This is a genomic window from Variovorax jilinensis (genome assembly GCF_030316885.1).
Classification (GTDB): Bacteria; Pseudomonadota; Gammaproteobacteria; order Burkholderiales; family Burkholderiaceae_C; genus Variovorax; species Variovorax jilinensis.
Window position 1 is genome coordinate 1 of record NZ_JASZYQ010000012.1, and the last position, 83807, is coordinate 83807.

General features: G+C 65.0%; 69 protein-coding genes and 1 pseudogene. 36 read left to right on the forward strand and 34 right to left on the reverse strand.

All coding sequences use genetic code 11. The features are described 5' to 3' along the window. A partial coding sequence (locus tag QTH87_RS25170; RefSeq protein ID WP_286613057.1) for a helix-turn-helix transcriptional regulator occupies positions 1-382 on the forward strand: 382 nt, incomplete at its 5' end. A gap of 493 nt (positions 383-875) precedes the next feature. On the opposite strand, the gene QTH87_RS25175 is transcribed toward QTH87_RS25170, so the two are convergent. Next, on the reverse strand, positions 876-1355 hold the full coding sequence (locus tag QTH87_RS25175; protein WP_286613058.1) for a hypothetical protein: 480 nt from the start codon (positions 1353-1355) through the stop codon (positions 876-878). A gap of 427 nt (positions 1356-1782) precedes the next feature. Here QTH87_RS25175 and QTH87_RS25180 point away from each other — a divergent pair, with 427 nt between their 5' ends. From QTH87_RS25180 to QTH87_RS25190, 3 genes are all read left to right on the forward strand, one after another. Further along, on the forward strand, positions 1783-2940 hold the full coding sequence (locus QTH87_RS25180; RefSeq protein ID WP_286613060.1) for a response regulator: 1158 nt from the start codon (positions 1783-1785) through the stop codon (positions 2938-2940). Positions 2941-2950: 10 nt separating this feature from the next. Beyond that, complete coding sequence (locus QTH87_RS25185; RefSeq protein WP_286613061.1) at positions 2951-5653, forward strand: PAS domain-containing hybrid sensor histidine kinase/response regulator; 2703 nt, start codon at positions 2951-2953, stop codon at positions 5651-5653. A 1035-nt stretch (positions 5654-6688) separates the two neighbouring features. Further along, a complete protein-coding gene (locus QTH87_RS25190) occupies positions 6689-12097 on the forward strand; it encodes an autotransporter-associated beta strand repeat-containing protein (protein WP_286613062.1) in 5409 nt (1802 codons plus the stop codon). A gap of 649 nt (positions 12098-12746) precedes the next feature. Here QTH87_RS25190 and QTH87_RS25195 read toward each other — a convergent pair. Next, positions 12747-13856: a DNA-binding protein gene (locus QTH87_RS25195; RefSeq protein WP_286613063.1), complete on the reverse strand. Its 1110-nt coding sequence runs from the start codon at positions 13854-13856 to the stop codon at positions 12747-12749. A gap of 167 nt (positions 13857-14023) precedes the next feature. Between QTH87_RS25195 and QTH87_RS25200 the strand changes: the two genes are divergently transcribed. Further along, positions 14024-15166: a site-specific integrase gene (locus QTH87_RS25200; protein ID WP_444812845.1), complete on the forward strand. Its 1143-nt coding sequence runs from the start codon at positions 14024-14026 to the stop codon at positions 15164-15166. Between the two features lie 703 nt (positions 15167-15869). Next, a complete protein-coding gene (locus QTH87_RS25205) occupies positions 15870-16715 on the forward strand; it encodes a nucleoside triphosphate pyrophosphohydrolase family protein (protein WP_506555333.1) in 846 nt (281 codons plus the stop codon). A 56-nt stretch (positions 16716-16771) separates the two neighbouring features. On the opposite strand, the gene QTH87_RS25210 is transcribed toward QTH87_RS25205, so the two are convergent. After that, entirely contained in the window at positions 16772-17020 is a 249-nt protein-coding gene (locus QTH87_RS25210; RefSeq protein ID WP_286613066.1) for a hypothetical protein, read from the reverse strand. Positions 17021-17068: 48 nt separating this feature from the next. Between QTH87_RS25210 and QTH87_RS25215 the strand changes: the two genes are divergently transcribed. Both QTH87_RS25215 and QTH87_RS25220 read left to right on the forward strand, forming a co-directional pair. Beyond that, entirely contained in the window at positions 17069-17419 is a 351-nt protein-coding gene (locus QTH87_RS25215; RefSeq protein ID WP_286613068.1) for a thymidylate synthase family protein, read from the forward strand. Positions 17420-17490: 71 nt separating this feature from the next. Next, the gene (locus QTH87_RS25220; RefSeq protein ID WP_286613070.1) at positions 17491-18543 is read left to right on the forward strand and encodes a uracil-DNA glycosylase; all 1053 of its coding nucleotides are present in this window, start codon (positions 17491-17493) and stop codon (positions 18541-18543) included. Here the strand turns inward: QTH87_RS25220 and QTH87_RS25225 are convergent. The 6 genes and pseudogenes from QTH87_RS25225 to QTH87_RS25250 form a co-directional block, all read right to left on the reverse strand. Then, complete coding sequence (locus tag QTH87_RS25225) at positions 18534-18767, reverse strand: hypothetical protein (RefSeq protein ID WP_286613073.1); 234 nt, start codon at positions 18765-18767, stop codon at positions 18534-18536. The two genes, QTH87_RS25220 and QTH87_RS25225, sit on opposite strands and share 10 nt — an antisense overlap. A gap of 209 nt (positions 18768-18976) precedes the next feature. Further along, the gene (locus QTH87_RS25230) at positions 18977-20305 is read right to left on the reverse strand and encodes a hypothetical protein (protein ID WP_286613074.1); all 1329 of its coding nucleotides are present in this window, start codon (positions 20303-20305) and stop codon (positions 18977-18979) included. A gap of 556 nt (positions 20306-20861) precedes the next feature. Next, positions 20862-21374 (reverse strand): hypothetical protein, encoded by a 513-nt coding sequence (locus QTH87_RS25235; protein WP_286613076.1) that lies wholly within the window; start codon positions 21372-21374, stop codon positions 20862-20864. A 36-nt stretch (positions 21375-21410) separates the two neighbouring features. Beyond that, positions 21411-22121: a S1C family serine protease gene (locus QTH87_RS25240; RefSeq protein WP_286613165.1), complete on the reverse strand. Its 711-nt coding sequence runs from the start codon at positions 22119-22121 to the stop codon at positions 21411-21413. Beyond that, positions 22095-22571, reverse strand: a pseudogene (locus QTH87_RS25245) (murein hydrolase activator EnvC family protein); the annotation flags it as partial. The gene QTH87_RS25240 and the pseudogene QTH87_RS25245, both read right to left, overlap by 27 nt. Before the next feature lie 35 nt (positions 22572-22606). Then, positions 22607-22876, reverse strand: coding sequence for a hypothetical protein (locus tag QTH87_RS25250; RefSeq protein ID WP_286613078.1), 270 nt, complete (start codon positions 22874-22876; stop codon positions 22607-22609). A gap of 272 nt (positions 22877-23148) precedes the next feature. Here QTH87_RS25250 and QTH87_RS25255 point away from each other — a divergent pair, with 272 nt between their 5' ends. Together QTH87_RS25255 and QTH87_RS25260 are read left to right on the forward strand one after the other, a co-directional pair. Beyond that, on the forward strand, positions 23149-24012 hold the full coding sequence (locus tag QTH87_RS25255; RefSeq protein ID WP_286613079.1) for a restriction endonuclease: 864 nt from the start codon (positions 23149-23151) through the stop codon (positions 24010-24012). Positions 24013-24014: 2 nt separating this feature from the next. Further along, positions 24015-24764: a PIN domain-containing protein gene (locus QTH87_RS25260; RefSeq protein WP_286613081.1), complete on the forward strand. Its 750-nt coding sequence runs from the start codon at positions 24015-24017 to the stop codon at positions 24762-24764. Between the two features lie 83 nt (positions 24765-24847). Here the strand turns inward: QTH87_RS25260 and QTH87_RS25265 are convergent, their stop codons facing one another. Next, a complete protein-coding gene (locus QTH87_RS25265; protein WP_286613082.1) occupies positions 24848-27220 on the reverse strand; it encodes a DNA polymerase II in 2373 nt (790 codons plus the stop codon). A 213-nt stretch (positions 27221-27433) separates the two neighbouring features. On the opposite strand from QTH87_RS25265, the gene QTH87_RS25270 reads away from it, so the two are divergent. After that, the gene (locus QTH87_RS25270) at positions 27434-27691 is read left to right on the forward strand and encodes a hypothetical protein (protein ID WP_286613083.1); all 258 of its coding nucleotides are present in this window, start codon (positions 27434-27436) and stop codon (positions 27689-27691) included. On the opposite strand, the gene QTH87_RS25275 is transcribed toward QTH87_RS25270, so the two are convergent. Beyond that, complete coding sequence (locus QTH87_RS25275; RefSeq protein WP_286613085.1) at positions 27686-27904, reverse strand: hypothetical protein; 219 nt, start codon at positions 27902-27904, stop codon at positions 27686-27688. The genes QTH87_RS25270 and QTH87_RS25275 overlap by 6 nt on opposite strands. On the opposite strand from QTH87_RS25275, the gene QTH87_RS25280 reads away from it, so the two are divergent. Further along, positions 27903-28517 carry a hypothetical protein gene (locus QTH87_RS25280; RefSeq protein WP_286613087.1) on the forward strand — a complete coding sequence of 205 codons (615 nt, stop codon included), beginning with the start codon at positions 27903-27905 and terminating at the stop codon, positions 28515-28517. The two genes, QTH87_RS25275 and QTH87_RS25280, sit on opposite strands and share 2 nt — an antisense overlap. A 279-nt stretch (positions 28518-28796) precedes the next feature. Here the strand turns inward: QTH87_RS25280 and QTH87_RS25285 are convergent, their stop codons facing one another. Together QTH87_RS25285 and QTH87_RS25290 are read right to left on the reverse strand one after the other, a co-directional pair. Beyond that, the gene (locus tag QTH87_RS25285; protein ID WP_286613089.1) at positions 28797-30173 is read right to left on the reverse strand and encodes a hypothetical protein; all 1377 of its coding nucleotides are present in this window, start codon (positions 30171-30173) and stop codon (positions 28797-28799) included. A 653-nt stretch (positions 30174-30826) separates the two neighbouring features. Next, complete coding sequence (locus QTH87_RS25290) at positions 30827-30988, reverse strand: hypothetical protein (RefSeq protein WP_286613090.1); 162 nt, start codon at positions 30986-30988, stop codon at positions 30827-30829. Between the two features lie 621 nt (positions 30989-31609). Here QTH87_RS25290 and QTH87_RS25295 point away from each other — a divergent pair. Then, complete coding sequence (locus QTH87_RS25295) at positions 31610-32587, forward strand: ABC transporter substrate-binding protein (protein WP_286613092.1); 978 nt, start codon at positions 31610-31612, stop codon at positions 32585-32587. 339 nt (positions 32588-32926) lie between these two features. Here the strand turns inward: QTH87_RS25295 and QTH87_RS25300 are convergent, their stop codons facing one another. From QTH87_RS25300 to QTH87_RS25350, 11 genes are all read right to left on the reverse strand, one after another. Continuing rightward, positions 32927-34384 (reverse strand): patatin-like phospholipase family protein, encoded by a 1458-nt coding sequence (locus tag QTH87_RS25300; RefSeq protein ID WP_286613094.1) that lies wholly within the window; start codon positions 34382-34384, stop codon positions 32927-32929. A gap of 35 nt (positions 34385-34419) precedes the next feature. Continuing rightward, a complete protein-coding gene (locus QTH87_RS25305; RefSeq protein WP_286613095.1) occupies positions 34420-35127 on the reverse strand; it encodes a GntR family transcriptional regulator in 708 nt (235 codons plus the stop codon). Between the two features lie 90 nt (positions 35128-35217). After that, positions 35218-36282: a DUF2955 domain-containing protein gene (locus tag QTH87_RS25310; protein WP_286613096.1), complete on the reverse strand. Its 1065-nt coding sequence runs from the start codon at positions 36280-36282 to the stop codon at positions 35218-35220. An 8-nt stretch (positions 36283-36290) separates the two neighbouring features. Beyond that, positions 36291-37460 carry an HlyD family secretion protein gene (locus tag QTH87_RS25315; protein WP_286613097.1) on the reverse strand — a complete coding sequence of 390 codons (1170 nt, stop codon included), beginning with the start codon at positions 37458-37460 and terminating at the stop codon, positions 36291-36293. Then, positions 37457-39022, reverse strand: a complete 1566-nt coding sequence (locus tag QTH87_RS25320; protein ID WP_286613099.1) for an efflux transporter outer membrane subunit — start codon at positions 39020-39022, stop codon at positions 37457-37459. Before QTH87_RS25320 ends, QTH87_RS25315 begins: the two co-directional genes overlap by 4 nt. Before the next feature lie 4 nt (positions 39023-39026). Further along, on the reverse strand, positions 39027-40151 hold the full coding sequence (locus QTH87_RS25325) for an AI-2E family transporter (protein ID WP_286613101.1): 1125 nt from the start codon (positions 40149-40151) through the stop codon (positions 39027-39029). Positions 40152-40282: 131 nt separating this feature from the next. Further along, positions 40283-41269 carry a Bug family tripartite tricarboxylate transporter substrate binding protein gene (locus tag QTH87_RS25330; protein WP_286613103.1) on the reverse strand — a complete coding sequence of 329 codons (987 nt, stop codon included), beginning with the start codon at positions 41267-41269 and terminating at the stop codon, positions 40283-40285. Positions 41270-41477: 208 nt separating this feature from the next. Further along, positions 41478-43076: an acyl-CoA carboxylase subunit beta gene (locus QTH87_RS25335; RefSeq protein WP_286613104.1), complete on the reverse strand. Its 1599-nt coding sequence runs from the start codon at positions 43074-43076 to the stop codon at positions 41478-41480. Then, complete coding sequence (locus QTH87_RS25340) at positions 43073-44650, reverse strand: class I adenylate-forming enzyme family protein (protein WP_286613106.1); 1578 nt, start codon at positions 44648-44650, stop codon at positions 43073-43075. The genes QTH87_RS25335 and QTH87_RS25340 overlap by 4 nt, the downstream gene beginning before the upstream one ends. Then, on the reverse strand, positions 44647-45396 hold the full coding sequence (locus QTH87_RS25345) for a GntR family transcriptional regulator (RefSeq protein ID WP_286613108.1): 750 nt from the start codon (positions 45394-45396) through the stop codon (positions 44647-44649). The genes QTH87_RS25340 and QTH87_RS25345 overlap by 4 nt, the downstream gene beginning before the upstream one ends. After that, positions 45393-45617 carry a biotin/lipoyl-binding carrier protein gene (locus QTH87_RS25350; protein ID WP_286613110.1) on the reverse strand — a complete coding sequence of 75 codons (225 nt, stop codon included), beginning with the start codon at positions 45615-45617 and terminating at the stop codon, positions 45393-45395. The genes QTH87_RS25345 and QTH87_RS25350 overlap by 4 nt, the downstream gene beginning before the upstream one ends. A gap of 159 nt (positions 45618-45776) precedes the next feature. On the opposite strand from QTH87_RS25350, the gene accB reads away from it, so the two are divergent. From accB to QTH87_RS25370, 4 genes are read left to right on the forward strand one after another with little or no spacing between them, the layout of a single operon-like run. After that, on the forward strand, positions 45777-46277 hold the full coding sequence (gene accB / locus QTH87_RS25355) for an acetyl-CoA carboxylase biotin carboxyl carrier protein (RefSeq protein ID WP_286613111.1): 501 nt from the start codon (positions 45777-45779) through the stop codon (positions 46275-46277). Positions 46278-46280: 3 nt separating this feature from the next. Beyond that, positions 46281-47723 carry an acetyl-CoA carboxylase biotin carboxylase subunit gene (gene accC, locus QTH87_RS25360; RefSeq protein WP_286613112.1) on the forward strand — a complete coding sequence of 481 codons (1443 nt, stop codon included), beginning with the start codon at positions 46281-46283 and terminating at the stop codon, positions 47721-47723. Continuing rightward, entirely contained in the window at positions 47720-49171 is a 1452-nt protein-coding gene (locus QTH87_RS25365) for a beta/alpha barrel domain-containing protein (protein WP_286613113.1), read from the forward strand. The genes accC and QTH87_RS25365 overlap by 4 nt, the downstream gene beginning before the upstream one ends. Positions 49172-49175: 4 nt before the next feature. Next, positions 49176-50678 carry a carboxylase gene (locus QTH87_RS25370; protein ID WP_286613115.1) on the forward strand — a complete coding sequence of 501 codons (1503 nt, stop codon included), beginning with the start codon at positions 49176-49178 and terminating at the stop codon, positions 50676-50678. Between the two features lie 51 nt (positions 50679-50729). On the opposite strand, the gene QTH87_RS25375 is transcribed toward QTH87_RS25370, so the two are convergent. Further along, positions 50730-51728 carry a Bug family tripartite tricarboxylate transporter substrate binding protein gene (locus tag QTH87_RS25375; RefSeq protein ID WP_286613117.1) on the reverse strand — a complete coding sequence of 333 codons (999 nt, stop codon included), beginning with the start codon at positions 51726-51728 and terminating at the stop codon, positions 50730-50732. Positions 51729-51738: 10 nt separating this feature from the next. Beyond that, positions 51739-52746: a TauD/TfdA dioxygenase family protein gene (locus QTH87_RS25380; RefSeq protein WP_286613119.1), complete on the reverse strand. Its 1008-nt coding sequence runs from the start codon at positions 52744-52746 to the stop codon at positions 51739-51741. Between QTH87_RS25380 and QTH87_RS25385 the strand changes: the two genes are divergently transcribed. After that, positions 52736-53674 (forward strand): LysR substrate-binding domain-containing protein, encoded by a 939-nt coding sequence (locus tag QTH87_RS25385; RefSeq protein ID WP_286613121.1) that lies wholly within the window; start codon positions 52736-52738, stop codon positions 53672-53674. The two genes, QTH87_RS25380 and QTH87_RS25385, sit on opposite strands and share 11 nt — an antisense overlap. 21 nt (positions 53675-53695) lie before the next feature. Here the strand turns inward: QTH87_RS25385 and QTH87_RS25390 are convergent, their stop codons facing one another. Then, the gene (locus QTH87_RS25390; RefSeq protein WP_286613123.1) at positions 53696-54727 is read right to left on the reverse strand and encodes a YeiH family protein; all 1032 of its coding nucleotides are present in this window, start codon (positions 54725-54727) and stop codon (positions 53696-53698) included. Between the two features lie 8 nt (positions 54728-54735). Next, a complete protein-coding gene (locus tag QTH87_RS25395; protein ID WP_286613124.1) occupies positions 54736-56313 on the reverse strand; it encodes an acyl-CoA carboxylase subunit beta in 1578 nt (525 codons plus the stop codon). 123 nt (positions 56314-56436) lie between these two features. Between QTH87_RS25395 and QTH87_RS25400 the strand changes: the two genes are divergently transcribed. From QTH87_RS25400 to QTH87_RS25415, 4 genes are all read left to right on the forward strand, one after another. Further along, entirely contained in the window at positions 56437-56880 is a 444-nt protein-coding gene (locus tag QTH87_RS25400) for a Zn-ribbon domain-containing OB-fold protein (RefSeq protein WP_286613126.1), read from the forward strand. A 35-nt stretch (positions 56881-56915) separates the two neighbouring features. Then, positions 56916-58460 carry an AMP-binding protein gene (locus tag QTH87_RS25405; RefSeq protein WP_286613127.1) on the forward strand — a complete coding sequence of 515 codons (1545 nt, stop codon included), beginning with the start codon at positions 56916-56918 and terminating at the stop codon, positions 58458-58460. A 10-nt stretch (positions 58461-58470) separates the two neighbouring features. After that, complete coding sequence (locus tag QTH87_RS25410; RefSeq protein WP_286613128.1) at positions 58471-59643, forward strand: thiolase C-terminal domain-containing protein; 1173 nt, start codon at positions 58471-58473, stop codon at positions 59641-59643. Positions 59644-59737: 94 nt separating this feature from the next. Next, complete coding sequence (locus tag QTH87_RS25415; protein WP_286613131.1) at positions 59738-60208, forward strand: hypothetical protein; 471 nt, start codon at positions 59738-59740, stop codon at positions 60206-60208. A 332-nt stretch (positions 60209-60540) separates the two neighbouring features. Here the strand turns inward: QTH87_RS25415 and QTH87_RS25420 are convergent, their stop codons facing one another. Together QTH87_RS25420 and QTH87_RS25430 are read right to left on the reverse strand one after the other, a co-directional pair. Further along, on the reverse strand, positions 60541-62793 hold the full coding sequence (locus tag QTH87_RS25420) for an arylsulfatase (protein WP_286613133.1): 2253 nt from the start codon (positions 62791-62793) through the stop codon (positions 60541-60543). Positions 62794-63865: 1072 nt separating this feature from the next. Next, on the reverse strand, positions 63866-64027 hold the full coding sequence (locus QTH87_RS25430; RefSeq protein ID WP_286613137.1) for a hypothetical protein: 162 nt from the start codon (positions 64025-64027) through the stop codon (positions 63866-63868). A gap of 648 nt (positions 64028-64675) precedes the next feature. Between QTH87_RS25430 and QTH87_RS25435 the strand changes: the two genes are divergently transcribed. The 9 genes from QTH87_RS25435 to QTH87_RS25475 all read left to right on the forward strand — a co-directional run bounded on the left by QTH87_RS25435 (position 64676) and on the right by QTH87_RS25475 (position 73913). Beyond that, complete coding sequence (locus QTH87_RS25435) at positions 64676-65242, forward strand: TetR/AcrR family transcriptional regulator (protein WP_286613139.1); 567 nt, start codon at positions 64676-64678, stop codon at positions 65240-65242. Positions 65243-65298: 56 nt separating this feature from the next. After that, positions 65299-66267 carry a quinone oxidoreductase family protein gene (locus QTH87_RS25440; RefSeq protein ID WP_286613141.1) on the forward strand — a complete coding sequence of 323 codons (969 nt, stop codon included), beginning with the start codon at positions 65299-65301 and terminating at the stop codon, positions 66265-66267. Beyond that, the gene (locus tag QTH87_RS25445; protein WP_286613142.1) at positions 66264-66989 is read left to right on the forward strand and encodes an SDR family oxidoreductase; all 726 of its coding nucleotides are present in this window, start codon (positions 66264-66266) and stop codon (positions 66987-66989) included. Before QTH87_RS25440 ends, QTH87_RS25445 begins: the two co-directional genes overlap by 4 nt. A 328-nt stretch (positions 66990-67317) precedes the next feature. Continuing rightward, positions 67318-67737, forward strand: coding sequence for an Ohr family peroxiredoxin (locus QTH87_RS25450; protein ID WP_444812846.1), 420 nt, complete (start codon positions 67318-67320; stop codon positions 67735-67737). Positions 67738-67777: 40 nt separating this feature from the next. Beyond that, complete coding sequence (locus QTH87_RS25455; RefSeq protein ID WP_286613145.1) at positions 67778-69121, forward strand: sensor histidine kinase; 1344 nt, start codon at positions 67778-67780, stop codon at positions 69119-69121. Next, positions 69118-69867, forward strand: a complete 750-nt coding sequence (locus QTH87_RS25460; protein WP_286613147.1) for a response regulator — start codon at positions 69118-69120, stop codon at positions 69865-69867. Before QTH87_RS25455 ends, QTH87_RS25460 begins: the two co-directional genes overlap by 4 nt. A 394-nt stretch (positions 69868-70261) precedes the next feature. Further along, positions 70262-71305, forward strand: coding sequence for an alpha/beta fold hydrolase (locus QTH87_RS25465; RefSeq protein WP_286613149.1), 1044 nt, complete (start codon positions 70262-70264; stop codon positions 71303-71305). A 34-nt stretch (positions 71306-71339) separates the two neighbouring features. Then, on the forward strand, positions 71340-73076 hold the full coding sequence (locus QTH87_RS25470; protein WP_286613151.1) for a cytochrome c biogenesis protein DipZ: 1737 nt from the start codon (positions 71340-71342) through the stop codon (positions 73074-73076). Between the two features lie 48 nt (positions 73077-73124). Continuing rightward, positions 73125-73913 (forward strand): SDR family oxidoreductase, encoded by a 789-nt coding sequence (locus QTH87_RS25475; protein WP_444812847.1) that lies wholly within the window; start codon positions 73125-73127, stop codon positions 73911-73913. Positions 73914-74130: 217 nt separating this feature from the next. On the opposite strand, the gene QTH87_RS25480 is transcribed toward QTH87_RS25475, so the two are convergent. Beyond that, the gene (locus tag QTH87_RS25480; RefSeq protein ID WP_286613152.1) at positions 74131-75594 is read right to left on the reverse strand and encodes an amidase; all 1464 of its coding nucleotides are present in this window, start codon (positions 75592-75594) and stop codon (positions 74131-74133) included. Positions 75595-75675: 81 nt separating this feature from the next. Here QTH87_RS25480 and QTH87_RS25485 point away from each other — a divergent pair, with 81 nt between their 5' ends. Then, positions 75676-76671 (forward strand): oxidoreductase, encoded by a 996-nt coding sequence (locus QTH87_RS25485; RefSeq protein WP_286613154.1) that lies wholly within the window; start codon positions 75676-75678, stop codon positions 76669-76671. Here QTH87_RS25485 and QTH87_RS25490 read toward each other — a convergent pair. Together QTH87_RS25490 and QTH87_RS25495 are read right to left on the reverse strand one after the other, a co-directional pair. Next, positions 76581-77345 (reverse strand): TetR/AcrR family transcriptional regulator, encoded by a 765-nt coding sequence (locus QTH87_RS25490; protein ID WP_286613155.1) that lies wholly within the window; start codon positions 77343-77345, stop codon positions 76581-76583. The genes QTH87_RS25485 and QTH87_RS25490 overlap by 91 nt on opposite strands. A 29-nt stretch (positions 77346-77374) precedes the next feature. Continuing rightward, the gene (locus QTH87_RS25495; RefSeq protein WP_286613156.1) at positions 77375-78169 is read right to left on the reverse strand and encodes a cysteine hydrolase family protein; all 795 of its coding nucleotides are present in this window, start codon (positions 78167-78169) and stop codon (positions 77375-77377) included. Between the two features lie 240 nt (positions 78170-78409). Between QTH87_RS25495 and QTH87_RS25500 the strand changes: the two genes are divergently transcribed. Genes QTH87_RS25500 through QTH87_RS25515 form a run of 4 tightly spaced genes read left to right on the forward strand, consistent with a single transcriptional unit; the run spans position 78410 to position 83001 of the window. Beyond that, the gene (locus QTH87_RS25500) at positions 78410-79390 is read left to right on the forward strand and encodes a BMP family protein (protein ID WP_444812848.1); all 981 of its coding nucleotides are present in this window, start codon (positions 78410-78412) and stop codon (positions 79388-79390) included. Positions 79391-79424: 34 nt separating this feature from the next. Next, positions 79425-81002: an ABC transporter ATP-binding protein gene (locus tag QTH87_RS25505; RefSeq protein WP_286613158.1), complete on the forward strand. Its 1578-nt coding sequence runs from the start codon at positions 79425-79427 to the stop codon at positions 81000-81002. Beyond that, positions 80999-82075, forward strand: coding sequence for an ABC transporter permease (locus QTH87_RS25510; protein ID WP_286613160.1), 1077 nt, complete (start codon positions 80999-81001; stop codon positions 82073-82075). The genes QTH87_RS25505 and QTH87_RS25510 overlap by 4 nt, the downstream gene beginning before the upstream one ends. Next, complete coding sequence (locus QTH87_RS25515) at positions 82072-83001, forward strand: ABC transporter permease (protein ID WP_286613161.1); 930 nt, start codon at positions 82072-82074, stop codon at positions 82999-83001. The genes QTH87_RS25510 and QTH87_RS25515 overlap by 4 nt, the downstream gene beginning before the upstream one ends. A 607-nt stretch (positions 83002-83608) precedes the next feature. On the opposite strand, the gene QTH87_RS25520 is transcribed toward QTH87_RS25515, so the two are convergent. Further along, the coding region (locus QTH87_RS25520; protein WP_286613163.1) for an electron transfer flavoprotein subunit alpha/FixB family protein at positions 83609-83807 on the reverse strand (199 nt) is incomplete at its 5' end.

The window sequence follows — 83807 nt, forward strand, 5'->3', positions numbered from 1 at the left end:
TCTGGAGACTTCCGCCGGATCGACACGCATGAGTGCAACCGACAGCGTGCGCAACATCTTGCTGATGCTCTTGCCCTCGGGCCAAGGCTCGATCGAGCAGGTCGCACAGCAACTCGGCGTCGACCGGCAGACCGTGCATCGGCGTCTCGTTCGTGAGGGCATGACGTTTCGGGAGGTCGTGAACACAATTCGTCGCGAACTCGCCGTTCACTACATCGAAGACGGCAACCGGCCACTGTCGCAGGTTGCCGAGCTGCTGGGGTTCTCGGCGTTGAGTGCCTTTTCTCGGTGGTACAGGCAACAGTTCGGCCAAGTTGCGAGGCCGCGACAACGCATCAACATAGGCGCGAAACGATCCGCCGCACGAACGTCGACTTTGTGATGCGTCAATGCGCGTTGCAAATGGCTCCTATGGGCCCTGACTACCACTCCGGCTGCATGAAAAGCGGCCGCTTGATCTGGGTTCGAAACCGGGTTGGCGATGCAGGTGAGGCGTGTCCGCAATGCCTTGGGACCGGCCGTAGATTCTGAGATGTTCGCGGCACCTGAACGACCGCACTCTGGATCACAGCGGGAGTTGGTCTGGCGTCGGAGAGGACGGCAATCGCTGCGGAGCTGCTGTAGGCCAGTCGCTGACGACCGGCAGGGCAGGGCCCGAAGCCGACTTGCGGCCTGAGCGGAACCGAACGTTGGTACTCGGTCACCAACTTGGCGCTGTGCCGCCTAATGCCGGCGCCCTTAGTGCAGAAGTCCGACTCACAAGGCAGGCGTTGATTGAACTCGGGAGGAATAGTCACAGCCGTGACCGCAGGGCTTAAACCCAATGACGACTTGCTCAGGTGGGCCCAGCTGTCGCTGAAACGTCGAGAACACGCCTACCGGCCAAGTTCGGCTCGGATGTGCTCAGCCGCGTTGCTGCCTGCCTCGCCGTCCCAAAACGGCTCCACAATGCTCGCGCAGCGGTCGACGACATTGTTCGCAAAATCGACTGCGTTCTGGTCGAGTTCGTCGCCTATGTGGATGACGCCGGCAGCGACGGCGAGCCCTGTAAGGCGCTTCACCGAGTTCTGGGCCTCCACCTGTCGTAGCGGGGTGGGCACGGGGGCACCCTTGCGGACCAGCCCAAGCCGTCGGCGAATCTGGTCCCCAGCGGTCCCTGATGTCAGTAGACCGGCATAAGGGTCGGCAATCGCGGCGCATTCCAACGCGACTTCGCTTGCGAGATCAACCAGCTTCTGGTCCAGGTGGTCACCAAGCCGAATCAATGAAGCTGCGACGGCAAGCGCAGTAAATTCCTTGCGGGCCCTTTGCGGGTCGGAGAGGCCTGCTGGGTCACCATATGCGTCATCGACCATCAGGAGAAATCCTTTGCTCAACGCTACGTGGGGAGGCTGCGAGGGCCAAGCTGAGTGGAAACGTCTCATTCTGCCTGTGCTGGTATGAATCTGACTGCGTACCGACGAATGGTCCGGTGAGCGTCATAGTTGGACGCGGCTGCTCCTCAAAATTGTGGAGGCAGTCGATTCCCGAGGCGTCGTCAAAGGTAGGTTGATGGCCCCGCATCCTGCCCTATGCTGAGTGGCTGGTGCGCGCGCTTCCCGCAGTGGCCCGGACTGGGGCCCGAAGCGGAAGTGGCTCCGTAGCAGAGCGAAGATCGGACGTTCGAACAGTCGTCGGTTTCGGAGGCGCGGCATGCGTCGTAGAGCGCTGACAACGTTACCGACCGTCACCAAGTGGGCCACGAGGCGTATAAACGGGGGTCTGCAACGTGAGGGGTCAGCCATGAACCTTGATCTCGACGTCGCCCGTCGTCCGTCCATTCTGATCGTGGACGACACGCCCGACAACCTGGTGCTCATGAGCAACTTGCTCAAGGACGAGTACCTGATCAAGGTCGCCAACAGCGGCGAGAAGGCCTTGAAGATCGCCCGCCACGGCGACCCACCGGATCTCATCCTGCTCGACATCATGATGCCCGGCCTCTCGGGCCATGAAGTCGCGCGTGAACTCAAGGCCGATTCGCAGACGCGCGACATCCCGATCATCTTTCTCACCTCCTTGTCATCTGAGCAGGACGAGATGCTCGGGCTCGAGCTCGGGGCGGCTGACTACATCACCAAGCCGATTCGGCCGCCGGTGCTTCTGGCACGGGTGGAGACGCAGATCAAGATCAACGCCGCGGCCGACTTCCTGCGCGACCAGAACGCGTACCTCGAGCAGGAAGTTGCCCGCCGTACTCGGGAAGTGACCGCGATCCAGGACGTCACGATCGATGCAATGGCCTGGCTGGCGGAGGCGCGCGACAACGAGACAGGCAACCACATCCGCCGTACGCAGCACTACGTCAAGGTGCTCGCCGAGCATCTGCGCAATCACCCACGGTTTGCTCATTTTCTTGACGATGCGACCATCACGCTGCTGTTCAAGTCAGCGCCGCTGCACGACATCGGCAAGATCGGTATTCCTGATCGCATCCTCCTCAAGCCGGGCCGGTTGACCCCCGAGGAGTTCGAGATCATGAAAACCCACACCACGCTGGGCCGCGACGCGATCGCACAGGCCGAGAAGCATCTCGACATCGACGTGGCATTCCTCCGCCTGGCCAAGGAGATCGCATACAGCCACCAGGAGAAGTGGGACGGCAGCGGCTACCCCGAAGGCCGCTCCGGCGACGACATCCCGATCTCGGCGCGCCTGATGGCCGTGGCCGACGTGTACGACGCGCTGGTCAGCCGCCGCGTCTACAAGCCAGCCATGCCGCACGAGCAGGCGGTGAAGATCATCCTGGAGGGTCGTGGGTCTCACTTCGATCCTGACATCGTCGATGCCTTCCTGGAGTGCCTGGACACCTTCCGCGAAATCACCCAGCGGTTTGCCGACACCGACGCGGACATGGCCAGGCAGATCGATGCGATCGCCTTCATTGCCGAGCCGCCCTGAGGGCCGGCCGATGGGAAAACCGCTGGAGGTACAGCGAGCCTCGCTCGAGGCGACGAGGGCCTGGTACCAGGGCATCATCGAGGCGGCGCCCGATGGCATGCTGGTCGTCGATGCGGGGGGTCGAATTCTGCTCACCAACCATCAGCTCAACCAGTTCTTTGGCTACGCGGAGGGTGAACTGATCGGCCAATCGCTGGAGACACTGGTGCCCTTCGACAGCCGATCGCGTCACCCGGGACTGCGGGCGCGATTCATGGCTCCGGGCCTGACGCGCCAGATGGGCGGCACACAGGCCGACCTGCAAGGCCTGCGCAAGGACGGCAGCCGATTCTCGGTGGAGATCGGCCTGTCGCAGCTGCCGGCCATCGAAGGCCGCGGCGTGTGCGTCTGCGCGTCGGTGCGCGACATCACGCAGCGTCGCGCCGCCGAGGCCGAAGTGCGGCGTGCCCGCGAGATCGCCGAGGAGGCCACGCGCGCGAAGAGCGACTTCCTCGCGAACATGAGCCACGAAATCCGCACGCCGATGAACGCGATCATTGGGATGAGTCATCTGGCGTTGAAGACGGCACTCGACAATCGGCAGCGCAGCTACGTCGAGAAGGTGCACCGCGCGGCCGAGAATCTGCTGGGCATCATCAACGACATCCTCGACTTCTCGAAGATCGAAGCCGGCAAGATGGAGCTTGAGCGGGTGCCATTCCGGCTCGAGGACGTCCTGGACGATTTCGCGAGCATGGTGGGCCTGAAGGTCGAAGACAAAGGCCTCGAGTTGCTGTTCAGCACGCCGCCCGAGCTGCCGACGGCCCTGGTCGGTGACCCACTGCGCCTGAGCCAGGTGCTGACCAACCTCGGCAACAACGCCGTCAAGTTCACCGACGCTGGGGAGATCGTCGTCGGTGTCGAGGTGCAGGAGCGACTCGACCCCGAAGTGGAACTGCATTTCCGGGTCAGCGATAGCGGCATCGGCATGACGCCTGAGCAGATCGGACGCATGTTCCAGGCCTTTAGCCAGGCCGACAGCTCGGTCACGCGCCGCTACGGCGGCACGGGCCTGGGCCTGACGATCTCGAAGAACCTGGTCGACATGATGGGGGGCCGCATATGGGTCGACAGCGAGGCCGGCAAGGGATCGACATTTCACTTCACTGCGCGCCTGGGCCTGCAGACGCAGCCGCAGCCGCAATCGCGCCGCATGTTCAAGACCGACGAACTGCTGGGCCTGCGCGCCCTGGTCGTCGACGACAACGCCAGCGCGCGCGAAATCCTTGCGCAGATGGCCAAGGGCTTCGGCCTGGAGGTGAATGTGGCCCGCAGCGGACCCGAGGCCCTGGCGCTCGTGACCGGGTCGCAGCGAAGAGGCCTGCCCCATGACCTTGTGCTGCTGGATTGGAGGATGCCGGGCATGGACGGCGTGGAGGTGGCGCGGCAGATCCACGTTCAGGCACCAGCGCAGCCCCCGGCGGTCATCATGGTCACCGCCTTCGGCCGCGAGGAGGCGCTCGAGGCCGCAGATCGGCACGGTATCCGCCTGCCCGTGGTGCTGACCAAGCCCGTGACGCCCTCCACCCTGCTCGAAGCGATCGGCCGGCTACTCGGCAAGGGGCATCTGGCCGAGACGCGCGCGGCGGAGCGGGGCGACCGAGGCGAGGCTGCCGCCAGGCAACTGGCCGGCACACGGGTGCTGCTCGTCGAAGACAACGACATGAACCAGGAGCTTGCGCGCGAACTGCTGGAGAGCGCGGGGATCGCGGTGGTCATTGCGACCGACGGTGCGCAGGCGATCGAAGTTCTGGAGCGGGACGCCGCATTCGACGGCGTGCTGATGGATTGCCAGATGCCGGTGCTGGACGGCTACTCGGCCACCCGCGGTCTGCGCGCGCAGGAGCGTTTTCATGCGCTGCCGATCATCGCGATGACGGCCAATGCGATGGCCGGCGATCGCGAGAGAGCGCTGGCCAGCGGGATGAATGACCACATCGCCAAGCCGCTGTCCGAGTTCACGATGTTCACGACGATGGCGAAGTGGATCCGTGCGCCGCAGGCGGACCGGCGGCCGGATGTGCCCGGCCAGCACGTTGCTGCACAGGAGCCCGACATCTGCCTTCCTCTAGTGCCAGGAATCGATCAGCAGGCCGGCCTGGCCACGTGCCAGGGCCGCACCGAGCTGTATCGGCGCATGCTGTCGATGTTCCGGGATTCGCAGGCGGAATTTGAAACCGAGTTTGCGAAGGCACTGCAAGATGCCGATGCCTCGGCACCGGCGCGTGCGGCCCACACGCTGCGCGGCACGGCGGGCAACATTGGCGCGGCATCGCTCGCGAGTGCCGCCGCTGTGTTGGAAGGCGCATGCCAGGCGGGGTTGCGCGGTGATGCTCTGAGCGAGCCTTTAGCCGACGTGCGCGGCGAACTGGGCGTCGTGATGAACGGCCTGCGGGGGCTCGAATCGGCGCAAGGGCAAGCGGCGACGGCGCTATCGGGTGCGCCCACGCTCGAGCCTTTCGAATCTGTGGTCAGGCGTCTAAAGCAACGACTCCTCGACAGCGACCCTGGTGCGCTGGATCTGACGGCCGAGCTTGAGCAACTCCTCGTCGGCCACCCGGCGCGCAAGGAGGCGGTGCGGCGGATCTCCCGCAAGGTCAACGACTTCGAGTTCGAGGACGCGCTGGTATTGCTGCATGCAATGGAAGCTCAGCAGCACCCGCGGCAAGGCTAGGCGTGTTGCTACCCATCCCCGGTCCACGCAGTCCGCAACGGTCAGGAACAGTCGACGCTGCCCATCCTTTCCAAAGTCTTGGAGCGTTGCGACGGGCGGCAGGGGAGGTCTGCTTTAGACAGCGCACGCGTATCACAGGTGGTGACGCGTCGGGAGACCGTCTCAGTCGGGGCATCCGGTGCACGCGAATGGGAAGGCGATGGTCCGGTTGGCGCGGACGGGCTGTGGAGCGTCGTGCGCGAGCGAGTGGTGGCCAGCACGCTGCCACCCCGCCCGACCGGGCACATTGCATGGCGCGCCCTTGTTCCGTGTGACAGCCTGCCGGCGAAACTGCGAAGGGTCGACGTGCAGGCTTGGCTCGCTGAGCAACTCCATGTTGTGGCCTATCCGGTGCGCGGAGGCGACTGGCTCAGTCTGGTGGTCATCGCCGAATCGGAGTTGACCGTGACCGACCCTAGCGACTGGGATCAGAAGGCCAGCGCCGACGTTTTGCTAAATGTCATTGGGGACCGCTGCGACGGGGTCAGGCTCAGATCGATGCGATGCATTCCGGGCGCGCCTGGACCGTGAACAGCCGGCCTCCGGTTGGGGGCCCCAACGAAATGGCGAACGAGCGAATCGCGCCTCTGGGCGACGCTTCCCATCCGATGGCGCCGCATCTCGCGCAAGGCGCCGCCATGGCGATCGAGACGCCGGGGCGCTGGCCGAGTGCGCGGGAGAGGGTGGCCCGGACAGCTTGCCGGATGCTTTCGCACGCTACGCGGCCGCACGCTGGCGCCGCAATGCCCGCGTGCAGGCGCAAGCCAAGCGTGATGGGGATATTTTTCATTCCAGCGGGACGCAGCGCTGCGTGTGGTGGGCGGGCTCTGGCTCGACGCGCCCTGGCTGTACGAAGGCGAGACCTCGAATGTGCGTCAGGAAGAACTGGTCCAAGTGCCGCAGATCGGATAGCCTTCTCGACGCCGTTTGAGACGCCCTGCCGTCGGATTGCGGCCTCCGCAATGCCTTGACAGCAATGCTTTGAAGGAGCGCACGATGAACGCAACATACCGGGTGGTCTGGAGCGCAGTCCGCCAAGCGTTCCGGGTCACCTCCGAACTGACACGCGGCTTTTGCAAATCAACCTCCGCGGTGGTGTTTGGCGGGGGCACTCAACACGCCGCCATGTGGCCGATGAGCCTTGCCTCCGCGCTGTTGACGATGGCCGTTCCCGGAAACGCATATGCCCAGCAAGCACAAGACGTGTACATCGTCCATGGCACGTCGACGAGCACCACCAACACCATCACCGACGGGCAGATCAATGCTCAACTGGGCATCGACGGCGTCACCCTTCGCGCCGGCAGCAGCATTGGCGACGCCGCGGATGTCTCGGTGAGCAGTGGCAGCACGTCGGCGCTGACGTTCGAGAGCAAGGGCGTGAATCTGGTGGGAACCTACAACGTCGGCGGTGGGATCGTGTTCGCCAGCACTGGGGCTTCTTCGGTGACTGGCACCCTCTCCGGAGCCGGCAGCCTCACCGTCTTGAAAGGCTCCGTCACCCTTGGTTCGGACGGCGCCTTTTCATACATCGGCTCGACGACGGTGGCCGGTGGAGCGACCCTTCGCCTTTCCTCACCGTCGGACGCATCGCCCATACGATCCAGGGAGTTCAACGTGAACGGGCCGTCGACCTTCATCATCGACGCCGTCAGCCGCGAGGACATCAGCGGGAGGATCACGTTCGATTCAACGGGCGGTGGGGTCGTGGATTTCACAGGAGAGGACTTCCGCGGCGGAACGGTCTTGGTGGACCCTTTGACCATCACGACGACCGGCGGCCCTGAAAACAAGGTTGTCAGCACTTCGGGCGTCGGGTTGAACCTGAACTTCAGACCCCTCACGCTGGAAACCCTGGATCCCGGGGACAGCCTGCTGGTGAGCTCCAAACTATGGAATTCTTCAGGGCCCCTGACCAAGACCGGTCCGGGAACCGCCGTGCTGACCTTCGACAACACCTATGAGGGCCCCACCATCATCAAGGAAGGGAGCCTGAGCGTCTCGAAGATCGCCAATGGCCGCGTCGCCAGCAATATCGGCAAATCCTCCAATGAGGCGGCCAACCTGGTACTCGACGGCGGCACGCTGCGCTACATGGGCGCCGCCGGCAGCACCGATCGCCTGTTCAGCGTAGGTACGGGCGGGGGCACCATCGACGTGTCCGGCGACGGCGCGCTTAACTTCACCAACCCCGGCGCCATGGCGTTCAACGGCCAGACGGGGGCTCGTATCCTGACGCTGGGCGGGAGCAACACGGGTGCGAACATGCTGGCCGCCGTCATCGGCGAAATCGGCGGGGGGACCTCGTTGGTGAAATCTGGAACGGGGACCTGGGTGCTGACCGGTAACGAGGGATACACAGGCGGCACGACCATTGACACGGGCACGCTGCAGATCGGCAATGGCGGCACCTCGGGCAGCATCATCGGCAACGTCACCAACAATGGGGCCCTGGCCTTCAACCGGTCCGACGCGCTCATATTCAGTGGCGTGGTCAGTGGGACGGGCACCCTGACCCAGGCGGGTCCAGGCGTACTGACGCTGACGGGCGCGAACAGCTACACCGGCACCACGCACATCGACAACGGCGTCCTGAGTGTGGCTACTGATGCCAATCTTGGAGAGCCCGCCGCCCCAGTGACTTTTGGCGGCAGCACTGCGAATGGCGGCGTTCTGCAACTCACCCAGTCTTTCAATTCCGACCGGGCCTTGACGCTCAACACCACCGGAACCATCGACATCGGGACCAACAACGCCACCTTCACGGCCGGAATCAGGGGTCCCGGCCGGCTCATCAAGCTGGGTACCGGCACGCTGATCCTCACGGGTGGAAACACCTTCAATGGCACCACGACCATCAGCGGTGGCACCGTCGAGGTTGGTGGCGGCGGCAGCAGCGGCACCGTTGCTGGAGACATCCACAACGACGGGGCGATGGTGTACAGCCGCAGCGACTCGCGCACCTATGGGGGTGTCATCAGCGGCACGGGCCCGCTCACCCAGGCCGGGGGCGGCGTCCTGACCCTCTCCGGCGCCAGCATCTACACGGGGCTCACGAGCGTTAATTCCGGCGTGCTCGCCCTGAATGGCACGGTCGGCGGCAACGCGCAGGTCAACAATGGCGCCACGCTGCGGGGCACCGGCACCGTGGCTGGACAGTCCAATGTGGCGGATGGGGGGCATCTCGCGCCGGGCAACAGCGCTGGTACATTCAGCCTCGGCTCACTGGTGCTCCACCCGAGCTCCCAGCTCGACTACGAACTGGGCCTTCCAGGTCTGGTCGGTGGCAGCGTCAACGACCTCACCCAAGTGGCCGGCAACCTCACGCTGGACGGGACGCTCAACCTGGCCAACCTCGGCGGCATGGCGCCCGGCGTGTACCGCCTCATCAACTATGGCGGGGTCCTGACCAACAACGGACTTGCGGTGGGATCGGTACCGGCGCGCTTCGTGAGCAGCGACTTCCTGGTCGACACTGCGACTCCGGGCCAGGTGAACCTGATTGTCCAGTCGGGTGGCTATGCGCTCCAGTTCTGGGACGGCGCGAACACCACCTCCAACAATGCGGTCGATGGTGGCACGGGAACCTGGCACACAACACCCGCCAACTGGACCGGCTCGACAGGGAACGTGAATGCGCCATGGCAAAGCGGCTTCGCCGTTTTCCAGGGCGCCGCCGGCACCGTCACGCTGGGCGAGAGCATCGCCTTCGAGGGCATGGAATTTCGCACCGGCGGCTACACGATCGACGGTGGCGGCTTCGCCCTAGCGGGCGAGCCGGCGACGATCATCCGCGTTGATCCGCTCGTCACCGCCACCATCAACGCGCCGATCGTTGACGGCGCGAGTGGGCCCGCCCGGCTGATTCGCTCCGATGCGGGCCTCTTGGTGCTGGGCGGAGCAAACACCTACTCGGGCGGTACCGCGATCAACGGGGGCGCAGTGCAGGTGAGGGGCGACAACAACCTCGGACTGTCCAGCGGCGGCCTCAGCCTGAACAGCGGCACGCTGATCACCAGTGCAACCTTCGGCAGCGCTCGCAACGTCGATCTCGGCGTCGATGGCGGAACGTTCACACCCGAGGTCAACACGACCTTGAGCCTCACAGGCCCGATCTCCGGTCCCGGCTTGCTGACCAAGCTGGGCGCCGGCACCCTGGTCCTCACGGGTGCCAACAGCTACACCGGCGGCAACCTCGTCGGCAACGGGGTGCTTGCAGTGGCGAGTGATGCCAATCTCGGCGCACCTGGCGGTGCACTGGATTTTGCTGGGGGGACGTTGCGCTTCGACGCCGACCTGAGCCTCGCGACCACGCGCGCCGTCGCGCTCAACGCCGGGGGTGGTCGCATCGACACGAACGGTCACAACGCGACCATTGCGCAGAGCATCGGCGGCAGGGGCGGGCTCGCGAAACTCGGAAATGGCACGCTGGTCCTCGCGGGCAACAACTACTACGAAGGCGGCACCGTCATCAGCGCGGGCACCCTTCAACTCGGAAATGGCGGCACCATGGGCAGCATCCTCGGAGACGTCTTCAACAACGGGGCCCTAGTATTCAGCCACAGCGATGCCCTGACCTACGAAGGCGTCATCAGCGGAAGCGGCACCGTGACCCAGAGCGGTACCAACACGCTCAAGCTGACCGGCGACAGCACCTTTACCGGCACCACCACGATCAGCAGCGGCACGCTGCAGCTTGGTGACGGCGGCAGCAGCGGCTCCGTCGGGGGCAACATCACCAACAACGGCACACTCTCCTTCAACCGCAGCAACGTCTATTTCTTTGGAGGCGCCATCTCCGGCGGCGGTGGGGTGAGCCAGGTCGGTACGGGCACCACCGTGCTATCGGGCGCGAACACCTATGCAGGTGCCACCACAGTGACCGCTGGCACGTTGAGGGCGGGTGCGGCCAACACCTTCAGCGCCGCCTCGGCCCACACCGTCGCAAATGGCGCGACGCTCGACACCGGTGGCTTCAACCAGCGCGTGGCGGCCCTGGTCAACAGCGGCACGGTGAGCCTCCTCGGCGCCACCGCGGGCAGCACGTTGACGGTCAGCGGGCCCTATGCTGCACACAGCGTGTTGAGGCTGGGCACGCAACTGGGGGGAGTCGGCAGCGTGAGCGACCGGCTGGTGCTCGACGGTCCCGGTGCGACTGCCAGCGGTAAAACTTCCATCCAGGTCACGAACCTGGGAGGGCTGGGCGCGCTCACGACCGGCAACGGCATCGAGGTGGTGAGCGGCATCAATGGCGCCACCACGACCGCGCAGACGACCAAGAGCGCGTTTACCTTGGCCAATGGCCACGTGGACGCGGGCGCCTACGAGTACAGGCTCTATGCAGCCGATGCGCAGGGCGCGGGGGAGAATTGGTATCTGCGCTCCACCGCACCGGAGCTGCCGACAGTCGGCCAGCCCGTGCAGGTACCGGCCTTCCGGGCGGAAGTTCCGCTCCTGGCGGCCTTGCCCGCGCAACTCCGACAGGCCGACCTGGCCATGCTGGGCAACCTGCATAGGCGCATTGGCGACGAGGCCCCGGCTTTCCACGCGCTGGATCCGCAGACAGGCACGCAATCCGGTGCACGTCGCGCCTGGGGGCGCTTGGTCTACTCGGACCTGGACATCCAGCAACCCGGGGTGGCCCAAGCGCACACGGAGGGGCGCGTAAGCGGCCTGCAGGGGGGCACCGACCTGTGGGCAGGCGGCGAATGGCGCGCGGGCGTCTACGTGGGCTATGTCGATGGCGGCGTCGATGTCTCCGGCCACGCCCGCGGCATCACCGCGACTGTGGGCAGAAACGAACTGCAATCGCGCTACCTGGGCGCATATGCGACCTGGATGCAGGCGAGCGGTCTGTACGTCGACAGCGTCCTGCAGGGTGGCAACCAGCGCTTCACGGTGCGCCCCGACATCAATCCGAGCGTCTCCGGCAAGGCCAGCAGCTTCACGGCGTCCGTGGAGGCGGGCATGCCCTTCGCGCTCAGCGAGCGCTGGAGCTTGGAGCCCCAGGCTCAGGTTGCATGGCAGCACAGCAGTGTGGACGACATGGTGCTCAGTGGCGCACAGGTGAGCCACGACAACGCCGACGGCTGGATCGGGCGCCTGGGCGTTCGCATCAAGGGCGACCTTGCCACCGGTGCCGGTCGGCTGCAGCCTTACGCGCGCGCGAACCTGTACTGGGCGCACTTCGGCGACGATGTGGTCCGTTTCATCGGCCCGGCGGGGTCCCTAGCGATTGCGAGCGGCGGCGGATACAGCGCGGCCGAGGTGGCCGCCGGCGCCACGCTGGCACTGAGCCCCGCAACCAGCCTGTACGGCGAGCTCGGGCACCTGTGGAGCATCGGCGGCGATGCGACTGTCAAGTTCTCGGTGCAGGCGTCGCTCGGCATCAAGGTGCGCTGGTAGCAGTTTCAACTCCCGAGCATATTCGCCTGAGTACGCCCCTCCGCAGCGACGACTACTGGTCAGTCGGGAGGGCCTCTCAGCATGAACGTCCAACGACGGCTTACGTGCGAAGCGGAAACTCAAGCAGCGAAGTTGAAGGTCGCGCGGGGGCCCGGATTACCACTCCGACGGTCAACATAGCGGCCGTTCGGTCGGGCTTCAATGCATGGATCAAGATGCCCCTCGAGGGTTCTGCGCGGCTATGTCTGCACAACTCTTATACCGGTCGTCGATGCTGCGACGCTAGCCGCACCCGAATGACTGCCTGGTTCACCGCGTGGGTTCGCCGGTCGGTTGCGGCAGACTGCAATCGCTGCGCTGCTGCACTTGGCGGCGCGACACCGACAGACCGCCATGGGCCCGAAGTCCTATTTGGATGGCGGATAGAGCAGACGTTCAACTCTTTGAAGGGAGGTTCGCTGGGGGCGGGCAGGGGGCTATGGCTGCAATGCCTTGGGACCGGCCGTCCACACCGAGGTGTCCTTGGCACTTGGATGACTGGAAACGGGCCGACTGCGTAAGTTCGCCTCCCAACTGGGAGGGACCGCAATCGCTGCAAAGCGGTAGTGCCTGGCTCCGCAACCGAGGGGCTCCGCGCGAAGGGCGTTTCCTACCTCTCAACCTTTTTGCGGCCGCGCGGTGCCTTCTCGATTCCCCCGAGCTGTGCTCCCAGTCTCTGCAAGGAGGTATTGGCCAATGCGTGGCTTGCTTGCAGCGAGGCGATCTCGCGCTCCGACTGCGTCTCGAGGCGCTCAATCTGCGAGGCGAGGTCGGTTGCTCGTTGTTCAGCGCCGGCGGCTCGCTCTCGCAGCGCTGCCAGTTCGACCTGCATCGCCTGCTCGCGGAGCGAGGAGGCCGCTGCCGCGTCCCGGTGGGCGGTCTTCGCATCCTGTAGTGCCATCTGAACAGAGCTCAGAGCGTTGCGCGCGTCCTCGGCATGAGTGGCATGCTTCTTCTGCGCCTTGTCGAGTTCCGCAGTGACCTGTCGCGCGGCCATGCGTTCGCGATCGATGTCGGAGAGAAGGCGGCGCTCGTGCGACAGATGGCGATCCTCGGCTTCGCTGGCAGCGCGTTGCTGGGCCTGCAGTTCCATGGCCGACTTCTCGCGCAGTGCCTCCTTGCTGGCGAGGGCTTCGTCGAGGGCCTTGCGCAGGCGCCGCACCTCGGCTTCCGATGCGCTGAGCAGCCGAGCCGATTCCAGCTGCTGCGCCTGCATCTGCGCCTCCATGGCCGTGACAGCCTGGCGCGAAGAGGTGAGGGCTTCATCGAGCGCGACGCGCGCCTGCTCGAAGGATGCGTGTCGTTGCTGGAGCTCCGTCTCCCTATGCGCCAGGTCAGTGCGCTCCAACTCGAGGGCTCGTCGCGTGGCTTCGGTCTGCTGGATCTGCACTTGGTCGGCCTCGCGCTGGGCGACGGTCCAGAACTGCTGTGCAGCTTGGACGATGGCCAATGGAAGCTGGTGCGCCTCGCCGCTGCTGCTTGACTGCGCCGAGTGCCGGCCGTCGCCACCCAGCCGCCGGCCGAGCGTGGCGAACCAACGCTCGAGCATCGGGCTCACGGTATTGGGCGAGCCGCTGCCGATCTTCTGGCGCACGCGCTCGATGGTCGGGCGCAGGCCCTCCTGTAGAAGCGCGTCGGCGGCTTCCCTGACTTGGGCCTCCTGGATGCCACGGCCGCTGCGGATCGGGACGATGTTGGCGCTCGAACTTCTGGGGTCCATGGTTGATCCTTGCCTGGTTTCTTGCTTTCGATAATAATAGATTATCGGAAACTATATAGAATATACGTTAGACATCATACATGGCATGTGTGATAAATAACGATAAGGCGGTTTGAAGCGAACTTCGTTGTCGCTGTCCGCCAAGGCAATGCCGCTGGAGCTCGCCCATGAAATCTGCTGAGAAAACGTCGCCGTCCCAGGTGCCCAAGGTGTCCAAGGCCCTAGTGCCTTTGAAAAGCGACCACGCGCTGCTAGATCCCAGCCAGCTGTCGGACATGGCCGAAGAAGCCGCGCACGACTTGATGGCCGAGGGCGAGTCGGACAACACGCGCCTGGCGTACCGCGCGGCCATGCGCTACTGGGCCGCCTGGTTCGGCGCGCGGTACGGACGGCAGATGGCGCTGCCGGTTGCCGTTCCTGTCGTCGTCCAGTTCATCGTCGACCACGCCCAGCGCTCGACAAAGGCGGGCCTCGAGCACCAACTGCCGCCCGAGATCGACCAGGCGCTGGTGGAAGCCGGCTTCAAGGGCAAGCTCGGGGCGCCGGCATTGAACACCCTAGTGCACCGGGTCTCGGTGCTCTCGATGGCGCACCACGTGTCCAAGCAGCCCAATCCGTGCGTCGACCCTGCGGTGAAGGCGCTCTTGAGCAAGACAAGAAAGGCCTATGCGAAGCGCAACGCCCTGCCCCACAAGCAGCGTGCGCTGACGAAAGAGCCGCTGGAGGCGGTGCTGGAGACCTGCGACGACTCGCTGAAAGGAAAACGCGACCGCGCCCTTCTCCTCTTTGCCTGGGCCTCGGGCGGGCGCCGGCGCTCGGAGGTGTCAGAAGCTGTCTTCGAGAACCTCCACCGCGGGGATGAAGGCGCCTACCTGTACACGCTGGCGAGTTCGAAGACGAACCACAACGGGAAAATCCGGGCGGAGGACGTGAAGCCAGTGGTGGGGTCGGCTGCCATGGCGCTCGAAGCTTGGCTCAAGGCGAGCGGGATCTCATCGGGGCCCCTCTTCCGGCGGATCCTCAAGAACGGCAAGTTGGGCACCGATGGGCTCTCGGGGACGGCGGTGCGGGACATCGTGAAGGCGCGGTGTGCCCTGGCGGGTGTGGGAGAGGATTTCTCTGCGCATTCGCTGCGGTCGGGGTTCGTGACCGAAGCGGGAAGGCAGAACATGCCGCTTCAGGAAACGATGGCGATGACGGGGCATCGGAGCACGGACACCGTCGCGGGGTATTTCAGAGCGGGGGCGGCGCAGGTTAGTGCGGTGGCTCGGATGATGGACTTGGGGAAACAGGACTCCGACAAGGCCTAAATGGGTCGTTCGGCCATTGAGTGCCGTACGGTCAACGTTGGAAAGCTCGTCAACCAAGCGAGCAGATCAGAGATTGAACGCGAAACGTATTTTGCTCAATCGCTGGCGCGTTTGCCATCTCAATGCTCGCGCCCAACAACCGGCGCCAGGTCCTTCGATCGGCGTCGGCAATGTTATTACGTCCGGCCTTAGCTCGCGATGCAGATGCTCGGTGCCGTAGGTCAGTCCGAGCGCGCGCTGACCCGCGGGCGCCAGAGAGAAGGCATCGCGATCGCCAAAGCTAAGGGCGTCTACAAGGGTCGGAAGCCCGTCTTGGACGAGCAGGCACGCGTGGCGCTCCGCCAGGAGGCGGTACAGGGCATTTCAAAGGTGGATATCGCACAGACGCGTGGCGCTCCCGCGCGAGCGTGTACGAATACCTGAAATCCTAAAGTTTCGGCACGCTAAGAATGCCACGTGGCCCAAACCTAGTGCATCGCAATCGGGAGCCACGATCAAATGAGGTTACGATTTGTATTGATCCTGACGGGAAGCCAGCGGGGTTCGCGTCACGCGATCGGGTCACAAGTCAAACCTGCGGGTTGCAATCAGCCTGCGCAGAAGGAGGAGCGCAGTGCGAGCGAAATCTTCAGACAGGAACAGTGCAAACCGTCAAGACGAGTTTCCTGTTTCTGCGCCCTCCACTTTTGGCGACTACCAAGCGATGGTTGAACGCACGAACGAGCGCCCTTCCAGAGCGGTCGCGTTGATGGGCCTCGTCGGAGAAGTTGGCGATCTTCACAGCATGATGAAGAAACTCCTGCTTCAGAAGGACAATCCAGCTTTTCGCGGCGAACTGCGTGAGGAGTTTGGCGATCTTCTGTGGTACCTGACGAGCCTTGCTTCGCTCTACGGTATTTCACTTGAGGAAATTGCCAAGGCGAACTCGGAGAAAGCTGAATCGCTTTACTCCAAGGGAGGCGTCAACACTTTCGATGCAGAGTTCCCCGCCGACGAACGCCTGCCAAGGCGGTTCACGGTGAACTTTTACGAGAAGCCGCTGGAACACGGGTTGTACGTGAAGGTCTCAGTGAACGATGTGGTCATCGGAGATGCACTGACCGACAACTCACATAACGATGATGGCTACCGGTTCCATGACGTTTTCCACCTCGCATATGCCGCGGTTCTTGGGTGGTCACCAGTTTGCAGATCACTGTTGAAGCGGAAACGAAAGTCGAACATAAAAGTTGACGAGGTCGAAGACGGCGCCCGAGCAAGCATCATTGAAGAAGCAATCTCTATTCTGGTTTTCAATCAAGCGGAGGAACGGGGTTGGTATGCAGACAAGGGCTCAATCGACATTGGCCTACTAAAGGCTATCCGCCGCATCTGCTCGGGGCTAGAGGTCCGGGCTTGTACCGCAAAACAGTGGCAAGACGCGATCTGTCAAGGTTATGCAGCATTCATGGAACTTAAGAAGAACGGCGGTGGTGATGTGACTGTCGATCTTGCAAGGCAACGAATCACCTATCGCTCGCCAACCGCGCCGAAAGCTCAAACGCTATGACGGTAAGTACAGTCCATGGCACAAATGCTCTGGAGGCGTGGCAAGCAGGGTGTGAGCTATTGCTTAAGTGCAACGGTGAGATAAGCAATCTCCTCACGACTATAGACCAGCCCTGCATCGCAGGCGATGAATGGCTTCAGCATCACTCGCCTGCACTTCACAAGGGCGGTGCCGACGTGGCCCGTGACGTTGCAAACACCTTGTTCCCGCAGCGGACGTACGAACGATCGGCCAACCGCACAGAGTTCTATGCACGCTATCTCAACGCCCATGATCGTGCCCACAAATGGCAGAGGGGTCGACATGCATGGGGCACCTACTTCGAGCGGCTCGTTCGATTTCCGGCGTCAGGCGTGAACCAACTCGATCGCGTTGTGGAGAAGCTGAATACCTGGCCTCAGCGGAGCACCACTGGCCTGGTGTTTCATTTGTCGTCGCCGGCGTTCGACGCGCCAAGAACGCGTGGAGGGCCCTGCCTTCAGTTCGTGGAGATTCTGTGGAACGCGAACGACACACTTGATTTCGTGGTCGTCTACCGAAATCACGACTTCTTCAACAAGGTTCTCGGAAACTACGTCGGCCTTGGTAGATTGCTCAAATTCATTTGCACGGAATCTGGCAAGCAGCCGGGCAAGCTGGTCTGCCATTCGGTCCACGCCTACCGTGACTCCACACAGCAGCAGTTGCGTGCCTTAATTCAATGACAGCTGACGCGAAAGCTCTGAAGTTCGTCGATCTCGTCAATCGCGTTGTCGCTTGCACCCGATGCCCTCGCATGGCCGACAGTGCCAGGGTTCTAGGCCCAGGCTGCGGCCCGCTAAAAGCGCCGCTTGTATTCGTTGGTGAGGCACCCGGACGCCTTGGGGCGGACGGGTCGCATCTTCCTTTTCACGGAGACAAATCAGGACATAACTTCGAGAGGCTGATCGAACAAGTCGGTATCAGCCGCTATGAGGTTTTCGTCACCAACGCAGTCCTCTGCAATCCAAAAGACGAGCGAGGGAACAATGCCACTCCTTCGCCCGCAGAGATCGCAAACTGTGCGCCGTTTCTTCGAGAGACGCTCGAACTTGTCGATCCTGCTGTCGTGGTGACACTTGGCGCTGTGGCCCTGAAAGCATGCAGCCTGCTCGAGCCGCACTCCCTGTCGCTTCGGGAGCACGTCCGGACTGCGAATGTTTGGATGAAACGAACATTGATCCCAGCCTACCACCCCGGCCAACGAGCAATGATTCACCGTAGCTTTGCGAACCAGCTTAGCGACTACCAGTACGTGGCTGAGACCCTGAGGCGGCAGAGGCAGCCAAAGCGGAAAGTATCAAGTTCCAAGCCGCGGCCCGACGCCGCCAAACTAGGAATAGTCGCTAGGCGCATCCTGGAGGGCAAAGCAGAAGGTCTGAGTTATTTTGCGCTACACAAGCTTTGCTTCCTCGCAGAACTGGCTTCGCTTGAAGCGAATGGCGAACGCATGACCAATGCCTACGTCGTTCGGCAAAAGGACGGCCCATACTTCGTTGACCTGCACGCTGCCAAGCTCCCACAACTCATAGAGGGTGTTCAGCTTCGATCGGAGGGAGGGAAATTGATGCTCGCATTGCCCAGTCAGCTCGCGCTTGAAGATGAGGCTGCCCTGACCGCGCCAGCGTTGAGCCTCAGCGACCGCGCCACAGTGGACTCGGTTCTTGAAAAGTATGGCCACTTGTCCGACGCAGAACTGAAACGAACCGTCTATCTCAGCCATGTCATGCGTGACCTACTTCGTCAGGAAAGAGCCACGGGGGCGAACCTCTACAACGCTGCCGTGCTTCCATTCAAATCTCAGACATAGATGGTCTGACGCGACGACTTCTCCGCAGCGTTCTCTAGCCATGCCGCGTCCGCAGCATCGGCCTTGGCCGTTGCGAGCATCCGGTTGACCCTGGGCACCAGCGAGTCGGGCACGCGCATCACAAGGGTTGGCTCCCGATACGGTGGGCCCGATAAGATCTCGCGGTTGTTCGACTGGCTTGAGCCGTTACGGCAGCCAAGTTGAAGCGATTCAGCGGCAGCCATGGCAATACTCCAGTCGTGTGGCTCCAAAATTAGTTGACTATCGTCGGCGGCCGTCGATCTCTGAGCTGGCGAGCCTCGCAGCAAGTTGCAAAGTCGCCGGCCGCCGCATCCGACATCGACTTGCGCGCCCTGCTGGTCCGAGATTCCCGCGCAGAAGGACTACTGCGCTAAACACAATCTAAGCCAAGTTTTGTGAGACATCGGTACGCCTAAAAGTAAACCTCTCCGGGACCCTCGTTCCAGACCACCGCATCAATCCCTGGAAAGCGGGCCTTATATTCATCGACTACCCTCTGAGATGTTTCGGGAAAGCAGACGATCACCTTCTTGCCGGTAGCCAATGCGTCTTGTATTCGTGGTCCGAGATCACCGAGGTGACTGATCATTGTTGCCGTGTCGGCGACCAGGAACAGCGTCTCACACTCGGACTTGGAAGCTAGCGCCCTCTGAAATTCTTGCGACTCGATATCGCGCGAGGCAGCCCCTACGTTCCAGTCGGGAACGGGAATGTCAAACGAACAAGGGTTTTGATCCAGGGCCACCTCTCTATTCAGTTTGAGCATCAATCGGCACTCTCGTTGCCCATTCGCTACTTGAAGCAGAACGGGAGGGCAGCCGATCAGCTCCGCGACACCACGATACGTAAAAAGCCCACCGCCCAAGAGTGTCTCCTTTGGCTTCAAGCTCTCAAGATCAAATGCGATGCCGTTGTCCCGGATTGCAACACTGTGCGAAGAAAACTCCAGTTCAGTCGTCGTGGCTCGTCCATGCTCAAAGGCGTTCAGCATGTGCTCATAGGCAAAGTCTCTTGCAGCCTGCCAAGCCTCCAGCGGCATGAACGCTGCGATCCAAGAATGCAAAAACACAGCATGCACTTTCTTAGACGTAGGCATCTTATTGAAGCCTACCTTGTCTGGCGCCAGACCAAGCTCGCCGACGGCCAGCTTTAGAGAGGTCTCAATGCCCCTCGACTGCGCAAGCTCCGCTCTGCGGATAGCAACCGTGCGCCAGTGCTTGAGCAACGGCACACTGAAGGTCTCCTCATCGGTATCAATGAGCTTGGCGTGCGCCGCGCAGCACCAGATACCGTTCTCAAATGCGCCTCTGGCCCCCTTGGACAGCGTTGAGTCGTATCGACGAGCTCCAGGCCCTGCTGCGGCAGCAGTAATATGAGCCGCTGCACCTGTTCTAGCCGAAGCCGCTCCGGACTTTTCTTTGCTGGGGCCAATCGTGCTTTTGTCGCACCCGGGGAAGGAGCATCGGTCCCCGGCCTGCTCACGCAGCTGTTTCTTCACCGCGGCGCTGAAATCGTCTCGCGCAGAGTGCGTCTTGGTCGATTTCTTTGCTGGCGGCTTGACCTGTGCTTTTGGTTGGTTTGGCATGCGGAATCGTACTTGGTTCGGCGATTCGTAGATCGTATGTGCAGCTCGACGTTGCTCAGAGGAGAAAAAAGGATGAGCCAAATTGATGTCGGCGCCAACGCGCGCGTCGCGGTGCTTGTTGATTGCGACAAGACCACGCCGGAGGTTCTTGAACATGCGCTGCGTGCAGTCATCACGGTTGCCGAGGACCTAGGCTGCGAGCGCTCGGTCGTCAAAAGGCCATGCCGCCGGACTCAGAGAGCCTACTCGCGCGGTACGCAGCGGCGGGCATCACATTGATCCCCAACCATTGCCCTGAATTGTGGAAAGCGAAGGATGGCGCGAGACCGGCCGCCTGTACCTGATTCGGCCCAAAGCCAAACTGCCAAGCGCCGATAGCTGGAGGGTCTTTCCTGCGGCCTGAAGCCGCTGCGATGAACAAGGAGTCCGATCGTCCATGCAAGCCCATCCACCCTTCCCGCTTGTCCCCGTGTTTGGGCATCGCTGCGCACTAACAAACTAAGTCCTCGTCTGATGCTCGTCGATGTCTGCAGGCTGCGGTAGACCGCTCTGCAACAGCCCCTGCGGCCAAACGTTCTCGCCAGTGACCGGCAGGAACGGGCCATCAACGCAGCTCTCAGGCACGCCGGACTTCCGTTCTAGGCTGGTTACAGCCACCCAACAACTTTAGTCTTTTAGGAGTGACCATTGTATGACCCGATAGACCCCGGATTCACGTTTGATCGAGGAACCTAAGCATCTCGGCCTTCATGTCCTCCAGCGTGATTCGCATGCGTTTCATCGACTCCTTCGAGATGGGGTCGATCCGCTGGCTAAAGTCGCTCCAATAGTCCGCCTTGAGGTACATGCGGTAGGCAAGGTCCTGGTCAAACTTGTATACCGCTGCCGATGCATTGCTCCAAAGCTTGTCAAGTGACTTGCTTCCTACCCCCGCCTTGTTCCCTGCTAGGTAGTCCTCGGTTGCTGCAATTGCGATGTAGATCGTCCTTGCCACTGCCCGTTTTGGATGATCCCCTCCCCCATCGGGCGCTTGGACTTCGCTAGTGAAGATCTTACGAACTTCCACCGCAACCTGCACGAACGTTAGTGCCAACTGAGCGACGACCAATGGGTCCGGGTTCATCATTGCCTCTTTCGCTTGTGAAGTCCGGTGTCCAATGGTGGCAGCCGAGACCTGATGCGCTTTTGCCGAATAGTGAAGGCCGAGGTGGTCGATTTCTGTCAATCGCACCGCGAACTCAGGTCTGCCTAGTGGTGCAGCTCAATTGGAGCATCTCACCAGGTTCGTGAAAGGCTTCGCAACGTCCGCCACATCCGCCGTCGAAAGCGCCCGCCCCATTGGGGCCGAGCCGTACTTGACACCATTTGCATTCAGAAAACCACGAAGCGCGTCCAGTGAAATCGCGAAATTGAGGTTCTGGGGAAGATCCCCCGTAACTGCCGCAAACTTCAGGCCAAGCTTGCTCACAACGACGCCGATCACGTTTCCGCTCTGATCGAGCACCGGTCCTCCGCTGTTGCCCGGTTGAACGGCCGCCGAGATCTGGATAAACCGAGTATCACTTCCCATTCCAGAAAGCGCCGTGACGTTCCCCGCGGTCACTTGCGGTCCGTCACCAAGGATGCCCGCGAATGGGAATCCCAAAACGGTGACTGGTTCCCCCTGCCGCAAACGGCCGTCTCGCAGGCGAGCAACGCCTGGCTGCGAAACCGTCTCGAGTAGTGCAAGGTCATTCGTCTTGTCGATGGCCCGCACCTTGGCAACTCCCCGGTCGTCCACGTTGATTGACTTGCAGCCATTCACCACGTGCGCGTTGGTGACCAAATACTTGTCGGTGACGGCGAAACCCGAGCCGGTTGTAGGCCCTTCTGAAGTCGCCGGTGGCTTAGCTGCCGGCGCCTTCGCAGCGGGTGCCGCCGGCTGGAACGCTGTGGGCGCCTGGTAAAGGTAGGGATTCGGGTCTACGCTCACGCCTTTGCGACGCACTTCAAAGTGAAGTTTCACCCGATCCGCGTCGGTGCTGCCCATCCGCCCGATGGTCTGCCCCTGCGCAACCGCCTCCCCTTCCCGGACCAAGAGCGCGTCGTTATGCGCGTAAGCTGTGAGGTACACATCGTCGTGCTTCACGATGACCAGATTGCCGTAGCCGCGCAGCCCAGCCCCCGCGTATACGACTCGCCCATCGCCTGCAGCTACAACGGGGTCCCCCCGTTTGCCAGCGAAATCAACACCCTTGTTCCTCTGTCCGTCGAACCCAGCAATGATTGGTCCGGTCGAGGGCAGACCAAACGCTCGATCGACCGGAGCGCCAGCGGCGCTGGGCTGAGGTTGCACCGGGCGCGGTGCCTCTGATACCCGAGGTGGCGCAACACAGGCCGTGAGAGCGAGAGCCGACGCCAATGCGAGTGAAGCTGGCCCTGCGCCAAAGCGCCCCCGCCCGGGTGTTTGGTGTTGACTCATGACATGGCCCTGGTGTAGCGAATCCGGCGATCGTACCGCCTTGGGGACCTTGTTGCTAAGCGGCAAAGCGACTGCTTGCCGTCTTCGCCGTACGAGTGTTGAATGACAGCCAAGTCGCCGAGCTTTGACGCGACGATGCGGCATAGACCATCAGCTTCGTTTTCAACGCAACGGGACTTGATGTTCAATTTTGGCAACGACTTGGTTTTATGCGCATGCTGATCGCCAACATCACCGTACTGGCGCGGCGCCATGGAGCGTTTCATCGCGCCAATACATCGAATCTTTGCGCCGCCCGATATCAACTCTGCGAACAGGTCAAAGAGCACCGTTACCCATCGCGAACCGCAGATTGTCTAGATGGAGGCGCAAGGCGTACCCAAGACCAGCATCGCTGAGACTCTCGGCATCTCGCGCGCGGGGGTCTAGGCGTGGCCGGCAACTTGCGCCTTCCGTGCGGTATTGCTCGATTGCTCTGTCGTTGGGCGGCATCGCAACAAGCTCTGCGGGCAGAATCGCGCGAACTAACGGATCGCAAATGGCCCGCCGCAAGAAATGCAGTCCTGTTGAAGACCTGATCGACTTGGTCGCTTTGCTTCCCTGGTACATGGGCGTCGTGCTCGCCGTCCTTGGCTACCTTGTCCTTCATCGAATAGCAGAAGCGCCTTTGTTGGCGCTCAAGCCTGGTGAAGTCAGCGGTGCGATGGTGGGAGCGGTCTGGCGCGGTCTGGCGTCGGCTGGCCAATTCGTTGTTCCGCTCGTATGCGTGGCCGGCGCAGCAATTTCGGCCTGGCGGCGCCACATGCGTAGGTCGTTGATCGACAGCGCGACGCGTTCCACAGCCCCCGACGTCCTGGACGGGATGAGCTGGCGCGAATTTGAGATCCTCGTGGGAGAGGGATTCCGCTCGCAGGGCTACAGCGTCGCAGAAAACTTCAAGGGTGGCCCGGACGACGGCGTCGATCTGGTCCTGCGCAGGAGCGGCGAGCTGTACCTGGTGCAGTGCAAGCAATGGCGCGCGTTCAAGGTCGGCGTGCCCGTGGTGCGGGAGCTGTACGGCGTCATGGCCGCGAGGGGCGTGGCGGGTGGGTTTGTCGTTACCTCCGGTCGATTCACCTCGGAGGCCGAAGAATTCGCCAGCGGGCGCAACGTCCAGTTGATCGATGGTCCGCAGCTTCATAGGCTGCTCAAACAGGCCAGGGGCGCTTCCAGCGCAAAACACGCCGAGCCTGCTGGCGCTGCGACGGGGGCCACAGATCAGGCGTCCAGCACGACGAAGGCAGCGCCAAGCTGTCCGAGGTGCACGCAGACAATGGTCCGACGTACCGCAAAAAAAGGTGCGAACGCGGGCCATGACTTCTGGGGCTGCGCGGACTACCCCCGTTGCCGCGGCACCGCCTGAGCATGACGGCCGGCGTCCATTTGCTGGTGGATCTGGAGAACGTGCAGCCATCTCCGAAAGAGGCGGAAGGATGGCTTGGCGACGCGGGACAGGCGTGGATTTTCTACGGCCCGCACCAGCTCAAGCGCAAGGCCGGCTTCGAGCGCGAAAGCCCCCGATCGACGCTCATTCCGATTTCACGCACCGGTGCGAACTCGCTGGACTTTCACCTGGTGTTCTATCTCGGGTATTTGGCGGCGAAGCATCCCAACTGCAAGTTCGTCGTTCTCGCGAAGGACACCGGCTACGGTCCACCGCTCGTGCATGCACGGACGCTTGCCTTTTCGGTCCGGCGCATGAGCGCCCTGCCCGCCCTAGCGTCTTCATCCAGCGCCCCATCGAAGACGCCGAAAGTCGTGGCGGCCAAGGCAAGCAAGCCTGCCGATGCGCCCAGGAAGGCATCGGTGCCGAGTGCGAAGCCCGCGAAGGCTGGTGAGACCGCAGTCGCCAAGAAGAGTGCGCCGCTCTCGGAACAGCTCCCCGCAAGGAAGAAGACGAAGGAGAAGCTCCCGATCGCGATGTACCGGGATCTCCTGAAGGAGCTCGAGACGCACCGGCCGAAGAGCATGTCGGCGCTCGAGCGGCATATCCAGACGAAATTTGGGCCCTCACCGGTGCCCCATAAGGTGCAGCTGCTCATCGATCACCTCCTGACCAGCGACGTGATTCACGTGGCGAACAGCAAACTCGGCTACGGTCCTGCGAAGACCTGAGCTCGATCCAGGCGAGCGAAGACCTGAGCTCGATCCAGGCGGGGTTTGAGGATCAGGCATGGGATCGACCCTCTCCAGGACAACTAGAAGAGCGCTTGCTGCGAAGTCGTCAGCGCGCTGAAACTCTCCCCCAGGGGCTGGAGGATCGCATCGGCGATCGGCTGGAGTTGCTTGCTCAGATAGTGTTCGTAGTCGATCGGGGACTGGCGCGCTTCCATGGGCTCCGGCCCGTTCACGGTCATGACGTACCGGATCCAGCCCCCGTTCTGGTACTGCCTGGGCCTCTGAACGCGATCGTTGTGTTCGTCCGCAATGCGGGCGGCGCGAACTTGCGGCGGCACGTTGACTTGATAGGCATCGAGCCGATGGCGAAGGCGTTTGCGGTAGATGAGCAGGTCGTCCATCGTGCCCGCGAGCGTCGCCTGCGCGAAGTCGGTTACGAACGCCTGGTACGGCTCGTCGTGGAAGACGCGTGAAAGCAGCCCCTCCTGGAACTGTCGCGCCAAAGGGGTCCAATCGCTGCGGGCCATCTCGAGCCCGCGGTAGATCATCTCCTCGTTCCCCTTGGCATCCATGCTCAGGCCGGCGTAGCGTTTCTTGCTGCCCACCTCCGAACCTCGAATGGTGGGCATGAAGAACTTCTTGTAGTGCGTGTCGAACTCGATCTCGAGGTGGTTGTCCAGGCCCTGTTCCTCGCGAAGGGTTCGCGTCCACCAGGCATTGATGTCTTTCACCAGATTGGCGGCGATGGCATGCGCTTCCTCGTTGCCGTGGGCGCGCTTGAGCCAGATGAAAATGGAGTCGGTGTCCCCGTAGATGGCCTCGAACCCCCGCTTCTCTACGAATGCCCGTGTGAGCTTCATCATCTCGTGGCCGCGCAAGGTCACGGCGGACACGACCTCGGGATTGAAGAAACGGCAGTCGGCCGCGCCGAGCACCCCGGCGAACGAGTTCATGAGCAACTTCAGGGCTTGCGACAAGGGCTCATTCCTGACTCGCTTGGCTTCGTCCCGGGCGCGCCAGAGGGTGGTGACGATTTCGGGCAGGCAATGCGTTTCGCGCGAGAAGACGGTGCCTCCAGGGCCCTGGACGACCTGGGTGGGGTCCTGGGCCTTGGCACCCTCGACGAAGCCCACCGGGTCCACGAGGAAGGTTCGAATGATCGAAGGGTAAAGGCTCTTGTAGTCGAGCACCACGACGGAGTCGTAGAACCCCGGCTTCGAGTCCATCACGTAACCGCCGGGAAAGGCCTTGCTGGCAATCTCGCCGACGTTCGGCGCGACGTATCCGAGCCGATGCATCCGCGGCAGGTAGTGATGGCTGAACGCAGCGATGGAGCCGCCGAAGTGGTCCGCCTGCAGGCCTGTGGTCTGGGCCCGCTCCAGCACGAATGGCAGCAGCTGCGCCTTCTCGAAGATGCGCAGCACCAGCTCACAGTCGCGGATGTTGTAGGTGGCCAGGGCGGGCCTGTCCTCCTGGTAGCGGCGCTCGATCTCCGCCATCTTGTCGTAGTCGTCGCCGATCGCCTTGCCTTCGCCGAGCAGCGTCTGGGAAACGGTCTCGAGGCTGAAGGACGCAAAACTCCAGACCGCGGCCTTGAGCGCATCGATGCCGTCGATGATCACGCGGCCGGGCGTCGGTGCAAACAGGTAGCCCTGCTTGCCCGGGTGCGTGCGCCACTCGATCGGTCGGCGCTCCCGCCCCAGAAGGAGTTGCAGCCCGCAGTCGTCGGCCGTCTTCTGAAGCACCCGGAGATCGAACTGGATGACGTTCCAGCCGATGAGGAGGTCGGGGTCGTTCCCCTCGAACCAGTCGTTCAGCCGCTCGATCATGTGTCTGCGGGTCGGGCAGTAGATGAGCTCGAAGCCCAGGGACTCCCCCGGCTCACGCGGTGGTTCGCCCAGCATGAAGACAACACGCTCACCTGTGCCGTCCAGCGCGATGGAGTAGAGCTCCTCGTGCTGGCTGGTTTCGATGTCCAGGGACACCACCGTCAGCGTCGGGCGGTAGTCGGGCGCAGGCTTCAGCTTGCAATCGACGATGTGGGAGCCGTCCCTCTTCCCCCCTTCCACCAGGACGCCAGCGGTGAGGAACCGCTCCATGAGGTAGCGGTCGTGGGGGCGCACGTCGGCTTCGAGCACGCGAATCCCTTGGGGCTGGAGCGCGCGCGCCAACTGGCCCAGTTGGCGGAAATGCTTCGCATAGACACCGAAGACCGCTGACTGCTGGAACGTCTTGAGTTCGAGCGCGTCAACCCGCAGACCGGGCATGCTTGCTATCTGCGCGTCAACGGCGGGCCTGTGGACGGTTTCGACGAAGGCCACCGAGATCTGGGACGTCAAAAGCACCTTCATGGGACCGGCGTCCGTTGCCAGCCAGTACTCGATTTCGGTACCGGTCGGGGCGTCGCGCCAGCGGCGTGTGAGGATGAATCCCTTGAGTTCGGGGGATGGCATAGGAGCCTGGAGGATCGGGAGGGCTGGGCGAGAGGCTGGGGGAGTGGAGATTTTCGCCGGGTATTGTTCGCTGTCCGACTCCAGGATCCACCGGGGCAGCCCCACGCCGCCTTCGCGCTGGGCACGGAGGGAACCTCGAGGTACTCGCACAACCGCGCCGGCTAGATCAAGTGGACCTCTAGGGACGGCCCGGCGTTCTAAATCGACGGCATCGTGGAACCCTACCTTCGCGATGAAGACGCCATGCGGGAGGCGCAGGCCTCCAAGATTGGGCGCCGCCAAATTCCTGCCGACAAGCACATCGCCAAGGCGTCATTGACCCTGCAGAGGATGCCGCCGGCCCAAGCGAAGACACCCGCTGCCATACCGCCAGAGCTGCTCGCGGACCTGAACGCAAAGTCAGTTTTCAAGGGCCATGCGACTTTGTTCCTCGCGCTCAACGGGAGCTCCGTCAACAATTCAAGTTCATGAAAAGCAATGGAGACGTTGGATCGTGCCTGGGAATACAAAGAGTCTGGAATTGAGGCGCGGTAGCGTCGCCGTCATCGCAGCTGCATTGGCGATGAGCGGCTGCAGCACCATGGTCACATACTCGGGGAAGGCGAACACTCCTGTCCAGACCATCAAGTACACGCAGGGCGTGGGGAGCCTGATCGAGAAGAACGAGGTGCAGGAGATCTTCATGTACCCGACATTCAAGATGCAGGGCCCAGCGATGCCGACCTTTACCATCGGCTATGCGAACAACGCTCGCGAGCCCGTCAACTTTACGACCGACAATGTCAAAGCGTACTTCCGCGGCCAGCCTGTGCCGATCTATACCTACACGGAACGCGTCGCAGAAATCAAAAGCGAAAAGCAGAGCAAGCAGATCGCACTCGCCATTGCTGGTGGACTAGCTGCCGGAGCGGCTGCCTATGGCGCATCCCATCGAACGTACCAATCGAACTACAACGGCTATGTGGCGGGCCGTGGCGGGGTGACGACGTTCTACGGAGCGAACACCGTTCGGGTCTATGACCCTCTGGCGGGTATTGTCGCCGGCGCTGCCGTGGGTGGCGCGACCGGCTTGGGGATCCAGCAACTCGAGTTCAATGCGCAGAATCAGGAGCAGGCGGCCAATTCGATACTGCAGGCAAATACTGTGGATCCTCTCCACATGGTATCGGGCGAACTGATCCTGAAGGGGTGCTGCGATCCGTATGCGCAGTCCAACGACACGATCCGATTCGAGGTCACGGCGAACGGAAAGACATCGGTGTTTGAGTTCGATCGAACGAAAGTCACATCTCGGTAGGTGGGGTGCGACTCCGGCCTGAACCGAGGCCAAGCCTGTTGGCCGGAAGGTCCAGTTCGACGGCTAGGACCGAGCGCGTGCTTCAGACTGGCTGCTGTCCTACGGCGCCCTCAGTCCTAAGGACCGCTTCATGGTGGGTTGCGGAAGCAAGCGTGGGATTTCGACCACGTAGTCCGCTGGAGCCTGACTGCCGTTTTCCAGGCATGGCAGTCCGAATCAAAGCTGCTGATACATGCGGCCGATCAGCAGTTCGATGAGGCAGCTCTAGCCTTGGTGCGCTCAGACGCTCTTGGCTCCCGCCGCTCTAGATGCAGCGGGCTTACGGATCTTGTCGGTTGCGTTCTGCCTCTCGAGGGTCGCCGAGAAGGTCATGAGTACGGCCGACAGCAATTGCACGCTGAAGCCAGCCAAGATTGCGAGTGTGAAGGGCGTTCCGGAGACGTGCTGAACAAAGTCAGAAGAACTTCCGGGTCCCGTGGCTGAGAACCAGCCGATGATGACGCCGAAAGCGCCTCCCACGGCAATGCGGACCGCCATGTAGCCTGGAGAGAGCTGTGCGGAACGCGTATTGTTGATGATTGCATAGATGATAGAGATAGTCGCGCCCAGCAATCCACCAATCATCGGCAGAAACAGTACTCCGATGATAAACAGTTGGTCCTGAAGCACATGCACTGCGTGAATCGCCGAGGCAGGGCGGTACGAGCCAACTCTAATATCTAGGGTCTGTGCTAGACAGAAGTCGTCGAATTTGTCGAGTGCCGCCAGCAGGAACTGCTGATTTCCTTTGCCGTACAGCGCTCGAACGGGTGCGTCGTTGTACGGTTTGCAGTTCTTTTCGTTGATTAGGGCGACATTCTCGTAGACTCCCTCGAGCGTGCCGCCAACGGAGGGCGCCGATACAGGCATTGAAGCGTGCTTGCTCCCAATTTGGAGGGGCGTCTGAGATATGACGGCGTTTTGGGGGGGCTGTGCCGGCCCGAACAGTTCAAACCACACAACATTAATAATCTGATTGACAATGCCGACTTCATCGACGCTAGCAGTCACGCCGTACTCCCCGAGTGGAGGCTGAGATCGACGCTGGCTTGATGCCGCTGTGCGAGCCAAGATTCGGTTTGCACTGTCGAACATGAGCGCAACTTCGTGATGCGCTTTCAAGTACTGGCCGTAGTACGCTGACTTTGGATCGCGGAGCGCTCCTTCGCTGATTATTCGTCGAAGTTCTGTCAGTTTCTGCAGTGGATTTTGCGTATTGATCCGGGTCAGTTGCGCAATGTTGTCGTTAAGGTTTTGAACAACAACGAAGCCAATCACGGCGAAGCCTATGAGGATAATCGCAAAGAGGGCTGTCGTGATCTGGCGGACGCCTCCCCAGCGACTGGAGTAGAGCTTGGAGTGAACGTTTCTAAGCTCGTCTATAGAAACTTTCTCCGATAAGTTCAACGCTTTGCTGTACTGAACACTCAAGATTGAGTAGGCCTTTAAAGCCTCGCTGGTTCCACGATTCCTGACTGCGAGTTCGATCGCGTCCCCAAGCGCAGTGTCAAGTAGCCTTCCGCTGTCTGCCAGATGCCTTTGCACAAGCTGTGCATCTGCGATGAGGCGGCCGAGTTCGGCGTCCAACTCGTCAATGCTGCTGAAATCAGCGCTCATACACCGCTATCCAGCTGAGCCAAACATCGGGCCCTGAGGGGTATTGCAGAAGCAGCGAGTTCCCACGGGAACCGCTCCCGGCAGGTAGCACCAGACGTACGAAGTGAAGCAGATTGTTCCGGGATAGTGGGGCGGAACTTGTGGCGCCGCTGGCATAGCAGCCAAGGTTGGCGCCAAAGCGACGATTCGCGCTAGCCGGATGAGAGTATTTGTCATCATCCCTCGCCAAAGTAAGGTGAACATCTGCCGATCACGGTGTTCTGCCGTGGAGAGGAAATCTATAGCTGTAATGAACCCGCTACATCATCAATACTGATGATGCTGCCAACAGACGCTGCTGGGAGAGACCGACAGCTTGTCTAACCTCATGGAGGTCAATGATTCCCAAATCGATGGTCGAGTAAGTTCGCGAGAGGGACCACTATGCCTGAGCAATTGGCGGATTCGATCTCCGAGGCGCGGAGCAACACTGACGCGCTTTGAAAGGCAGCGCAGCGCCCACTTGCAGTCCTTCGCGCCCATCATTTGCAGGACCGTTAGCGCTGCGGAGCCGAATTCGGCAGACGGTGTTGCCTTGCCCGACGACGGTGAGAGCCTCGCCGAGACCGCTCCCCCATCCAGGACCGCACGTCGTCTTCGTCCACGTTTGTAATTCAGACCAAGTGGAAAACCGCTCCGTTCGCCGCCGGCTGCCCCTGCGCCTTCTCGTAGACGCGGATGACGCCACGCAGCCGCTCGCACTCGCGCTCCAGGGCCGCGACCCAGGCGCGGGCGTGCTGGGCTTCGTTGTAGGCATGCGTATGGAGGGCGGCCATGCCCCAGCGGCTCTCGAACCAAAGGGCAAGGTAGACCGCCCGGGGTGCGTTACCGCTGGCCTAGTAGCGCTGCAGCGTCCTAAAGCTCACCCCCAGGTGCCGAGCAATTTTTCTTCGGGGTTCGACCTGGTCGTCGAGCAAGTAAGCCAGGGGCGGCAGCCGAGCGAACGAGGGGGCGAGGAAGGGCATGACGAGGCTCCTGCAAAAGGTCCCAAACGTGCGAAGCCCGGCGATCCCGACCCCGCCAAGGCCGCGACAGTTTGTCGCAGTCCCATGCCACCCCGCGGCGCCTTTTTCTTCTTATGCCGAGCGGGCTTTTCCCGGGCATGCAGATCATGCGAAGCCTCAAATCCCCCCGGGGGCTGCATCCTAACTCCTACTACCCTCCTCGCTCAGCCGCGTTTTCCCAGCAGCCTTTTGCGGGTGCGCGCCGCGAATGAAATGAACATAGTTGAGACGAGTCCAGAGCAGCATTCCCGCTGCCAAGCGCACCCACCTACCTAGGCGCGTCGATCTCGGACGGATGTGCGCCTGCGCCGCGGGATTGGCTGACGTCGCAATTGAAGCCGTCCTCCAGTCATGCACTTGACCGTGCGTCAACGGCGCCGTCAAATTGTCGGCATGCACCGTCGTCTTGCTGTCTCGGCGATCGCGGCTTTTGGGGCCACAGGCGCCGGAGCGTTGCTCGCGCAGAGCGCTGCGGTCGCCATGCCGCGCGTTGGGGTGCTGCTTTTCGGCGCTCCGCCAGTGGGCTCCGAGCCATATCCCATCGCCAGGGGACGGCGCCGGTTGTTGGAGCTGGGCTATATAGAAGGCCAGAACATCGAGCTCGTGATTCGCCATGGCGCTACGCCTCGTCAGTTGGCGGACCATGCAAGCGACCTTGTTCGATCGAAGGTCGACGTCATCTTTGCGGGAGGCCCATTGCCTTTGGATGCGGCACGCGAGGCGACACTCCGGATTCCCATCGTTGCGATTGCCGGCGGCGATCCAGTTCGAGATGGATGGGCAAGATCGTTCGCTCGGCCAGGTGGCAACGTCACGGGCTTGACGGTCACCTTTCCCGAAGTAGTCCGAAAACAATTCGAACTCCTTCGACTGGCGGTACCCGGCATCGAGAAAGTTGCCGTTCTGCTACCCGGCAAAGGCACGGATCGCGCCGAGATGGAGGGCATCGCGCGTGATATTCAGCTGGAGTTGCTCGTTCTGGAAGCCGGTGACCTGGAAGGCATGAAATCGGAACTGGAACGCGCAGTACGCGCTGGTGCGCAGGGACTCGTCGGTAGTGGCGGCAACTTTCTTCTTGAGCATCGCGTCGTGTTCGCCGAACTCGCGATCAAGTACAGCTTGCCCTCGATCAGCGTGCTGACTCAGGTAGCCGAAGCGGGCTTTCTGATGAGCTACGGCGTTGACCTCGAAGCCTTGGGCCGTCGAGCGGCTGACTATATCGACAGGATTCTTAAGGGCACCCCACCAGGAGAGCTGCCTATCGAACGTCCAACTGACTTTCAGTTTGTGATCAACCGCAGAACGGCTATGACGCTCAATCTGTCGCTGCCGCAGTCGCTGTACATACGGGCAAATCGAGTCATCGGATAGTGCCACTTTTCGACAGAAAGAGATGGACGCCGATAGCCCCGTCGATCTTGTCCGTTCGTTTCGGCAGTTCCTTCGGATAGATGTCGGCTTCCATCGACGCCGTGAACGCGACGTCTGCTCGCAGAATCGCATCAAGGATCCAATGACTGTTGACTCGTATGGGTCCGTGTTGTCCGCAATGGCACGAACGAAGTGCTCGAGTTGTTACGGGTCATGAGGCGGTCTGGTAAGGAGATCAGCTGCAGGTGGACGTTCCGTCCGGCGACAACGTCGTTTGCAGAGCGGAAGGTTACGTGAAGGTCCTGGACTGACCTTAACCTCCGTCACGTCGTTGCTCTGTCAAGGTTGCGACTTGACCAATTGGATATTGGCAGGAGGTGCACCGCTCACCGTACCGCCCACATCCTTGAGAAGACGCTTGAACTCTGGCGACTCCGAGATGATCGTACCGGCCGCCGCACGCAGCCGGTCGACCGCCTGGTCAGGCAGCACGAAGCTCGTCGGCTGCTGGTTCAGATAGTCGAGTTCCGACTTGTCCTTCAGCGCCGAAAATGAGACGTCCACGGCATAGATCTCGGCATTGGGACCCCGCGTGATCGCGGCGAGCGCCGGGTCGTTGCCGACGGCCGCGGATTGCCGGATCTGACGCATCGTCTTCCAGCGTGCCGCCATGTCGCGCAGCAGCTCCACCGCTTCGAAAGAATTGCGGTCGATCGGCACGCCACTCGACTTAAGCAGGATCTCCACGCTGCCGGGCGGCGATTCGGACTCGTCCCACTTCGTCGGCGGAACCGATAGCGAGTTGACGATGAAGACGACGATCCGCTTGGCGCTGTCGAGTTGTGTCGGAACGCCCGCTTCCTGCATGGCCTCGAGCACCTCGAGCGCATCAAGCACGCCGCGCATGCCGACGTTGTCCGACACGCCACCGTCGACGAGGTGGATGTAGGGCCGCGCCTTGCTGTCGCCGAAGTCGCCAAGCGACTTGAGCGAACGGATCGCGCGCGCGGCCGGTCGCGGCGGATTGTCGGTGTCGATGAAGCGCTTGACCCACGGCGGCTGCGCCTGGTTGCAGTTACCGCCGTAGTTATTGAGCGTGACCGGCGATAGCACCACGGGCACCGCCGAAGATGCAGCGGCGGCGCGCGAGAGCGGGATGGCTTCGAGGTCGGAGCACAGCACGTCGAACATGCCCTGCTGGAACACCACCCGGGAACCGCTCGAGATGTCGGTGGCCGAGGCCAGGATCAGTGGCCCCTTCCCGCGGTTCAGGTCGCCGAACGTGGCGCCATGGAAGAGCACTTCGTCATACAGCTCGGAAGCGAGTTCGGAACGGCCCCACGCCCGGGAGGAAAGCCGGGCCCAGTTGCCGGGATTGAGCGAGCGCGAGACGATCGCGCCCTGCACGTCGCGCTTCAGGAAGCGCTGCTCGTAGTCGTCGAAGAGCTTGTCGCCGTAGAGACCGTAGGCCAGCGCCGTGAAGCTGCCGCCCGACACGCCCGTGATGACGTCGACCTGGTCAAGCAGCCGGCCCCTGCCCTTCGGCGTCACGATCTCGGTCCTTCGCAAGTATTCGAGGACGCCGTACGAAAACGCGGCCGCGCGCGTCCCACCGCCCGAGAAGGCGAGGATGACAAGCGCATCCTTGTCCTTCACCTCGGCTTGGCGCGTCTCGAAGCGGTAGCCCTTGTTCGGATCGGCTTGAGCGATCGGTGGATTGACCGGGCGAACTGCACAGCCAGCGAGCAGAATCAGCGCGCCTGCGAGCGTCGTCTGAAAGATGAGGCGTTTGGCCATGGAAATGTCCTTCTGGCAGCGAACGCCACCGGGGTTTACGAGTTCTTTGGCAGGGAACCCAGTTGCTTGATGGCTTCGCGCTTGGAATCCTCGATGAGCTTTTCGGCCGCCTGGGTCGCCAGCCCAACCTCCCCGGCCTTGAGCGCCTTGTGCAGCGCGCGCCAGTTGCGCGCTGACTCCTTGCGTCGTGCGGGCGTTGCCAGGCCGAGCTGTGTATAGCGCAGAGTTTGGCGCGCCAGCGAGGTCAGGATCTCGGCCATGCGTTCGTTGTCGCAGGCGTCGCGCAAGACCCGGCTCAGGCGGAAGGTGGTGTCGAAATAGGCCGCACTGCCGTCGGCCGCATGCGCAAGTGCGTCCAGTGCGCGAACGTCCGCCTCGATCAATCCCGCAATGCGCGCCGCTTCCGGTACGGACAGGCGCGCAACGAGACTGCCCGACAGGCTGCGGCGGATCTCGAAGATGTCGGCCACCTCTTTCGCAGAGAGTTGCGTCACGTGAGCGCCGCGGTTGGCCAGGATGCGCACGACGCCATCCTTTTCCAGGATGCGCAGGGCCTCGCGCACCGGCCCGCGGCTGACTTCAAACTGCTCGGCCAACGTCTCCTCGCGAATGCGCTCGCCGGGCGCGTATTCGCCATTGGCGATCGCGGCGAAGATGCGCTCCGCGATCTGCTCGGGAAGCGTCTGAAGCTGGCGGATGGGCGTCTTTGCGATTTCGCGGTCGCCGATCGTTCGTGTACTCATAAGAGGCAGTCTGGGAAGTTGAAGCGTATTGTCAACAATTCTAATGTATCCATCAGATTTTGCGTAGCTTGGGCGTTGATTTCTGCCCTTCTAGCCGGCCCGGTTGCTATTTGCCATCCGCCAACGATCGAGCACGCGTACCGTGGCCCAGGCGTAGAGGGCAACGCCTACGAACAGCGCCACGCGGATCGCCGAGGCACGATAGACGTCCTTGCCGTTGGCGCTGTCCTCGATGGCCGGGCCGAGCAGGATCAGCATCGTGACCAGCGCGTTGGTCCAGAAGGTTGGCGCGAACGCCGTCGGCCGCAGCCGATACAGCCGCACGCCGGTCCAGAGTGCCGCCGCCACGATCCACAGCATCAGCATCCAGAGGTTGGGACGCAGCGTGAGGCCACCCCAGACCGCGGCTGCCAGCAGTGCGCCTGCCAGCGTAGAGCCGACCAACTCGCGGCCGGCCGAGCGCGCGTTCGCCGAACTTGCCTGCTGGCCCAGCGTCACCGTCTTGATGATCGCCGCCAAGTAGAAGGACGGATTGCCCAGCGCCAGCACGAGCACCGGCATCACCACCAGCGTCGCGCGCAACGCCGCCCAGCTGGCGGCCTGGAGGTCGAGTCCGGCCGGCGCCGGCTGCAGAGCAACCGGCCGCGGTGGATCAGGAAACAGCGCATGTGACATCCCGCTCACGAAGACACCGACGCCGAGCCCGAGCGCCATCGCGATGCTGAGCACCGAAACCAGCGCCTGGTCGGCCACCCCCGCCACCGGGACGAAGGTGAAGGTAATGACGAAGATGATCGTGAACGGATTGGCGCTACGCGCACCGGCGCGGAAGACGACGAAGAGCAGGACGGCGATGATCAGCAGCCCCGCCACCGCGTAGTGCTCGAGGATCGGTACCAGGAGCACGCCGGCAAGCATCAGAAGTGCGATCAACAACGCCAGCACGAGGCCCTTGACGAGCGGGATCGATGGCCCTGGCTTGCACAGCAGCAGCACCGCGAGCACGCAGGTCACGAACGGTGCCGGCAAGCCCATGCCATAGGCGATGAGCACGGACAGGCCCAGGCCGATGGCTAACCGGAGCACCGCCTTGTCCGCAGTGTTGTTCGCAGTGTTGGCCACAGTGGTGAGGGCAGAGGCGTCCGCACGGACCATGGCGATGCTCAGTAGAGGTACGAGAGGTAGCTCATGAGCCCCAGATAGCGCGCGCCGAGCCAGTTCATTGCGCTGTGGTCGCCGGTATAGACCATCACCTCGGCCTGGCCGCCGATGCGCACTGCACGCATCGCCTCCTCCTGGCCGGTACCGAATTCGATCGCCACCGGGAAGCGCTGCGCCTGCCGCAGCCAGTCGCGGCTGTTGTCGACCTTGGGCAGCGAACCCGGCGGCGTCTGCTGACCTGAACCAACGCCGCTGCCCACGCTGCGCACCCGCCCCTTCAGCACCTGGCCCGGCATCACGTCGAGCGCGATCGCGACCGGGTCGCCGGGCTTGATGTTGCCGAGGTTGTTCTCGGTCATGTCGGCATTGATCCAGAGGTCATGGCTGGCGATCAGCGTTATCACAGGCGCACCGGCGTGCACGAAATAGCCAACATCGGTGTGCAGGTCGGTGACCGCTCCGCGCGAAGGCGCCAGCACACGCGTGCGCTGGAGGTCGAGCTCGGCCTTCTCGATCGCCAAACGCGCGCTGACCAACTGGGCGTTGCCATCGCCGACCTCACCCGCGGTCTCCTGCGCGCGGCGCAGGTCGGCCTCGGCCGACTTCACCTGGCTCTGGGCTTTCACAAGATTGGCCCGGGCGCTCTCGACCCGGCGCAGCGAGATCGCGCCCGGATCCTCGGCGTAGATCTGCTCGAGCCGGGCCGCGTCCTGGCGAGCATAGACATGGTTGGCCAACGCCGCCCGCACGCCGGCCCGCGCTGCATCCACGGAGGCCGTCGAGGCACTGACGGAGAGCCGCACTGATTCATAGTCGGAGCGGCTGCGCTGCAACGCGATCCGGTAGGGGGTCGGGTCGATCTCGAACAGCGCCGTGCCGGCCTGCACCTCATCGTTGTTTCGCACGTGGACCTTCAACACCTTGCCCGATACCTCCGCAGCCACGGGCACGACGAACGCCTGTACGCGGGCCTGGGCGCTGGTGGGCGTGAGGCGATCCGAGACGAAATACCAGAGCAGGCTCAGCACGATCAGCAGCAGCACCACGAGCCCGCCGATGCGGCTGCCCTTGCCGCTGGCGGGTGGCTGCGGCGTCAAGGGCGGATCGATCGTGACCGCGGGAGAAGGCGATGGCGATGGCGATGGCGTGGATTTCACAGGGTCTGCACTCATGGTCGTGGACTCTCGGGTTCGATGGCGAAGCCGTCCGTGCCGGGCGCGGGCAATGGCTGGGCCAGCAGGCTCTTCCAGTCGCTGCGCCGGCCCATGATCTCGCGGGTCGCGTCGTCGACCACGGGGCGGCTGCGCGCCTCTTCCCAGCCGCCGCCCATCGCCTTGTAGATCGCGATCAGGCTGTGCGTCAGGCTGCCGCGCGCGCTCACCAGTTGTTCCTGCAGGCCGAACAGGGCGCGCTGCGAGTCGAGCACGCGCTGGAAGTCGGTCAGGCCTTCGCGGTATTGGAGCGTCGCGATCTCGAGCGAGCGCCGCGCCGCCTTCACCGCTTCCGCCAGCAACGCGATCTGCTCGCGGGTGCGCGCGAAGGCGACCGCACCATCGTCGACCTCCCGCGCCGCGCCGAGCACCGTGGCCTGGTATTGCGCGTAGAGCTGCTGGAACCGCGCGTCCTGCAGCAGCACCGTGTTGCTGAGCCGGCCGTGGTCGAACACGTTCCACACCAGGCTCGGACCCATCGCCCAGTTCGACACGTTGGGCGAGCCGCTCATCGAGGTGGCCGAAAGTCCGAGCGAGCCGATCAACGAGATCGAGGGATAGAGGTCGGCGACGCTCACGCCGATCAGGGCCGACTGCGCGGCCAGCTGGATCTCGGCCGCGCGCACGTCGGGCCGGCGCCGCAACAGGTCGGCCGGCAGATCAACGATGAGCTGCAGCTCGGTCTTCGGAATTCCCTGCCGGCCCGCGGCCAGCTCGGGCAGCGGACCCGGCGGGCGTGCCAGCAGCATCGCGAGCGCGTTCTGCGTCTGGCGCAGCACAATCTCAAGCTGCGGGATGGTAGCGAGGGTGCTGATGTACTGGGCCCGGGCCTGCTGCACGTCGAGCTCGGAATCGTTGCCGCTCTTGTAGAGCAGCTCCGTGATGTCGAGGCTGCGCTTCTGCAGCGCCGCGTTCTCGCGGGCGATTTGCAGCCGCACCTCGACCGTGCGGATCGAGGCGTAGAAGCCCGCCACCTGGGCAGCCATCAGCACCTGTATGTCGTCATATTGGGCGATGCTGGCAAAGTAGCCCGCGTCCGCAGCTTCGATGCTGCGGCGGAACTTGCCCCAGAAGTCGACTTCCCAGCTGATGCGGCCGCCGAGTTCGAGGACGGTTGTGCTGATGTCCGGACCACCGGCACGGCGCTGGCCCACGTTCAGCAGGTCGCCGGTCGCCTGCTGCATCTGCGGATAGAGAGCGCTGCCCACGATGCCGAGCTGCGCACGGGCTTCCATGATGCGCATGCCAGCCACTTGCACACTGGGGTTCGCGCGCTGCGCCTCGGCGATCAGCCGGTCCAGCGCCCGATCGTCGAAGGCGCGCCACCAGCTGGACTGAAGCTGGGCGTTCGCCACGCCGGGCGACTTTCCCTCAGGCAGTGTTTCGAGCGACCCACCCTTCCAGCCCGACAACCACGCAACCTCGGGCCGCTGGAAGTCGGGGCCCACGGTGGTGCAGCCGCCCAGGAACAGAACACCCGCGAGCGCCAGCGCGAGAGTTCCGGGTCTCCAGGAACGGACCACTGTCTCAAGCCACGGTCGACGCCGAAGCAACCGCGGCGGGTGGCGCGTCGGGGTCGCTGGCAACCCATCGCATGAAGATCTGGTAGCCCAATGCCAGCAACGTGGCTCCGACGAACATGCCCAGTATGCCGCTGCTCGCCAGACCGCCCAGCGCACCGAGCAGCACTACGGGCATCGGCGCGTCGACCCCGCGGCCAAGCAGCAGCGGCTTCAGGACGTTGTCGAGCATGCCCGCGAGGAAGAGCAGCACCGTGAAGATCGCGGCAGACACCGTCCCGTGTTCGGAACCCATCCAAAGAAAGGCGATCGCGGGGAGCGTCACCAGCAGCGCGGGTACTTGCGCTACGCCCAGAACCAGCACCACCATCGCGAGCACGCCTGCAAATGGCACGCCGGCGGAGAGCAGCAACAGGCCGACCACGATCGCCTGGATAAAGGCCACACCGAGCACACCGAGCGCAACGGCGCGAATGGTGGCGGTCGACAATCGTGCGAATTCCTCCCCGCGCCGGTTGTCAGCGACCCGGGCGAAGATGGCGCTCGCGCTGGCAGCCCCCGAGCCGCCGAAGGCCATGATGACCCCCGCGATGATGAAGGAGAAGACAAACAGCAAGATGGTGCCGGCGATGCTAGCCACCATCTCGAGCGCGTGGATGGCGAGGCTGCCGAGCTGCGGCTGGAAACGCTGCATCACCGCGGGGAGGTCGGTATGGGCCACCGACCACAGGCTGTGGACCTTGTTGCCGATCAGCGGCCACTCGACGACGCTGGCCGGCGGCGCCGGAATCTGCAGACTGTGCTCGCGCAGCCGGTCGACCAGTTCATGCACCGAGTCGCCCATCGAGGACAGCAGCGCCGCGGTTGGCGCAACGATGAGGAGCAGGCCGGCCAAAACGATCAGCGTCGCCGCCCTCCCCTGACGCCCTCCCAACGCGCGTGCGAGCCGGGTGCAGGCCGGATACAGCGTGACGGCCAGAATCAGTGCCCAGGCCATCAGCGCGAGGAAGGGAGAAAAGATCCGGTAGCAAAGCGCGGTCAACGCAAACACCATGCCGGCCCTGATGAAGACGTCGAGCAGTTTGCGCGTAAGCCGCTGCTCGACAGCGAGTTCGACGTGTGATGGGGACATGGTTCGCCTTCCTGTTCCAGTACTTCATGGTCCCGTCATGCCGAGGCCGCAGCGCGGCAGCGCCGCTGCATCGCTGTGCTCTCCGGGCAGTGCGGGATCAACGTGCTTCCGCGTTGCTCGCCCAGCGCCGGTCACTCAGGTTTGAAGTCGATCGATTTGAGGATCGCACCGATGCGGTCGTGGTTGGCGCGCAGCACCTTGGTGAGTTCGTCGGAGGAGCGCGGTTGTCCGGAATCGAGGCCGAATTCGCGCAACTGAGCCTGCGTGGCCGGACGCGCCATGACCTTCATCACGGCATCGCGCATGCGGGCCTGGGCGGCCGCCGGAACGTCGGTCGGAATGAACAGGCCAAGCCAGACCAGCGCCTCCAGCTGGGGATAACCCAGTTCGGCAAAGGTCGGCACGTCGGGCAGATTGGGCGAGCGCTGCGGCAGACTCACGGCGTAGGGCTTGATCTTGCCGCTCTTGATCAGCGGCACCGCATTCGGGATACCCGCGAACATCAGCGGGATGTGGCCGCCCATGACGTCGACCAGCGCGGGTGGCGTGCCCTTGTAGCCCACGTGCGTCATGTCGATGCCGGCTGCCTTGTTGAGTTGCAGGCCCATCACGTGCGATACGGTGCCGGCGCTGTAGGAGGCGTAGCTCACCTTGCCCGGATTGGCCTTCACGTAGCTCACGAGTTCCGGCAAGGTCCGAGCCGGCACCGCCGGATTGCCGACCAGCACCAGGCCACCGCGTGCCACTTCGGCCAGTGGCCGCACTTCCTTCGTCATGTCGATGCGCAGCTTGACGATGTGCGGAATCTCGGTGACGAGCGCATCGAGTGCGAGGACCATCGTGTTGCCGTCGTGCGGCGCCTGCAGCATGTCGTTGACCGCGAGGGCGCCGCCGGCACCGGCCTTCGGCTCGACGATCGCCGTCTGGTTGAGTTCCTTCTGCAGACCTTCGACCAGCAGGCGCCCGACCACGTCGAGTGAGCCACCGGGCGGGCCCGCCACGATCACACGGATCGGCTTGTCGGTGGGCGCCTGGGCCAGTGCCGAGGGCAGTGCGAGCGTGCCGAGCGCTGCGGCCAGCAGGGCCGCAAGGGCGCGGCGGTGGAAAAGGGGTGTCATGGAATGTTCCTTCTGGTCGGATCTGCCCGCCGGCAACCGTTGGAGTAAATCGCGTACCCAAAGAATAGTGTATGTTAGGATTGTTGACAATACTACATTCAGAGAAAACTGTGGCTTCGGCGAACCGGTCTCTCTCAAGCGCGCAACCGCCATTTCCTCATCTGCCTCCTCGGCCGGAACGTGGCTTCATTCCGGTACCTCCGGCCGCTCAACGCATCGTGCGCCCCACCGGGCCCAGTCGCCGGGCGGTCACCCGGACGGCGTCCTCGACCCAGGCGCACAGCAGCGGCCGGGTCGCTGAAGGCTCGACGATGTCCAGCACTCCGAAGCGCTCGGCCGTGCGCATCGGCGACGAGATCGCGTGGTAGTGCGCCTCGAGCTCCAGCCGATGGGCGACCGGATCCTCGGCGGCCGCGATGTCCTTCTTGTAGGCCGCAGCCACGCCACCCTCGACCGGGATCGAGCCCCAGCGTGCGGACGGCCAAGCGTAGCGGTTCGGCAGCGCGGTCCCAGAAGGGCCGTGCCACGGGCTCAGCATCGCGCCGGCGAGCCCCACGCAGCGCCGCAGCACGATCGCGAGCCACGGCACGCCCGACTGCTCGATCGCATTCAGCGCCTGCATCGCGGCGGCCAGCGTGCCTTCGCGCTCGGCATCCGGGCCGGTCATCACGCCGGGCTGATCCGCGAGGTTGACGATCGGCAGGTGGAAGGTGTCGCACAGGTCGACGAAGCGCGCCATCTTGAGTGCCGCCGCCCGCGTGAGCGCGCCGCCCATCACCATCGGGTTGTTGGTCATCACGCCGACGGCATGGCCGTCCAGCCGGGCCAGGCAGGTGATCACCGAGCCGCCGAAGTCCGGCGACATCTCGAACACCGAGCCCTGATCGAAGATGGCGGAAAGAATCCTCCGTGGCTGAAAGATCTTGCGCTTGTCGGCCGGGATCGCGCGGTCCAGCCACGGATCGCGTCGATCGACCGGGTCCTCGCAGGCGATGCGCGGCGGTTGCTCCCACACGTTGGCGGGCAGGTAGGAGAGGAATCGGCGGGTGGCCTGCAGCGCCTCTTCCTCGCTGTCGACGGCCAGGTGCACCGTACCGCTGAAGCGGTGCATCGCGTCATAGCCGCCAAGCGCCTCCTTGTCGATCTCCATGCCGAGCGCCTGCTTCACGACCGGTGGCCCGCCCGCGAAGATCTGGCTCTTGCCGCGGATCATGATCGCCAGATGCGACGACGCCACGCGCAGCGCTCCCAGGCCCGCACAGGCACCCAGCGCGATGCCAACCACGGGTACCGCGCCGAGCAACTGCGTCATCGGCAGCAGCGGGTAGCCCGGGATCTTGGTGTGGCCGAGCTTGTCGAGCAGCTTGACGCTGCCACCCGCGCTGTCGATCAGGCGCACGATCGGCAGCTTGTATTCCCAGGCGTAGCGGTCGGCAAAGATCCATTTCTCGGACACTGAGCCCTCCGAGGAGCCCGCGCGGATTGTGAAATCATCCGCGGCGACCACCGCGCGTCGGCCCTCGATGCGGCCGATTCCGACCACCGCATTGCTGGGCGTGAAGCTCTCGCGCCTGCGGTCCGCGCCGTACTTGACGCCACCGGCCAGTGCGCCGATCTCTTTGAAGCTCCCGGCATCGAGCAGATGGTCGATGCGCTCGCGTGCAGTGAGCTTGCCGGCTGCGTGGTGGCGCGCTACCTGTTCCTCACCGCCGTGCGCGTGCGCGATCGCGCGGCGCTGCGCCAGTTCCTCCAGGTCGTCGGCCCATTCGCCGCGCGCGGGGCCGCTGGTCTCGATCGTCGTCGTCATGGTGTCGTCGCTCCTTGGGGTTGGCGCGCCAGGTAGGCATCGCGCAGGTCGTTCTTGGTCACCTTGCCGGCGTGATTGCGCGGCAGCGCATCGACGAACTCGATGACCCGCGGCTTCTTGTAGCCGGCGATCAGCTCGCCGCAATGCGCCGAGAGCGCACCCGCCTCGATCGCATGGCCCGGGCGGCGCACCACGAAGGCCGCCACCACCTCGCCCCACTGCGCATCGGGCAGGCCGAGCACCGCGACCTCGGCCACGCCCGGATAGGCCTGTACCGCATCCTCGACCTCGCGCGCATAGACGTTGAAGCCGCCGCTGATCATCATGTCCTTGTTGCGTCCGACGATGTAGAGGAAGCCCTCGTCGTCGAGGCGTCCGAGGTCGCCGCTGTAGTACCAGCCGTCGCGGATCGATTCGCGCTCGAGGTCGGGGCGGCGCCAGAACGCCACCTCTCCGATGCCGCGGTGGCGGATCGCGATCTCACCGATCTCGCCTGCGGCCAGTGGCCGGCCCTCGGCGTCGCGCACCGTGATCTGCACGTCCGTCGTCGGCCGGCCGCAGGACGCGATGCGTGCCGACGGCCGGCCGTCCTCCAGGTGCTCGTGCGGATAGAGCACGCACAACGGCTGGACGGCCTCGGTCATGCCGTACTGCTGGCGCAGGATCGGGCCTAGGCGCTCGAGCGCCTCGTGAATCATGGGCGTGGGCGTTGGCGCGGTGCCATAGTGGACACGCCGAAGCGCCGACAGGTCGGCGTCGGGCCTGGCCGCCAGCGTCGCGAGCAGGCGCCCGAGCATCGTGGGCACCACCATCAGCTGGCTGATGCGATCGCGCGCGATGCGGTCGACCACCTCCTCGGCATCAAAGCGGTCGGCCACGATGTTGCGCGCGCCGCGCAGGTAGCAGGGCAGCAGGTGCACCCCGGCCGCATGCGTGAGCGGGCCCACATGCAGCATCGCGTCGTCGACGCCGAGCCCGTATTCCATCGCCGCGAACTGGTTCGCGAGCCGCGCCTCAAAGCGCCGGATGCTGTAGGCGACGCCCTTGGGCTGACCGGTCGTGCCCGAGGTGTAGGCGATGCGCAGCAGCAGGTCGTCCGGCACCCTGAGACCGGGCGCGCCATCGGCGGCGCGCGCGAGCAGCGCATCGAAGTCGAGCACTTGTGCATCGCGCCAACCCACGCCCACCACATGACGCAGCGAAGGCACGAGCCCGCGCACCTGCTGCGCAATCTCCTGGAACTCGGGCCCGGCGACCAGCACCGAGGCTCCGGCGTCGTTGAGGATGGCCGCCTGCTCGCGCATGGTATGGCGCGCGTTGAGCGCGACGTAGCCCTGGGCCGCCTTCTCGGCGCCGAACTGGCTCTCGATGCTCTGCACGGAGTTGTTGAGCAGCACGGCGACGCGCTCGCCGGGACGCAGGCCGAGGCCGATCAGCGCGTTGGCGAACTGGTTGCTGCGCCGCTCGATCTCGGTGTAGCTGTAGCTGCGGTCGCGGAACACGACGGCGGGTCGGTCTCGATACTGACCGGCGGCCCAGGACAGCGCCTGGCCCGCGATTCTTTCGGAAGTCATTGGAGGATGTCCTTGTGGGGTGGCGGCTGCGACACCGGCGGCGCGGCCACCGCTTGCAGCTGGCGCACGGCCTCGCGCCGCGACGCGTCGATCAGGCCTTCGATGGCCGAGGCGGCGCCATTCGCGTCGCCGGCCTCGAGGCAGCGGACCATGGCACGCCAGGTGAGCGCCGATTCGCGACGCCGTGCCGCAGTGGCCAGGCCGAGCCTGGAATAGCGTCGCGTCTGCCGCGCGAGCGATCCGAGGATCTGCGCCAGCCGCTCGTTGCCGCAGGTTTCGCCCAGCAGGCGGCCGATCCGCACCGTGGCTTCGAGATGCGCCTCGGCGGCAGCGGGCTGGTTCGCGCGCGCCTCGAGTTCGCCGAGCTCGGCCTCGATGCGCGCGATAAGCAGCGGATCGACAGCCACCATGCGGCGCACCATGGCGCCGAGCAGGTCGCGGCGGATCTCGAAGATGTCGCTGACTTCCTGGATCGACAGCTGCGTCACGTGCGAACCCCGGTTGGGCAGGATGCACACGACCGAATCGCGCTCCAGGATGCGCAGCGCCTCGCGCACCGGCCCGCGGCTGACCGCGAACTGCTCGGCCAGCATCTCTTCGCGGATGCGCTCGCCCGGCGCATATTCGCCGCGCGCAATGGCCGCGAAGATGCGTTCGGCGATCTGCTCGGGCAGCGACATCAGGGGCCGACCTCCTCGCAGGCCGGCCGTCGCGGCCGCCGCACCGGGCGTTCGCAGGAGGCTCATTGCTCTTCGAACACCGCGATGTCCTGTCCCTCGCGCACCGCGGCGCCCTCGGCGACTAGGAGTTTGAGCAGCACGCCGTCGCCAGGTGCCACGACGGGGATTTCCATCTTCATGGATTCGAGAACCATGAGGGTGTCGTCGGCCTGCAGGGCCGCCCCCTCCGTGGCCACGATCTTCCATACGGTGCCTGTGATCTCGGACCGAATCGTCTGTGTCGTCATTGCTTGGTTCCTCGAAATGGACCGGACCCAACCGGTCGATTGCGCGACTTTACTCGACATTAGGATTGTTGACAATCAGATTATGCTCATGATCTAATTCGATCCATCGCAGCCCCTGCTGCCTTGCGGACGCGTTCCGCCCACCCGGAGACAAGAGCAATGACCCTTTCCCACAACGACGTGCGCCGGATCCTGGCGATCCTCGACAGCGCCGAACACCTCGATTCCCTGGACGTCACCGTGGGCGAATTCGAGCTCCATGCGCGCAAGCACGGCGCCGCAGGGGCGTTGCCCGTCAGCGGTCCGCGCACCGCTGCCGCCACCGGGCCTGCCGCAGATGCAGCCCCCGAGGCCGCTGCGACGCGTGGCACCGCCGCCAGCGCGGCCCCGCTCGCCGAGGTGCCTGCAGGCCTGGTCGCCGTGCGGGCACCGATGGTGGGCACCTTCTACCTGCGCCCGAGCCCCGACCAGCCGCCTTTCGTCACAGTGGGCGGGACCGTGCAGTCTGGCGAGACGGTCTGCCTGGTCGAGGTGATGAAGATGTTCAACACGGTCAAGACGGAAATAGCAGGCACCGTGGAGCGCATCCTGGTGGGCAACGGACAACCCGTGCAGCACGATCAGATCGTGATGCTGATCAAGCCCGTGCAGGAGGCCTGAGCGATGGCCGAATCTCTTTCGACCCCCGTCGCCCGGCGCGACATCCGTCGGCTGTTCGTGGCCAACCGCGGCGAGATCGCGGTCCGCGTGATCCGCGCCTGCCGCAGCCTGGGCATCGAATCGGTCGCGGGCGTTTCCGAAGCCGACACCGAAACGCTGGCCGCGCGCATGGCCGACCAGGTCGTGGTGCTCGGCCCGGCGCTGGCCTCGGAGAGCTACCTGCGCGCCGACCGAATCGTCGAGGCCGCGCTGCAAAGCGGTTGCGACGCCGTCCACCCGGGCTACGGCTTCCTGTCGGAGCGTTCTTCCTTCGTGCGCGCCTGCGACGAAGCCGGGTTGGCCTTCGTCGGCCCTTCCGCCGCCGCGATCGACGCCATGGGCGACAAGATCACGGCGGTCGGCCTGGCCGAGCGCGCCGGCGTCCCGCGTGTGCCTGGTTCCGGCGCGCTCGCGGACGTCGCGCATGCACGGCGCGTGGGCGCAGAGATCGGCTATCCGGTCCTGATCAAGGCGACGGCCGGCGGCGGCGGCCGCGGGATGCGCGTGGTGCGCGATGAAGGCGAACTCGAATCCCTCATGGCCTCGGCCGCGAACGAGGCCAAGTCCGCCTTCGGCGACGACACGCTCTACATGGAGAAGTTCATCGAGCATGCGCGTCACATCGAGATCCAGGTCATGGCCGATGCCCACGGCAACGTGGTCTACCTCGGCGAGCGCGAGTGCTCGACCCAGCGTCGGCACCAGAAGCTAATCGAGGAGGCGCCCTCGCCGGCCGTCGACGAGGCAATGCGCCGCGCCATGGGCGAGTGCGCGGTCAGCCTGACGCGCAACGCCGACTATTGCGGCGCGGGCACCATCGAATTCGTGGTCGACCAGCGCGACAACCGCTATTTCTTCCTCGAGATGAACACGCGCATCCAGGTCGAGCATCCCGTCACCGAGATGATCACGGGCTTCGACCTGGTGGCCGAGCAGATTCGCGTGGCGGCCGGCCTTCCGCTGTCCTTCACCCAGGCCGAGGTCCGTCTGCAGGGTCATGCGATTGAATGCCGGATCAATGCCGAGGACCCGGAGCGCAACTTCCTGCCGCGGCCGGGCCTCATCTCGCGCTGGCAGGTGCCCACCGGCGAGGGCATCCGCGTCGACAGCCACTGCTATTCGGGCTACACCGTGCCGCCCTACTACGACTCGCTGCTGGGCAAGCTCATCGTGCATGCGGCGACGCGCGCGCTGGCCATCGAGCGCATGCGCAGCGCGATTTCCCGGCTCGAGATCGAGGGCCCGGCCACCACCGCCGCCTTTCACGATGCCGTGCTCGCCCACGCGGATTTCGTCGACGGCAAGGTCACGACGCGCTGGGTCGAGGAAAGCTTCCTGCCCCAGCGCAAGGCGCAGCAGAAGGCCGCAGCCCAGGCGGAAAAGGCAGCCGCCAGGGAGACATCATGAGCGACCGCACGCTGCGCTTCACAGACGTCAGCCTGAGCGACGGCCAGTCGGCGCGCTGGGCAGGCGCCATGACGACACCGATGGCGCTGGCCGTCGCCAGCCGCATCGCGGACACCGAAGTGGCGGTCATCGAGATCGCATCGCCCGCGACCCTTCGGCAATGCCTGGGGCGCAACGAGGAGCCCTGGCAGCGCATCGCCCTGCTGCGCGAGCGCTGCCGCGGCGTCCGGCTGCGCGCCGCCATTTCGCTGTTCACCGAACACGGGCGCCGTGGCGCCGACGTGGTCTCGGCCAGCGTGGCCACGCTGTGGCTGCGGGAACTGGCGGCGCACGGCGTGTCCGAGGTTCTCCATTCGGACCCGTTCGGTGACGTGGAACGCCTCGCGCCGGTGCTGGATACCGCCCGCACCCTGGGTCTCGTCGCCATTGCCGCCCTGCCCTACGTGCCGGAACAGGCGGACAAGGCGCTGGGCGTCCGCGCTCAGGCGCTCGCGCTGGCCGGAGCGAGCCGCGTGATGCTGCGCGACGATGCGGGACTGCTCACGGCCGATCGGCTGGCGACGCTGCTGCCCGCGCTGCGGTCCGGCCTCGGCGCGACGCCGCTCGACCTGCACCTGCGATGCCAGACCGCGCTCGGACCGATGCTGGCCACCGAGGCCGTGCGCCTCGGCATCGACGGCCTCGACACCGCGTTCGCGCCGCTGGCAAACGGCCCTTCGGTGCCTTCGCTCGGAACCTTGCTGCGATCGCTGCGCCTGCTCGGCATCGGTGCGCCCGCGAGCGCGCAGCGCCTGCATGCCGTGGCCGAGGTCGACAGGCAACTCGCCGAGATCGCCAATGAACAGGGCTTTCCCTCGGGCGCCGCCTGGGTCTTCGATCTCGCACCCTATGCCCACCAGCTGCCGGGCGATGACGCGGCCTGGGCCATGGAGCGACTCTCCGCGCTGGGGCTCACGCACCGGTTGCACGCTTTCTCGAACGAATGTGCGCGCGTGCGCTCGGACCTTGGCCAGCCGCCGATGCAGGCGCCGTTCGCGCGCGCCATCGCCGAGCAGGCGCTGCTGCACCTGCAGGACCTGCCGCGCTATTCCGAGATCCGGCCCGGCGTGCGACGCGCACTGCAGCAGATTCACGCTGCGGCCCCGGCGGCGGTCGATGCGTCCCTCGCCCGGCGGGTCGGCGCGCTGCCGCCCTCGCCACCGAGTTCGGCGGCCGCGCTGCGCAAGACGTGGCCGGGCGCGAGCGATGCGGCACTTGTGATCGCGCAGGCCTGCGGCGTGTCGCCCGGGTCGCAGCCGACGCCGGCCGCTCCCGACAGCCTGCGTTACCAGCCCGCCACGCCGGCGGAAGCCTTGCTGGCCGGCCTCACGGCGCGCGCCACGCGCCATGCCCAGCTCGGGGTCGAAGGCCCCGGCGTCTCGATCCAACTCCAAGGCAGCGAGGGCTGACACCATGCTCGAACATCTCAAGACGCTGGTCGCCGCCGAGACCGCGCGCACCGGCCGGCGCCGCACGATCCACCTCACCGACGACACGCTGCGCGACGGCCAGCAATGCCTGTGGGCGACGCGCATGCGTACCGAACACATGCTGCCGATCGCCGAACGCATGGACCGCGCGGGATTCCTCTCGTTGCAGGCGATCGCGCTGGTGCAGTTCGATGCGAGCGTGCTGTTCCTCAACCAGAACCCTTTCGAGCGCATCCGCCTGCTGGCCGGGCGGATCACGCGCACACCGATGCGCGCCGCCATCCGCAGCAACCTGATGCGCGGCTTCTTCCCGGTGGCGGACGATGTCACCGAGCTCTTCGTCGAGCGGCAGATCGCCAACGGCGTGCGCGAGATCGGTCTTTTCGATGCCCTGATGTGCAACGACAACCTGGCCTCCAGCATTGCCGCCGCACACAGGCTCGGAGCTGCGGTGACGCTGCTGCTCGGCTACAACATCGCGCCCGGCTATGACGACGCCCTGTACGCCGCCAAGGCGCGCGAAGCGGTGGAGCGCTTCGGCGTGCAGACCGTCGCACTCGCCGATGCGGCGGGCATCCTGACGCTCGAGCGCGTGCGCACGCTGGTGCCGGCGATCAAGCAGGCGATAGGCGACCGCGCCCGGCTGGAATTCAATACCCATTGCCTGACCGGCCTCGGGCCGCTGCTGGCGATCGAGGCTGCGGTGCACGGCGCCGACACGATCCTGACAGCGGTCGATCCCCTGGCCAACGGCAACTCGCTGCCGGCCAGCCAGATGATCGCGCGCAACCTGCGCGAGATCGGATTCGACGTGCGGGTCGACGACGGTGTGCTCGACGAGGTGGGCGCCTATTTCTCGGCTCTGGCCGAACGCGAAGGGCAGCCCGTCGGCGTGCCGGCGGAGTACGAACCCAGCCACTACGTCACCCAGTACGCGGGCGGCGCGATGAGCAACCTCGAGTCGCAGCTCAAGCTGGCCGGCCTGAGCGACAAGCTGCCCGCGGTGCTCGAGGAGATCGGACGCGTGCGCGTGGAGCTCGGCTCGCCGATCATGGTCACGCCTTACCCGGCCATCGTCTCGGCCCAGGCCGTGATGAACGTGCTCAACGTGGAGCGCTACAAGGTCGTGCCCGACGAGGTGAAGAAGTACGTCTGCGGCTACTTCGGCGACCTGCCGCTGCCGGTGGATGCGAACGTGAAGGACCGGATCATCGCCAACGGCTCGCGTGACGTGGCGCTGGAGCCACCGATGATCGAGCCCGTGCTCCCGGGCCTGCGCCAACGCTATGGCAACCTTGGAGACGACGAGTTGCTGCTGCGCTACATGTATGGCGACGAGAAGGTCGACGCTCTGAAGCCGACGCCGGTGGACGACAGCTACAGCCTGCACCATCCGGTGGTCGACCTCGCCGCGGGCCTTGCGGCGCGCGCACGCAAGGCACAGGTGCAGGTGGCAGGCGACGGCTTCTCAATGAACGCAGGCTGAGTGTCGGCCCTCGGCAGGCCCCTCGGCGGCCGGGCGCCCCATCGGCAATGGCTAGTCGCCCACCTTGATGCTGGCGGCCTGCGCGATTCGCTGCCAGAACGCGAGGTCGTCTCGCACGGTCTTCGCGAACTGCTCGGGCGACTTGAGCGGCGCATCGGCGATGTTGAGCTGCAGCAGCTTTTCGCGCATCGCAGGCGAGGCCAGGATGCGAGCCACTTCCTGGTTGAGCAGCGCCACGACGGCCGTCGGCGTGCCCCTGGGCGCGAACACGCCATACCATCCGTCAGCCGTGGGGCCGATGCCTTGCTCAGCCATCAGCGGCGCCGACGGCAGGCCGGGCGAGCGCAGCGAACCGGTCAGGCCGAGCACCTTGAGACGGCCCTGCTTCACGAGCGGCATGGCGCTCGCCACGTCCAGGAAGCCGAGCCGGATCACGCCGCCCTGCATGTCCTGCGTGATGGCGGTGATCGACTTGTAGGGCACATGGTTCATCCGGATGCCGCTCTGCCGCTCGAGCCACTCCATCACCAGGTGCCCTTGCGAGCCAGTGCCCCAGCTCGCGTAGTCGTAGGCGCCGGGATGGGCCTTGGCAGCGTGGGTGAACTGCTGCATGTCGCTGGCGGGGAAGTCCGGCGTCGCCACCAGGGCCACGCCACCGGCACCCACCTGCGCGATCGGCGCCAGATCGTTCAGGGCATCGAAGGCCGGCGCCTTCTGCACCGCCTGGTTGATCACGGTGCTGGAGGCATTGCCGAACAGCAGCGTGTAGCCATCGGGCTTCGCGCGCACCACCGCCAGCGCCGCAATCGTGCTGTTGGCGCCGACGCGGTTCTCGACCACCACGGGCTGCTTGAGCGACGCGCCGAGCCCGGCCGCGATCGTCCGGCACAGCAGGTCGCCGCCGCTGCCGGGCGCATTGCCCAGCACCAGCATGATCGGCCGTGAGGGGTAGGGCTCCTCGGCCTGTGCGAGCCGCGACGACAGCGGGGCCAGTGCGGCCAGCGCCGCGAGCAGCAGTTGACGCCGAGGGCGCGAAAGGGGTCGATGCATGCGCGGCTCCTCAGGCGGCCGCTTCGGCCGGCTCGCGCTTCCAGGCGCTCTCCGCGCGGGCCGCCGCCAGCGGCCGGGTGCCGTTGATCGTGACCCGATAGCCGCTGCGGCGCGCCGGGAAGTAGTCGAAAATCGCCTGGTGCTGAGTGCAGCGGTTGTCCCAGAAGGCCACCGAATTCGGCTGCCAGCGAAAGCGGCACATGAAGCGGGGGTTCTCGATATGCCGGTAGAGCATCTCGAGCAGCGCCTCGCTCTCGCGATCCGAAAGGCCCGGCACATGGGTGGTGAACACGCGGTTCACGAACAGCAGCTTGCGCCCGGTCTCGGGATGCACCGCAACGACCGGATGCTCGCTGCGCGCAAAGGGCCGCGACGGCGTCATGCCGTAGCGGCTCCAGACCTTGGCGCCGTCATGGACGGCGGTGAGCCCTTCGAGGAACTGCTGCATCGGCTTAGAAAGCGCGTCGTAGGCTGCATACATGCTCGCGAACATCGTGTCGCCCCCGGCCTCAGGCACTTCCGTCAGGTACAGCATGCTGCCCATCGGCGGCTCCTCCTCGCAGCTGACATCGGTGTGCCAGCTCTCGCCGGCGACGCGCGCCGAACTCTCGTCGGCGTGGATGCGCAGCAGTTCCGGATGCTGTGGATGGTTGGCCGGCGCGAGCGGATGCACATGCAACGAACCGAAGCGCCGGCCCAGCGCGATGTGCTGCGCGTGGCTCAATCGCTGATCGCGAAAGAAGATGACCTGGTGCGCAACCAGCGCGTGACGGATGGCATCGACCTGCGCCTGCGACAGCGGCGCCGCAAGATCGACGCCGAAGACTTCGGCGCCCAGCGCCGGGGTGAGCGCGCGGAAGTCGAGCTGGATCGGGGATTTCATTTCTGTCTCCATGCGGGCACCTGCCCTGTCCGATTGTGGTGACGGCACCATGGGATGCCCTAATGAATTCGACTCGCCAACCCATAACCTGCAGGTTATTCTGAGGCTTTTCACGGAGCCGATCATGGCCGACATCTCGAGCGCCTTCGTGCAGCGCGGACTCACGCTCAGGCACATGCGCCTGCTCATTGCGCTCGAGGACATGCGTCAGGTCGGCCGCGTGGCTTCGGCCCTGAGCATCTCCCAGCCCGCGGTGTCGAAGGCGCTGCTCGAGATCGAGAACGGCGTCGGGGTGGCGCTGTTCGATCGCACGCCGCGCGGCATGGTGCCGACCGCGCACGGCGCCTGCCTGCTGCGCCACGCCCACACGATGACCAACGAGCTCTCGCGCGCGGTGGACGAACTGACCGGCATCGAGCAGGGCATCGCAGAGGCCGTGGCGGTCGGGGCCACCGCGGGTGCCGGCACCGGTTCGCTGCTCGGGGCTGCCATCCGGCAGGGCCGCGCGCGCCTGCCCGCCCTGACGGTGACGGTGAGCGAGGGCACGCGTGAACACCTGCTGCGCCAGTTGCGCACGGGCCGGCTCGACCTGGTGGTCGGCGCCACGACCGACGGCGTGATTCCGATCGACCTCGAGTGCACGCCGCTCTACATCGACGCGCCGGCCATCGTCTGCGGCAACGGCCACGCCCTGGCGGCGCGCCGCCGTCCTGCCTGGACGACCCTGGCGGCCGAGGCCTGGGTACTGCCGCCGCGCACGACCCGCGTGCGTGCGGCGGTCGAGGCCCTCTTCCGGCGCGCGGGCGGTCCGCCGCCACGCGTGCTCGCGGAAACGCTCTCGCTCGACCTGATCCTCGAACTGCTGGGCCAAGGCGATGCACTCGGGGTGCTGCCGCAGCACCTGGCGCGCCGACTTGCAATGGCCGGCCAGCTTCGCACCCTCGAGGTCGACACGCCGGGACTGGTGATGCCCGTGGCGGTCTTCACGCAGGCCGCGGGCGCGCCGTCGACCGCGATCGACACCTTGCGCCGTTGCCTTCTCGAAGCGGCAGCCTCGCGTTGAGGCGATCTCACGCACACCTGCTCAGCGCGGCAGGTAGATGAAGGCGGTGACGAGCAGCGCCAGGAACACGGTCTCGCTGACCATCAGCGCGATCGGCCTGATGCCCACGGTAGCGAAATCCTTCAGGTGCGACTTCATGCCGATCGCGGCCATCGAGATCACCAGCAGCCAGGTCGACAGCGTCTGCAGCGCCTGCTGCAGGGCAGCCGGAATCCACCCTGCACTGTTGACGGCAACGAGCAGCGCGAACGCCACCACGAACCAGGGGAGCAACGGCGGCTTGGGGCCGCCCGCCGGGCCGGCCGCGTGGGCCTTGCGACACGACAGCGTGATCAGGAGGATTACCGGCAGCAGCATCGCGACCCGCAGCAGCTTGACGATGGTCGCGACGTCGCCGGTCTCCTTCGACATGCCGTAGCCCGCCCCCACCACCTGCGCCACGTCGTGGATGGTGCCGCCGAGGAAGATCCCGGCGCGTTCGCTGCCGAAGCCGAGCGCCCCGGCGATCATGGGATAGAGCACCATCGCGGCGGTCGACAGCGTGCTGACGCCGATCACCGTGAAGATGGTGGCACGCTCCCTCACCTCGTCCTCGGCGCGCGCCGGGAGCACCGCCGCGATCGCCATCGCGGCCGAGGCGCCGCAGATGCCCACCGCGCCGCCGGTCAGTACGCCGAAGCGGCTGCGATAGCCCATCAGGCGGGCGAGCACGATGCCGAAACCGATCGTCGCCGCGACCGAGACCACCACCATCGCGATCGGCCCCGCGCCCAGCGACGTGATCTGCCCGAGCGTGATGCGCACGCCGAGCAGCGCGACCCCGATGCGCAGCAGCGTGCTGGCCGAGAAGCGGATGCCGGGCACGCAGCGGCCCTCGGACGACAGGAAGTTCAGGGCCATGCCGAGCAGCAGCGCGAACAGCATCGCCGACACGTGGTAGTGCTCGGCCAGCGAGAGCGCCGCCACTGCCACCACGGCGGACACCAGCACGCCGTGGAAGTTGATGCTGGCCGGCCCGCGCCAGCCGAGCAGGGTCGTGGCTGCATTACGCATGGCGTCCTTCAGATGTAGGTGGGCCAGGCGCGCAGTTCGTGGGCGCCGATGCCTCCCGTGCGCTCGCGCCGATGGGTGGCGAGCCCCGCGACCAGCCAATCCCGGGTCTGCCGCGGTGCGATCACCGCCTGCACGCCGAAGGCGCCGGCCAGCGCGTAGGCGGAGGTGTCGCGCGACAGCTCGGCCTTGAGCAGGTCGAAGCGCTCGGGGTCTTCCTCGCGCCGAATGCCGTGCAGCACGCTGACGCCGATCTGCGGATCCATGAAGCTCACGTCGGCGCTGGTCCAGGCCGCGACGGCGTCGCTGTTGCGGCCGCCGCCCATGTTGATGTAGGCCTGGCCGTAGCTCTTGCGCAGGATCACCGACAGCTTGGGCACGCTGCACAGCTGAACCGCATGAATCATGTTCATGATGTGTGCCGGGGCCGCCTTGCGCTCACCTTCGACGCCCACGAGGAAACCCGGCGTGTCGACCAGGAACACGATCGGGATGTTGAACGAGTCGCACAGCACCACGAAGGACGTGACCTTGCGGCAGGCCTCGGGGTCCATCGCGCCGCCCTTGAACATCGGGTTCGAGGCCACCACGCCGATGCTCTGGCCGGCGAGGCGCGCGAGGCCTGTGACCGCCGCGCGGCCGAAGCGGTCCTTGAGATTGAAGAAGCTGCCCTCGTCCACGATGCCCGCGACCACGCGCCGCATGTCGTAGGTCTTGCTGCGCGCGTGCGGCACCAGGTCGACCAGCGCGTCCGCGTCGGGTGCAATCGCCTCGCCCGCGGGCAGGCCGGGCGCCGGTGCCTCCGCGTGCGAAGGCAGGTAGCCCAGGAAGCGCCTGATCTCGGCCAGCGCTTCGGCGTCGCTGTCGACCACCCGGTCGACCAGTCCGGTCTGCTCGGCATGGAGCTTCCAGCCGCCGAGCGCCTCGGGATCGACCGCCTCGCCGATGGCCAGCGAAGTCACGCGCGCGCTCGACACCGCAAGGAAGGCGCCCTTGCGCATCACGACGAAGTCCGAGAGGCAGGTGTACCAGGTCGACGAGCCCAGGCAGGGGCCGAGCACCGCGCTGGCCCAGGGCGTCTCGCGCCGGCGGCAGTACTGCTGCGGGTCCTGACCTGCCGCCGCCATCGCTTCCGCGCCCAGGCTGTCGGGCACCCGCGAGCCGCTCGATTCGCCGAGGAAGACCAGCGGCATCCCGTTGCGCGTCGCGGTTTCCTTGAGGCGCGCGATCTTGCGCATGTTGACAGCCGACGAGGAGGCGCCCTTGACCGTCATGTCGTTGGAGACCACTGCCACGCGGCGGCCTGCGACACGGCCCGTGCCCGTGACCTTGCCGTCGGCCGGCGTGGTCGCGCGATCGCCGGGTACCACCGACACGGCCAGCATGCCGGACTCGTCGAAGGTGCCGGCGTCCAGCAGGCCTTCGATGCGCTCGCGCGCATTCAAGGCGCCGCTGGCGCGCCGCTGCGCGAGCTTGTCGGGCCCGCCCATCGCGAGGGCCAGGGCCACGCGGATCTCGAGCTGCGCACCCTGCTCATCGAAGTCTCCGGTCGTGGCGGTGACCTCGGGGCGAATCGTCTGCGTGGTCAAGCTGAGTTCCTCACGAAAGGGACCGGTCATCGGTCCGGGTCGCAGACTTTACTCGACATTCAGATTGTTGACAATACGAGGATAACCATGATCCAATCGCTTCATTGCCATAAGGAGACACCGGTGACCCCATCGACCCAGGGACCGCAGCCCGTTCCCACGACCGAGACCGCGCCCTATTGGCAGGCCGCGCTGGAAGGTCGGCTGAAGATCCAGTTCTGCCGTAGCTGCAATCGCCACCAGTTCTATCCGCGGCGCTTTTGCACCGAGTGCCTGTCCGACGGCATCGAATGGGTCCAGGCCAGCGGCCGCGGCCACATCTACACCTACACGGTCTGCCACGTGGCGGCGCACCCGGCCTTCGAACCGCGCGTGCCCTATGCGATCGGCATGGTCGCGCTCGAGGAAGGCGTGCGGATGCTGGCCGGCATCGTCGCCCCGATTCCGGATCGCCTTGCGATCGGAGAGCCGGTCGAGGTCTGCTTCGAGCCGATCGGCGACGCCGTCGCGCTGCCGATGTTCCGGCTCGCGGACGGCGAATCGACGGCATCGCCGAAGCAGCGCTGAAAGCTGCCTCCCTCCAAGACAACCGAGAAAAATTCATGATCATCGATTCCTTCGACGCCGGCGCCGCCGCCTTTCCCGATCGCGTGTTCGTCCAGGGCGGCGACCTGCGACTCGACTACCGCGCGGCGGCCGACGCCTCGCATGCCGTTGCGGCAGCACTGGTTCGCGACGTGCGACCCGGAACGCACGTCGGCGTGCTGTCGCCCAACCACGCGATGGTGCTGCCCGCGATGCTGGGCGTGATGCGCAGCGGCGCGGTGTTCGTGCCGCTCAACGCGCGCGACCCGATCGACGACATCGTCTGGTTCGCGAGCTTCTGCGAGATCCGGGTGCTGATCTGCCATGCGCAGTACGCACCGCACCTGGAGCGCATGAAGGCCGGCATTCCGACGCTCGAACGCGTCATCGGCCTGACCGAGGTGCTGGAGCCGGCCGGCGACAGCATCGTGCAATGGGTTCGCGATTTCGCGGGCCAGCGCGTGAATGAGAGGCGGGCCGACGACGACATCGCGATCATCAAGTCCTCCGGCGGTACCACGGGCCGGCCCAAGGCGATCATGCAGAGCCATCGCTCGCTCGAGACGGCCTACCGCATCAGCAACCAATTCATGCCGCCGCGCAAGGACCCGGTACACCTGGTCGTGGCGCCGCTCACGCATGCAGCGGGGGCGACCATGGTGGCACTTGCACGCATCGGCGCGCGCAACGTGATCGCGCCTTCTGCCGATCCGGCCGTGATCCTCGAGGCCATCGAGCGCGAGCGCGTCACCCACATCTTCCTGCCACCGACCATGATCTACCGCTTGCTGGCCCATCCCGACGTCGCCACCCGCGATTGCACATCGCTGGAGTATGTGATGTACGGCGCGGCACCGATGTCGGTCGACAAGCTGCGCGAAGGCCTCGCGCGCTGGGGCCAGGTCTTCGTGCAGTTCTACGGCCAGTCGGAGGTGCCGGGCGTGATCACCTGCCTGTCGCGCAAGGATCACTTCGTGCATGGCGATGCCAATCTCGACCGACACCTGGCTTCGGCCGGTCGCCCTTCCGGTGCCTGCGAGGTCGCGCTGATGGACGACGAAGGAAACATCGTCGGCATCGGCGAGCGGGGCGAGATCGTGGCGCGCGGCGACCTGGTCTCGCCGGGCTACTACAACAACCCCGAGGCCACCGCCGAGGCTCGCGCCTTCGGCTGGCACCACACGGGCGACATCGGCGTGTTCGACGAGAACGGCTTCCTCTCGGTGGTCGACCGCAAGAAGGACATGGTGATCTCGGGCGGCTTCAACATCTATCCGAGCGAGATCGAGCAGGTGATATGGGGCCATCCCGCGGTGCAGGACTGCGTGGTGGTCGGCGTTCCCGATGCCGACTGGGGCGAGCGCCTGACGGCCGTGGTCGAGTTGAAGGAAGGCACCCGCGCGACGGCCGAGGAGATCATCGACATGTGCCGGCAGCGCTTCGGAAGCCTCAAGACGCCCAAGCAGGTCGAGTTCTGGGGGTCGCTGCCGCGCAGCCCGGTCGGCAAGGTGCTCAAGAAGGACGTGCGCTCGCAGCTCGCGGCCGCGGCCGGGCAGGCCTGAACGGCGAAGCATGGACCCCAAGGCACTGCGTGGGCGCTACGCGATCGCCGGCATCGGCGAAGCCGGCATGGGAAAGGCCCAACCGGGCGACACGGCACTCTCACTGCAGTGCGAGGCGGCCCGGCGCGCGATCCTCGACGCCGGACTGCGGCCCCGCGACGTCGACGCCGTCTTCGCACACTGGGACGATCGCGCGGCGGGCCTGCTGGTGACCGAGTACATGGGCCTCGCGCCCCGCTACGTCGACAGCACGGTTGTCGGCGGCCAGTCGAACCTCACCCACGTCGCCCATGCCTGCGCCGCGATGGAGGCCGGCCTGTGCGACGTCGCCCTCATCACCTACGGCAGCACCCAGCGCCTGGACCGCAGTCGGGCGCGCGGTGGCCACGCGCAGGACGCGCGCCTGCCGAGCGGCCAGTTCGTCCAGCCCTACGGCATGCTGAGCCCGATCGGCTTCTACGCGATGCAGGCGCGCCTGCACATGGACCGCTATGGCACCCGGGCCGAGGATCTCGGCGAGGTCGCGCTCGCAGCGCGACGCTGGGCACAACTCAACCCCGACGCGATCGCGCGCGGCCCGCTTTCGATGGACGACTACCTGGCCTCGCCGCTGGTCGCCGACCCGCTGCGCAAGCTCGACATCTGCCAGGTGACCGACAGCGCCGGCGCGGTGGTGCTCGTGCGTTCGTCGCATGCCGAAGATCTGCCCCGCAAGCCGGTAAGGGTGGAGGGCTTCGCCGAGCGCTACATCCAGCACGCCACGCCCTTCGGCAGCGACGACTGGATCGACAACGGCATCCTGGCGGATGTCGGCCGCCTGGCACTCGAACGCGCCGGCCTCGCGCGCAAGGACATCGACCTGGTCCAGATCTACGACGCCTTCACGATCGGCGTGCTGATCGGCCTGGAGGACCTCGGCTTCTGCGCCCGCGGCGAGAGCGGCGCCTTCGTCAAGGACGGCCGGGTCGCACCGGGCGGCAGCTTTGCGCTCAACACCTCGGGCGGCGGTCTGTCGTTCAACCACGGCGGGATGTTCGGCATGCCACTGCTGATCGAGTCGGTGCGGCAGCTGCGCGGCGATGCCGGGGCGCGGCAGGTCAGGGGCGCGCGCAACTGCCTGATGCAGGCCGGCGGCCTCGTGATGTCGGCCTACATGGTGATGGTGCTGGGCACCGACGGCTGAGCGCTGTGCTCGAACCGTGCAACTGCCACGGTACTTGGCCTGACCGACACCGCCGCAAATGCAGACCCCATCAAGAGCAAGAAAAGGAACCGATATGTTCAGCGAAGCGTTGCTGCCCGTCATCGCCCAGCCGCAGTCCAACAAGCAGCGGCTTTTCGGTCGCTACTTCATGGCGATCCTGATCGACCTCGTCGTGCTCAACCTGTTTGTCGAGTATTCGGAATGGGTGACCATCGATTCCTTCACCACCTCGCTGCTGGCTGCGGTAGTGCTCCAGGTGCTGCTGAAGCTCACGCTGGCAATCGAACACAAGGTGGCGAACTTCTTCGCGGGAAAGTCCGGCGGGCTGATGACCTTCTTTCGGTTCTTTAGCGCCTGGTTGGTGCTGTTCGGCTCCAAGTTCGTGATCCTCGAGGCGCTCACCATGGCCTTCGGCGAGAACGTCCGATTCGACGGCCCTTTTCACGGCATCGCGATCCTGATCGCGATCATTGTCTCGATGCTTGTGGTGGAAGAAGGCGTCGCACGGCTCTACCGCAAACTTGGCGACGAGCCTTCGACGTAGCGCCAGGATGAGATCGAAAGCGGCGTCGACTCGCCTTGCTCGCAACATCTGATTGCGTAGACATCCGCATTGGGCGTCGATGCGGCACGCCTTGTCGCACCCCTGACCCCGACTCCAATCAACATGATTGCCCGAATTGAGCACCTTCCGAGCTGCCTAGACCGGTGCTCGAACTCGCGGCTCGTCCTCAAGAGCAGCAACGAATCCAGCGCGTGGATGCCCGAAATTCGGCCAGGGGTCGCCGCCGATTTCTCGCCCGGCAATATCAGCCCAGGCCTGAGGACGGGCCTCCGCAAGATGCGCTCGCCCGGCACCGCGCCACGGCGCGATCGCTATTTCGTGGGCTGGGGAATGTACTTGACGTTCACCTTGTCGATGGCACCGTTGAACCTGAATGGCGCCTTCTTGAAATAGTCGAGAGACACAGGCGAGCCGAGCGCGACGCCGATGTCGAGGCAGTCGTTGGCGGTGAACAGCAGCGGCGCACTCACGGGCACGACACCTTCGGCCACTTCTTCGCCGTCGACGCGCAGCGTGATCTTCAGCGGGCCCGCGGGCCGCAGCTGCGCATACACGGTTTCCACCTCGATCTTCACGCGGCCGAGCGGTAGCTTGGTCCTCGCGCGGATCTTGGTGCGCATCAGGATGAAGAGGTTGTATTCGTAGCAGAGGATGCCGTCCTCGACGAACAGGGTCAGGCCGCCACTGTTGGCGCCGAGCTTGTACAGCACGCCCTGGGCATCAGCCGGGATGTCGGCGTCGATCGTCACGAGGTTCGGCCTGTTGCCCAGGGCCGGGGCCGTGAATTCGGGCATGCGCGTGATGTCGCCCGTGAAGTTCCACTCGGTCTGGGTCGGCCCCAGGCGCTGTTCGGGATGCAAGGCGACGGCCCACAGCCCGCCGCCGATCGGAAGCACCTTGTTTCTTGTGGCTTCGATCAGGAAGAGATCCTTCAACTGCGCGAGCTTCTCGGGCATCTTGGCAGCAAGGTCGTTGGCCTGCGTCCAGTCTTCGGCCAGGTTGTAGAGCTCCCAGACATCGTTGTCGGGCGTCCAGTCGTGGATGCCCGGCGGCAGGCCCGGAATCCACGGCGTGCGCGGCCCGAAGGCGCTGGCCATCCAGCCTTCGTGGTAGATGGCGCGGCTGCCCATGATCTCGAAGTACTGGGTGCGCAGCCGCCCCTCGGCCTTCGGGTCGTCGAAGGAATAGGCGAAGCTGACGCCGTCGATCGGGTCTTGCGGCACGCCGTTCACGACCCTCGGCGGCTCAATGCCGATCACCTCGTAGATGGTCGGAACCAGGTCGTTGCAGTGATGGAACTGGGTGCGCGGCGTGGTGTCCGGCTTGACCTTCGCCGGCCAGCGCACCGCCATCGGATTGCGCGTGCCGCCCAGGTGCGAGGCCAGCAGCTTGGTGCCCTTGTAGGGCGTGCTTCCTGCCCAGGCCCAGCCGGAATGGTATTGGTTGTCGACCAGCGGCGAGCCCAGCACGTCCAGCCCACCGAGCGCGTCGAGCGCCTTGATGTGCTGATCGACCGTGGTCGGAATGCCGTTCTGCGCCAGCAGTTCGCTGATGGTGCCGTTCTGCCCTTCGGACGACGAACCGTTGTCGCCCCAGATGTAGAAGACCAGCGTGTTGTCGGCATAGCCCAGGGCATCGACCTCGTCAAGCAGGCGCCCGACCTGGACGTCGACGTGCTCGGCGTAGCCCGCCGCCACTTCCATCAGGCGGGCCTGGAAAGGACGCTCGCTTTCGGGAATGTCGTCCCATGCGGTCATGGTCGGATGCCGCGGCGTGAGCTGCGCGTCGGCCGGTATCCAGCCCTTGGCCTTGGCGTTGTGGAAGACGCGCTCCCGGTAGGCGTCCCAGCCGGCGTCGAACTTGCCCTTGTACCTGTCCGCCCACTCCTTCATGACGTGGTGAGGGCCGTGGATCGCCCCACTGGCCCAGTACATGTAGAAGGGCTTGTCGGCCTGGAAGGCCTTGTGGCGACGCAGCCAGCCGATGGCGTCGTCGGCCAGGTCCTCGCTCAGGTGATAGCCCTCTTCGGGCGTGCGGGGCGGCAGCACGCTGGTGGTGTTGCGCACCAGGTTCGGCTCGTACTGCGAGGCCTCGCCGGCCAGGAAGCCGTAGAAGTATTCGAAGCCCATGTTCGTCGGCCAGTTCTCGAACGGGCCTGCGGCCGTGGTCTCCATGGCGGGCGTGTTGTGCCACTTGCCGAAGGCGCTGGTGCTGTAGCCGTAGTCCTTGAGGACTTCGGCACAGAGCGCGCTGCTCTTCGGGATGGTGCCGGCGTAGCCGTCCCAGTCGTTGGCGAGTTCTGCAATCTGACCGCTGGCCACGCGATGGTGGTTGCGCCCCGTGAGCATCGAGGCCCGTGTCGGCGAGCACATGGCGGTGGTGTGGAAGCGGTTGTAGGCGATGCCCTGGCTCACCACGCGATCGAGGGCTCGGGTCTGCACCTCGCCGCCGAACGTGCTCGGCAGGCCGGGCCCGGCATCGTCGATCAGCACGATGAGGATGTTGGGGGCATCATCGGGCAGGCGCTGCGGCTCGACCCTGCGCTGGTACACGGACTCCTGCATCGTCCGGCCCGCCGTGCTGGCGGAAGGCGTTGGAGGAAAAGGGAGGGATTCCGCGGAGGCGGTCGTCTTCTTCGCCATGGTCGTTTGCTCCTTGATGCCCAGACCGCCGCACTCTATAGCGCATCGGTGGCTTGGCCTACGGGACCTTGTACCTATCGAAATGAGCTTGACAGTTTCTTGTGGCGGCGCTTGGCGCGATAGTTGTGCTCTAGTTCACCTGTTGCGGGTCCGGAAATTGCCACGCACCAAAATGTCCGCCCTAGGCCGTTACGGCCGCACCGTGTAGTTCGAGCCCTCGACGATGGGGAGGCAGTTGGCACCTTGCGCATTTCGCATCCACCGAACTGGATGTCGATCGTGCCGTGCTCCTGCGCTTGGCGGTCAGGTTGTTCAACGAATAGGCGTTGGCCGCATTCTTTTCATAGTAGCCCGCGGCGTTGTAAACGCTGAGAGACCAGAAGCCATCGACCGGCACGTCCTCAGTGCCACGCAAGATGGCGTCTTGTATCCGTATGCCATGCGCCCTTTTTTTCACGCGCAGCGGCCCCCGGTGACCATAGTTTGGCCGATCCGATGCTGCAGGCGGAGAAGCCAGCATCGTCGCCCGTCAACCGAGGGCAGGGAATTCGGCTTCTATCAGAGCCCCGAGCCACGCGTAAGCTTGCGCCGCATACGAGACTTCTCCGGCCTCCCGCACGGGCCTTAACAGACCTCGAATGTCCTCCGGAGCTTCCCCTTGCGACCTTCTGTAGCAGTAAGGCGGCGAATGCCACGTGGCGGCTCTCAAACTTGCCGAGATCGTCGACCATTGGGGAGTCCATAGAGCCAGCAAGGAGCGCATGTGCATACGGCTGACTCATTGCGGGTAGATCTTCCATGGATTCATTCACACCGAGTTCTGCATCAGTTCGAGGAGGTTCCGCAGCGATAGCGGTCAGCTGTTGAACGAGGCCAGTGGTCCGCTTTCGCTGCGGAGCCGAATTCGGCAAACGGTGTTGCCTGACGACGGTGAGAGCCTCGCCGAGACCGCTCCGCCATCCAGGACGCCGTCGCCTTCGTCCACGTTTGCCATTCAGACCAAGTGGAAAGCCGCCCCATTCGCCGCCGGCTTCCCCTGCGCTTTCTCGTAGACGCGGATGACGCCACGCAGCCGCTCGCACTCGCGCTCCAGGGCCGCGACCCAGGCGCGGGCGTGCTGGGCTTCGTTGTAGGCCTGCGTGTGGAGGGCGGCCATGCCCCAGCGGCTCTCGAACCAGAGGGTTAAGTACACCGCGCGGGCGCGTTTCCGCTGGCCTGGTAGCGCTGCAGCGTCCTAAAGCTCACCCCCAGATGCCGAGCAATTTGCCTTCGCGACTCGACCTGGTCGTCGAGCAAGTACTCGAGGGGTGGCAAGCGAGCGAACGAGGGCGCAAGAAATGGCATGACAGGGCTCCTTAAAAGTCCCCATCCATTCGAAACCCAACGCTGCCGCCCCCGCCAAGCCCGCGACAGTTTGTCGCACCCCCGCGCCACCCCGCGGCGCCTTTTTCATCCTATGCCGAGCGGGCTTTTTCTCGGGCAGGGAGAGTGCTTAAGAACTCAAAGCCCCCCGCGGCTGCATCAGACCCCTACTGCCCTTCCCGCTCATCTGCTCTTTCCCAGCGGCCTTTGACGGGGGCGCGCCGCGAATGAAATGAACATAATTTCCCCGTGGCAAGTTGGGTTGGGTTGTGCCCCGTTGGGCCTAAGTCTGCTTCCATTTGAGCTGCCGTTGCGGCCATCAACTGTCTTTCAGCTTGTTTGTCTTGCGCAATCTCAGCTGCGGCATCTGCCCAACGTGGGCCCTCGGATCCTGCGCTTCTCAGTTATTGACTGAACGTTCAAAAACAAGGAGAATCGCGTGATGGCAAGACCCAAGCAGTTCGATCCAGACGAGGCGCTCGACGCAGCAGTGGGTCTGTTTCGAGAGTACGGCTTTGCGGGGACTTCCGCAGAGATGCTGACCGAGGCGATGCAGATCGGAAAGCAGAGCCTCTACAACACGTTCGGCGGGAAATGGGCGCTGTATTGCGCAGCGTTGGAACGCTATGCCACGGCTGAGACCAAGAGCCACATCGACGAGCTTCAGCGGGGTACGTCGGCGTTCGCTGGCATTGAGTACATGATGAAACGTGTGGCGGCGGAGGCTCACCAACCGTGCCTTGGCGTGAACTCGATCAGCGAGTTCGGTGACGGTCGCGAGGATTTGACGAAGATCCGTGAAGCGGTAGGAAAGCCGCTGCGCACAGTCCTCGCATCGACAATCAGGCGGGCCCAGGCCGAAAAGGACTTGGCGTCCGACCTCGATCCGAACCACACAGCAGCATTCCTGTTGACAACCATAGCAGCGATCCGACTTGCGGCGCGAGCCGGCGCCCGAGATCCAGAGCTACTCGCAATCTCACGATTGGCGCTCCGGGCTTTGAGATAGGGCTGCTTTTTTTTTGACCTGTTTTGGAACGATTAGTCAATAAAAGGAATATATAGATGAAAGCAATAGTGATGACCGGTCCCGGTGGGACGAACGTGATGCAATCGATCGACCGGCCACTGCCGACAATGAGTGCAGGTCAGGTGCTTGTGAAAGTGGCTGCCGCCGGCGTCAATTTCATGGACATTGGTGTCAGGCAGGGCAACTTCTGGTCCGAAATGCCACTTCCGAGGGCCCTCGGGGTCGAAGGAGCCGGCCGCGTGCTGGCCATCGGTGAAGGCGTTGACAGCCTGCGCATAGGACAGCGGGTTGCTTGGGTGTACGCGCCGGGAAGCTATGCCGAGGAGTTGCTGATCCCGGCCACATCGCTCGTACCATTGCCCGATGAGATCGATGATCGGACTGCGGCGGCCGTGATGATGCAAGGCCTCACTGCCAGTCACTTCGCGACGGACTTCTACCCAGTTCAGCCTGGCGATGTTGCCTTGGTTCATGCAGCGGCTGGCGGACTCGGCCTCCTGCTGACGCAGATCATCAAGCTCAGGGGTGGGAAAGTGATCGGCCGTGTCTCTTCGCCAGACAAGGTGGCCGTGGCGAAGGAAGCCGGCGCCGATCACGTGATCGTGGACAGCCAAGGCCGCTTTGCTGAAGAGACGATCCGCCTGACCGGCGGCCAAGGTGTACACGTGGTCTATGACGGATCCGGTCCGATGACCTTCCGGGGGTCTCTCAACTCGCTGCGGTCGTCAGGAACGTTCGCTTGGTATGGGCCCGTTCTCGGTGGCCCTGGGCCGATCGACATCATGAGCCTCCCGAAAAGCATCAAGCTCGGCTATCCGTCTTTCATGCATCACATTCCAACCCCTGAACTGCTCCGTGCCCGCTCGGCTCGCCTGTTCGATTGGATAGTGTCCGGCCGGCTTCGGATTCGAATCGGCGGTGAGTATCCGCTTTTGGATGCAGCCAAGGCACATGCAGATATGGAGAGCCGCGCCACCACTGGAAAGCTGTTGCTGATTCCATGACTGATCGCGGAATCGCCATGGTATTCGGTGGATCGCGCGGGATCGGTGCAGCCATTGCCGAGCGGCTCGCTCGCGATGGATTCGACGTCGCATTCACCTATGCTTCGCGGTCGGACCGCGCCGCAGAAGTCGTCGCAGTAATCGAGAAATCTGGGCGACGGGCCATTGCGATCCAGGCCGACAGCGCCGATCCTGCAGAAATTCGCGGTGCCGTTGCCCATGCCGTCAATGAACTCGGCATCCTGGATGTTGCAGTGGTGAACGCGGGGATGCTTCGCCGTGCCCCGATCGAGACCTTTGGGCTCGAGGTCTTCAATCTAATGCTGGACGTGAATGTCCGCGGTGTGTTTGTCGCTATCCAAGCGTCGGTAGAACAGATGCGCGATGGCGGACGCGTTGTCACCATTGGCAGCAACACGGCGATTCGGACCGGTTCAGTGGGCAGCAGCGTGTACGCGATGACGAAGGCCGCTGTGGCTGCATTGGTCAAGGGCGTCGCTCTGGACCTCGCGCCTCGACGAATCACAGTGAACAACATTCAGCCTGGGCCGACGGCTACCGATATGACTGCGAACATGGCGTCGACGCTCGAAGCGCTTGTTCCGCTGCGGCGACTGGGTACTCCGAGGGAAACTGCCGCGCTAGCTTCATATCTAGTCAGTCATGACGCCGGTTTTGTCACAGGCGCAAGCGTCACCATTGATGGAGGCTATGTCCTCTGACCCGAAGCAGCTGGGGGCCTGCAAGTGAAATGGGATCCCCACTTCCCGCTCGCCCAATCTCGAGGAGACCCAGCCGATCGTGAAGGTGTGGCTGTCGCCACTCGAGGGTCTGCGTCAACGGCCTGCGTGCGCAGACCTGTGAGCCTCGGCCGAACTGTCCAACCAGTTGGCAAGGTGGAGGGCTAAGGGTTGACTTGCAAACGGTTTGTATAGTTTTGTACAAGCGCTTCGGACGTCTACATTCGGTCAGAAATCCTCTCGGACAAATTGCCACGCGCCTGAACAATCGCGCCGTGAATTCGACAACAACCCTCCGAAGGACTGCATGATGACCATCGCACAAGACAAGATTCTCTACACCGGCCGCACCCGCACCACCGGCGGCCGCAGCGGCGCCGCGCGCAGCGACGACGGCCGTCTGGATATTGCGCTCACGCGCTTCGGCACCGCGGGTCCGGGCACCAATCCCGAGCAGTTGTTCGCAGCCGGCTGGTCGGCCTGCTTCATGGGCGCCATGGCGCGCGCGGCCCAAGCCCGCGGCGTGGCGCTGCCGGCCGAGTTGGCGGTCGACGCCGAAGTCGATCTTCTGCAGGGCGCCGATGGCTTCGCGCTGGCGGCGCGGCTGAAGGTCAGCGTGCCTGGCGTGGCACACGACACGGCCCTGGCCATCGTGGAAGATGCTCACCAGCTGTGTCCCTACTCCAAGGCCACGCGCGGCAACATCGAGGTCGCGCTGTCGGTCGCCTGAGTCCGGACGCCGCGCAGACCCAAGGACCGCCAAGGACCCCATGCCCGCCTTCCTTCAACGACTCTGGCCCGCCACCCTGCTGGCGCGCGTCATGCTGCTGGTGGTGCTGGGCATGGCGGTCGCTCAGGTGCTGACCTACCTTGCGATCCGCTACGAGCGCAGCCAGACCTTGATGAATCTGATGGTCAGCGGCGTCGAGCGTGACATCGCCAGTTCGGTGGCCATCCTCGACCGCCTGCCCGCCAGCGAGCGGACCCAATGGCTTTCGCGCCTCGAGCGGCCCAACTACAGCTTCTCGTTGGAGGGCGTGGTGGACACGCCGCCGCCGACCGCTCCGGCCCTGTCGCGCTTCGCCGAGATCGTGGGCAACGCGCTTCGGCCCTTCCCGGTGCTGGCGGTCGGTCAGGTCGGCCAGCAACCGGAGGCCGTGCGCATGCAGGTGCGCTTGAACGACGGATCGTCGCTCTACGTGCTGGCGCGCCGCGTCCCGATGCCTGTAGCCGACTGGGTCACTTGGCTGCTGCTTGCGCAGCTGGTGGCGCTTGCCGGCTGCGCCTGGGCCGGCATGCGGCTGGTGACGCGGCCGTTGGCGCGGCTCGCAGCGGCAGCGGACCAGCTCGGCCCGGACCTGCGGCCATCGCTGGTGGCGGAGGGCGGGCCGGCCGAGGTGACGCAGGCCGCGCGTGCCTTCAATGCCATGCAAAAGCGCATCGCGGGTTATCTGCAGGAGCGCATGCAGATCCTCGCGGCCATCTCTCACGACCTGCAGACGCCCATCACGCGCATGCGACTTCGACTCGACCTGATGGACGGCATGCCGGACGCGGACAAGTTCCATCAGGACCTCGAATCCATGCGCACGCTGGTGCAGGAGGGCGTGAGCTATGCCAAGACGCTGCAGGGCTCCGACGAGAAGCCGCGTCGCCTGGACCTGGACGCGCTGGTACGCAGCATCGTCAATGACTACGCGGACACAGGCCGGCCGGTCACGCTCACAGCGGAAGCCGGTGTGTCGTTGGACAGCCGACCGCACGCGCTGCGCCGCATCCTCGCCAACCTGATCGACAACGCGCTCAAGTACGGCGAGAGCGCCGAGGTCGGCGTGCGGCTGCGGGCCGGGCGAGTGCAAATTGAGGTCTGCGACCACGGGCCCGGCATTCCCGAGGACCAGCTGGCCGCGGTGCTGCAGCCCTTCTACCGCGTCGAGGGTTCGCGCAACCGCGAGACCGGCGGCACCGGGCTGGGCCTGGCGATCGCACACCAGCTGGCCCAGGCGCTCGGCGGACAGCTGAACTTGCAGAACCGGCTTGAAGGCGGCTTGTGCGCCAGCCTGAGCCTGCCCACGCCTGCCAACGGCCCGAGCCATCCAGGACCCCATCCATGACCCACACCTCGCCCACCAGCGATCATCTTCTCCTGGTCGACGACGACCGCGAGATCCGCGAACTGGTCAGCGCCTATCTGCAGAAGAACGGCCTGCGCGTGACCGCCGTGCCCACGGGCCGGCACATGCGCCAGGCGCTCGAGACCTCGGGGCCGTTCGACCTCGTGATCCTCGACCTGATGCTGCCCGGCGAAGACGGGTTGACGCTGTGCCGCGACCTGCGCGCCGGCAAGTACAAGGCGCTGCCGATCATCATGCTCACGGCACGCGGCGACGAGGCCGACCGCGTGCTAGGGCTCGAGATGGGGGCGGACGACTATCTGGCCAAGCCCTTCGCCGCGCGCGAACTGCTGGCCCGCATCAAGTCGGTGCTTCGACGCACGCGCATGCTGCCACCCAACATGCGCAGCACCGACGAGGCGCGCTACCTGGCCTTCGGCGACTGGCGCCTGGACACCGTTGAGCGTGTGCTGCTGGACCACGACGGCACGGTGGTCTCGATGAGCGGTGCGGAGTACCGGCTGCTGCGCGCCTTGGTGGACCATCCGCAGAAGGTGCTCACGCGCGATCAGATCCTGTCGATCACCCAAGGCCGAGAGGCCGAGCTGTTCGAGCGCTCCATCGACCTCATGATCAGCCGTCTGCGCAAGTGCCTAGGGGACGATGCGCGCGAGCCGCGCTACATCAAGACAGTGCGCAGCGAAGGCTATGTCTTCGCCGCGCAGGTCGAGGCATTGGACGCCTGAGGCGCCTGCGATGCGCAAGCTCCTGTTCTCTTTGGTCTTCCTCTTCGGCGGGCTGGCCTCGGAAATGAGCCAAGTCGCGGGGCGCCCCTGCGCCGTGCCGTCGGCCAGCCCCGCACCACCACCGCGGCGGCGCGGTGCCTGACGACAGGCTGTCCCCTTCCGTCTCCTCGCCCACCTGACACCGCCACCTTTCTGGGCGGCGGTGTCGTTTCGGGGTTGCCGCATCCACCGCGCGAATGCGCCTTTGTATGCCTGTGTATCTGGCGCACGTTTCGCGACATCGCCATGCATTTCCACGTCGCCCATGACACATGCCGCATACACCGCAGCGATTTACTTGGGGCCAGCCGACGCATGGCGCCGGCACCGTCCCCAACCTCCTGAAGGCCCTGCCATGCACCCGCCGCACGCAACGAACCTGCCCACCCGCCGCCGCGACTTTCTCGGAGGGGCCGCGCTGAGCCTGGCCGCCGCGCCCATCGCCTCACTCGGCAGCCTGTTGGCAATGCCGGCCCATGCGACAGCCGTCGGTGGCGCCGCCGGCTTCGAATCCATCCACACGGTCGACGCAGGCGACTTGCGCGTCGCTTACGCCGAGGCCGGCGCTGCCGATGGCCCGGTGGCCATCCTGCTGCACGGCTGGCCCTACGACATCCATGCCTTCGTCGACGTCGCGCCGCGCCTGGCGGCGGCCGGCTACCGTGTCATCGTGCCCTACCTGCGCGGCCATGGCGCCACCCGCTTCCTGTCGACCGACACGCAGCGCAACGGCCAGCAGGCCGCGGTGGCACAGGACATCGTTGCGCTGATGGATGCGCTCGGCATTCGCCAGGCGGTGCTGGGCGCCTTCGACTGGGGGGCGCGCACGGCCTGCATCGTTGCGGCCGTCTGGCCCGAGCGCGTGACCGGCCTGGTGTCGGTGAGCGGCTACCTGATTGGCAACCCCAAAGCGAATGCCCGACCGCTGCCGCCGGCCGCCGAGCTGGCTTGGTGGTACCAGTCCTATTTCGCGACCGAGCGCGGTCGCGAGGGCTACGCGGCCGACCCCGCTGGCTTCAACCGCTTCATCTGGAAACAGGCCTCGCCGCGCTGGCGCTTCGACGAGGCGACTTTCCAGCGCAGCGCGCAGGCCTTCGACAACCCCGATCACGTGGCGATCGTGATCCACAACTACCGCTGGCGCATCGGCCTGGCAGCGGGCGAGTCGCGCTTCGACGCGCTCGAGCTGCGGCTCGCCGCGGCCCCCAGCATCGCCGTGCCATCGATCACGATGGAAGGCGATGCCAACGGCGCACCGCATCCCGACCCGGCCGTCTACGCCAGGAAGTTCACAGGGAAGTACCAGCACCGCCAGCTCGATGGCGGCATCGGCCACAACCTGCCGCAGGAAGCGCCGACCGCCTTCGCCCAGGCGGTGATCGACGTGACGCGGCTCTGAGCCTGACTCCCACTCTTCTTTTCCGGAGCTGCCCATGAGCCTCGCATTCGCTGCCTTCGTCGCCGGTCTGCTGACCGTGCTCAGCCCCTGCATCCTGCCGGTGCTGCCCTTCGTCTTCGCGCGCAACGACCGGCCCTTTGCGCAAGGCATGCTGCCTCTCCTGGCCGGCATCGTCGCCAGCTTCGCGGCGGTGGCCTCGCTGGGCGCCGTTGCGGGTGCATGGGCCGTGCAGCTGAACCTTGTTGGTCGCTGGATCGCGCTGGTGGCGCTGGCGCTGTTCGCCGCGTCGCTGTTGTGGCCGCGGCTGGCTGCGTGGTGGAGCGCGCCCGCGGTGCGGGCAGGCGAACGCCTGTCGCGCATACAGAGCGGGAGCGCCTGGCGCAGCTCCGCGCTGCTGGGCACGGCCACAGGCTTGATCTGGACACCCTGCGCAGGACCGGTTCTGGGCGTGGTGCTCTCGACCGCCGCGCTGGCGGGTCCCGGCGCACACACCGCGTTGCTGCTGGTGTCCTACGGGGTGGGCGCGGCCCTCGCACTGACACTGGCGCTGCGCATCGGAGCCGGGCCGCTCGCCGCCCTGAAAGCGCGGCTGCTGCCCCACATGGCCGGCCGCCGCGTCGCGGGGGCCGTCATGCTGGCGGGCGTGGTCGCCGTGGCCACGGGCCTGGACACGGTGTTGCTGGCCCGACTGGCGGCGCCGGGCGCCACGGGCCTGGAGACTGCCCTGCTGCAGCGCGCGATACCCAATGCCGAAGCCGCGGAGCCGGCGGGTGCACGGCCGGGCGCGCCCCGCCCCAGTCTGCTTCCGATCGAATCCACGCGCGTCAGCCTCGAAGGGGGCGTGCAGTGGCACAACGCTTCGCCACAGTCCATTGCCGCACTGCACGGCAAGGTCGTGCTGGTGAATTTCTGGACCTACTCCTGCGTCAACTGCTTGCGCACGCTGCCCTACGTGAAGGCCTGGGCGCAGAAATATGCCGACCGCGGCCTCGTCGTGGTGGGAGTGCACACGCCCGAGTTCGCGTTCGAGAAGGACGCGGCCCACGTCAAGCGGGCGCTGCAGGATCTGAAGATCTACTACCCGGTGGTACAGGACAACGACTACCGCATCTGGCGCGGCTTCGACAACCAGTACTGGCCCGCGCTGTACTTCATTGACGGGCAAGGCCGCGTGCGCCACCACCAGTTCGGCGAAGGCGGGTATGCAGCGTCCGAACGCGTGATCGAGGAACTGCTGCGCGAAGCGGGCAGTGACACGGCGAGCCCCGTGCCACCGAACGTGCAGCCCGATACGCGAGGTCCGGGGTTGGCCGCCGACGCGGAGTCGCTTCGCAGTCCCGAGACCTACCTCGGCTACGAGAAGGGCCGCGTCCCGCGCGTGACCGGCAGTGTCGTGCCCGACCAGCCGGTGCACTACATGCCCACCACTTTGCGGCCCGATACCTGGTCCCTTGCCGGCACGTGGGCATGGAAGCCCGAGTTCGTCGAAGGCACGGATGCGGGCGGCAGCGTGGCGGTGCGCTTCCAGGCGCGCGATGTGAACCTCGTCCTGGGCAAAGGCATCACCGGTCCGGTGCGGTTTCGCCTGACGTTGGACGGTCGGCCCCCCGGCGCGGACCACGGCACCGATGTGGATGCCGATGGCAATGGCGTCGTCGACGCCACGCGCCTCTACCAGCTGGTGCACCAGAGCGGAACGGTGAAGGCCCGCACGGTGGAGATCCGCTTCCTCGAGCCCGGTGCGCGTGCCTACGCATTCACGTTCGGGTGAGTCGGCGCGAGTCGAATCAAATTTTATTGGTCCTGCGAGCATGCATGGATGCAGGTTGTCGATGAGTCACGGACTGTTGTGTCCGAAAAGGAGAACGAAATGCATCGATCTACTGCAACTCGCGGCGCAGCCCTGGTGTTCGGGGGCTCGAGAGGCATCGGCGCCGCAGCCGTTCAGCGCCTGGCGGCGGACGGCCATGCCGTCGCGTTCACCTACGTGTCGCGGCCCGACGAGGCCCAGGCGCTGGCGGCGCAGATCGCCCGAGCGGGTGGGCGTGCCATCCCACTCGCTGCCGACAGCGGTGATGCCGATGCCATTCGCAAGGCCGTTGCCCAGGCCGTCGAACTTTTCGGCGCTCTTCAGGTGGTCGTGGTGAATGCCGGCATCGACAAGGGCGGCAGCATCGATGCCGTTTCGCTGGCGGACCTGGATCAGATGCTGGCCATCAACGTGCGCGGCGTGTTCCTGTCCATACAAACCACCGTGCGGCACGTGCAGGACGGAGGCCGGGTGATCACCATTGGCAGCAACGTCGCGGTGCTCACGGGGCTCGCAGGCGCCAGCGTCTTTCAACTCATGAAGACGGCGGTGGCAGGACTGGTCAAGGGGGCCGCGCTCGATCTAGCGCCGCGGCGCATCACGGTCAACAACATCCAGCCTGGCCCGATCGAGACGGATCTGACGGCTGAATGGACGGAGGCATTGGCGCAGCAGAGTCCGCTCAAGCGCGTTGGCAAGCCGCAGGAGATCGGCGCGCTGATTTCGTATCTGGCCAGTGAGGAGGCCGGATACATGACGGGAGCGAGCCTGACCATTGACGGCGGCCTTACTTTGTAGCGGCTAAGTCGAGGCGAGGCAGAGCGAGCCAGATCAGTTCGAAGCCAGATTCCCTCTCTGCGCTCCTCGTGCTCGACTGTCAGTTGCGATAACCCACCCCTTTCGCAACAAGAAGCGAGGTCGCTGATGTGCACTGCCACGAGGGTCAGCCCCGTCGAATCGTTGCTCTTGAGGAAGTCCTCAAGCACTGCAGTGCGGCTCACTCATGCACGGCCCGTCAATCGGCAATCCATTTTCTGGAACAGGCCAAGCCAGGCCCAACGCGCGGATACAGGGCTTCAACCGCAGAGGACAACGCGAGCACGCCGAGGTCGTCGAGATGCCTGCCCATGATCTGCAAGCCGACCGGTCGCCCGTCGCGGGTGAGACCGACCGGCACCGAAGCAGTCGGCGCGCCGGTCAGGTTGCCGAGCGCAGAGAACGCGAGCCATGCGCTGCCTGCCGCGACGGCCTGGCCGTCGATCGTGTCGGGTCCCGGTACGTTCAGGGGGAAGGCTGCGCAAGCCGTGGTCGGCGTGACGAGGAAGTCGTATCGCTCCATGAAGCGCCACGTCGCATTCACGATGCGCTTGCGCTCGAACACTGCATCGGTGAATTCATCGGCGCTCCAGTCGCGATCGACCAGGCTGGCCAGCCAGCCTTCGAGTGCAATGCCCTGTTCGGTCGCCATCCGTCGCAGGCCCCGGCGGTCGGTGTCCATGGCGACAAGGGTCTCGAAGGCCTCGGCGTAGCCGCCGATCTCCGGGTGCGCCATGTCGACGCTACAACCCAGCGCCCCCTCCAGGCGCACCACAGCCGCCTGCACGATCGCGCGCACCTCGGGCTCCACCGCCGCAAAGCCTAGATCCGGACTGAACGCGATGCGCACACCCCGCAAGGTCTCGGCGGGCCTCACACCCCAATCCCGGATATCGCACGGCAAGGAAAAGCGGTCCTTGGGCGTCGGGCCGGCCAGCACCGACAAGGCGAGCGCCGCGTCGGCGACCGTGCGGGTCATCGGCCCGATGTGTTCGAGGGACTCCCAGCTCGAGACGCCCGGGTAGCGCTCGTCGCGGCAACCCGGATAGGCAGGCACCCGGCCCATCGAAGGCTTGATGCCGTAGATGCCGCACAGGGCGGCAGGCGCACGGACGGAGCCGCCACCATCGCTGCCGATCGCAAGCGGCACCAGGTTGGCCGCCACTGCTGCGCCCGAACCCGCGCTCGACCCGCCTGGCGTGAGATCCAGGTTCCAGGGATTGCGCGTTGTCGGGAACACCGCGTTGTGCCCGAAGGCGCCATAGCCGAACTCGGAGGTATTGGTCTTGCCGACGATGATGGCGCCCGCGTGTCGCAGCCGCTCCACCACCACGTCGTCCTCGTCGGGTACATGGTTCGCATACAGGCGCGAGCCGAATGTGGTGCGCAGACCCCGTGTACAGATCAGGTCCTTGACCGCCACCGGCACGCCTGCGAGAGGTCCCACGGGTTCATTGCGCAGCACGCGCTGGTCGATTCGCTCTGCCGCGGCATACGCACCATCAGGGTCCAACGTACAGAAGGCATGCAGCGAAGCGTCGAGCGCTGCAATTCGGGCGAACGTTTCTTCGACCAACGCAAGCGCGGTCGTGTGTCCCGATCTCACCGCCTGGGCAATCGCCGCAAGGCTGGTTCCGGCGGGGGGTGGAGCCGGCGCGCTCATGGACAAGGACGCCCATGCAGCACGATCCAGGCGCGCTCTTTGCTCTGGGGAGAAGACACTTTGCAACCCTTCGTTCCGATCATGTCACTTGCCTTCACGCCGTTCGAACTCGGCCCGCTCCGACTGAAGAATCGCCTGGTGATGGCCCCGATGCAGCAATACCGGGGCGCGAGCGACGCAAGCGCCACGGCGTATCACCCGTTTCACTACGGGCGGTGCGCCGAGGGCGGCGTCGGCCTCATCATTGTGGAGTCCACGGCGGTCGCCCCGGAGGGCCGCCTTTTCAAGGATGACATCGGCATCTTCGACGATGCACACATCGACTCCTTGCGTCGCGTGACGGATGCCGTGCATGCCCATGGCGTACCCGTGTTCATCCAGCTTTCGCACGGGGGCCGAAAGTCCAATCCGCCAGCCGGCATGTCGCGGCTGGCGCCCAGCGCACTCGCGTTCGACGCTGCCTACGGGGTGCCCGACGTCATGGGCAAGGAAGCTATCCAGCACGCCGTGCGCGCCTTTGCAGCCGCTGCGCGCCGCGCCGTGGCCGCGGGTTTCGATGGCATCGAACTCCATGCCGCGCACGGCTATCTGATCCATCAGTTCCTCTCGCCGTTGAGCAACAGACGCGAGGATGGCTACGGCGGCGCCCTGAAGCACCGCGTGCGCTTCATCGACGAAGTACTGGCCGGCATCCGCGAAGCCGTCGGCACGGCCTTTCCGATCACGTTGCGCGTGTCTGCCAGCGACTACGTTCCGAACGGCCTGACCCCCGAGGTGGTAGCCGCCGCCGTCTGCGAACTGAAGCACCACGCGTTGGCCGCCGTCCATGTGTCTTCGGGCGGACTCCTCCCCGTGGGCCCGGAGAGCGCGCACCCCGGCTACCAGATCGGCTACGCCCACGCCATTCGGCAGGCAGCGGCCTTGCCCGTCATTGCCGTAGGGGGTCTGCATCGCAGGTCGTTGATCGAGCAGGTACTCGCCGCCGGTCAGGCCGACCTGGTGGCCATCGGCCGACCGATCCTCGAGCGGCCGGACTTCATGACCGACAAGCTGGCGTCCGTGGCCTTCGAGGACTGAGCCGCCGCACGCTGGATCGCCGCCGGCGGCGGGGGCGCGAGGAACCCCATCAGCATCTGATGGGACTGCGTGCGGTGATCGGCCTGCCATTCGTCGCCCAGGATGTCGATGTCGAAGATCCGTGACAGCGTCGGCCCGTGGGCGCGGCTGTAGTAGGCCAGGCTCACCATCGCGGTGTAGAGGTGCATCGCGTCGATGCCTGCGCGGAACACGCCGGAGTCCTCGCCACGGCGCAATAGCTTGTCGATCAGGTCCAGCACGGGCGACGCCGTCTCGCGGATGATGGCCGAGCGCTTGAGGTGCCGTGCCTGGTTCATGTTCTCGAAGGCCAGCAGGCGCCGCAGTTCGGGTCGTGCGCCGAAGTGGGTGTCGATGAAGTCGAACATCTGCACGATGCCGTCCATGGGCTCCGCGTTTCCGAAGTCGAGCTGCAGTTCGGCCATCCGCAAGCGTGACAGCACTTCCTCGAGCACGCGGATGTAGAGCGCATCCTTGCCGCCGTAGTAGTGGTACAGCATGCGGATGTTCGTCTTGGCCTTGAGGGCGATCTGCAAGGTTCGCGTCCCGCTGTATCCCTTGGCCGAGAACTCCGCGATGGCCGCCTTGAGGATGCGTGCGCGGGTCTTGGCGGGATCGCGCGTGACGACCTTTCGGGCGGAGGATGTGGAAACCATCGGGCCATTGTCGATCGGGTGGCAGGCTGTCATGAAGGCAGCTTGTCCAGGGCGGCCAGCAGCAGCGTCGAGTCGCTCACGAAGCCGAAGCACTTCTTGACGTTCCATACCGTGGCCTGCGTGCAGAAGTCGGGCGAGGAAGTGGCGCAGCAGTCCTCCAGCATCACGCAGCCGTAGCCGAGGAAGTTGGCGTCGGTCAGCGAGTGCAGCACGCACTGGTCGGTGTTGCAGCCTGCGAACAGGATCGTCCTGACGCCGAGATTGCGCAGGATGCTGTCGAGCGGCGTATCCCAGAAGCCACTGATGCGGTGCTTGTCGACGAGGATGTCGCCAGGCAGCGGCGCCAGTTCGTCGACGATGGCCGCAGCCCAGGAACCCTTCTCCAGTACGTTGCCACGACCATCGGGCAAGGGGTCGCCCAGGCCGGTGCCCGTTCCGCTGTTCTTGTAGAGGTGGATCTGGTTCGGAGGCATGTTGGCCAGGTCGGGACGGTTGCCCCAGTTCACCCAGATGACGGGCACCGAGGCACGGCGCAGGGCAGGCAGCACGGACTGCAGCGGCCCGATCGCTGCACGGTCGGCCGCGAAGTCGCCGCCGATGTGGTCGACCCAGCCGCCGGACGTGCAGAAGTCGTTCTGCATGTCGATGACCACGATGGCGGTGCGGCCCAGGTCGATCACCACGTTCTGCGGTTCGGCGCCGAGCCGCAGCGGTCGCGGGGCGGGGGCAGGCATCGCCATGTCGACCTCGTCCTGCGTGGCACGCCAGTGGTATTGCGAAGCAACGCCGAGCGCTCCGGGTGGGGTGGGTCTGTTCGACTGCATGGATCGTGGCTCCAGGTTGGTGATGAATCGGCACCGCAGCGGTGCCGGCGCTGGCGCCGTCGTGGTGCGCCCGACGGTCGCTCGATTTCCTTCCCTCGCGATCTCCAACGATCCGTTCGCCTTCCCCCCATTGGCGGAAGCCCTGCCGAGACAGCGATGGCACTGTTCTTGCGAACGCTCGCCCCGAACCAGATCGTTAGTAATCGTTCAGTTACTTAGTACCGTCCTAAAGCGAAAGGAATGCCAATGTCGAAAGCACTCTCCCCGATCACCTCGTTCGCCTCCGTGGTGGTTGCCACCCTGGCGCTTGTCACGACTGCGCACGCCGCCGATCCGCTGACCGTGGGCGTCCTGATCCCGGGCTCGAAATCCGACAAGGGCTGGATGGAGTCGGGATATGACGGCCTGGCCGCGGCACAGAAGCTGTACGGCGACAAGATCAAGGTGCAGATGATCGAGAACATCAACTACGCCGACATGGAGCAGGCGTTGGTCAACCTCGCATCGAAAAACAGCCTGGTGATCGGTGTCGGAGGCCAGACGCAGGCGGCGGTGCTGAAGGTCGCCAAGCGCTTTCCCAAGACCCGGTTCTCGATCGTCGGCGGCAGCAAGGGCGATGTGGTTCCCAATGTGGCCGGCTATGACGTGAAGCAGGCCGAGATCGCATTCGTGGCGGGCGCCACGGCGGCGATGCTGAGCAAGACCGGCGTGGTGAGCTATGTCGGCGGCATGGAGATTCCGTCGATCGTCAACGCCGGCAAGGAGTTCGGCAAGGGCGCGGCGTATGTCAATCCGAAGATCAAGTACGTGGAGAACTACACCGGCGACTTCGACAACGTCGCCAAGTCGAAGGAAGCCACGCTGGCGGCTATCGCGCAGGGCGCGGACATCCACTATCACATCCTCAACCTCGGCCTGCGCGGCATGGAGCAGGCAGCCAAGGAGAAGAACACGCACATCATCGGCAGCTACACGGACCGTTGCGGCACCGACACGCTCTACCCGGCCTACAGCATCACCGGCGTGGGCTACCAGGTCGAATACGCCATCAAGGAAGCCGTGGGCGGCAGCTGGAAGGCAGGCTACAAGCCCTTCGGCCTGGCGATGGGGCCGAAGGCATCGGACATGGTCCTGTGCGGTGCCACGCCGGAGATGAAGGCCAAGATCGATGCCATCAAGAAGGACATCGAGAGCGGGAAGATCAAGGTGCTCGAGGGCTGACCACCGGTCGACGCGGCAGACGGATCGAAGACACATGGTTGCAGCGCCCGACGTGCAGGCTTTCGACGCCGCGCCTGGATCCGCCCCGCCCCTGCTCGAACTGACAGGACTCGGCAAGCGCTTCGGGCGCCTTCAGGTGCTCGACGACGTGTCCCTGACGCTCGAAGCCGGCGAAGTGCATTGCCTGCTCGGCGAGAACGGCGCGGGCAAGTCGACCCTGTGCAACCTGATCTTCGGGGTGCATGCCCCGGACGCCGGCGGGATGCGGCTTGCCGGCGCTGCCTACAGGCCCACGCGGCCGGCCGACGCGCTGGCCCATGGCATCGCGATGGTCCACCAGCACTTCAGTCTGGTACCGGATGTGAGCGTGGTGGACAACCTCCTACTCGGGCAGTCGCGCGGGGTGCTCAAGCGCGCCGAATGTGCGGCGCGCGTGCGTGAACTCGGTGATCGCTACGGCATGCCGCTCGACCCCTATGCGCGGGTCGGCGATCTGTCGGTGGGCGAGCGCCAGCGCGTGGAGATCGTCAAGTGCCTGATGCGCGAACCCCGTCTGCTGGTGCTGGACGAGCCGACGGCCGTGCTGCTGCCGGAAGAGATCCGGGCCCTGCTCCAGGTCTGCGAGAAGGTCGCGGCCGAAGGCTGCGGCGTGGTCCTGGTCACCCACAAGCTGGCCGAGATCCGTCAGGTTGCGCGCCGTGCCACGGTCCTTCGGGCCGGCCGCATCGTCGCGCGCTCCGAGGCCCCGGCCGAGGAAATGGAGATGTTGGTGCGCGCGATGATCCAGCGCGACCTGGCAGATCCGAGCGAGGTCATCCCGGTGTCGCCGGAACGTCTGGCAGTGACGGTCGGAGAAGCCGTCCCCTCCCCCGCGCTGATGGTCGACGGCCTCAGTGTCCGCGATGCCCAGGGCGTGACCCGCCTGGACAATTTCACCGTCATGGTGGCGCCCGGCGAGATCGTCGGCGTGGCCGGCGTCGAGGGCAATGGCCAGGTCGAGCTCGCGGGCGTGCTGTCGGGCCTGATGGGGAGCACCGAAGGCCGCTTCTTCGTGGATGGTGTCGAGCTGACAGGAAAGAGCGCAAAGGCCGTCACGGCCGCGGGCGCCGGCATCGTTCCCGAGGACCGGCACGCCTCCGGATGCGTCACGGCGATGAGCGTGGCCGAGAACATGTTGCTCAACCGGCTGGGCGACTACCAGCGGTGGGGCCTGCTCGACCGCACGGCACTGCGTCGCGATGCACTGGACCTCATGCAGACCTACGACGTTCGGGCAGCCGGGCCGGACGTGGCGTTCAGCGGCTTGTCCGGTGGCAACCAGCAGAAGGCGGTGCTGGCACGCGAGCTGACGACGAAAGGCCTGCGCTTTCTCATGGCTGCACAGCCCACGCGGGGCCTGGATGTCGGCGCCGTCGAGGCCGTCTACGGCCACATCGTCGGCGCCTGCGCGCGCGGCGTCGGCGTGCTGCTGATCTCGTCGGAGTTCGACGAACTGCTGAAGGTCGCAGACCGGATCGTGGTGCTGTATCGCGGTCGCATCATGGGGCAGTGCGACGCGCATCTATCCCAGCGCGAGCGCATCGGTGCCTGGATGGCAGGACATTCCCAATGAACCAGACAAGTCTCGCGACCTTGATGCGCGACCAGCGCGCGATCCTGCTGTCGCTGACGGCCGTGGTCGGCGCCCTGCTGATGGGGCTGCTCCTGGTGGCTGCCATCGGCGTCTCGATCCCCGAGGCCGTACTGGCGTTTGCCGAAGGCGCGTGGGGCTCGCCCTATGCCTTGGCCGCCTCGATCAACCGCAGCCTGGTCTTTGCGCTGGTGGGCCTAGGCTTCGTGCTGGCCAACCGCGCGAACCTCACCAACGTCGGCGGCGAGGGGCAGATCGCGGTCGGTGCCATCGCGGCCACCGCCATCTGCCTGCATGGCGGAGTCGCAGACCTGCCGGCCGGACTGGCGTTCGTGCTTCCAATGCTGGCCGCCTGCGTTGTGGGCGGGTTGTGGGGCGCGATCGTGGGTGTCCTCAAGGTGAAGGTCGGCACCAACGAGGTGATCAGCAGCCTGATGCTGTCCTTCATCGGCGTCTGGCTGCTGTATGGCAGCGTGCAGAGCGTGGCCTTGTTGCGCCAACCCATGACCTCCTCCAGCACCTTGCCGGAGTCCCTGGAGATTCCCGATGCGACGAAGCTGCCGCTGTTGACGGGAGACGCCGGCATGCCGCTGAACATCGGACTGCCGCTGACACTGGTGCTTGCGGCACTTGCGGCCGTGGTGTTGCATCGCACCGTGTTCGGCCTGCGGCTGCGCGCGGTCGGACTCAATGCTCTGGCTGCGCGAAAGGCCGGCATCGCCATCGCGCCTTCGGTGATCGGCGTGTTCTTCGCGGCCGGCGCGCTGGGCGGCCTGGCCGGCTCGCTGATGCTGCAGGGCGAGCAGTACACGCTCAAGGCGGGCTTCTCGTCGGGCTACGGATTCGACGGCCTGGTGGTCGGCCTGCTCGCGCGCGGCTCGGTCGTGGGCGTGCTCGCGGGCGCGACGTTGTTCGGCTTCATCCGCTCGGGAGGCATCAACATGGAGATGGTCGCCAGCGTGCCCAGTTCGCTCGTGCTCGTCATCCAGGGGGTCATCATCGTTGCGCTGGCAGGGTCGGCACGCTGGATGGACTTCAAGGGAGGTACGCGATGAGCGATCCGGCCAGCGGTGCGATGCTCGCTGTGTTTGCGGGTTCCACCCTGAGGCTTGCGATTCCGCTGGTCCTGGGCGCCACCGGCGAACTGGTCAGCGAACGGGCCGGCGTTCTCAACATGAGTGTCGAAGGAATGATGCTTACAGGCGCATTCGCAGGGGCAGTCGGTGCAGTCGCCACCGGCAGCCCTGCCCTCGGTCTGGCCATCGGCGTGCTCGCGGTCCTGCCCGTGGCGCTGCTGCAGGCGTTTCTGAGCATCACGCTGCGTGCCAACCAGGTGGTCACCGGCATCGGCATCAACATCTTGGCGCTCGGTGCCACGACATTGGCTTACCGCGAGATCTTCGGCGGGCGTTCCCGCGCCCAGGTGCCCGGCTTCGACAAATGGCATCCGCCCCTCCTGTCGGACATCCCGGTGTTCGGCGAGGCCTTCTTCACGCAGGTCTGGCTGGTGTACCTGGCGTTGGTGCTGGTCGCGGTGGTGGCCTGGACGCTGCGCCACACGGCCTTGGGCCTGGCGGTGCATTCCGCAGGATCGGAACCGAAGGCGGTGGACAAGTCGGGGCTGTCGGTGACGGCCGTGCGCTATGGCGCAGTGCTCTTCACCGGCGTGATGTCGGCGATCGGTGGATGCTTCCTGTCGATCGGCGACATCCACACATTCACGGAAGGCATGACCAGCGGCGCCGGCTATCTGGCGATTGCCGCGGTGATCTTCGGAAACTGGAAGGTCGGCCGCATGCTGGTCGCATGCCTGCTGTTCGGCGCAGCGACGGCGCTGCAGTTCCAGCTGCCGGCTCTAGGCATCCAGGTGCCCAATGCGTTGCTCATCACGCTTCCGTACCTGATGGCCCTGTTGGCCGTGGGCGGCCTCGTCGGCCGGCAGAGCGCTCCCAGCTATCTCACGCAGCCGTATATCCGCTGACGCGCAGTGCGGCGGCGGCGGAGGTGACCGATTGAAAAGTGGCCGCCGCAAAGGGGGGGCCCGGGGACCACGCCTTGGGGTCCACGGCCTGCGGCGCGATATCCGGGTCCGGAACACATACGGGCGCATTCCTTACAACCGCTCGTGGCTGTGCGTCACATGATGCGGCATGGCTGGCGAAGTGGTGCGCGCCTTCAAGGCGAGGGGCTTCGCGGATGAAGTTCAGCCGGTCTGCGGCGGCACATGCCCGCGATCGATCGATGCCCGGGTGACATTCGGTCTCAAGTCGACGACGACATGCAATCGCAGCTTCGCAGCGATTGCTGCCCCTCACCCTCATTCGCTGAACTTACGCTGCCAGCCCGATTTCAGACGTCCAGTTTTCGAGAGACTTCTGTACCTATGGCAGGTTTTCAAGTCTTAGCCGTCCTTCCCTACCTTGTTGAACGCGCGTTGTCAGCCCGGCTCCTGTCGCGATGACGCAGCAAGCTTAGTTGACGACCGGTTTCCATGTGGTCTCGACATAGCTGTGCCAGGCCGTGCTGGAAACGGCCGAGCAATCGCGGCCGGACGCCTATCCCGCGCTCAAACCGTGGGCATGGCGGGGTCAGATCGTCTGCACCAGTTCAGGCACCGCGGCAAACAGATCAGCTTCGAGCCCATAGTCGGCGACGCTGAAGATCGGTGCCTCCGGATCCTTGTTGATCGCGACGATGACCTTCGAATCCTTCATGCCGGCCAGATGCTGGATCGCACCCGAGATGCCGGCCGCGATGTAGAGCTGCGGCGCCACGATCTTGCCGGTC

Coding starts and splice junctions, on each gene's coding strand:
- QTH87_RS25190 (WP_286613062.1), top strand. CDS start 6,689: ATGAACGCAACATACCGGGTGGTCTGGAGCGCAGTCCGCCAAGCGTTC.
- QTH87_RS25490 (WP_286613155.1), bottom strand. CDS start 77,345: ATGGTTTCCACATCCTCCGCCCGAAAGGTCGTCACGCGCGATCCCGCC.
- QTH87_RS25415 (WP_286613131.1), top strand. CDS start 59,738: ATGTTCAGCGAAGCGTTGCTGCCCGTCATCGCCCAGCCGCAGTCCAAC.
- QTH87_RS25510 (WP_286613160.1), top strand. CDS start 80,999: ATGAACCAGACAAGTCTCGCGACCTTGATGCGCGACCAGCGCGCGATC.
- QTH87_RS25385 (WP_286613121.1), top strand. CDS start 52,736: ATGGCCGACATCTCGAGCGCCTTCGTGCAGCGCGGACTCACGCTCAGG.
- QTH87_RS25220 (WP_286613070.1), top strand. CDS start 17,491: ATGGCCGACAGTGCCAGGGTTCTAGGCCCAGGCTGCGGCCCGCTAAAA.
- QTH87_RS25210 (WP_286613066.1), bottom strand. CDS start 17,020: ATGTCGACCCCTCTGCCATTTGTGGGCACGATCATGGGCGTTGAGATA.
- QTH87_RS25365 (WP_286613113.1), top strand. CDS start 47,720: ATGAGCGACCGCACGCTGCGCTTCACAGACGTCAGCCTGAGCGACGGC.
- accB (WP_286613111.1), top strand. CDS start 45,777: ATGACCCTTTCCCACAACGACGTGCGCCGGATCCTGGCGATCCTCGAC.
- QTH87_RS25225 (WP_286613073.1), bottom strand. CDS start 18,767: ATGGCTGCCGCTGAATCGCTTCAACTTGGCTGCCGTAACGGCTCAAGC.
- QTH87_RS25405 (WP_286613127.1), top strand. CDS start 56,916: ATGATCATCGATTCCTTCGACGCCGGCGCCGCCGCCTTTCCCGATCGC.
- QTH87_RS25260 (WP_286613081.1), top strand. CDS start 24,015: ATGACGGCCGGCGTCCATTTGCTGGTGGATCTGGAGAACGTGCAGCCA.
- QTH87_RS25325 (WP_286613101.1), bottom strand. CDS start 40,151: ATGTCCCCATCACACGTCGAACTCGCTGTCGAGCAGCGGCTTACGCGC.
- QTH87_RS25230 (WP_286613074.1), bottom strand. CDS start 20,305: ATGTTCAAGAACCTCCGGCGTGGTCTTGTCGCAATCAACAAGCACCGC.
- QTH87_RS25480 (WP_286613152.1), bottom strand. CDS start 75,594: ATGAGCGCGCCGGCTCCACCCCCCGCCGGAACCAGCCTTGCGGCGATT.
- QTH87_RS25390 (WP_286613123.1), bottom strand. CDS start 54,727: ATGCGTAATGCAGCCACGACCCTGCTCGGCTGGCGCGGGCCGGCCAGC.
- QTH87_RS25310 (WP_286613096.1), bottom strand. CDS start 36,282: ATGGTCCGTGCGGACGCCTCTGCCCTCACCACTGTGGCCAACACTGCG.
- QTH87_RS25465 (WP_286613149.1), top strand. CDS start 70,262: ATGCACCCGCCGCACGCAACGAACCTGCCCACCCGCCGCCGCGACTTT.
- QTH87_RS25255 (WP_286613079.1), top strand. CDS start 23,149: ATGGCCCGCCGCAAGAAATGCAGTCCTGTTGAAGACCTGATCGACTTG.
- QTH87_RS25375 (WP_286613117.1), bottom strand. CDS start 51,728: ATGCATCGACCCCTTTCGCGCCCTCGGCGTCAACTGCTGCTCGCGGCG.
- QTH87_RS25440 (WP_286613141.1), top strand. CDS start 65,299: ATGAAAGCAATAGTGATGACCGGTCCCGGTGGGACGAACGTGATGCAA.
- QTH87_RS25455 (WP_286613145.1), top strand. CDS start 67,778: ATGCCCGCCTTCCTTCAACGACTCTGGCCCGCCACCCTGCTGGCGCGC.
- QTH87_RS25450 (WP_444812846.1), top strand. CDS start 67,318: ATGACCATCGCACAAGACAAGATTCTCTACACCGGCCGCACCCGCACC.
- QTH87_RS25500 (WP_444812848.1), top strand. CDS start 78,410: ATGCCAATGTCGAAAGCACTCTCCCCGATCACCTCGTTCGCCTCCGTG.
- QTH87_RS25205 (WP_506555333.1), top strand. CDS start 15,870: ATGGTTGAACGCACGAACGAGCGCCCTTCCAGAGCGGTCGCGTTGATG.
- QTH87_RS25370 (WP_286613115.1), top strand. CDS start 49,176: ATGCTCGAACATCTCAAGACGCTGGTCGCCGCCGAGACCGCGCGCACC.
- QTH87_RS25380 (WP_286613119.1), bottom strand. CDS start 52,746: ATGTCGGCCATGATCGGCTCCGTGAAAAGCCTCAGAATAACCTGCAGG.
- QTH87_RS25515 (WP_286613161.1), top strand. CDS start 82,072: ATGAGCGATCCGGCCAGCGGTGCGATGCTCGCTGTGTTTGCGGGTTCC.
- QTH87_RS25285 (WP_286613089.1), bottom strand. CDS start 30,173: ATGAGCGCTGATTTCAGCAGCATTGACGAGTTGGACGCCGAACTCGGC.
- QTH87_RS25315 (WP_286613097.1), bottom strand. CDS start 37,460: ATGAGTGCAGACCCTGTGAAATCCACGCCATCGCCATCGCCATCGCCT.
- QTH87_RS25485 (WP_286613154.1), top strand. CDS start 75,676: ATGTCACTTGCCTTCACGCCGTTCGAACTCGGCCCGCTCCGACTGAAG.
- QTH87_RS25475 (WP_444812847.1), top strand. CDS start 73,125: ATGCAGGTTGTCGATGAGTCACGGACTGTTGTGTCCGAAAAGGAGAAC.
- QTH87_RS25250 (WP_286613078.1), bottom strand. CDS start 22,876: ATGAAACGCTCCATGGCGCCGCGCCAGTACGGTGATGTTGGCGATCAG.
- QTH87_RS25200 (WP_444812845.1), top strand. CDS start 14,024: ATGAAATCTGCTGAGAAAACGTCGCCGTCCCAGGTGCCCAAGGTGTCC.
- QTH87_RS25495 (WP_286613156.1), bottom strand. CDS start 78,169: ATGCAGTCGAACAGACCCACCCCACCCGGAGCGCTCGGCGTTGCTTCG.
- QTH87_RS25340 (WP_286613106.1), bottom strand. CDS start 44,650: ATGACTTCCGAAAGAATCGCGGGCCAGGCGCTGTCCTGGGCCGCCGGT.
- QTH87_RS25435 (WP_286613139.1), top strand. CDS start 64,676: ATGGCAAGACCCAAGCAGTTCGATCCAGACGAGGCGCTCGACGCAGCA.
- QTH87_RS25345 (WP_286613108.1), bottom strand. CDS start 45,396: ATGAGCCTCCTGCGAACGCCCGGTGCGGCGGCCGCGACGGCCGGCCTG.
- QTH87_RS25470 (WP_286613151.1), top strand. CDS start 71,340: ATGAGCCTCGCATTCGCTGCCTTCGTCGCCGGTCTGCTGACCGTGCTC.
- QTH87_RS25305 (WP_286613095.1), bottom strand. CDS start 35,127: ATGAGTACACGAACGATCGGCGACCGCGAAATCGCAAAGACGCCCATC.
- QTH87_RS25430 (WP_286613137.1), bottom strand. CDS start 64,027: ATGGCCGCCCTCCACACGCAGGCCTACAACGAAGCCCAGCACGCCCGC.
- QTH87_RS25460 (WP_286613147.1), top strand. CDS start 69,118: ATGACCCACACCTCGCCCACCAGCGATCATCTTCTCCTGGTCGACGAC.
- QTH87_RS25180 (WP_286613060.1), top strand. CDS start 1,783: ATGAACCTTGATCTCGACGTCGCCCGTCGTCCGTCCATTCTGATCGTG.
- QTH87_RS25175 (WP_286613058.1), bottom strand. CDS start 1,355: ATGGTCGATGACGCATATGGTGACCCAGCAGGCCTCTCCGACCCGCAA.
- QTH87_RS25420 (WP_286613133.1), bottom strand. CDS start 62,793: ATGCAGGAGTCCGTGTACCAGCGCAGGGTCGAGCCGCAGCGCCTGCCC.
- QTH87_RS25335 (WP_286613104.1), bottom strand. CDS start 43,076: ATGACGACGACGATCGAGACCAGCGGCCCCGCGCGCGGCGAATGGGCC.
- QTH87_RS25410 (WP_286613128.1), top strand. CDS start 58,471: ATGGACCCCAAGGCACTGCGTGGGCGCTACGCGATCGCCGGCATCGGC.
- QTH87_RS25185 (WP_286613061.1), top strand. CDS start 2,951: ATGGGAAAACCGCTGGAGGTACAGCGAGCCTCGCTCGAGGCGACGAGG.
- QTH87_RS25295 (WP_286613092.1), top strand. CDS start 31,610: ATGCACCGTCGTCTTGCTGTCTCGGCGATCGCGGCTTTTGGGGCCACA.
- accC (WP_286613112.1), top strand. CDS start 46,281: ATGGCCGAATCTCTTTCGACCCCCGTCGCCCGGCGCGACATCCGTCGG.
- QTH87_RS25330 (WP_286613103.1), bottom strand. CDS start 41,269: ATGACACCCCTTTTCCACCGCCGCGCCCTTGCGGCCCTGCTGGCCGCA.
- QTH87_RS25445 (WP_286613142.1), top strand. CDS start 66,264: ATGACTGATCGCGGAATCGCCATGGTATTCGGTGGATCGCGCGGGATC.
- QTH87_RS25290 (WP_286613090.1), bottom strand. CDS start 30,988: ATGGCCGCCCTCCATACGCATGCCTACAACGAAGCCCAGCACGCCCGC.
- QTH87_RS25280 (WP_286613087.1), top strand. CDS start 27,903: ATGTACCCGACATTCAAGATGCAGGGCCCAGCGATGCCGACCTTTACC.
- QTH87_RS25275 (WP_286613085.1), bottom strand. CDS start 27,904: ATGAAGATCTCCTGCACCTCGTTCTTCTCGATCAGGCTCCCCACGCCC.
- QTH87_RS25300 (WP_286613094.1), bottom strand. CDS start 34,384: ATGGCCAAACGCCTCATCTTTCAGACGACGCTCGCAGGCGCGCTGATT.
- QTH87_RS25195 (WP_286613063.1), bottom strand. CDS start 13,856: ATGGACCCCAGAAGTTCGAGCGCCAACATCGTCCCGATCCGCAGCGGC.
- QTH87_RS25265 (WP_286613082.1), bottom strand. CDS start 27,220: ATGCCATCCCCCGAACTCAAGGGATTCATCCTCACACGCCGCTGGCGC.
- QTH87_RS25350 (WP_286613110.1), bottom strand. CDS start 45,617: ATGACGACACAGACGATTCGGTCCGAGATCACAGGCACCGTATGGAAG.
- QTH87_RS25505 (WP_286613158.1), top strand. CDS start 79,425: ATGGTTGCAGCGCCCGACGTGCAGGCTTTCGACGCCGCGCCTGGATCC.